The 113,774-nt window shown below is 63.3% G+C and carries 104 protein-coding genes (1 of these 104 only partly in view); 38 read left to right on the forward strand and 66 right to left on the reverse strand.

Annotated elements, in window-relative coordinates; genetic code table 11:
* From ACLFLU_RS28945 to rfaD, 4 genes are all read right to left on the reverse strand, one after another.
* Positions 1-13, reverse strand: the beginning of a protein-coding gene (locus ACLFLU_RS28945) for an SDR family NAD(P)-dependent oxidoreductase (RefSeq protein ID WP_426408153.1). 1,910 nt of this gene lie to the left of the window's left edge; 13 of the gene's 1,923 nt are visible here — the first part of the coding sequence; it begins with the start codon at positions 11-13; its stop codon lies beyond the left edge, outside the window.
* Between the two features lie 83 nt (positions 14-96).
* Complete coding sequence (locus ACLFLU_RS28950) at positions 97-1,386, reverse strand: O-antigen ligase family protein (protein ID WP_426408154.1); 1,290 nt, start codon at positions 1,384-1,386, stop codon at positions 97-99.
* On the reverse strand, positions 1,383-2,867 hold the full coding sequence (gene rfaE1 / locus ACLFLU_RS28955; RefSeq protein ID WP_426408155.1) for a D-glycero-beta-D-manno-heptose-7-phosphate kinase: 1,485 nt from the start codon (positions 2,865-2,867) through the stop codon (positions 1,383-1,385). Before rfaE1 ends, ACLFLU_RS28950 begins: the two co-directional genes overlap by 4 nt.
* Positions 2,868-2,895: 28 nt before the next feature.
* Positions 2,896-3,876 carry an ADP-glyceromanno-heptose 6-epimerase gene (gene rfaD, locus ACLFLU_RS28960; RefSeq protein ID WP_426408156.1) on the reverse strand — a complete coding sequence of 327 codons (981 nt, stop codon included), beginning with the start codon at positions 3,874-3,876 and terminating at the stop codon, positions 2,896-2,898.
* Positions 3,877-4,036: 160 nt separating this feature from the next.
* On the opposite strand from rfaD, the gene waaF reads away from it, so the two are divergent.
* On the forward strand, positions 4,037-5,107 hold the full coding sequence (gene waaF / locus ACLFLU_RS28965; RefSeq protein ID WP_426408157.1) for a lipopolysaccharide heptosyltransferase II: 1,071 nt from the start codon (positions 4,037-4,039) through the stop codon (positions 5,105-5,107).
* A complete protein-coding gene (locus ACLFLU_RS28970) occupies positions 5,100-5,630 on the forward strand; it encodes a D-glycero-alpha-D-manno-heptose-1,7-bisphosphate 7-phosphatase (protein WP_426408158.1) in 531 nt (176 codons plus the stop codon). Before waaF ends, ACLFLU_RS28970 begins: the two co-directional genes overlap by 8 nt.
* 197 nt (positions 5,631-5,827) lie before the next feature.
* Here the strand turns inward: ACLFLU_RS28970 and ACLFLU_RS28975 are convergent, their stop codons facing one another.
* Complete coding sequence (locus ACLFLU_RS28975; RefSeq protein WP_426408159.1) at positions 5,828-6,865, reverse strand: glycosyltransferase family 4 protein; 1,038 nt, start codon at positions 6,863-6,865, stop codon at positions 5,828-5,830.
* A gap of 125 nt (positions 6,866-6,990) precedes the next feature.
* On the opposite strand from ACLFLU_RS28975, the gene galE reads away from it, so the two are divergent.
* Both galE and ACLFLU_RS28985 read left to right on the forward strand, forming a co-directional pair.
* Entirely contained in the window at positions 6,991-8,004 is a 1,014-nt protein-coding gene (galE, locus tag ACLFLU_RS28980; protein WP_426408160.1) for a UDP-glucose 4-epimerase GalE, read from the forward strand.
* 119 nt (positions 8,005-8,123) lie between these two features.
* Positions 8,124-9,932, forward strand: coding sequence for an ABC transporter ATP-binding protein (locus ACLFLU_RS28985; protein ID WP_426408161.1), 1,809 nt, complete (start codon positions 8,124-8,126; stop codon positions 9,930-9,932).
* A gap of 5 nt (positions 9,933-9,937) precedes the next feature.
* Here ACLFLU_RS28985 and ACLFLU_RS28990 read toward each other — a convergent pair whose 3' ends face one another.
* Positions 9,938-11,104, reverse strand: coding sequence for a dipeptidase (locus ACLFLU_RS28990; protein ID WP_426408162.1), 1,167 nt, complete (start codon positions 11,102-11,104; stop codon positions 9,938-9,940).
* Between the two features lie 136 nt (positions 11,105-11,240).
* Here ACLFLU_RS28990 and ACLFLU_RS28995 point away from each other — a divergent pair, with 136 nt between their 5' ends.
* Positions 11,241-11,942, forward strand: coding sequence for a fumarylacetoacetate hydrolase family protein (locus ACLFLU_RS28995; protein ID WP_426408163.1), 702 nt, complete (start codon positions 11,241-11,243; stop codon positions 11,940-11,942).
* A 66-nt stretch (positions 11,943-12,008) separates the two neighbouring features.
* On the opposite strand, the gene ACLFLU_RS29000 is transcribed toward ACLFLU_RS28995, so the two are convergent.
* Entirely contained in the window at positions 12,009-12,467 is a 459-nt protein-coding gene (locus tag ACLFLU_RS29000; RefSeq protein WP_426408164.1) for a YybH family protein, read from the reverse strand.
* A gap of 131 nt (positions 12,468-12,598) precedes the next feature.
* Here ACLFLU_RS29000 and ACLFLU_RS29005 point away from each other — a divergent pair, with 131 nt between their 5' ends.
* Together ACLFLU_RS29005 and ACLFLU_RS29010 are read left to right on the forward strand one after the other, a co-directional pair.
* Positions 12,599-13,411, forward strand: coding sequence for a uridine kinase (locus tag ACLFLU_RS29005; RefSeq protein ID WP_426408165.1), 813 nt, complete (start codon positions 12,599-12,601; stop codon positions 13,409-13,411).
* A 13-nt stretch (positions 13,412-13,424) separates the two neighbouring features.
* Positions 13,425-14,252 (forward strand): molybdenum storage protein subunit alpha, encoded by an 828-nt coding sequence (locus ACLFLU_RS29010; RefSeq protein WP_426408166.1) that lies wholly within the window; start codon positions 13,425-13,427, stop codon positions 14,250-14,252.
* Between the two features lie 86 nt (positions 14,253-14,338).
* Here ACLFLU_RS29010 and ACLFLU_RS29015 read toward each other — a convergent pair whose 3' ends face one another.
* From ACLFLU_RS29015 to ACLFLU_RS29025, 3 genes are all read right to left on the reverse strand, one after another.
* Positions 14,339-15,268 carry an aspartyl/asparaginyl beta-hydroxylase domain-containing protein gene (locus tag ACLFLU_RS29015; protein WP_426408167.1) on the reverse strand — a complete coding sequence of 310 codons (930 nt, stop codon included), beginning with the start codon at positions 15,266-15,268 and terminating at the stop codon, positions 14,339-14,341.
* Positions 15,269-15,413: 145 nt separating this feature from the next.
* A complete protein-coding gene (locus ACLFLU_RS29020; RefSeq protein WP_014493894.1) occupies positions 15,414-15,569 on the reverse strand; it encodes a hypothetical protein in 156 nt (51 codons plus the stop codon).
* Positions 15,570-15,717: 148 nt separating this feature from the next.
* On the reverse strand, positions 15,718-16,641 hold the full coding sequence (locus ACLFLU_RS29025) for a LysR family transcriptional regulator (RefSeq protein ID WP_426408168.1): 924 nt from the start codon (positions 16,639-16,641) through the stop codon (positions 15,718-15,720).
* Between the two features lie 204 nt (positions 16,642-16,845).
* On the opposite strand from ACLFLU_RS29025, the gene ACLFLU_RS29030 reads away from it, so the two are divergent.
* The 3 genes from ACLFLU_RS29030 to ACLFLU_RS29040 are packed head-to-tail and all read left to right on the forward strand — an operon-like array spanning position 16,846 to position 19,070.
* On the forward strand, positions 16,846-17,556 hold the full coding sequence (locus tag ACLFLU_RS29030; protein ID WP_426408169.1) for an SDR family NAD(P)-dependent oxidoreductase: 711 nt from the start codon (positions 16,846-16,848) through the stop codon (positions 17,554-17,556).
* A 15-nt stretch (positions 17,557-17,571) separates the two neighbouring features.
* Positions 17,572-17,808 carry a tautomerase family protein gene (locus ACLFLU_RS29035; RefSeq protein WP_426408170.1) on the forward strand — a complete coding sequence of 79 codons (237 nt, stop codon included), beginning with the start codon at positions 17,572-17,574 and terminating at the stop codon, positions 17,806-17,808.
* Positions 17,809-17,840: 32 nt separating this feature from the next.
* Complete coding sequence (locus ACLFLU_RS29040) at positions 17,841-19,070, forward strand: MFS transporter (RefSeq protein ID WP_426408171.1); 1,230 nt, start codon at positions 17,841-17,843, stop codon at positions 19,068-19,070.
* Between the two features lie 20 nt (positions 19,071-19,090).
* Here ACLFLU_RS29040 and ACLFLU_RS29045 read toward each other — a convergent pair whose 3' ends face one another.
* From ACLFLU_RS29045 to ACLFLU_RS29065, 5 genes are all read right to left on the reverse strand, one after another.
* Positions 19,091-20,551 carry a flavin-containing monooxygenase gene (locus ACLFLU_RS29045; protein ID WP_426408172.1) on the reverse strand — a complete coding sequence of 487 codons (1,461 nt, stop codon included), beginning with the start codon at positions 20,549-20,551 and terminating at the stop codon, positions 19,091-19,093.
* Positions 20,552-20,592: 41 nt separating this feature from the next.
* Positions 20,593-21,843 (reverse strand): glycosyltransferase family 87 protein, encoded by a 1,251-nt coding sequence (locus ACLFLU_RS29050; protein WP_426408173.1) that lies wholly within the window; start codon positions 21,841-21,843, stop codon positions 20,593-20,595.
* A 143-nt stretch (positions 21,844-21,986) separates the two neighbouring features.
* Positions 21,987-23,408 carry an adenosylhomocysteinase gene (gene ahcY, locus ACLFLU_RS29055; RefSeq protein ID WP_200473127.1) on the reverse strand — a complete coding sequence of 474 codons (1,422 nt, stop codon included), beginning with the start codon at positions 23,406-23,408 and terminating at the stop codon, positions 21,987-21,989.
* Positions 23,409-23,607: 199 nt separating this feature from the next.
* Entirely contained in the window at positions 23,608-24,804 is a 1,197-nt protein-coding gene (gene metK, locus ACLFLU_RS29060) for a methionine adenosyltransferase (RefSeq protein WP_426408174.1), read from the reverse strand.
* 59 nt (positions 24,805-24,863) lie between these two features.
* Positions 24,864-26,219: a hypothetical protein gene (locus ACLFLU_RS29065; protein WP_426408175.1), complete on the reverse strand. Its 1,356-nt coding sequence runs from the start codon at positions 26,217-26,219 to the stop codon at positions 24,864-24,866.
* Between ACLFLU_RS29065 and ACLFLU_RS29070 the strand changes: the two genes are divergently transcribed.
* Both ACLFLU_RS29070 and ACLFLU_RS29075 read left to right on the forward strand, forming a co-directional pair.
* Positions 26,164-27,489 carry an aspartyl protease family protein gene (locus ACLFLU_RS29070; RefSeq protein WP_426408176.1) on the forward strand — a complete coding sequence of 442 codons (1,326 nt, stop codon included), beginning with the start codon at positions 26,164-26,166 and terminating at the stop codon, positions 27,487-27,489. The genes ACLFLU_RS29065 and ACLFLU_RS29070 overlap by 56 nt on opposite strands.
* A gap of 98 nt (positions 27,490-27,587) precedes the next feature.
* Positions 27,588-29,300 carry a caspase family protein gene (locus ACLFLU_RS29075; protein ID WP_426408177.1) on the forward strand — a complete coding sequence of 571 codons (1,713 nt, stop codon included), beginning with the start codon at positions 27,588-27,590 and terminating at the stop codon, positions 29,298-29,300.
* Positions 29,301-29,462: 162 nt separating this feature from the next.
* On the opposite strand, the gene ACLFLU_RS29080 is transcribed toward ACLFLU_RS29075, so the two are convergent.
* The 6 genes from ACLFLU_RS29080 to ACLFLU_RS29105 form a co-directional block, all read right to left on the reverse strand.
* Positions 29,463-30,581 carry a cobalamin-independent methionine synthase II family protein gene (locus ACLFLU_RS29080; protein WP_426408178.1) on the reverse strand — a complete coding sequence of 373 codons (1,119 nt, stop codon included), beginning with the start codon at positions 30,579-30,581 and terminating at the stop codon, positions 29,463-29,465.
* Positions 30,582-30,601: 20 nt separating this feature from the next.
* Positions 30,602-31,318: an ABC transporter ATP-binding protein gene (locus ACLFLU_RS29085; protein WP_148775284.1), complete on the reverse strand. Its 717-nt coding sequence runs from the start codon at positions 31,316-31,318 to the stop codon at positions 30,602-30,604.
* Positions 31,311-32,066 (reverse strand): ABC transporter ATP-binding protein, encoded by a 756-nt coding sequence (locus tag ACLFLU_RS29090; RefSeq protein ID WP_426408179.1) that lies wholly within the window; start codon positions 32,064-32,066, stop codon positions 31,311-31,313. Before ACLFLU_RS29090 ends, ACLFLU_RS29085 begins: the two co-directional genes overlap by 8 nt.
* Positions 32,063-33,091 carry a branched-chain amino acid ABC transporter permease gene (locus ACLFLU_RS29095; RefSeq protein ID WP_426408180.1) on the reverse strand — a complete coding sequence of 343 codons (1,029 nt, stop codon included), beginning with the start codon at positions 33,089-33,091 and terminating at the stop codon, positions 32,063-32,065. The genes ACLFLU_RS29090 and ACLFLU_RS29095 overlap by 4 nt, the downstream gene beginning before the upstream one ends.
* Before the next feature lie 8 nt (positions 33,092-33,099).
* The gene (locus tag ACLFLU_RS29100; RefSeq protein WP_426408181.1) at positions 33,100-33,969 is read right to left on the reverse strand and encodes a branched-chain amino acid ABC transporter permease; all 870 of its coding nucleotides are present in this window, start codon (positions 33,967-33,969) and stop codon (positions 33,100-33,102) included.
* Between the two features lie 157 nt (positions 33,970-34,126).
* On the reverse strand, positions 34,127-35,305 hold the full coding sequence (locus tag ACLFLU_RS29105; protein ID WP_426408182.1) for an ABC transporter substrate-binding protein: 1,179 nt from the start codon (positions 35,303-35,305) through the stop codon (positions 34,127-34,129).
* A 525-nt stretch (positions 35,306-35,830) separates the two neighbouring features.
* On the opposite strand from ACLFLU_RS29105, the gene ACLFLU_RS29110 reads away from it, so the two are divergent.
* Positions 35,831-36,097 (forward strand): hypothetical protein, encoded by a 267-nt coding sequence (locus ACLFLU_RS29110; protein WP_426408183.1) that lies wholly within the window; start codon positions 35,831-35,833, stop codon positions 36,095-36,097.
* A gap of 38 nt (positions 36,098-36,135) precedes the next feature.
* Positions 36,136-37,005: an NAD-dependent epimerase/dehydratase family protein gene (locus ACLFLU_RS29115; RefSeq protein WP_426408184.1), complete on the forward strand. Its 870-nt coding sequence runs from the start codon at positions 36,136-36,138 to the stop codon at positions 37,003-37,005.
* A 44-nt stretch (positions 37,006-37,049) separates the two neighbouring features.
* On the opposite strand, the gene ACLFLU_RS29120 is transcribed toward ACLFLU_RS29115, so the two are convergent.
* The 11 genes from ACLFLU_RS29120 to ACLFLU_RS29170 all read right to left on the reverse strand — a co-directional run bounded on the left by ACLFLU_RS29120 (position 37,050) and on the right by ACLFLU_RS29170 (position 47,823).
* Positions 37,050-37,610 (reverse strand): sugar transferase, encoded by a 561-nt coding sequence (locus tag ACLFLU_RS29120; RefSeq protein ID WP_426408185.1) that lies wholly within the window; start codon positions 37,608-37,610, stop codon positions 37,050-37,052.
* On the reverse strand, positions 37,607-38,659 hold the full coding sequence (locus ACLFLU_RS29125) for an NAD-dependent epimerase/dehydratase family protein (RefSeq protein ID WP_426408186.1): 1,053 nt from the start codon (positions 38,657-38,659) through the stop codon (positions 37,607-37,609). Before ACLFLU_RS29125 ends, ACLFLU_RS29120 begins: the two co-directional genes overlap by 4 nt.
* Positions 38,659-39,885, reverse strand: coding sequence for a glycosyltransferase family 4 protein (locus tag ACLFLU_RS29130; RefSeq protein WP_426408187.1), 1,227 nt, complete (start codon positions 39,883-39,885; stop codon positions 38,659-38,661). The genes ACLFLU_RS29125 and ACLFLU_RS29130 overlap by 1 nt, the downstream gene beginning before the upstream one ends.
* A gap of 49 nt (positions 39,886-39,934) precedes the next feature.
* Positions 39,935-41,017 (reverse strand): non-hydrolyzing UDP-N-acetylglucosamine 2-epimerase, encoded by a 1,083-nt coding sequence (gene wecB / locus ACLFLU_RS29135; RefSeq protein WP_426408188.1) that lies wholly within the window; start codon positions 41,015-41,017, stop codon positions 39,935-39,937.
* 49 nt (positions 41,018-41,066) lie between these two features.
* On the reverse strand, positions 41,067-42,338 hold the full coding sequence (locus ACLFLU_RS29140) for a methyltransferase domain-containing protein (protein WP_426408189.1): 1,272 nt from the start codon (positions 42,336-42,338) through the stop codon (positions 41,067-41,069).
* A 105-nt stretch (positions 42,339-42,443) separates the two neighbouring features.
* Entirely contained in the window at positions 42,444-43,475 is a 1,032-nt protein-coding gene (locus tag ACLFLU_RS29145; RefSeq protein ID WP_354035013.1) for a polysaccharide biosynthesis protein, read from the reverse strand.
* Positions 43,465-44,340 (reverse strand): dTDP-4-dehydrorhamnose reductase family protein, encoded by an 876-nt coding sequence (locus ACLFLU_RS29150; RefSeq protein ID WP_426408190.1) that lies wholly within the window; start codon positions 44,338-44,340, stop codon positions 43,465-43,467. The genes ACLFLU_RS29145 and ACLFLU_RS29150 overlap by 11 nt, the downstream gene beginning before the upstream one ends.
* Before the next feature lie 25 nt (positions 44,341-44,365).
* A complete protein-coding gene (locus ACLFLU_RS29155; protein WP_426408191.1) occupies positions 44,366-45,148 on the reverse strand; it encodes an AglZ/HisF2 family acetamidino modification protein in 783 nt (260 codons plus the stop codon).
* Between the two features lie 3 nt (positions 45,149-45,151).
* Positions 45,152-45,766, reverse strand: a complete 615-nt coding sequence (gene hisH / locus ACLFLU_RS29160; protein ID WP_426408192.1) for an imidazole glycerol phosphate synthase subunit HisH — start codon at positions 45,764-45,766, stop codon at positions 45,152-45,154.
* Positions 45,763-46,902: an N-acetyl sugar amidotransferase gene (locus ACLFLU_RS29165; RefSeq protein ID WP_426408193.1), complete on the reverse strand. Its 1,140-nt coding sequence runs from the start codon at positions 46,900-46,902 to the stop codon at positions 45,763-45,765. The genes hisH and ACLFLU_RS29165 overlap by 4 nt, the downstream gene beginning before the upstream one ends.
* A gap of 159 nt (positions 46,903-47,061) precedes the next feature.
* The gene (locus ACLFLU_RS29170) at positions 47,062-47,823 is read right to left on the reverse strand and encodes a glycosyltransferase (protein ID WP_426408194.1); all 762 of its coding nucleotides are present in this window, start codon (positions 47,821-47,823) and stop codon (positions 47,062-47,064) included.
* Positions 47,824-48,003: 180 nt separating this feature from the next.
* Here ACLFLU_RS29170 and ACLFLU_RS29175 point away from each other — a divergent pair, with 180 nt between their 5' ends.
* The gene (locus ACLFLU_RS29175; protein ID WP_426408195.1) at positions 48,004-49,332 is read left to right on the forward strand and encodes an oligosaccharide flippase family protein; all 1,329 of its coding nucleotides are present in this window, start codon (positions 48,004-48,006) and stop codon (positions 49,330-49,332) included.
* Between the two features lie 93 nt (positions 49,333-49,425).
* Positions 49,426-50,244, forward strand: a complete 819-nt coding sequence (locus ACLFLU_RS29180) for a sulfotransferase (RefSeq protein ID WP_426414098.1) — start codon at positions 49,426-49,428, stop codon at positions 50,242-50,244.
* Between the two features lie 57 nt (positions 50,245-50,301).
* Here ACLFLU_RS29180 and ACLFLU_RS29185 read toward each other — a convergent pair whose 3' ends face one another.
* A complete protein-coding gene (locus ACLFLU_RS29185; protein ID WP_426408196.1) occupies positions 50,302-51,708 on the reverse strand; it encodes a hypothetical protein in 1,407 nt (468 codons plus the stop codon).
* A gap of 242 nt (positions 51,709-51,950) precedes the next feature.
* On the reverse strand, positions 51,951-52,625 hold the full coding sequence (locus tag ACLFLU_RS29190; RefSeq protein ID WP_426408197.1) for an NAD-dependent epimerase/dehydratase family protein: 675 nt from the start codon (positions 52,623-52,625) through the stop codon (positions 51,951-51,953).
* Here ACLFLU_RS29190 and ACLFLU_RS29195 point away from each other — a divergent pair.
* Together ACLFLU_RS29195 and ACLFLU_RS29200 are read left to right on the forward strand one after the other, a co-directional pair.
* The gene (locus tag ACLFLU_RS29195; protein WP_426408198.1) at positions 52,602-54,233 is read left to right on the forward strand and encodes a flippase; all 1,632 of its coding nucleotides are present in this window, start codon (positions 52,602-52,604) and stop codon (positions 54,231-54,233) included. The two genes, ACLFLU_RS29190 and ACLFLU_RS29195, sit on opposite strands and share 24 nt — an antisense overlap.
* On the forward strand, positions 54,167-55,150 hold the full coding sequence (locus ACLFLU_RS29200) for a sulfotransferase (protein WP_426408199.1): 984 nt from the start codon (positions 54,167-54,169) through the stop codon (positions 55,148-55,150). Before ACLFLU_RS29195 ends, ACLFLU_RS29200 begins: the two co-directional genes overlap by 67 nt.
* A 74-nt stretch (positions 55,151-55,224) precedes the next feature.
* Here the strand turns inward: ACLFLU_RS29200 and ACLFLU_RS29205 are convergent, their stop codons facing one another.
* From ACLFLU_RS29205 to ACLFLU_RS29240, 8 genes are all read right to left on the reverse strand, one after another.
* Entirely contained in the window at positions 55,225-56,103 is an 879-nt protein-coding gene (locus tag ACLFLU_RS29205) for a hypothetical protein (protein ID WP_426408200.1), read from the reverse strand.
* Between the two features lie 49 nt (positions 56,104-56,152).
* Entirely contained in the window at positions 56,153-57,247 is a 1,095-nt protein-coding gene (locus ACLFLU_RS29210; protein ID WP_426408201.1) for a glycosyltransferase family 2 protein, read from the reverse strand.
* Positions 57,247-58,074: an NAD-dependent epimerase/dehydratase family protein gene (locus tag ACLFLU_RS29215; RefSeq protein WP_426408202.1), complete on the reverse strand. Its 828-nt coding sequence runs from the start codon at positions 58,072-58,074 to the stop codon at positions 57,247-57,249. Before ACLFLU_RS29215 ends, ACLFLU_RS29210 begins: the two co-directional genes overlap by 1 nt.
* Before the next feature lie 43 nt (positions 58,075-58,117).
* Positions 58,118-59,341 carry a methyltransferase domain-containing protein gene (locus ACLFLU_RS29220; protein ID WP_426408203.1) on the reverse strand — a complete coding sequence of 408 codons (1,224 nt, stop codon included), beginning with the start codon at positions 59,339-59,341 and terminating at the stop codon, positions 58,118-58,120.
* Positions 59,338-59,898, reverse strand: a complete 561-nt coding sequence (locus tag ACLFLU_RS29225; RefSeq protein ID WP_426408204.1) for a dTDP-4-dehydrorhamnose 3,5-epimerase family protein — start codon at positions 59,896-59,898, stop codon at positions 59,338-59,340. Before ACLFLU_RS29225 ends, ACLFLU_RS29220 begins: the two co-directional genes overlap by 4 nt.
* Positions 59,895-60,983 (reverse strand): CDP-glucose 4,6-dehydratase, encoded by a 1,089-nt coding sequence (gene rfbG, locus ACLFLU_RS29230; protein WP_426408205.1) that lies wholly within the window; start codon positions 60,981-60,983, stop codon positions 59,895-59,897. Before rfbG ends, ACLFLU_RS29225 begins: the two co-directional genes overlap by 4 nt.
* Positions 60,984-61,754 carry a glucose-1-phosphate cytidylyltransferase gene (rfbF, locus tag ACLFLU_RS29235; protein ID WP_426408206.1) on the reverse strand — a complete coding sequence of 257 codons (771 nt, stop codon included), beginning with the start codon at positions 61,752-61,754 and terminating at the stop codon, positions 60,984-60,986.
* 172 nt (positions 61,755-61,926) lie between these two features.
* Positions 61,927-62,769, reverse strand: a complete 843-nt coding sequence (locus tag ACLFLU_RS29240) for a hypothetical protein (RefSeq protein WP_426408207.1) — start codon at positions 62,767-62,769, stop codon at positions 61,927-61,929.
* Between the two features lie 337 nt (positions 62,770-63,106).
* Between ACLFLU_RS29240 and ACLFLU_RS29245 the strand changes: the two genes are divergently transcribed.
* Positions 63,107-64,408, forward strand: a complete 1,302-nt coding sequence (locus ACLFLU_RS29245) for a lipopolysaccharide biosynthesis protein (protein ID WP_426408208.1) — start codon at positions 63,107-63,109, stop codon at positions 64,406-64,408.
* A gap of 101 nt (positions 64,409-64,509) precedes the next feature.
* On the opposite strand, the gene ACLFLU_RS29250 is transcribed toward ACLFLU_RS29245, so the two are convergent.
* The gene (locus ACLFLU_RS29250) at positions 64,510-65,523 is read right to left on the reverse strand and encodes a glycosyltransferase family 2 protein (RefSeq protein WP_426408209.1); all 1,014 of its coding nucleotides are present in this window, start codon (positions 65,521-65,523) and stop codon (positions 64,510-64,512) included.
* Positions 65,524-65,913: 390 nt separating this feature from the next.
* On the opposite strand from ACLFLU_RS29250, the gene ACLFLU_RS29255 reads away from it, so the two are divergent.
* Positions 65,914-67,080, forward strand: coding sequence for a hypothetical protein (locus ACLFLU_RS29255; protein ID WP_426408210.1), 1,167 nt, complete (start codon positions 65,914-65,916; stop codon positions 67,078-67,080).
* Positions 67,081-67,147: 67 nt separating this feature from the next.
* On the opposite strand, the gene ACLFLU_RS29260 is transcribed toward ACLFLU_RS29255, so the two are convergent.
* The 3 genes from ACLFLU_RS29260 to ACLFLU_RS29270 all read right to left on the reverse strand — a co-directional run bounded on the left by ACLFLU_RS29260 (position 67,148) and on the right by ACLFLU_RS29270 (position 69,964).
* The gene (locus tag ACLFLU_RS29260; protein WP_426408211.1) at positions 67,148-68,485 is read right to left on the reverse strand and encodes a hypothetical protein; all 1,338 of its coding nucleotides are present in this window, start codon (positions 68,483-68,485) and stop codon (positions 67,148-67,150) included.
* A gap of 5 nt (positions 68,486-68,490) precedes the next feature.
* Positions 68,491-69,354 (reverse strand): formyltetrahydrofolate deformylase, encoded by an 864-nt coding sequence (gene purU, locus ACLFLU_RS29265; protein WP_426408212.1) that lies wholly within the window; start codon positions 69,352-69,354, stop codon positions 68,491-68,493.
* 106 nt (positions 69,355-69,460) lie between these two features.
* Positions 69,461-69,964, reverse strand: a complete 504-nt coding sequence (locus tag ACLFLU_RS29270) for a hypothetical protein (RefSeq protein WP_426408213.1) — start codon at positions 69,962-69,964, stop codon at positions 69,461-69,463.
* Here ACLFLU_RS29270 and ACLFLU_RS29275 point away from each other — a divergent pair.
* A complete protein-coding gene (locus ACLFLU_RS29275) occupies positions 69,963-70,805 on the forward strand; it encodes a uroporphyrinogen-III synthase (RefSeq protein WP_426408214.1) in 843 nt (280 codons plus the stop codon). The two genes, ACLFLU_RS29270 and ACLFLU_RS29275, sit on opposite strands and share 2 nt — an antisense overlap.
* A 124-nt stretch (positions 70,806-70,929) precedes the next feature.
* Positions 70,930-72,186 (forward strand): MFS transporter, encoded by a 1,257-nt coding sequence (locus tag ACLFLU_RS29280; RefSeq protein WP_426408215.1) that lies wholly within the window; start codon positions 70,930-70,932, stop codon positions 72,184-72,186.
* On the opposite strand, the gene ACLFLU_RS29285 is transcribed toward ACLFLU_RS29280, so the two are convergent.
* Positions 72,183-72,857 carry a Crp/Fnr family transcriptional regulator gene (locus tag ACLFLU_RS29285; RefSeq protein ID WP_426408216.1) on the reverse strand — a complete coding sequence of 225 codons (675 nt, stop codon included), beginning with the start codon at positions 72,855-72,857 and terminating at the stop codon, positions 72,183-72,185. The two genes, ACLFLU_RS29280 and ACLFLU_RS29285, sit on opposite strands and share 4 nt — an antisense overlap.
* Before the next feature lie 337 nt (positions 72,858-73,194).
* Here ACLFLU_RS29285 and ACLFLU_RS29290 point away from each other — a divergent pair, with 337 nt between their 5' ends.
* From ACLFLU_RS29290 to ACLFLU_RS29315, 6 genes are all read left to right on the forward strand, one after another.
* Positions 73,195-74,016 (forward strand): ABC transporter ATP-binding protein, encoded by an 822-nt coding sequence (locus tag ACLFLU_RS29290; protein WP_334524887.1) that lies wholly within the window; start codon positions 73,195-73,197, stop codon positions 74,014-74,016.
* Positions 74,013-75,944: a long-chain fatty acid--CoA ligase gene (locus ACLFLU_RS29295; RefSeq protein WP_426408217.1), complete on the forward strand. Its 1,932-nt coding sequence runs from the start codon at positions 74,013-74,015 to the stop codon at positions 75,942-75,944. Before ACLFLU_RS29290 ends, ACLFLU_RS29295 begins: the two co-directional genes overlap by 4 nt.
* A 76-nt stretch (positions 75,945-76,020) precedes the next feature.
* Complete coding sequence (locus tag ACLFLU_RS29300; RefSeq protein WP_334524893.1) at positions 76,021-76,914, forward strand: branched-chain amino acid ABC transporter permease; 894 nt, start codon at positions 76,021-76,023, stop codon at positions 76,912-76,914.
* Between the two features lie 3 nt (positions 76,915-76,917).
* On the forward strand, positions 76,918-77,991 hold the full coding sequence (locus ACLFLU_RS29305; RefSeq protein ID WP_426408218.1) for a branched-chain amino acid ABC transporter permease: 1,074 nt from the start codon (positions 76,918-76,920) through the stop codon (positions 77,989-77,991).
* A 44-nt stretch (positions 77,992-78,035) separates the two neighbouring features.
* Complete coding sequence (locus ACLFLU_RS29310; RefSeq protein ID WP_426408219.1) at positions 78,036-79,319, forward strand: ABC transporter substrate-binding protein; 1,284 nt, start codon at positions 78,036-78,038, stop codon at positions 79,317-79,319.
* Positions 79,320-79,464: 145 nt separating this feature from the next.
* On the forward strand, positions 79,465-80,304 hold the full coding sequence (locus ACLFLU_RS29315) for an ABC transporter ATP-binding protein (RefSeq protein ID WP_426408220.1): 840 nt from the start codon (positions 79,465-79,467) through the stop codon (positions 80,302-80,304).
* Between the two features lie 3 nt (positions 80,305-80,307).
* On the opposite strand, the gene ACLFLU_RS29320 is transcribed toward ACLFLU_RS29315, so the two are convergent.
* A complete protein-coding gene (locus ACLFLU_RS29320) occupies positions 80,308-81,459 on the reverse strand; it encodes an AGE family epimerase/isomerase (RefSeq protein WP_426408221.1) in 1,152 nt (383 codons plus the stop codon).
* 86 nt (positions 81,460-81,545) lie between these two features.
* Between ACLFLU_RS29320 and ACLFLU_RS29325 the strand changes: the two genes are divergently transcribed.
* The 6 genes from ACLFLU_RS29325 to ACLFLU_RS29350 all read left to right on the forward strand — a co-directional run bounded on the left by ACLFLU_RS29325 (position 81,546) and on the right by ACLFLU_RS29350 (position 87,740).
* Positions 81,546-82,769: a phenylacetate--CoA ligase family protein gene (locus ACLFLU_RS29325; protein WP_426408222.1), complete on the forward strand. Its 1,224-nt coding sequence runs from the start codon at positions 81,546-81,548 to the stop codon at positions 82,767-82,769.
* A gap of 155 nt (positions 82,770-82,924) precedes the next feature.
* Positions 82,925-84,106, forward strand: coding sequence for a CgeB family protein (locus ACLFLU_RS29330; protein WP_426408223.1), 1,182 nt, complete (start codon positions 82,925-82,927; stop codon positions 84,104-84,106).
* A gap of 100 nt (positions 84,107-84,206) precedes the next feature.
* The gene (locus ACLFLU_RS29335) at positions 84,207-84,653 is read left to right on the forward strand and encodes a hypothetical protein (RefSeq protein ID WP_426408224.1); all 447 of its coding nucleotides are present in this window, start codon (positions 84,207-84,209) and stop codon (positions 84,651-84,653) included.
* Complete coding sequence (locus tag ACLFLU_RS29340; protein WP_426408225.1) at positions 84,650-85,771, forward strand: DegT/DnrJ/EryC1/StrS family aminotransferase; 1,122 nt, start codon at positions 84,650-84,652, stop codon at positions 85,769-85,771. The genes ACLFLU_RS29335 and ACLFLU_RS29340 overlap by 4 nt, the downstream gene beginning before the upstream one ends.
* Positions 85,768-86,535 carry a class I SAM-dependent DNA methyltransferase gene (locus ACLFLU_RS29345; RefSeq protein WP_426408226.1) on the forward strand — a complete coding sequence of 256 codons (768 nt, stop codon included), beginning with the start codon at positions 85,768-85,770 and terminating at the stop codon, positions 86,533-86,535. The genes ACLFLU_RS29340 and ACLFLU_RS29345 overlap by 4 nt, the downstream gene beginning before the upstream one ends.
* Positions 86,532-87,740: a glycosyltransferase family 4 protein gene (locus tag ACLFLU_RS29350; protein WP_426408227.1), complete on the forward strand. Its 1,209-nt coding sequence runs from the start codon at positions 86,532-86,534 to the stop codon at positions 87,738-87,740. Before ACLFLU_RS29345 ends, ACLFLU_RS29350 begins: the two co-directional genes overlap by 4 nt.
* A 9-nt stretch (positions 87,741-87,749) precedes the next feature.
* Here ACLFLU_RS29350 and ACLFLU_RS29355 read toward each other — a convergent pair whose 3' ends face one another.
* Positions 87,750-89,330, reverse strand: coding sequence for a hypothetical protein (locus tag ACLFLU_RS29355; protein WP_426408228.1), 1,581 nt, complete (start codon positions 89,328-89,330; stop codon positions 87,750-87,752).
* Between the two features lie 20 nt (positions 89,331-89,350).
* A complete protein-coding gene (locus ACLFLU_RS29360) occupies positions 89,351-90,052 on the reverse strand; it encodes a hypothetical protein (RefSeq protein WP_426408229.1) in 702 nt (233 codons plus the stop codon).
* Positions 90,053-90,366: 314 nt separating this feature from the next.
* On the opposite strand from ACLFLU_RS29360, the gene ACLFLU_RS29365 reads away from it, so the two are divergent.
* Positions 90,367-93,981, forward strand: a complete 3,615-nt coding sequence (locus ACLFLU_RS29365) for an autotransporter domain-containing protein (protein WP_426408230.1) — start codon at positions 90,367-90,369, stop codon at positions 93,979-93,981.
* 113 nt (positions 93,982-94,094) lie between these two features.
* Here ACLFLU_RS29365 and gspM read toward each other — a convergent pair whose 3' ends face one another.
* Genes gspM through ACLFLU_RS29410 form a run of 9 tightly spaced genes read right to left on the reverse strand, consistent with a single transcriptional unit; the run spans position 94,095 to position 101,667 of the window.
* On the reverse strand, positions 94,095-94,688 hold the full coding sequence (gene gspM, locus ACLFLU_RS29370) for a type II secretion system protein GspM (protein WP_426408231.1): 594 nt from the start codon (positions 94,686-94,688) through the stop codon (positions 94,095-94,097).
* The gene (locus ACLFLU_RS29375) at positions 94,685-95,722 is read right to left on the reverse strand and encodes a PilN domain-containing protein (protein WP_426408232.1); all 1,038 of its coding nucleotides are present in this window, start codon (positions 95,720-95,722) and stop codon (positions 94,685-94,687) included. The genes gspM and ACLFLU_RS29375 overlap by 4 nt, the downstream gene beginning before the upstream one ends.
* Before the next feature lies 1 nt (position 95,723).
* Entirely contained in the window at positions 95,724-96,683 is a 960-nt protein-coding gene (locus ACLFLU_RS29380) for a general secretion pathway protein GspK (RefSeq protein ID WP_426408233.1), read from the reverse strand.
* Complete coding sequence (locus ACLFLU_RS29385; protein ID WP_426408234.1) at positions 96,680-97,405, reverse strand: hypothetical protein; 726 nt, start codon at positions 97,403-97,405, stop codon at positions 96,680-96,682. The genes ACLFLU_RS29380 and ACLFLU_RS29385 overlap by 4 nt, the downstream gene beginning before the upstream one ends.
* Complete coding sequence (locus ACLFLU_RS29390) at positions 97,402-97,800, reverse strand: type IV pilus modification PilV family protein (protein ID WP_426408235.1); 399 nt, start codon at positions 97,798-97,800, stop codon at positions 97,402-97,404. Before ACLFLU_RS29390 ends, ACLFLU_RS29385 begins: the two co-directional genes overlap by 4 nt.
* The gene (locus tag ACLFLU_RS29395) at positions 97,778-98,302 is read right to left on the reverse strand and encodes a pilus assembly FimT family protein (protein WP_426408236.1); all 525 of its coding nucleotides are present in this window, start codon (positions 98,300-98,302) and stop codon (positions 97,778-97,780) included. The genes ACLFLU_RS29390 and ACLFLU_RS29395 overlap by 23 nt, the downstream gene beginning before the upstream one ends.
* Positions 98,265-98,720, reverse strand: a complete 456-nt coding sequence (gene gspG / locus ACLFLU_RS29400; protein ID WP_426408237.1) for a type II secretion system major pseudopilin GspG — start codon at positions 98,718-98,720, stop codon at positions 98,265-98,267. The genes ACLFLU_RS29395 and gspG overlap by 38 nt, the downstream gene beginning before the upstream one ends.
* 25 nt (positions 98,721-98,745) lie before the next feature.
* Positions 98,746-99,957 (reverse strand): type II secretion system F family protein, encoded by a 1,212-nt coding sequence (locus ACLFLU_RS29405; protein ID WP_426408238.1) that lies wholly within the window; start codon positions 99,955-99,957, stop codon positions 98,746-98,748.
* A 21-nt stretch (positions 99,958-99,978) separates the two neighbouring features.
* On the reverse strand, positions 99,979-101,667 hold the full coding sequence (locus tag ACLFLU_RS29410) for a GspE/PulE family protein (protein ID WP_426408239.1): 1,689 nt from the start codon (positions 101,665-101,667) through the stop codon (positions 99,979-99,981).
* Positions 101,668-101,802: 135 nt separating this feature from the next.
* On the opposite strand from ACLFLU_RS29410, the gene gspD reads away from it, so the two are divergent.
* Positions 101,803-104,187, forward strand: a complete 2,385-nt coding sequence (gene gspD, locus ACLFLU_RS29415; protein WP_426408240.1) for a type II secretion system secretin GspD — start codon at positions 101,803-101,805, stop codon at positions 104,185-104,187.
* 4 nt (positions 104,188-104,191) lie between these two features.
* On the forward strand, positions 104,192-104,788 hold the full coding sequence (locus ACLFLU_RS29420) for a prepilin peptidase (RefSeq protein WP_426408241.1): 597 nt from the start codon (positions 104,192-104,194) through the stop codon (positions 104,786-104,788).
* Between the two features lie 84 nt (positions 104,789-104,872).
* Here ACLFLU_RS29420 and ACLFLU_RS29425 read toward each other — a convergent pair whose 3' ends face one another.
* The 3 genes from ACLFLU_RS29425 to ACLFLU_RS29435 all read right to left on the reverse strand — a co-directional run bounded on the left by ACLFLU_RS29425 (position 104,873) and on the right by ACLFLU_RS29435 (position 108,635).
* Positions 104,873-106,882 carry an NF038122 family metalloprotease gene (locus ACLFLU_RS29425; RefSeq protein WP_426408242.1) on the reverse strand — a complete coding sequence of 670 codons (2,010 nt, stop codon included), beginning with the start codon at positions 106,880-106,882 and terminating at the stop codon, positions 104,873-104,875.
* A 299-nt stretch (positions 106,883-107,181) separates the two neighbouring features.
* Positions 107,182-107,643 carry a tetratricopeptide repeat protein gene (locus tag ACLFLU_RS29430; protein WP_426414099.1) on the reverse strand — a complete coding sequence of 154 codons (462 nt, stop codon included), beginning with the start codon at positions 107,641-107,643 and terminating at the stop codon, positions 107,182-107,184.
* A 230-nt stretch (positions 107,644-107,873) separates the two neighbouring features.
* Positions 107,874-108,635: a right-handed parallel beta-helix repeat-containing protein gene (locus ACLFLU_RS29435; RefSeq protein WP_426408243.1), complete on the reverse strand. Its 762-nt coding sequence runs from the start codon at positions 108,633-108,635 to the stop codon at positions 107,874-107,876.
* A gap of 536 nt (positions 108,636-109,171) precedes the next feature.
* On the opposite strand from ACLFLU_RS29435, the gene ACLFLU_RS29440 reads away from it, so the two are divergent.
* Positions 109,172-110,365, forward strand: coding sequence for a CaiB/BaiF CoA transferase family protein (locus tag ACLFLU_RS29440; protein WP_426408244.1), 1,194 nt, complete (start codon positions 109,172-109,174; stop codon positions 110,363-110,365).
* A 74-nt stretch (positions 110,366-110,439) separates the two neighbouring features.
* Here ACLFLU_RS29440 and ACLFLU_RS29445 read toward each other — a convergent pair whose 3' ends face one another.
* The 4 genes from ACLFLU_RS29445 to ACLFLU_RS29460 form a co-directional block, all read right to left on the reverse strand.
* The gene (locus ACLFLU_RS29445; protein ID WP_426408245.1) at positions 110,440-111,396 is read right to left on the reverse strand and encodes a putative sugar O-methyltransferase; all 957 of its coding nucleotides are present in this window, start codon (positions 111,394-111,396) and stop codon (positions 110,440-110,442) included.
* A gap of 149 nt (positions 111,397-111,545) precedes the next feature.
* A complete protein-coding gene (locus tag ACLFLU_RS29450; protein WP_426408246.1) occupies positions 111,546-111,674 on the reverse strand; it encodes a hypothetical protein in 129 nt (42 codons plus the stop codon).
* Positions 111,675-111,678: 4 nt separating this feature from the next.
* Complete coding sequence (locus tag ACLFLU_RS29455) at positions 111,679-111,957, reverse strand: hypothetical protein (RefSeq protein ID WP_426408247.1); 279 nt, start codon at positions 111,955-111,957, stop codon at positions 111,679-111,681.
* 379 nt (positions 111,958-112,336) lie between these two features.
* Entirely contained in the window at positions 112,337-113,542 is a 1,206-nt protein-coding gene (locus ACLFLU_RS29460) for an O-antigen ligase family protein (RefSeq protein ID WP_426408248.1), read from the reverse strand.
* Positions 113,543-113,774 lie beyond the last annotated feature (232 nt).

Here is a 113,774-nt window from a genome sequence, read left to right on the forward strand (position 1 = left end):
AAAGACGCGTCATCTCCGGCCGAATATCTCCAGTGCTGCATACAACCTGACCGCGCTGATAGCGCATCTCGCCGGGACTTGCCAGCGCTCCGAGGCTCAGCTGCGGGCTTGTCCCGGGCCCCGGCCGTTCCGGCGTGAATTGAGCACCATGCCGCCGGCGACACCGACACCGAGCACGTACATCCACCCTTCATGGAAGTCGAATAGATGGGAATTGAACAGTGACGTGAATACGTTTTGGACAACGACCAGCAAGCCGATCCAGTTGGCGAGATCGTCGCCGCGGAACAGGAGAAGATGCACCGCCCACATCGCATACAGGATGACAATGCCGACGATGCCCCATTGCACGGCCACGTTCAGCGTCTGGTTATGGGGATTGCCGATCACCTCGTTCGAGGCCTGGTTGGGGCCGCCGGTCGCGGCCTGCTCGAACAAGCCGCGCGTCGAGCCGGTTCCATGACCGACGACCGGCGCCTCGGCAAAGAAACCCAACGATTTGCGCCAGAACTCGAGCCGAAGCCCGATTGATGTCGGGATGCCCTTATCCTTGTAGAGCTCGTACTGCACGGAGAATGTCTCAATCGTCGATTGCAGCTTCGACGAGGTCTGCCATGCCAGCGCGACGAGGACCGCGAGAACCGCGAAGATGATCAGGACGCTGCGCCATTTCAAATGCAGCAGCCCGAACACCGCCAGCATGATCGGTACGGTCACGAGTGCGGTGCGCGAGATCACCACAATGGCCATGTTGACGAAGAAGCTGAGCGCGATCGCCGCCAGCAGCGCGGCCAGCCAGACCCTCTTCTGCTGCAGCAGCTTCACGATCGGAAACGCGAGCGCGACCGCGCACAGCGTGAACTCCTGGCTCTGGTCGATGTAGTTCTTCACGAAGATGCCGCGTGAATTGGGTTCCTCAGGCGGCTTGAGCGAGAGCGTCGGATGGAGAAACACGAGCCAGGACATCACCGACAGCAGCGCGCAGGACACCAGAAACGCGATGAACACGAGGTGCCCGCGCGACGAGCGTTCGAAATGATAAATCAGGACCGGCAGCACGAGCAGCTTCGCCGTCGGGTTCACGGCGTAGAACCGGGCACCCCAGGGCGCCCCCGACCACAGCGTGCCGACGAGCGCGAGCAGGAACAGCGCGATCGGCAACGCGCAGACCGGCCGCTTCAGCGACTGCAGGAAGTCCCTGACGTCGAGAAACGGCACCATGCAAACCAGCATCGCGACATTGAAGATCGCCGCCAGCGACGTCGACCACGGCAGCGAGGCCGCGGTCAGGATGGCAAACAGATCGACCGTCTCGGACCATGCCGCCGGACTGCGCAGGCGCCGGAGCGTCATCCCCCACATCGTCTCCCGCGCGAGCGCCGTCACTTCGTCTCTCCGCGCGCGCGGTGGACCAGTGCGGTCGTGCTGAAACCCTTGAGAATGTCGACCAGCACGACCGTTCCGCCGGCGGCTTCGACGACCTCGTGGCCGACCACCTGCTCGCGGGTGTAGTCACCGCCTTTGACCAGCACGCTAGGCGTGATGCGCGTGATCAGGTCGATCGGCGTGTCCTGCTCGAAGATCACGACGAGATCGACGGCTTCGAGTGCGGCCAGCACTTCGGCACGCGCCCGCTCGTCCTGGACCGGGCGATCCGCGCCCTTCAGCCGCCGCACCGAGGCGTCGCTATTGAGGCCGACGATCAGGCGATCGCAGGCGGCGCGCGCCGCGGTCAGCACCTTGACGTGGCCGGGATGCAGGATGTCGAAGCAGCCATTGGTGAAGCCGACGCGCAAGCCCTCCCCGCGCCATTCGGCGAGCTGTGCATCGAGCGCATCCGGCGCGCTCACGACCTTCTCCTCGGCCGCGAGAGTGGCATGCGGCAGGATCTTTCGTCGCAGCTCGGCCGCGCTCACACTGGCTGTGCCCTGCTTGCCGACCGCGACCGCGGCGGCCGCGCTCGCCATGCGCAACGCCGTGTCCCAATCCGCGCCCGCCGCGATCGAGACCGCGAGCGCGGCGGCCACGGTGTCGCCGGCGCCGGAGACGTCGCGCACCTTCACCGGGAAAGCCGGAACATGCACGGCCTCGCCCTTGCGCGGCACCAGCGTCATGCCGTGCTCGCCCTGGGTGACCAGGATCGCCTCGCAATCGGCCAGCCGCATCACGTCCTCGCTGGCATCGACGATGCTCTGCGGCGTGTCGGCGCGGCTGCGGGTGGCTTCAGCGAATTCCTTGCGATTGGGCGTGAGCAGCGTGGCGCCGCGATAGATCGCCCAGTTCAGGCTCTTGGGATCGACGATCACGGGCTTGCCGAGCTTTCGCGCGGCGTCGATGGTGTGGCGGATCACGCGCGCGGTCAGCACACCCTTGGCGTAGTCGGACAGCAGCACGATATCGGCGCGCGCGATCTGCGGCACGATCGCCTCGATCAACTTCGTCTCGATGTCATCGGAGGCGGGCTGCGCCTGCTCCCAATCCGCGCGCAGCATATGCGTGGAAAAATGCTCGGAGACGAAGCGGACTTTTCGCGTGGTCGGCCGCGACGGGTCGCACACCAGCGCGCTCTCGATGCCGGCATGGTCCGCCAGCGCGGTCTTGAGCCGCGCCCCCGCATCGTCCTCGCCGACGAGGCCGACGAAGACGCAGCGCGCACCGAGCGAAGCTATATTGCGCGCGACGTTGCCGGCACCGCCGATATGGATCTCGCTGCGCTGGGCCGCGATGACGGGCGTCGGCGCTTCCGGCGAAATCCGCGACACCTCGCCATAGACGAACTCGTCCAGCATGATGTCGCCGATGCAGAGCACCGTGCGGCCGGAGATGGCTTGCGCGAGGGCATCGAAATCGAGAATGGGCGTCGGCATGGTGATTTGGCTTCAGATCCTTGGGGCCTTAACGGAAGCGGTCGGGCCGGTCGAGATAATCGGCAACATAGGCCTTCACCGCGTCCTCGAGCGTCGTGAAGCCGCCGTTATAGCCGGCACGGTGGAGACGATCGACCTTGCTCTCGGTGAAATATTGATAACTGCCGCGGATCTGCTCGGGCATGTCGACATAGTCGATGTTGGGCCTGGTGCCGAGCGCGGCATAGGCAGCCAGCATCAGCTCCCGGAAGCTGCGCGCCTTGCCGGTGCCGACATTGAACAGCCCCGACACCGATGGCGTCGCCAGCAGCCACAGGATCACGCGCACGACGTCGTCGACATAGATGAAATCGCGGCGCTGGTCGCCGTCGGCGATGCCGTCGCGATGCGACTTGAACAGCTGCACGACGCGGCCGGCTTTGACGTCCTCGAAGCGGCGCGCCAGCACGCTCATCATCGTGCCCTTGTGGTATTCGTTCGGGCCGAACACGTTGAAGAATTTCAGGCCCGCCCATTGCGGCGGGAGCGGGTCGCCGTTCGCTGCGCGCTCGGCGACCGCAAGATCGAACAGCTGCTTGCTCCAGCCGTAGAGATTCATCGGCCGCAGCTTCTTCAGCGCCGGCAGCGAGGCATCGTCGTCAAAGCCTTCCGCGCCGTCGCCATAGGTCGCCGCCGACGAGGCGTAGATCAACGGCACCGCGTTGGCCGTGCACCAGTCGAGCAGGCGCATCGAGAAGCGGAAATTGGTCTCGATCACGAGATCGCCGTCGGTCGCGGTGGTCTCGGAAATCGCCCCGAGATGGATAACCGCATCTAACTTGCGACCCTTCAGCCAGTCAGGCAGCTCGGCCGGGGGAACGATATCCACAAGCTGCCGCTTGGCGAGATTGCGCCATTTGCCCTCGCTGCCCAGGAGATCGCACACCACGACATCGCGGCGGCTGGCGTCGTTCAGCGCGGCCACGACATTCGATCCGATAAAACCGGCCCCGCCGGTCACCAGCAACATTCCAACCACCCTGCCCGGTTTTCGCGGCCCCGATACCTGCCCTAGCGCATCATCTGCCAAAGTGTAAGCATTTTGGGACCGGTGCTACTGTCGGCTTTACCTGCCGGCCGGGAGCGGCTAACCGAACCGCTCATCAGGGCGCCCGCGGCACAATTAACGAATGAACATCGATTCGCAATTTGGCGGAAGTGAGGATCGGAGCGACACAAGCCCGATCCTGATCGTCCCCTATATGTGGATCGGCGATTTCGTCCGGAATCACACCGTGGTCCGGGTGCTGAAGGAGCGATGGCCGGACAGGCCGGTCGATCTCCTGACCACGCCCCTGTGCGCCCCACTGGTCGATTACATGCCCGGCGTGCGTGCTGGACTGGTCTGGGACCTGCCCCGCAGCCGCCTCGCGGTGGGCCGCCAGTTCGGCCTGGCGCGGCTGCTGCGCGAGCGGAACTATGGCACGGCCCTGGTGCTGCCGCGGACCTGGAAGGCCGCCATTGCGCCGGCGCTGGCCGGCATCCCTGAAAGGGTCGGCTTCGTCGGCGAGTTCCGGTTCGGCCTGCTCAACCGCTGGCGCTGGGGCGAGAAGAAGCTGCCCCGCTTCATCGACAAGAACGCCGCGCTGGCCCAGCCCCACGGCGCCCCCCTGCCCCCGGAATGGCCGGTGCCGCAATTGCGGGTGCCGGCCGAGGAGATCGCCCGCTGGCGGCAGACCAATGGCCTCAGCGCCGGGGCCGCCGTCGCGCTCGCCCCCGGCTCGGTCGGGGTGTCAAAACGCTGGACCTATTATCCGGAGGCCGCCCGCCTGCTGGTCGAGCGCGGGCTCGAGGTCTGGGTGGTCGGCGGCCCCGCGGAAAAGGGCCTCGCCCTGGAGATCGTCGCCGCCGGCGGCCCGGGGGTGCGGGACCTCACCGGCAACGATTTGCGCAACGGCGTCCTCGCCATGGCCGCGGCCGGCGTCGCGATCTCGAACGACTCGGGCCTGATGCACATCGCGGCCGCGCTCGACACGCCCACCATGGGCATCTTCGGCCCGACCAGCCCCTATCTCTGGGCGCCCCTCAACGGCCTCGCCGCGACCGTGGTCCAGACCAAGAGCGTGCTCGCCTGCCAACCCTGCCAGAGCACGATCTGCCGGATGAACGACCACCGCTGCATGCGTGATATCGCGGCGCAGGACGTGGTCGAGATCGCAAGGGACGTGCTGGCCAGGACGCAGGGGCTTGCAAATGTCTGACGGCCGCGCGGCGAAGCCCGCCGCATTCCTCGACCGCGACGGCGTCATCAACCAGGACGATGGCTATATCGGCACGCCAGACCGCATCCGCTGGATGCCCAACGTCGCCAGGGCCATCCGCCGTCTCAACGACGCCGGCTATTGGGTATTCGTCTTCACCAACCAGTCCGGCGTCGCGCGCGGCCTCTTCACCGAAGCTGATGTGAACCGGCTACACGCCTGGATGCGCGACGAGCTCGCCCGCGACGGCGCTGGGATCGATGACATCCGCTTCTGTCCCTATCATCCGCAAGGAACGGTCGCCGGCTACATCGGCGAGCATGATTGGCGCAAGCCCGCGCCGGGCATGCTGCGCGATCTCGTTCAGCACTGGCCCGTGCAGCTCGACGGCAGTTTTGTGATTGGAGATCAGGCCAGGGACATCGAGGCAGGCCAAGCGCTCGGACTGCCGGGCTTTCTGTTTCCAGGCGGCGACCTCGATGCGTTTGTCAGCGGGGTGATTGCGCAGATCGGGCAGCGGTAGACCCGAAAACGCGAAAACAACCCCATGCACAGTAGCCCGTGGCAGCGAAATCAACGACTTGCCGGAACGCGCCACGCGAATACGGATTTTACGAATTTTACTTGACCCGTCGGGCAAAACACCTGTAAGCAGGCAGCATCGCAGACCATGCGCGACGCCCACACTGAACTCCGATCTGCGGTCGCGACGGCGCTCGCTCAGAGCAGCGGACGATAGACCTCGCCGATCCGCGCCGCCTCGGCATCGAGACTGAACTTTTCAAGCACACGCTCGCGACCGCGCTCGCCCATCTTGGTCGCCACAGCCACGTCGCGCATCAGCGGCTCGAGTGCCGCCGCCAGCGCCTCCGCATCGCCGGTCGGGATCAGCACGCCGGAGACGCCATCCTCGACCACGAGCTCGGCCGCACCGGCGCGTGCAGCGATCAGCGCGCTGCCGGCCGCCATCGCCTCGATCAGGGTGAGGCCAAAACCTTCGTTGCGCGAGGTGAAGGCGTAGATTGTCAGCCGCTGGTACCAGCGCTGCACCTGTTCGATCGGCAATTCGCCGGTGATGACGATGCGCGCTTGCAGGCCAGCTGTTTCGATGCGCTTCTTCAGGTCGTTCGCAAACGGCGTCTGTTCCGCCGTGACTTGTCCGACGATCACCGCCGTGAAATCCGGATAGCGCGGCAATAGTCGGCACACCGCATCGACAAACACATCGGTGCCCTTCTGCGCGCGCACGCGGCCGAAGCAACCGATGGCGTAACGGCCCGGCAAGCCGCTTTCCGCAAACGCCGCGGCGCGATCGACCGGCGGCGTATAGACGTCGGTGTCGACGCCATGCGGAATCACGGTCGCCTGCACTTTGAGGAACGAGGCCGAGATGTCCGATGTCGCGATGATCGCGTCCATCTGCCGGATCAGCCAGCGCGTAATCCAGCTGTGATGCCGCTGCGCCGCCGAGGTGAACACCAGCTTGAGCGGCCAGCCGAGTGCGCGCAGCACGACGCCTGCGATCATCTCGTTGTTGCGGCGCGCATGCCAGATCAGGGGCAACTTGCGGCGCCATAGTTTCAGGACATCGGCCACGCCCAGCCGCGCGATCCCTTCCGGGGCGTCCGAGCCGAACCATGCGGCGCGATAGAGTTTTGCCAGCCGCGGCGCAACCATCCGGTTGGTCGCGGTGACCCCGGAATAGCGCCTGTGCAGATTTGGCACGATCACTTGCAGATCGCCCGGGGAATTCGCCACGTCACGCTCCGTTTCGCAAAGTCCTATACGCAACATTAAGCATAGTGACCAGTTCAGCTGGCCCGAAACCCCCTCTTCACCGCGCAAACGTTAACTTGGTGCGTTGATCGAAGACGGGTGAGATCATGACTGTGCTAGTCACCGGCGGCGCCGGCTATATCGGAAGTCACACGGTCCTGGCGCTGGCGGAATCCGGCGAGGACGTCGTCGTGATCGACGATCTCTCCACCGGTTTCTCCGCTTACTTGCCTGAAGGCGTGCCGCTGTTCATTGGCGATGCCGGCGACGAGAACCTGCTCGAAGGCGTGATCGCCCAGCACAACATCGAGAGCATCATCCATTTCGCAGGCTCCGTGGTCGTGCCGGATTCGATGCGCGATCCGCTCGGCTACTACCGCAACAATTTTACCACCGCGCGCAACCTGCTCAACGTCGCGGTCAAGCGCGGCATCAACCGCTTCATCTTCTCCTCGACCGCCGCCGTCTACGGCGATCCGGACCAGGTGCCGGTGCCCGAGCACGCGCCGACGCGGCCGCTGTCGCCCTACGGCTCGTCGAAGCTGATGACCGAGATCATGCTGCACGACGTCGCCGCCGCCTACGGCATGCAGTACGTGACCCTGCGCTATTTCAACGTCGCGGGTGCCGATCCGCAGGCCCGCATCGGGCTTGCCACCGTCGGCGCCACGCATCTGCTCAAGATCGCGGTGGAAGCCGCGACCGGCCAGCGCGCCAAGATCGACGTGTTCGGCACCGACTACCCGACCCAGGACGGCAGCTGCATTCGCGACTTCATCCACGTGACGGATCTGTCGCAGGCGCATCGCTCGGCGCTGGCTTACCTGCGCAATGGCGGCGCCTCGACGACGCTGAACTGCGGCTATGGCCGCGGCTATTCGGTGCTCGAAACCATCGACGCCGTACGGCGGGTGTCGGGCCGCAGCTTCGCCGTGCAATACGCCCCGCGCCGGCCCGGCGACATCATGACCATGGTCGCCGACACCAGCCGCATCCGCGGCCTGCTCGACTGGAAGCCGCAATATGAGGACCTCGAGACCATCGCGGCGCACGCGCTGGCCTGGGAGGACAAGCTGTTCCGCGAGCGCCATGGCGAGCTCCGCCACGCCGTCTCGGCCTAGATTCCATCCCGGCGCAAGCCCTTAATTGGGCTTGAAAAGCCCCGCTTTAGCGGGCACAGAGGCCATTCGATCCCTGACGCGCGGGCAGGCTTTTCGCCTTGGCCGTCAATGGACTACGGATGGCCCAGTTTCCAAAGAAAATCACCGACGATCCCTATGAGGCGATGGTCCTCATTCGCCGCCTTGTCGCGGAACAGGGGATCATCTACTGGCGGCGCTACCTCGTCGCCTTTGCGCTGATGGCGGCGGCCGCCGGCGCCACCGCTGGCGCCACCTACGTGCTCGGCCAGGTCATCAACCAGGCCTATGTCGACAAGAACATCCCGGGCATCGCGATGTTCTCGGGCATCACGGTGATCCTGCTCTTCATCAAGGGCGTGGCGACCTACGGCCACATGGTGATCCTGACCAAGATCAGTAACGCCATCCTCGCCACCAACCAGCGCCAGCTGTTCGCCAAGCTGATGCGCGAGAGCGTCGGCTTCTTCTCGGAGCGGCATTCGTCCGAATTCTTGGCGCGGCTGACGGCCGGCGCCAAGTCGATCACAGATGTCCTCAACATGCTGGTCAACGCCATCGGGCGCGACTTGCTGATGCTGCTCGCCATGATCGGCGTGATGGTGTGGCAGGATCCGCTGATGTCGCTGATCGGCCTCGTCGCGGTGCCGCCGGCGATGCTGGTGCTGCGCAAGCTGGTCAAGCGCATCAAGGGCCTCGCCTACAACCAGTTCACCGGCACCGCCGACATCCTGGAGACGATGCAGGAATCGCTGCAGGGCATCCGTACGGTGAAGGCGTTCACGCTCGAAGACACCATGCAGAGCCGCATCGACGAGAACATCGCGATCGTCGAGCGCAACGCCAACAAGATGGCCCGCGTCGCCAACCGTTCCAACCCGCTGATGGAAATGCTCGGCGGCTTCGCGGTCGCCGGTTGCCTGCTCTATGGCGGCTACAGCGTGGTTGCACTCAACGCCACGCCCGGCGCGTTCTTCTCGTTCATGACAGCCTTCCTGATGGCGACCGAGCCGGCCAAGCGGCTGGCGCGGCTCAACATCGACCTCAACAGCCAGCTCGTCGGCGCGCGCATGCTGCTCGAGGTCGTCGACAGCCCGGCCAGCGAGCATTCCGACGACGACAAGCCGGCGCTCAAACTCTCCGATGCGCGGATCGAGATGCGCGACGTCAGCTTCTCCTATCGCGCCAACGAGACCGTGCTCAACCGCATGAGTTTTGTCGCCGAGCCCGGCAGGGTCACCGCGCTGGTCGGCCCCTCCGGCGGCGGTAAGTCGACCGTGCTGGCGCTGCTGCTCCGCTTCTACGAGGTGACGCAAGGCGACATCGTGATCGACGGCCAGTCGATCGGCGCGATATCGCGAAAATCGCTGCGGGCGCAGACCGCCTATGTCGGCCAGGACGTCTATCTGTTCCGCGACACCATCCGCAACAACATCGCCTTCGGCAAGCCGGGCGCGAGCGAGAACGAGATCATCGAAGCGGCAAAGGCGGCCTGCGCGCATGATTTCATCATGGGTTTTCCGCTCGGCTACGACACGCCGGTCGGCGAGCACGGCGCGCAAGTGTCGGGCGGCCAGCGCCAGCGCATCGCGGTGGCGCGGGCGCTGCTCAAGGACGCGCCGATCATCCTGCTGGACGAAGCCACCGCCGCGCTCGATTCCGAGTCCGAGCGGCAAGTGCAGGAGGCGATCGAGCATCTCTGCCAGAACCGCACCACCATCGTGATCGCGCACCGCCTGCACACCATCATGCACGCAGACAGCATCCTGGTGGTCGAGGGCGGCGAGATCGTCGAGCAAGGCCGCCACGACGAACTGCTTCGCCGCTCCGGCCGCTACGCCTCGTTCTTCCGCCTGCAACATCACGGTGCCGGCGATGCACCCGTGCTGGCCTACTCGGCCACCTCGTAAGCCGCTCAGGACGGCGCCAGCCCTGCGCGGATCACACGCAGGACGTTGCCGCCCATCACCTTGCGGATGTCGTTCTCGGAGAAGCCCGCATCGAGCAGGGCCTGCGTGACTGCCGCAACCTGGCTGGTGTCGAAGCCCGTCGTGGTCGAGCCGTCAAAGTCCGATCCAAGGCCCACGTAGTCGATGCCGACGAGATCGCGCACATGCGCGATCGCGCGGGTCACGGCCTGCGGCTTGGTCGAACAGACTGCCCCTTCCCAGTAGCCAATGCCGACTACGCCACCGGTCTTCGCGACTCCCCTGATTTCGTCGTCGGTGAGATTGCGGTTGACCTTGCAGGTTGCCTGCACGCCTCCATGGCTGGAGACCACCGGCCGCTTCGCGATCGACAGCACCTCGGCAACTGCAGCGTGGCTCGAGTGAGCGAGATCGACGATCATGCCGAGCGCCTCCATCCGCTGCACCGCCTGCCGGCCGAGTGGCGTAAGGCCGCCCTTCTGGACGCCGTGCATGGAGCCCGCCACGTCATTGTCGAAGAAATGCGCGAGGCCCGCCATGCGGAAGCCCGCGGCGTAGAGCACATCGAGATTTTCGACCCTGCCCTCGAGATTCTGCAATCCCTCGATCGAGAGCATCCCGCCGACCACCGTGACGCCGCTCTTGCGGTCCGCGAGAAGGCGATCGATGTCGGCGGGTGTCGTTACCACACGCAGCTTTCCATCCGATCTCGCGGCGAAGTCATGAAGCTTCTCCGCGTGCCACAGCGAGCGCTGCAGCAGCGAATTCCAGGTCCTGATCGGCTGCAGGTCCACGATCGTCAGCAAGGTGATGTTGTCGGTGCTACCGTCATTGGCGTCGTAGTTCTGACCTTTCGGCGATTTGGTCACTGACGAGAACACCTGGAGCGCAGAGTGTCCGTCGATCAGGCGCGGCAGGTCGATATGTCCACGATCGGATCGCACCAGCAGGTCGCGCTTCCAGAGCAGGCTGTCGGCATGCATGTCGGCGACATCGAGCGTCGCGTGCAGGGTTTGCGCTGCCGGCGTTACGTCCAGGGCAACGGGGACGATCTTGTTCTGCCCACGTTCGATCCGGGCCGGGGCCACCATCAGGAAGCCGCCGATCAAGACGACTGCGGCGACGGCAACGGCAACCAATAGCCGCTTCTTCATGGATGGCTCCCCCTGCATGTCCGACGGTACCCGCCGGAAGGCGACTACTTTTACTGCCTGGCAGCACTAGCCTCGGTCATGGCAACCGCGTAAATACCATTCCGTCATCTTCCTGCAACACCCGCCGAGCCCCCCAATGAATGCAGCCACTTACGTCATCCCGCTTCCGCCCCAGGCTTCGCTCCCCGTCGTCGGCGAGGCAGGCCGCTATCCGGTGCGCCGCATCTGGTGCGTCGGCCGCAACTATCTCGAGCACATCCGCGAGATGGGCAATGACGAGCGCGCGCCGCCGTTCTTCTTCGCCAAGCACGCCGACATGCTAGTGCCCGATGGGGCCACGATTCCCTATCCGCCGCTGACCAAGGATCTGCATCACGAGGTCGAGTTGATCGTCGCGATGAAGAGCGGCGGGCTGAACATTCCCGCCGACAAGGCGCTCGATCATGTCTACGGCTACGCCGTCGGCATCGACCTCACCCGCCGCGACCTCCAGATCGCCTCGCGCAAGAAGGAGCGTCCGTGGGAGATCGGCAAGTCGTTCGACGGCTCGGCGCCCGCCTCCGCGGTGCAGCCGGCCTCGAAGATCGGCCATCCCTCCAAGGGCAAGATCTGGCTCACTGTCAACGGCAAGGAAGCGCAGAAGGGCGACCTCACCGAGTTGATCTGGAACGTGCCCGAAATCATCTGGCAGCTCTCGCAGCAGGTGAAGCTCGCCGCCGGCGACATCATCATGACGGGCACGCCGGCCGGCGTGTCGCAACTTCAGCCTGGCGACAAGCTCGAATGCGGCGTCGATGGCGTCGGCACGCTGAAGGTGTCGATCGGCCAGCCGGAATAGGCTGCACAAGACCTCGTAATCAAAAGGCCCCGGACATTGTCCGGGGCCTTTTTCATTCCGATCGCTCTACCAGGCCTTCACCGGCCGATTGGCGTGGCTCGCCTGCGGCACACCGCGGTTGAGCGACATGTGCGAATGCACGCACAGCCATCCCTCGGCACTCCTCGAAAATACCATCGTTGCCCGGCCCGGCCGTGGAAACGCGCTGCCATCGGGATGATAGCCGGTGCTGGTCCATGGCGCGATCACGGTCACCATCGTGCCGTCGGGGGATGCCAGGATCGAGGTCTGCTCGAGCACGAACTGAAAGTCGGTCGTCTTCGGCCAGACGTTGTCCCATTGGGACGAGACCCATTGATCGAGGCCCGGGATGACATCGTTATGCGTGCCGAAGGCTAGCACATCGGGATGGAAGAGCGGCCGCGCCGAGGCGTAGTCGACTTCGCGGACATAGCCTGAGAAGGTTTCCAGCCATTGGCGGAAGAATTGCACGGTCTCGGTGTTCGCAAGTGGCAACGGGGCCATTGCCTGCTCCTTGTTTGGCCGCTAAATCGCGGAAACCTTGTTGCCACGGACGGAACTGTGCAGCAAGATTCGCGGGTGGACCGGAGGGTCCCGCCGCAGAGACTGCATCAGAAAACGAGAGGATGTCTCGGATGTCGAACACGATCACGGAGCTCGAGGGTCTGCTGATGCAGCGCCCGCTCACCGACCCGCAGCTTGTCGCGGCTGCGGAGAAAGCTTCGGACTTCCGCATCCTGCCGGATGCGACCGTCATCAAGATCGGCGGCCAGAGCATGATCGATCGCGGCCGCTCCGCGGTCTATCCGATCGTCGAGGAGATCGTTGCGGCCCGTAAAGCCCACAAGCTCCTGATCGGAACCGGTGCCGGCACCCGCGCACGGCATCTCTATTCGATCGCCGCAGGCCTTCGCCTGCCGGCCGGCGTACTGTCGCAGCTCGGCGCTTCCGTGGCCGACCAGAACGCTGCGATGCTCGGACAGCTTCTTGCCAAGCACGGCATCTCCGCCGTCAGCAGCGCCGGGCTCTCCTCCGTGCCGCTGTTTCTCGCCGAGGTGAATGCCGTCATCTTCGCGGGCATGCCGCCCTATGGCCTGTGGATGCGTCCCGCGGCGGAAGGCGTGATCCCGCCCTACCGCACCGATGCCGGATGCTTCCTCGTCGCCGAGCAGTTCGGCTGCAAGGGGATGATCTATGTGAAGGACGAGAACGGCCTTTACACCGCGAACCCGAAAACGTCGAAGAACGCGACCTTCATTCCAAAAATCTCGGTTGCGGAGATGAAGGCCAAGGGCCTGCAGGACTCGATCCTGGAATTCCCGGTGCTCGATCTCCTCGCCTCGGCGCGCCACGTCCGCGAGGTGCAGGTCGTGAACGGCCTCGTTCCCGGCAATCTTACCCGTGCACTCGCGGGCGAGCATGTCGGCACCATCATCACCGCGAACTGAGGGGAGGACCGTCATGACTGTCACCAACCAGATCAAGCACGTCGCCTCGCCGCTCGCGCGCCAGACACTTCTGGACGGCGATCTCACCCGCCCCGTCGCCGGCAACCGGCCTATCAAGCTGCTACCCTGGCTGCAGGTCATCAAGATCGGCGGCCGCATCATGGACCGCGGCCACGAGGCGATCCTGCCGCTCGTCGACGAGCTGCGCGCGCTGCTGCCCGAGCATCGTATGCTGATCCTGACCGGCGCCGGCATCCGCGCCCGCCATCTTTACAGCGTCGGTCTCGACCTCGGCCTGCCGGCCGGCTCGCTCGCGCCGCTCGCCGCCAGCGAGGCCGGCCAGAACGGCCACATCCTGGCGAGCCTGCTTGCGCCGGAGGGCGTCTCCTATGTCGAGCACAGCACCATCGCGAGCCAGCTCGCGATCCACCTCCAGGCAGCGCGCGCGGTCGTCGGCAGCGCGTTCCCGCCCTACCACCATCACGAGTTCCCGACCACGCGCATCCCGCTGCATCGCGCCGACACCGGCGCATTCCTGCTCGCCGACGCACTTGGGGCCGCGGGCTTGACGATCGTGGAGGACGTCGACGGCGTCTACACCACCGATCCCAATGGCGCTGATGGCAAGAAGGCCGAGCTCTTGAAAGAGACCAGCTTCGCCGAGCTTGCGAAGCTGAAGGGCACGCTGCCGTTCGATCCCGCGCTGCTCGAGGTGATGGCGAATGCACGCCATATCGCGCGCGTGCAGGTGGTGAACGGCCTCGTGCCCGGACAGATCAGCGCGGCGCTACGCGGGCAGCATGTGGGGTCGATCATTCAGACAGGCGCCAAGCCGGCTTGATTGCGGCCGGAGCGTATCCATAAAAAGAAAGCCCCGGAGATCGCTCCGGGGCTTTTCTGCTTCCGAGATCGTAGGGCGGATTAGTCTTAATTCAGTGCCGAGAACACGATGAGGCCGAGGATCAACGCCGTCAGCGCGTATTTCAGCGTGTAGTAGACGTTGCGGTTCCACTCCTTGACCTTGCGGCTGCCGAGATGGATCTCGTAGAGCTTGCCGAACACCTTGTTGAGCACGCCGACGCTCTCGCCGTCGACGTTCTGGGTTGCCGACGCCTTGACGATGTGATGGCTGACCCAGCGGTTGATCGCGGTCATGAAGCCGTACTTCATCGGGCGCTCGACGTCGCAGAACAGGATGATACGGTTGACGTCGGTCGCATTCTCAGCGCTGTGAATAAAAGTCTCGTCGAACATGAAGGCTTCGCCGTCACGCCAGACGCATTCGACGCCGTCGACGAGGATCCGGCACTTGTTCGAGTTCGGCGTGACGAGGCCGAGGTGATAGCGCAGCGAGCCCGCGAACGGATCGCGGTGCGCGCCGAGCTTGCCGCCCGGCGGCAGCATCGCAAACATCGCGCCATGCACGCTCGGGATCGACTTCAGCAGCTCCACGGTCTTCGGGCACAGCGTATTCGCCGAGGGCAGGAAGTCGTCGTACCATTTCAGGTAAAAGCGTTTCCAGCCGCTCTTGAAGAACGAGTAGAAGCCCCAATCATTGTTCTTCGCTGCCGCGCGGATAAAGCCTTCGTCGAACAGGCGGACGGCCTCGTCGCGGATGGTCTCCCAGTTCTCGCTGAGCGGCTTCAGCTCCGGAAACTGCTCGACGGAGATGACGGGCTTGTTCGGCACGGCCGAGCCCGCATACATCAGCACATTGTAGGGGGCGAGATAGGTCGAGTGATCGCCGAGCTGGCGCGCGAAGCGCAGCCGCTGCTTGCCGCGGAAGTGAACGTAAATCGTCGAAGCCGCAAGCACATACAAAATGACGAGTTGCGGTGCAAAAAGCTGCTTTAGCATTTCCCCAAGTTCCCGAGTGACCCAACCGGGGACGTGATCTAACGCGACCCAGCCCGAGCGGCAAGATAATCGCCGCTGGGCTGCGTTCACGCTGGGGAGAGCGCGGGACTACAGATTGGGCCGAAACGGACCGAAAACGGCCGGTTTAGGCCCGGGACAACGCCTGAAGACCCTTGAAAGTCAGGCGCTTGGGGTCGGTGACGCCAGCGAGATAGAGCCGGCGAATAAAAGCGATGACGGCGTCGCGGTCGCAATCGGTCAGCGCGACGACGGCGTCGACCGCGATCTTCTGGGCTTCCATTGGGCTCACCTCGGCCTTGCGAGTAACCCCGGCCGAGACAGGCTAGGACTCATCCGTTAATCCGGCGTTAACCGTTCGGGACCATCGCCGATTCAGCCCGGCGACCGTATACGCAAAACAACGCATTGGCAGTTCGCGGCGCGACGACTCAACGAGCGCCAATGCTCTTCTTGAACTGTGCAAAGTGCTTCTTCAGACGGGGCACCGCAAAATCGGCGAACGCACGCACCTTCGGCACCGAGAGCCTACCTTGCGGAGAGATCAGGTTGACGGGCATCTCCGGATCCTCGTCGCTGGCAAGCAAGACCTCGAGTTCGCCGCGCGCGACCTGCTCGGCAACCTGATAGGAGTACATCCGCGCGATGCCGCGCCCAGCCACCGCGGAGGCAACCGCCGCATAGGTGCTGTTGACCATCAGGCGCGGCGTGAACTGGACCGTCCGCGGCACCGTTGAGTTCCTTGACGGCGCGAAGGTCCATGAATTCGGCAGATGCGCCATCGCCACGATCTGATGTTTGGCGAGATCGCCGGGCTCCGCGATGCGCGGATGCTGCTTCAGATACCGCGGCGCCGCGACCACGACCCGTCGGACCTCGCCGAGACGCATCGCCACCATCGCCGAATCCGCAAGCGGGCCGATGCGAAGCGCGATGTCGAACCCCTCCTCAATCAAGTTGACCGCACGGTCGAACAGCAGCAGCTTTGCCGAAACGGTCGGATAGGCGTCCAGAAACGCATCCAGGATCGGGCGCAGCACCATCTCGCCTGACACCACGGGCGCGGTGATCGTCAGCAGGCCACGCGGCGCGGCGCGCGGGCCGGCTGCAATGGCGTCGGCCTCTTCGAGCTCGGTCAGCACGCGCCGGCAGATCGCGACATAGCGCTCACCCTCCTCGCTCAGCTTGATCGACCGCGTGGTCCGGTGCAGCAGCTCGGCGCCGATCTGCCCCTCCAGAAAGGCGATGGCGCGGCTGACCGCCGCCGGTGAGCGACCGAGCTTGCGGCCTGCGGCCGCCAGGCTGCCCTCGTCGACCGCAAGGACGAACACCTTCATCGTATCCAGACGATCCATGCCTTCCCGCCGCCCCCTGAAATTCCGCTGGCAAATTAAGCCCTTGCCCGAACCTCGACAACTGCCGCCGGACGCCGACCCGGCATTCATACGCGCCGCGAAAGAGTGTCTGCCGGACAGCGCGTATTCGCAGCCGGGCCGCCGCGGCGTACCTCAACGCCCAGGCCAGCCAGTGCTGGCGCGGATCAACAACAGGAGCCCGTCATGGGTATCGAGCAGAAGGTTGCCATCATCACCGGTGCATCGCAGGGCATCGGCGCCGCCCTGGTCCAGGGCTTTCGCGATCGCAATTATCGCGTGGTCGCGACCGCGCGCTCCGTCAAGCCGTCAGGCGATGACGATGTGCTTGCCGTGCCCGGCGACATCGCCGACCGGAAGACGGCCGAGCGCGTGGTTGCGCAGGCCGTCGCCCGCTTTGGCCGTGTCGACACGCTGGTCAACAATGCCGGCATCTTCCTGGCAAAGCCGTTCACCCAGTACACTGCCGAGGACTATGCGGCGGTGATGGGGACTAACGTTGCCGGATTCTTCAACATCACGCAGCTCGCCATCGCCGAGATGGAGAAGCAGGGTTCTGGCCACGTCGTCCAGATCACGACCACGCTGGTCGATCAGGCCAACTCGAACGTGCCGTCGGTGCTGGCCTCGCTGAGCAAGGGCGGACTGAGCGCCGCGACCAGGTCGCTCGCGATCGAATACGCCAAGCGCGGCATTCGCGTGAACGCGGTTGCGCCCGGCATCATCAAGTCGCCGATGCACCCGGTCTCGACGCACGCCCAGCTCGGCGCGATGCACCCGGTCGGCCACATGGGCGAGATGTCCGACATCGTCGATGCCGTGCTCTATCTCGAGGGCGCCTCCTTCGTCACCGGCGAGATCCTGCATGTCGACGGCGGCCAGAGCGCCGGCCACTGACCGCGGAGCAGCACCATGCCCATCGTCACCATTCAAGTGACCCGAGAAGGAACGACGCCGGGAACGGCGTTGCTGACGGCGGAGGAGAAAGCCGCGCTGATCAAGGGCTCGAGCGAGCTGTTGCGCGACGTCCTCGGCAAGCCGCTCGATTCCACCTTCGTCGTGATCGAGGAAGTCGACACCGACAATTGGGGCTGGGGTGGCCTGCCCGCGCTGGAGTTCCGGCGCCGGCGCGCTAGCAAGACAGGATGATCCGCGCGCCATCGCGCGCGCAAGAGGATGACATGACCAACGCAGATACGAAGCAACACGTTGAGACCCGGCCGCATCCGCGGCCGGGATCAGATTCACAATCGACTTGGCGATATGCGGTGGCGGGACTATCCGCATCTCTGGTCGGACTTGGCCTCGCCCGCTTCTCCTACACGCCGCTGATCCCGGCCTTGATCGCCGCAAAGTGGTTCAGCGCATCCGACGTCGTCTATCTCGGCGCCGCGAACCTTGCCGGCTATCTCGCCGGCGCGCTCGCGGCGCGAGTTGTCGCCGCACGTATCGGCGCGGTGAACGCGCTGCGGGCGATGATGCTACTCGCAACGCTCTCCTTCTTTGCCAGCTCAGCGCCTGTGTCCTTCACCTGGTTCTTCGCCTGGCGTTTCCTGTCAGGCCTCACCGGCGGGATCATCATGGTGCTCGCGGCCTCCGTCATTCTGCCACACACCTCGCCCGCCCGGCGCGGCATCGTCGGCGGCGTGATCTTTGCGGGCGTCGGTCTGGGTGTCGCTGCATCGGGCACGCTGGTGCCGCTGCTGCTGCAACAAGGCTTGCAGCAGAGCTGGTATGGCCTCGGCGTCCTTTCGGCCGTGCTGACGCTCGCGAGTTGGTGGAACTGGCCTGCGGAGGCCAAGACTGACACTGCGCCTTCGCACCACGCGAAGCAGCGTCACACATCAACTGCCGCCCGCGCACTGATCATCCAGTACGGCCTCAACGCGGTCGCGCTGGTGCCGCACATGGTCTTCATCGTCGATTTCGTGGCGCGCGGCCTCGGCCAGGGTATTGCGGCGGGATCGCGCTATTGGGTGCTGTACGGCCTCGGCGCCATCGTCGGCCCGCTCGTGACGGGCCATCTCGGTGACCGCTCGGGATTTGGACCGGCCTTGCGCGCGGCCTTTCTGATCGAGGCGGCCGCCGTGCTGCTGCCGACCGTCAGCACCGCGCCGGCGTCGCTGATCGTGTCGAGCATCGTGGTCGGCGGCTTCACGCCGGGCATCGTGCCGCTGGTGCTCGGACGTATCCATGAGCTTGTTCCGCACTCGAGCGAGCAGCAGCGTGCGACATGGAGCCACGCTACGACGAGCTTTGCGCTATTCCAGGCGGCCGCGGCCTACGGCTTCTCCTGGATCTACGCGAACACCGGCGGCGACTATCTGGTCCTGTTCGCTCTCGGCGGCGGTGCCGTAGTGCTGGCGCTCGCGATCGACCTTGGCCTCGCGCTCACCACGCGCAAGGCATAGCAGCAACAGTGGCGGCGTGATCAGGAATATCGCATCACGCCGTCGTCGATCCGGCCGAAGCGCAAAGTGACGATGTCGAGCGCATAGTTCTGGTACAGCCGCCACGGCTGCTTCGAGCCCTGCTTCGGCATTTTTGCGACCGAGCGTTGCACATAGCCCGAGGTGAAATCGAGCGACGGCTGCGCGGTGATCTCGGGGTCGTCATTGTGCGGCATGGCTTGCCGGAAATTGTGCCGATCCATGTAGTTGATGAGCCGGCAGACATATTCGCAGGTGAGATCGCATTTCAGCGTCCACGACGCGTTGGTGTAGCCGAAGGCCGACGCCATGTTCGGCACGTCGGCATACATCATGCCCTTGTAGGTCAGCGTGCTCGCGAAATCGACGGCGCGGCCGTCGACACTGATCTCGAGGCCGCCGACGACCTGGAGCACCAAGCCCGTCGCCGTCACGATGATGTCGGCCGCAAGCTCGCTGCCGTCCTTCAGGCGGATGCCGTCGTGGGTAAAGGTGTCGATCTCATTGGTGACCACGGCGGCGCGCTTTTCGCGGATCGCCTTGAACAAATCTCCATCGGGCACGAGGCAGAGCCGCTGGTCCCATGGGTTGTAGCGCGGCGTGAAATGCGTGGCGATGTCGTAGTCCGGCCCCAGCGCCATCCGCACGCCGCCGAGGATCAGGTTCTTCACCTTGTCCGGCCGCCGCCGGCTGAGCTGGAAGAAGAACATCCCCCACATCACATTGCGCCAGCGGATCAGGTGATAGGCCAGCCGCGCCGGCAAATTGCGGCGCAATTTGTTGGCGACGGGATCCTGCGCCGGGCGCGACACCACATAGGTCGGCGAGCGCTGCAGCATGGTGACCTGCGCCGCTGTCTTGGCGAGCTCCGGCACCAGCGTCACTGCCGTCGCGCCCGAGCCGATCACGACGACGCGCTTGCCGGCGTAGTCGATGTCCTCGGTCCATTTCTGCGGATGCACGATGCGACCGGCGAAATCAGCCGCGCCGTTGAACTCCGGCGTGTAGCCCGCCTCGTATTTGTAATAGCCCGAGCACATGAACAGGAAATTGCAGGTGAAGCGCACGAGCTCGGTTGCGCCCTCGCCTGCGGTGCGCTCGACCTCGACAGTCCAGCGCGCCTCCTGGGTCGACCACGCCGCGCGCTTGACGCGATGACGGAAGCGGATGTGCGTCTCGATGCCGTTCTCGGCCGCGGTCTCGCGCACATAGTTCAGGATCTGCGACCCGTCGGCGATCGCCTTCGGATCGGTCCACGGCTTGAAGGAATAGCCGAGCGTGAACATGTCGCTGTCGGAGCGGATGCCGGGATAGCGAAACAGGTCCCAGGTCCCGCCGATGCAGTCGCGCCCCTCCAGGATGACGTAGCTCTTGCCCGGGCACTTGCTCTGAAGATGATAGCCCGCGCCGATACCGGACAGCCCGGCACCGACGATCAGCACGTCGAAATGTTCTTGTCGCATGGTTTCCTCCGCCGGGAGCGATTGTCCGCTGGTCGGAGGGGTCAGTCAACCGACCATGACGGAGAAGGACCTCGACGCTGCTCCGCCGCGACGGCGCAGAGCAGCACAAATGGCAGAACCAAGAACAACGGCCCAAGGGCCAGCCCGGTGAGGCTGGCGAGCGAGGCCGCCACCAACGGCAGCAGCAGTACCATCGCGATCCCGGCATCGAACCATTGAGCGCCGATTTGCGAATCCTGCCGAGCGTTCTTGAGCCATACGGTCACGAATGCTCCGAACACGAGGTCGTAGTCCTGCAGATAGGGCGTGGCGAGGCAGGTCCCGACGAGGACCAGGGCGTTGCGAATGTGCGCAGGATCGTTGCGCAGCCAAGTCCAACCAACGACCAGAGCCGCCACGACCGCGCAGACTGTCTGCAGCGCGTAGGACAACTCGACCCCGCCTCCCAGACGCCGAACCAACACGAACACCGAAACCATGCGGTGCCAGACCCCGGAGCCATCCTCGAGGATCACTGTGCGCAGCACCGACAGATTGTGCTGGTACTCCACCCAGACGGCGGGACCGAAGATCACGATGCTGGCAGCGATCAGCAGGAGCGCCGTGGCGCCGGCCGCGCCGATCACCCGCCAGCGCCGGCCCGCGATCATTGCAACAGGCAGCATCAATGCGAGGTGTGGTTTGTAGATCAGCAGACCAAACAGAATTCCCGCCATTGTCGGCCGGCGGTCGACCAGCAGGAGCCCGCCACCCAGGAGGGCTGCCGTCAATGCACCGTTTTGTCCGGTCAGCGCGTTGACGAACACGGCCGGCGCCGCGAGCGAGAGCACCAATGCCTTGTCGCCCGCAGCGAGCTTCAGCGCGCGATAAAAGCCGTACCAGGTCGACGCGAGCCATACGAAGAACGCAGGCACGTAGGGAAGGAGCGCGAGCGGCGCGGTGAGCAGCAGAAGAACCGGCGGGTAGGAATAGTGATGGAAATCGATCTGAGGCCCGCCTAACGAGGCCTGGAAATCATGGAAGGCGACGAAGTCGTAGACCTCGGCTGCACGGCCACGCAGCGCCAGATAGGCGCCCGACCAATAGTTGATGAAGTCCGCGCAGATCGGATCGCGAATGCCATCCGTCGGACCCACGCGCGCCCGGGCAACCAGATCGACCACGAAGGTGATTGCCGCAATGACAATCCAGCAATACGCGACAAGACGCAGCCGTTCCGGATTGAGCAGCTTCGTGACGGGCGCACGCAGCTGCGGAGCAGGAGGCTTTGCCGGCTGAGCTGCTGACGTCATTAGTTGGTATGCCGCTTGTTCGGACCGAACATGCAACAAGGCTCATTAGAGCCTGGTTAACAAGCCGCGAGACTCAACACCCTTGTGCGCCCAACCATGACCGCCACGAAAAAGGCCCCGGATCGCTCCGGGGCCTCTTTAACTCAGTACCGGTAGTGGTCCGACTTGTACGGACCTTCCTGCTTCACGCCGATGTAGTCGGCCTGGTCCTTGCGCAGCTCGGTGAGCTTGACGCCGATCTTGGCGAGATGCAGGCGCGCGACCTTCTCGTCGAGCGTCTTCGGCAGCACGTAGACTTCCTTCTTGTACTTGCCGTCCTTGTTGTTGGCGAACAGCTCGATCTGCGCCAGCGTCTGGTTGGTGAAGGACGCCGACATCACGAAGGACGGATGGCCCATCGCGTTGCCGAGGTTCACGAGGCGGCCTTCCGACAGCATGATGATGCGGTGCTTGTCGGGGAACTCGATCTCGTCGACCTGCGGCTTGATGTTGGTCCACTTCAGATTGCGCAGAGACGCGATCTGGATCTCGTTGTCGAAGTGACCGATGTTGCAGACGATCGCGCGATCCTTCATCGCGCGCATGTGCTCGATGGTGATGATGTCCTTGTTGCCGGTCGCGGTGACGAAGATGTCGGCGCGGGGTGCCGCGTCTTCCATGGTGGTGACTTCATAACCCTCCATCGACGCCTGCAGCGCGCAGATCGGATCGACTTCCGACACCATCACGCGGCAGCCAGCCTGGCGCAGCGACGCCGCCGAACCCTTGCCGACGTCGCCGAAGCCCGCGACCATCGCGACCTTGCCCGACATCATCACGTCGGTACCGCGGCGGATGCCATCGACCAGCGATTCACGGCAGCCATAGAGGTTGTCGAACTTCGACTTGGTGACGCTGTCGTTGACGTTGATGGCGGGCCACAGCAGCGTGCCGGCCTTCTGCATATCATAGAGACGATGCACGCCCGTGGTGGTCTCTTCGGAAACGCCCTTGATGCTCTTGGCGATCTCGGCGAAGTAGCCCTTCGGCTTTTCCTTGAGCTGCTTCTTCAGGAGCGCGAAGAAGACTTCCTCTTCTTCCGAACCCGGCTTGTCCAGGAACGCGGCGTCGCCGTTCTCGGCGCGCAGACCGAGATGGACGTACATGGTGGCGTCGCCGCCGTCGTCGAGGATCATGTTCGGGTGACCGCCACCGTGCCAGTCGAACAGTTTTGCGGTGTAGTCCCAGTATTCGGTCAGCGTCTCACCCTTGACCGCGAACACCGGAATGCCGGCGGCTGCGATCGCAGCCGCAGCGTGGTCCTGCGTCGAATAGATGTTGCAGGAGACCCAGCGAATGTCGGCGCCGAGCGCTGCCAGCGTCTCGATCAGCACGCCGGTCTGAATGGTCATGTGCAGCGAGCCGGCGATACGCGCGCCCTTCAGCGGCTGCTTCGGGCCGTACTCTTCGCGGGTGGCCATCAGGCCGGGCATCTCGGTCTCGGCCAGCGAGAGTTCCTTGCGGCCGAAATCGGCGAGCGAGATGTCCTTGACGATGTAATCGGTGAAGCCGGGCTTCGCGTTCATGTCTGTTTCCTAATCAGTGAGGCTGGCGTGTCAGTAGCAAGGCAAGCTGAACGCTATGTGGCACCATTTCTCCCTCTCCCCGTTCTTACGGGGAGAGGGCTGGGGTGAGGGGCTCTATCCAAGCACCGGGCTTGCGGAGAGTCCCCTCACCCGCCGCTTCGCGGCGACCTCTCCCCGCAAGCGGGGCGAGGTAAGAGCATCAGACCGCGCGCTTGAGCGCCTCGACGAGATCGGTCTTCTCCCAGGAGAAACCGCCCTCGTTGTCCGGCGTGCGGCCGAAATGGCCGTAGGCCGAGGTGCGCGCGTAGATCGGGCGGTTGAGATCGAGATGGCTGCGGATGCCGCGCGGCGTCAGGTCCATCGCCTTGGCGGCGGCCTTCTCGAGCTGGTCCTCCGAAACCTTACCGGTGCCGTGGGTGTCGATGTAGATCGACAGCGGACGCGCCACGCCGATGGCGTAGGCGAGCTGCAGCGTGCAGCGGTCGGCAAGGCCGGCGGCGACGATGTTCTTGGCGACGTAGCGCGCAGCGTAAGCCGCGGAGCGGTCGACCTTGGTCGGATCCTTGCCGGAGAACGCGCCGCCGCCATGCGGGGCCGCACCGCCGTAGGTGTCGACGATGATCTTGCGGCCGGTCAGGCCGGAATCACCATCGGGACCGCCGATGTAGAACTTGCCGGTGGGGTTGATGTGCCAGATGGTCTTCGGCGTGATCCAGTCCTTCGGCAGCGCCTCGCGCACATAGGGCTCGACGATGTCGCGGATCTGCTTCGACGAGATGTCCTCGACCAGATGCTGGTGCGACACCACGATCTCGCGTACGCCGACCGGCTTGCCGTGCTCGTACTGCACGGTGACCTGGCTCTTGGAGTCCGGACCGAGCACCTTCTCCTTGCCGGAATGACGGGCTTCGGAGATCAGACGCAGGATCTTGTGGGCGTAGAAGATCGGCGCCGGCATCAGGTCGGGCGTCTCGTTGGTGGCGTAACCGAACATGATGCCCTGGTCGCCAGCGCCCTCTTCCTTGACTTCGCCCGGCTGGAGCGCGTCGACGCCCTGCGCGATGTCGGCCGACTGCGGGTGCAGCAGGATTTCGATGTCGGCCTTCTCCCAGTGGAAACCGTCCTGCTCGTAGCCGATGTCCTTGATCGCGTCGCGCACGACGCTCTCGATCTGCTCGTTGGTGACGGACTTCGGACCGCGCGTCTCACCGGCGATCACCACCTTGTTGGTGGTCGCCAGCGTCTCGCAGGCGGCGCGGATCTGCCACGGATCGATGCCGGCTTTCGGCCCTTCCCGGTAGAACAGGTCGACGATTTCGTCGGAAATCCGGTCACAGACCTTGTCCGGATGGCCTTCGGACACGGATTCGCTGGTGAAAAGATAGGACGCGCGCATCAGTAACCCCTTGTTCCGCCGCTTCAGGCGGAGTTTGCGATGTTTACCCTTGGATTATGTCAATCACGCCGGCGCGAGATGACGTAGGATTCGTCGAGAAACCAGAGCCCGTTGTACTTTCGCAGCACATCCCTGGCGGCATCCAGAGTGCGGCCGTTTTGAGTCATATCTGTCAACCGGTCGTCCTCAATCTGAGCGACATACACCGCCGCATTCCACGCTGCAAAGGCCGTCGAGGTTCCGATGGTACCCGTCACCTCGTTGGGCAGCGCTTCCATATCATACCTGAAGATCGAACGGTTATCCGCGTAAGCATTAAAATTTAAGTCGCGGCCCAACGACCCAAGCTCATACTTGACGGCGCGCAATAGCTCATGACGGCTCACCGAGAAAGGATTTTCTCCGGGCCAGATCGCCTGGATCATTTCCATGCCGGGATCGTGACCGTGGGAGTGAATACCGATCAGCCGGCCGCCCGGGCGCAACGCCCGCGCCAGTGGTGCAATGATCCGCTTGGCGCGGAAATTGACCGAGGACAGCGCCCGGTATGGCTGGGATGCAATGACGAGGTCGAAATTGGCCTCGGTCTGGCCCGGCCGCGGAATGGTCGAATCCAGCAGGAACCTGTGGTCTTCGCGGTAGAGCACGAGGACCACCGGCCGCTCATACAGCGGCATGGCCGTGCGTGGGCTGATCGCGGCGCGCCAGTTCTGCTCCAGGAACGGCCGCAGTTCGGCGATCTGCTGCTCGAATTCGCCTGATGACGCCCCCCGCAGCGGGACCTCGTGCCAGACGGTGGCCGCGGCGGCCGCGGGCGACGCCGGCGTCAGCCAGGGCGCCTCCGAATAGAACATGTTGGTGAAGACGAAAACCGACGCCGGATGCTCGAAAATGCGGTCCGGCACCTTCTCCAGCGTCAACCGCAAATCCTCGAGGCTGAGCTCCTTGCCGGCCACATAGAACGGCATGTGCGGGTAGCGCTGGTGCGTGGCGCGCAGCACCCGCGCCAGCACCGTGCCATCGCCGACGCCGGCATCGAAGATGCGCAGCGCGGGCGGCCGAGGATGGATGCTGGCGAGCTCCAGCGCGACGCGCTCCGCAACCACCCGCTTCTCGCTGCAGGTGTGGACGAACAGCAGATATTTCTGCCGGTTCTCGAAGAAGCGGAAATTGCCGCGCGGATCGCGCTTCTCCGGGGGCACCTGGAGCCCCCGCGGCGGCGGCAGGCCACCCGTCGTGGACGCGGCGATATAGGCCTGGATCCGCTCCAGCGTGTCGATGGTGATACGCTTGCCCTCGCGCAGCCGGTGCACGAGCTTCCCATCGTTCACGGCACGCCGGCCAAACGTCGATTCCGCCATGTCCGCCTTGCGGCAGAACTCGGTGATTTGGCTCAGGATTTCGTCGTTTTTCATGGAGTGGGACAGCGGTGGGCAGATTAGTTGGGACCTGTCTCCTAGCAGTTTCTGCCCACTCAGGGAATACTCTTTGGAATTGCTCCACGTCCAATCGCCCCTCCGGATACACCCCATCGTGCATTTGGCCGCGCCTACACTTATCGGTATAGGTGGCGAACGGGGAAGTTCGGGGCTGGATATGTTCAGGGTGATTTGGCTCGCCGCTTGTCTTGTGGCGGCAGTATCGGGCGGCGCGCGCGCAGGTTACCTGGACGAGAACCCCGACGAATTATTCGCATCGGTCTATGAAAGGATCGGCGCCCTGCCCGTGGCGGCGGCGCGCGACCCATTTGTCTGGCTGCGTCTGGAAGAGCTGAAGCGCGAGCCGTGCGACCAGAAGAGCATCGGCGATCTCGCGCTGATGCTGGACAAGCTCGGCTACCGGCGGCAGGCCGCCGACGGGCTCTACAAGTTCGTCATGAATTGCGGCGCGCCGATCACGGCACTGCATCGCTCGATCGACATCTATCTCAAGCTCACGGATTATCCCCGAGCGGTCGAGGTCGCCGACGAGTTCATCCGGCGCGCACCGACCAATCACGACGCGCATTACTTGCGGGGCGTCGCGCTTGAAGGCGTGCAAGACTACCGCCGCGCGCTGGCCGATTATTCCGATGCCATCGAGCTCTATGGCACGGACAAGAAATCGATCTCAAGTCGCGTCTTCCTGCGCATGGCGGGCGCCTATGCCGCGCTCAAACAGTTTTGCGAGGCAACAGCGCCGATCAGTCTATGGGTTGCGCTCGATCCGGCCGCTCGCGATACCAGCCAGACGCGGAAAATCATCGCGGACTACGAGAGCCAGGGCAACTGCGTCGCTTCGACCGGATCACGGAAGGAGAGCTTCCCTCTGCGTGGGGGAAAGGACGTCGTCACGGTGAAGGCTGCGATCAACGGCGTCTCCGGACTGTTCGTCCTCGATACCGGCGCGAGCTACGTGTCCGTAAAGGCCGCGTTCGCCAGCCGCGCCAAAATCCCCGACGCAGGCGCCAGTGAGATCACGCTCATGACGGCCAACGGCCAGAGCAAGGCAAAGCTCTCCAGGGCCGACAAGGTTGCGCTCGGCAAGCTGGAGGCAACCAACGTGCCCGTGGCGATCCAGAACTTGGATGGCAAGAGTTATGGCGTCGGCGTCGACGGCCTGCTCGGCATGAGCTTCCTGTCGCGGTTCGAAGTTCAAATGGCCAGCGGCTCCATCGAGATCCGCACCCGCCAACCGAAGAAGTAAGCCCGCATCCGAAAGTACAGGATCTGAACCGACGATCCCTCGGGAGCGACAAAAGGGGCACGCCCCCTTTCTCTTACGTCGCCGGCATCCGAGGCCCCATGCGCCGCCTTTTCTTGGCATTCTGCCTACTCACCGCCGCGCTATGGTCCGGGCCGGCATCTGCCCAATCGCGCAGCCAGTTGGGGCCGCTTTGCACCACCGAGACCACGCCCGCGGACCAGATGGTCGACGCCTGCGGCAAGATCATCGCGCTGAAGGTCTTCAAGGGCGAGCAGCTCGCGACCATCTATTTCTGGCGCGCGGTGGGCTGGAACAAGAAGGGCGACTACGCCCGGGTCATTGCCGATACCACCGAAGCGATCCGGCTCCAGCCGAGCCAGGCGGTCTACAACATGCGGGGCTCGGCCTATTACGACAAGGGCGACTACGACATCGCGATTGCGGATTTCGACGACGCGCTGAAGCTCGGGCCGCCGAGCGGCATCATCTTCCACAATCGCGGCAATGCCTGGCGCGGCAAGGGCGACTACGCCAAGGCGATCGCCGATTACGACATGTCGATCAAGGCCGATCCAAGATCGGCATTCTCGTTCCAGAACCGCGGCATCGCCAAGGAAGCGCTCGGCGACCTCGATGGCGCGCTCGCCGACATCAACCAGGCGATCCGGCTCGATCCGACCCTGCCGCAGCCGCTGATCAACCGCACCGCGATCTGGCGCGCGAAGAACGATCTCGATCGCGCCATTGCCGACGGATCCGAGGCAATCCGGCTCACGAAGGAGAAGCCGCCGGTCAATATCATGACGCCGCCGAACAGCGTGCTGATCTCCGCCTACACCCACCGCGCGCTGGCCTATGAGGCCAAGGGCGACTACGCGCGTGCGAAAGACGACTACAACGCCACGCTCGCGATCGTGGCCTCGGACGCCGGCAGCAAGGCCAATCAGGCCACCGCAAAAGTGCGGCTGTCGCTGGTGACGGATGCCACCGCGCCGATCCCGCGCGATGCGCCCGCCCCGTCAGGACAACAGCCGAGCATGCCCACGCAGCAGCAGGGTAACGCCGCGCCCTCACCTGCCCCCGCAACGCCCGGCAAGCGCATGGCGCTCGTCATCGGCAACGGTGCCTATGCCCATGTGAAGGCACTGCCCAATCCGCCCAACGACGCGCGCGCCGTCGCCAAAAGCTTGCGCGACATCGGCTTCATCGTATCGGAGGGCGTCGATCTCGATCGCGCCGCGATGCAGAGGATGACGCGCGAGTTTTTGCGTGATGCGGCGCGGGCGAGGGTCGCAGTCATCTACTATGCCGGTCACGGCGTGCAGGTCGACGGCCGCAACTACCTCATTCCCGTCGATGTCGAACTCAAGCCGGGCACTGGCATGACCGAGCCGATGATCGACATGGACACGATCATGGCCGGCCTCGACGACCAGGTTCGTACCAACATCCTGATCTTCGATGCCTGCCGCAACAATCCGATGGCGCAGCAGGTCGCAAGCACCGGCAGCAATCGTGGCATCGAGGGCGCGCCAGGCCTCGCCGCGCCGTCAAGCCTCGGGTCCGGCGCGACGTTAGGGGCCGGCACGCTGATCGCATTCGCCACCGCACCGGGCCAGGTGGCGCTCGATGGCGAAGGCGCCAATTCGCCCTTCTCCGCGGCACTGTCCCGCCATCTCGGCACGCCGGGGCTGGAGGTGCAGCAGATGCTGACGCGGGTACGGGCCGAGGTGGTCTCGGGCACGAAGAACAAGCAGGTCCCGTGGTCGAACTCGTCGCTGCTGGGCGAGGTCTATCTGGCGGAGAAGTGAGGCACTCTCTTGCCCCGGACGCGGTGCAGCGCTTCTTCAGCGATGCGCCGCAGAGCCGGGGCCCATCTCTCCGCGCTACGGCCCGCTGCCTGGGTCCCGGCTCTGCTCAGCAACGCAAGAGCGTTGCAGCGCGTCCGGGACAAGGGCAAGACTGGCCGCGGGTCAGTTGCCCCACACTTCCTTCGCGATCTCCACAGCGAGGCTCAACTTCGCCCACTGCTCTTCCTCGGAGAGGATGTTGCCCTCTTCGGTCGAAGCGAACCCGCACTGCGGCGAGAGCGCGAGCTGCTCCAGCGGGGCGAACTTGGAGGCTTCTTCCAGACGACGCTTGATGTCGTCCTTCTTCTCGAGCTCGCCGAACTTCGAGGTGATGACGCCGACCACGACGACCTTGTTGCCCTTGGGCAGGAAGCGCAGCGGTTCGAAGCCGCCGGCGCGATCGCTATCGTATTCCAGGAAGTAGCCGTCGTAATTGGTGCCGGCCAGCATGGTCTCGGCCACCGGCTCGTAGCCGCCCGAGGAGATCCAGGTCGAGCGGAAATTGCCGCGGCAGACATGCGTGGTTACCACCATGTCGGCGGGCTTCTCGGCCAGCGCGTAATTGATGATGCGCGCGTAGATCTGCTGGAGGCCTTCCGGATTGTCGCCGCGCTCGCGCGCCTTCTGCAATTCGTCGGGCGAGCAGAGATAGGCCCACACAGTGTCGTCGAACTGCAGATAGCGGCAGCCGGCGTCGTAAAACGCCTTCACGGCCTTGCGGTAGGTCTTGCCGAGATCCTCGTAGAAGGCGTCGAGATCGGGATAGACGTCCTTGGAGATCGCCTTGCGGCCGCCGCGGAAGTGCAGCACGGCTGGCGAGGGGATCGTCATCTTGGCGGTGACGTGGGCCTGGTCGGCGGACTTCTTCAGGAAGCGGAAGTGATCCAGCATCGGATGGTTGTCGGGGAAATCGAGCTTGCCGATCACGCGGACCGCGTCATGCCGCGTCTCGACGCCTGCGAACTGGATGCCCGTGTCCGGGTGAAACATTTCGCAGCCCGTGAGCTTGGCCAGGAAGTCGAAATGCCACCAGGAGCGGCGGAATTCGCCGTCGGTTGCCAGCTTGAGGCCGACCGAGGCCTGCTTGTGCACGACCTTCTCGATCTCCATGTCCTCGATCTTGCGCAGATCGTCGGCCGAAATCTCGCCCTTCTCGAGCTTCGCGCGAGCTTCCTTGATCTTGGCGGGACGCAGGAGGCTGCCGACTTCGTCGGCGCGGAAGGGGGCTTTGGTTCGCTGCATTTCGTGTTTCTCCCGAAATTCTAATGGGCCGCCGCCCCTGCGACGCCGAGGTGGCGCTCCAGGACCGACGGGTCGGCTTTCAGCGCTGCGCTCGGGGCGTCGTGGACGATCGTTCCGCGCTCCAATATCACAACACGGTCGGCGAGCCCCAGAATCTTTTGCGCGTTCTGCTCGACGATGATGGAGCAGATGCCGCCGGCCCGGGTGATGGTGCCGATCGCCTTCAGAAGCTCCTCGACGATGATGGGGGCGAGGCCCTCGGTCGGCTCGTCCAGCAGCAGCACTTTTGGATTGAGGGTCAGCGCGCGGCCGATCGCCAGCATCTGCTGTTCGCCGCCGGAGAGCTGGTTGCCAAAGTTGCTCCGCCGCTCCTTCAGCCGCGGGAACATCTCGTAGACCTTCTCGACGGTCCAGGGACCGGGCTGCGCCACCGCGGTCATGTTCTCCTCCACCGTGAGCGAGCGGAAGATGTTGCGCTCCTGTGGCACCCAGCCAATGCCGGCGCGCGCCCGCTGGTCCGGCCGCATGGTCGTGACGTCGGTGCCGCCGAGGGTGACGTTACCGGAGAAACGGCGGGTGACGCCGACGATGGAATTGATCAGCGTGGTCTTGCCGGTGCCGTTGCGCCCGAGCAGTGCCAGCACCTGCCCTTCCGCGAGGCGCAGAGACATATTGGGCAGCACCACGGCCTCGCCATAGCCGGCGCGAAGTGAATCGATTGCGAGCAGGTCAGACATTGACCGCCTCCTCGCCGAGATAGACCGCCTTCACCTGCGGATCGCGTGCGACCTGATCGGGCGGGCCTTCGGTCAGCAGCGCGCCGGAGACCAGCACCGAGATTCGGTCTGCGAAGGAGAACACGAGATCCATGTCATGCTCGATCAGCAGCACGGTCACGTCGCGTGGCAGGCTACCTACGACGGCGAGAATGTCGTGGCGCTCGCTTTCCGGAACGCCGGCGGCGGGTTCGTCCAGCAGCAGCACCCGCGGCTTGGCGGCGATCGCGACCGCGATCTCGAGCAGGCGTTGCTTGCCATAAGGCAGCGTCACCGTCTCTTCGTTCATGACATCGAGCAGATGGAAGCGCGTCAGGAGATCGGCGATCTCGTCATTGACGTCGTTGCGGGTGCCCATCCGCCGCCACCAGTCGCCGCCATGGCCGAGGCGCTCGGAGACGGCAAGGCCGATGGTCTCGAGCGGGGTGAGATCAGGATAGAGCTGATTGATCTGGAAGGTGCGCGACAGGCCCCGCAGCACGCGCTTGTGCACCGGCAGATCGGTGATGTCCTGGCCTTCGAGCAGGATACGGCCCGAATTCGGCTTGAGCACGCCGGTGAGCTGGTTGATCACCGTGGTCTTGCCGGCGCCGTTCGGACCGATCAGCGCATGGCGGGCGCCCTGCTCGATCTTGAGCGACAGGTCGCGGGTGACGCGCAGGCCGCCGAAGGTCTTTTCGAGATTCCGGGTTTCGAGCGCGATGGTCATGCGTCGCTCTCCGGCACGGCGACAACGGCCTTGCGTCCGGCGATCTGCCTGATGATCAGGTTCGGCACATAAAGCACCCAGCGGTGCAGGCGCTGGCGGCCGACCAGCACGATCACGACCAGCACGAGGCCGATCCAGAACTGCCAATATTGCGGGGTGATGGTGGAGAACACTTCCTGGAGCATGCGGAAGATCACCGCGCCGATCAGCCCGCCATAGAGATAGCCCGTGCCGCCGATGACCAGCACCAGCATCAGATCGGCGGAGCGGTCGAAGGCGAACACATCGAGCGAGGCGATCGCCGTGGTCTGGGTGAACAGCGCACCTGCGATGCCGGCGTAGAACGCCGCAAGCGTATAGATCGCGATCAGGCGGCGGTTGACGGGGATGCCGATGGCAGCGGCGCGGAGCGGATTGTTCTTGATCGCACGCAGCGACAGGCCGAATGGCGAATGCACGATGCGGCGGGCGAGAAGGAACAGCACGAACAGAACGGCCAGCGAATAGAAAAAGCCGGCCTTGCCGAACATGTCGAACGGTATCTCACCAAGGATCGGCTGCATCTCGATGCCTTGCAAGCCGTCGGTGCCGCCGGTGATGTTGGAGAAGCGCTCGGCGAGCGCCTCCAGCAGCAGTGCGATGCCGAGCGTTACCATCAGCCGGGTCAGGTCGACGCCGCGGATCACCAGGAAGCTGGTGGCAAAGCCGAGCACCATTGCGGCGAGGCCCGCGGCGATCAGCGCGAGCACGGGCTCATTGATGATGCCGTGCAGCGCCAGCAGTCCCGCGGCATAGGCACCGACGCCGAAAAAGGCGGCGTGGCCGAGCGAGACGATGCCGGCATAGCCGAGGATGAGATCGAGCGACATCGCAAACAGCGCCAGCCGCAGGATGTCGGTCATGATCAGATAGCGCGTCGGAAACAGGAATCCGCAAGCGAGCACGACGAGCCAGAACGCGGCCTCGCCATAGTGCCAGCGCGCCTGCCGCTGGGCGTGATAACCGACGTCGGAAGAAGCGTTCATCGGCGAACTCAACGCGCGGCCGTGCGGCCGAACAGGCCGTTCGGGCGCCAGATCAGGATCACGATCATCATGGTGTAGATCACGAAGGGGCCCATCTTCGGCACGTAATATTTGCCGGCAACGTCGCCGATGCCGAGCAGCAGCGAGGCCAGGAACGGCCCGGTGATCGAGGACGAGCCGCCGACGGTGACCACGATCAGGAAGTAGATCATGAACTTCAGCGGGAAATACGGATCGAGGCCGAGAATCTCGGCGCTCAGCGCACCACCGAGGCCTGCAAGCCCGCATCCAAAAGCAAAAGTGAAAGCGAACACCTGAGGCACGTTGATGCCGAGGCCGCTCGCGGCGCGGGGATCATCGACGGCGGCGCGAAGGCGGCTGCCGAAGCGGGTCTTGGCCAGCACCATCTGCAGAGCAATGGTGAGCAGGCCGCAGATCACGATGATCATCAGCCGGTAGCGGCCGATGCCGACGCCGAACACGTCGAACTGGCCCTGCAGCGCGGCCGGCAGGTTGATGAAGACGCGCGACGAGCCCTGGATGTAGTCGACGGCTGCGACCGACATGAACGTCAGTCCGATGGTGAATAGCACCTGGTCGAGATGACTGCGGGCGTAAAGATGGCGATAGAGCAGACGCTCGAGCACGATGCCGATTGCCGCTGCGGAGACGAAGGCGAGCGGCAGCGCAGCGAAAAACGGCCACCCCACCCTGTTGACCAGCACCACGCAGACATAACCGCCGGCCATGGCGAAGGCGCCATGAGCGAGGTTGACGAAGTTCATCAGGCCGAGCGTAACCGCGAGCCCGCAGGCCAGCACGAACAGCAGCATGCCGTAGGCAACGCCATCGAACAGGTTGGTGAGGATTGAGGTCATCGAGGGTGGATCGATCCTAATAGACACTCGTCATTTCGGGGCAGCGCGAATGCGCTGAACCCGGAAATCCATTTCAACAACTTCGAGATCCCCCGATGCGCAACTGCGCATCTGAGGTTCGTGCTAAGCGCGCTCCTGGATGACGCGCTTTCGCGCGTCACTTCTTCGTCTTGCCGAGATCCTTGACGGCCTCGAAAGTCGCGAACTCGACGTTGTAGAGCTCGCCGTCGACCTTCTCGACCTTGCGGATGTAGACGTTCTGGACGATGTCGCGCGTCTCCGGATCGATCGAGATCGGGCCGCGCGGGCTCTCCCACTTCTGACCCTTCATGGCTTCGACCAGCTTGGTGCCGTCGGTGTCGCCATTGGTCTTCTTCAGCGCCTCGTAGATCAGGTGGATGCCGTCATAGCCGCTCACCGCCATGAAGCCGGGACGCGTGCCGAACGCCTTCTTGTACGCGGCGACGAAATCCTTGTTCATCTGCGAGGGATGCGCCGCCGAATAGATGTGCGCGGTCACGGTTCCGAGCACGGCGTCGCCCATGTTGTTGAGCAGGTCATCGTCGGTGACGTCGCCCGGTCCGATCACCTTGATGCCGGCCTTGTCGAGACCGCGCTCGGCATATTGTTTCATGAAGTTGCCGCCCTGTCCCGCCGGCACGAACACGAAGATCGCATCGGGCTTGGCATCCTTCATGCGCTGCAGGAACGGCGCGAAGTCGGGGTTGGCGAGCGGCGTCTTGACCTCCTCGACCACCTCGCCGCCACCAGCGGTGAAGTGCTCCTTGAAGAAGTTGAGCGCGTCATTGCCCGGCGCGTAGTCCGAGGTCAGCGTCGCTACCTTCTTGATGCCGTTCTTCACCGCCCAGTCGCCGATGATGGTCGAGGACTGCGCCAGCGTGAAGCTGGTGCGCACGATATAGGGCGAGCGCTCGGTGATGATCGAAGTGCCGGCCGCCATCACGACTTCCGGAATCTTGGCCTGGGTCGCCAGCGGCGCGGCCGCGAGCGCCGCCGGCGTCACCCCGAAGCCGCCGATGAAATTGACCTTGTCGTTGACGATCAGCTCCTGCGCGGCGGTCTTGGTCTTGTCCGGGATCGCCGCATCGTCCTTGACGATGATCTCGATCTTCTTGCCGGCAACGGTGTCGCCCTTCTGCTGCATGTAGAGCTTGATCGCGTTCTCGATCTGCTTGCCGGTCGAGGCCTGCCCGCCGGTCATCGGCAGGATCAGGCCGACCTTGACGGTATCTTCCGCCTTGGCCGGCGCGACGGCCGCAAGGCCCGCGATGGCAGCCGCGGCAGCGGTCCGTGAGAAAATCTTGCGTTCGAACATCAGATGTCCCTCCCCTTCATTCCTGACCTCTTGTGCGCCGGACCGAGTGCCCGGTCCTTGCCTCACGTTAACCCACGCACGAGCGATTTCGGGCGTCACAAGGCGTCTTTCGCGCCCTCATTGTCAATCGGACGTTTGGCGACCATTCGGCGCAAGCCGCGCGCCCCGATGACCAAGCGTGGAGTGCGATGTCGCGGTTACGCCGGGGTAACCCGAGCACCTCGATCCTGGTCGCGTCCATTTGTACGATTGTACAAATAAAATGGACCTGTCAACGAAAAAGCCCGGTCGCCGACCAAGCCAGATTGTCGCGAGCCGATGGCAGCAGTCTAGAAATGCGACCTGGCGGGTGGATGGAGGATTTCGTCTTTCATTTGCAGAATTTGAACATTGGCAACGGAGCACTCACCTGTTAGGTACTTTGATACCCACCTCGAATAAGCCAATTTTACCTTGTTGAAGGCTATCGTTCCTCACCGCTGGTTATCCGGCGTCTGCCCCCGTTCCGATCCCGGCGCCCGCACGATGTCCATGCGTTCCCTTTCCCTCCTGCTTCTCGTAGGGCTTGCCGCGAGCCTGTCCGGCTGCGGCACCGTCAACGAGAAGCTCTCGGCCGGTATGGGCGACTACGTCCCGCAATGGGCCGGCGGCCTGCCGGCGGACGCCCCGCCGCGCCCAGGCACGCCGCAATACGAGGCCTGGATGAAAGAGCGGGAGCAGAAGCGGCTCCAGCCTGTAGCAACGCGCGACGAGTCCAAAACTGGCCAGAGCAGGCTTGACCCCGCGCATTAGCGTTGCTTGTAAACGCCGGTTGAGGGCGGGGGAGCAGCATGCTGGACGACAGCACAGGCAAGCGGACGGAATGTCTCGTGATCGGCGGCAGCGGACTGGTCGGCGGCTACCTCGTCGACCATCTGGCCCGGCGGCATGGGCGCGTGTTTGCAGTCTCCCGCTCGCCCCGCAGCACGACCGCAAGCGTGGAATGGATTCAGGCCGACCTGACGCGGCCGGACTCCCTGAAATTTCCGGATATCACGACGCTGTACTGTACCAGCGACGCAATTCTGCTCGCCAGGGCGTTGCCCCTGATCCTCTCGTCCCCCCTCAATCGTATCGTGGCGCTGAGCTCGACCAGCGTACTCACAAAGCAGGATACTGAAGTTGCGGAAGAGCGCGAGACCATCCGAAACCTGACCGATGCCGAACAGACGATCGCCAAGCTCTGCGAACAGCACAAGGTCAGCTGGACGATCTTGCGACCGACCCTGATTTACGCAGAAGGGCGGGACACCAACATCACGCCGCTGTCACGGCTCATTCGCCGCGTCGGCTTCATGCCCGTCGTCGGTGGCGCGCGAGGCCTGCGGCAGCCGGTACATGCCGAGGATCTCGCGATCGGCGCCATCGCAGCATCCGAAAGTCCGGCAGCGTCCAACAAATTCTATTCGCTGCCCGGAGCGGAAACGCTGCCCTACCGCGAAATGATTGGCCGGGTGTTTGACGGCATGGGGCGGCCTCGGCGGCTGGTTCCCGTCTCCCCGTGGCTGTGGCGCGTCATCTTTGCGATGGCGAAGCCGCTGTTTCCCACGGCGAACGTTGCAATGGGCTTGCGCATGATGAAGGACATGACGTTCGACGCCACGCCCGCGGTCGAGGATTTCGGCTGGAATCCACGGCTCTTCCGTCCGGTCTTCGATTAAGCCGTATCGATCGCGACGTCTCAGCGTGAGCCCAGGATTGCGGGTCAGGTCTTGACGATTTGGTCGACGCCGACGCCCTGCCCGCGCAGCGTCACCCAGATCAGACCGAGATCGCCAACGAAGCTCTGGGACTTGACGTATTGGGCATCGAGTTCGGCGAGCCGGTCCGGGTTCGACATGTCGACGCCCCTCACCTGGGCCAGCCCGGTAATGCCTGGACGCACGTCGAGCACGCCCAGCTTGCGCCGTGCCTCGACAAGCTCGACTTGCGACGGCAGGCATGGTCGCGGACCGACCAGGCTCATGTCGCCGGCCAAGACGTTGAAGACCTGCGGCAGTTCATCGATCTTGAATCGCCGCATGTGATGGCCCAATCGCGTGACCTTCGCGGCCGAGACCTGATGGGTCGGAAGATCACCCGTGTCTGATGCCATTGTTCGAAATTTGTAACAGGTAAATCGCTGTCCGTTCCTCCCGACGCGAGCCTGCCGAAAGATCGCGCCCCCCCGGCTATCGAGCCGGATGGCGCCAGCGACAATCAGGAAGATCGGCCAGAGCACGAGCAGGAGCACCGCGCAGACCGCCACATCGAGCAGACGCTTCATATGCGGGACGCCTGCGGAAGCGACTTGGCCATTTGCACCATCGCGCGCAGTCCATCTTTTGTTTGCACGCGGGGACACCACCCGACACTCTGGAGGTCGGCCGAACTCGCGACGAGATCGCGTCCGATGCGATCCCAGAGGCCGCGGCGGCCAGCAGCAAAAACCAGCGCTCGCACCGCAGCCGGCGGTATCGGAACGAGATTGCGCGGCCGCCCGGACGCCTCGCGTAACGTCCCGATCATTTCCGCCAGCGTGATCGGCTCGGGATCACAGACGATGAAAGTCCGGTTGATCGTGTCCGGATTGCCGAGACAGAACATCACCGCCTGTACGAGATTGTCGATCGAGAGCAGCGAACGACGATTGTTGAAGGCGCCGAACGGGAGCGGCACAGGCAGCGATGCAATCCGCATCATCATGGAGATGTTGGCCTTGGCCCCCGGGCCATAGACGATAACAGGCCGCAAAATGGTGAACGGTACGCCAGAGTGGCGAACTTCCCCTTCCGCCGCGAGCTTGGCCCGGTCATAGGCCGTGATAGGCCACGGCTCGTCCTTCTCCGTGACGACATGATCGGCGGCGGAGCCCGCCTGCGCGCCAATGGACGACATGAAGATGAGGCGCTTGATCCCGCGTTGCGCACAGGCCTGCACCAAGTGCGCCGTCGCCACGCGATTGGCCCGGGTGTACTGACCGCTGTCGATGTGAGTGCGATGAGCAATAGCCGCAAGGTGAATGACAACGTCGATACCATCAAGCAGCGGGGTCCAATCCACCTCACGCTCGAGATCGGGGAGTGCCGCCCATTCGCTTCCGGACGCCCGGGTCAGCGCCGTCGGCTTGCGGGATGCCGCGCGAACGAAGTGGCCGTCGTTTGCCAGCGCATTGGTCAGGGCAGACCCAATGAAGCCGGAGGCGCCGGTCACCAATATCCGCAACGACATCCGCTCACTCGCCCCAGTGGCCGAAAGGACAGAAAACCCTGCTTGGCTAGAATGTTCCACTACCTGCACGCAAGCCGCCCCGGAAGCTGATTCCCGACACTCCATCACCCTACCGTTGCCGGCACAACTGCGGATACCACAATTTGTTGCACCGCAGCAGCAGGTGAGAACATCGAGCGCCCTAGTTCCCGGCCACGCTCCGACATGGAATGCCGCAATACCTCGTCATCCATAAGTTGTTCCGCGAGTTCCTTCAACTCGGCGACGGAGTTCCCAACATACACCTTTCCGACCTGCTCGGCCTCGATCAACCTCATCAGGTCGGTGCCCGGATTGACTCGCGCGAGGACCGGCACCCCATATTGCACGTAGGAGACGAACTTACCGGGAATATTGTGCGTTTTGTGGTCGGGATGCAGCGCGACCATGCCGACGTGGCACTGCGCCAGAAGCCCTGGAATTTCGCTCGAATCGATCTCGCCGAAGAACAGGGCATTACTAAGATCGCGTGATGCCTTCTCGGCCTCGAGCCGGGCAAACTCGGTCCCGCGCCCGACGAACAGGAACCCGATATCCGTGCGGTCGCGCAGGCTGTGGATCAGGTCGATGAAGATATCCATACCCTGGGCCACGCCCATATTGCCGATGTAGACGAATATCTTGCGGCCGGCGAGCGGCGTATTCCTCACCACGATGCTGCTGCCGACGTCCGGCGTCGCGGCGAGCCAGTTGCGCAGCACTTCGATGCGGCGCGGCGCGCGGTCCCACTTCTTGAGGTAGTGGAGATTAGACTCGGTCTGCACGCCGATCACCTGGGCAACGCTATATTGGAATGCCGCGATGGCCTTGAAGACAAGGTAGACCGGCCCCCGCCGGACCAGGCCGAGGTCGACCGCCCATTCCGGAAAGATGTCGCGCAGGATGAGATAGGTCCTCGCCTTGTTCGCGCCCTTCGACTTGCGCCGCAATTTCGCGATCAGCGGGCCGAAGAAGATGGGTGGCGAATACCATACCAGAAGGTCCCAGTTCGCCGAGGCAAACGGGCTGCGCCGGATGTTGAAATACATAGCGAATGGCAGCCACATCTCGGCGATGGCACGCCGGACAAAAGACGGCGAACGCGTCGGCGGCGCCGCCACGCGCAACACCTCGACCCCGTCGAGTTGCTCCACCACCCACGGCTTATCCGACATCGGCGACGGAACGATGACAACCGGCCGATGCCCCTGCGCGGCAAACTCCCGCGAAAGATCCCGCAACTGCACTGCTGCGGACGTCCGCAGCGGCGGATAGTCAGTTGAGATCAATGCAATCAGCAGGCCACGGTTCATGTCAATGCTTCAACACAAGATCAGCGGCGGCTCACCGCCGCCGCAAGGCTCAGAAGAAGTTCGTGATCTTGGTGCGGATCGCGTTCACCACCACGGACGAGGGTGAATAATCCTCCTCGAATTCGTAGCGCGCGCTCCAGGGCAGGCCGACGGCCAGCGTCACCGCCTCGACGATATTCTCGGCCTCCATGCCTGAAACGATCGTGGCACCGCTTTCGAGCGTCTCCATGCGCTCCGTCGCCATGCGCAGGCTGACATTGGGCACCTTGTAGAACAGCCCCTCCTCGGCCGCAGTGCCGGAGTCGGAGAGTACGACGTAAGACTGCTTGAGCAGCTGATTGAAATCGTAGAAACCGAGCGGCGCCATGATCCGGATGTTCGGCGGCACGTCGATGTTCTTCAGCTTGCTGGTCGTGCGCGGATGCATCGGGAAGATGATCTCGCGCTTGAGCCGCTGGTTGAGGACGCCGAGCGCCTTGAAGATATTCGCGAGATTCTGCGGATCGTCGACGTTCTCGCTGCGGTGCGCCGTCACCAGAATGTAGTTCTTCGGCTCGAGGCCGAGGCGCTTGAGGATGTCGCTGTTCTCGATCTCCGGCATAAAGGCCCGCATAGCCTCGAAGGTCGTATTGCCGGTCACAATGATCTTCGAGGGATGGATGCCCTCACGTAGCAGGTTCTCGCGATGATAATGGTTGTAGGGCAGCAGGATGTTGCTGATGTGGTCGATCAGGATGCGGTTGCGCTGCTCCGGCATGCGGCGGTCCCACGCGCGCAACCCGGCCTCCATGTGAAAGATCTTGATGCCGCGGTGCGACGCAGGCAGCACGCTCAGCCCGCTGTAGGTGTCACCGAGAATCAGCAAAGCATCGGGCTTCACCTTCTCCATCAGTGCGTCGGACTTCTTGATCACATCCGCGACTTCGGGGCCGTAACCCGACGTGTCGATGTCCAGCTCGTAGTCCGGCTTCCTGAGCTTGAGATCCTTGAAGAAGAATTCGCGCAGCTCCGGCGTGAAATTTTGGCCAGTATGGACCATCACATGATCGAAATTGTAGTCGTCGAGCTTCTTCAGCGTCGACCACATCTTGATCATTTCCGGCCGCGTACCGAAAATCGACATCACCTTCATTTGCGTGTTCCGTATGGCATTCGTTAAGCGGGGACTTGAGAGCGATATCTTAGGCGTCCGACTGCGGAAAGATCGAGACCTTGGGCAGCGGCAGGATCATCCGGCCTCCCTTCTCCAGATAGGCCGCGTTTCTCTTCCTGATCTCGTCGAAGAAACTCCAGGCGAAGACCAGGAGATAATCCGGCGGATTGTCGCTGCCGAGAATTGTGCTCGGATGAATCTGGAAATGCGATTTCGGCGTGTAGAACCCGGCCTTCGCCGGCGCATCGTCGATCATGTAGTCGAGGTGATCGTGACTGATGCCGCACCACTGGATCATGGTGTTGGCGCGACCGGACGCGCCGTAGCCGGCGATACGCTTTCCCTCGGCCCGCAAACGGTTCAAGAGCCCGATCAGCTCATCGCGGTGAGCAGCGACCGTGGCGGAAAACGCCTGGAAGGTCTCGAAGCGATCGAACCCACGCGCGCGCTCCTCCGCCTCGAGCGCCTTAACCGCGGACGAAACGGAGGCGCTGTGCTTGCTGCCTTTCTTGCAGGTGTAGAAGCGGATCGAGCCTGCGTGGATCGGGATCGGCTTGATATCGAACACCATCATGTCATAGCGAGCGAGATGGTTCATCACCGACAGCAGCGAGTAGTAATAGAGGTGCTCGTGATAGACCATGTCGTATTGAAGCTCGTCGATCACCTTGCCGAGGTAGTGCACCTCGAAGGCGAACACGCCGTCCGGACCGAGCGCCGCAGCAACCGCGCGCGTCGTGCCCTGGATATCGGGAATGTGCGCATAGACGTTGTTGGCCATGATCAGATCGACGCCGCCGTGCTCGGCGACGACGCTGCGCGCCACGCTCTCGGTGAAGTAGTCGTTGACCACCTTGATCCGCGGGTCGTTGATGGTTGCGACTACGTTGGCGGCCGGATCGACGCCAATCACGGTGCGAATGCCCTGGTCCGCCAGCGGACGCAGCAGCACGCCGTCGTTGCAGCCGAATTCGAGAACCGTCGCCTTGGCCGGATCGAGAAAGCGCGTGGTGACCTCGGCCGCATACGCGCCGAAATGGTCGCGCAGGGTTCCGATCGATGACGAAAAATAGAAATAGTCCTTGAACATCACATCGGCCGGAACCTTGTCAGTCACCTGCACGGCGTAGCAGTCCTTGCAGAAGTGCAGGCGCATGGGAAAGGTTGGCTCGGTCGCGAACTGCTCAGGCTTGAGAAATCCGCCAGCGAGGCCGACCCTGCCGAAATCCATCACCAGTCCGAGCCGCCGGCTGTCGCAAAACGCGCAGCAAGGCTGTTCGGAATCACGCGCTTCAATCACGAAAAGTCCCCTGTTCCCTGCTTTTGGCCGAGGCTCGACCACAACCGCCGGTCACTCACGTGCGGGGTAGCATAATCATTCTATCAGGTCGATAAACCGGGAAAACTAGACCTCTGCAATTTCGCCGTCCGCGCCCCGCAGGTGGCGCTGGATGAAATCCAGCTTGAGCAGCAGGGCCTTGACACCCTCGACGGTCAGGCGCTCGGTATTGTGCGACGTATAATCGTCGAGGGTGGAAATCTCCCTCTGCCCGTCGGTAAAATACATCGCATAGTTGAGGTCACGATTGTCGGCGGGAATCCGATAATACCGTTCCATGTCCTGGACGCGGGCCATCTCCTCGCGCGAGACGAGTGATTCGTAGAGCTTCTCGCCATGCCGCGTGCCGACGATCTGCACGGGGTTGCTGGCGTTGAAGATCTCCTTGAGCGCCTGAACGAGGTCGCCGATCGTTGCCGCCGGAGCCTTCTGCACGAAAATGTCGCCCTGGCGGCCATGCCCATAGGCATGCAGCACCAACTCGACGGAATCGTCGAGCGACATCAGAAACCGCGTCATATTAGGGTCCGTCACGGTCAGCGGCTTGCCGGCCTTGATCTGCTGGACGAACAGCGGAATTACCGAACCGCGCGACACCATGACGTTGCCGTATCGGGTCGCGCACAACAGGGTCTCGGACGGCGACTGGCTACGTGATTTTGCAACCATCACCTTTTCCATCAACGCCTTGGTCTGCCCCATCGCATTGATCGGATAGACTGCCTTGTCGGTCGAGAGCACGACCACCTTCTCGACATTGTTGGCGATCGCCGCGCTCATGACATTCTCGGTGCCGAGAACGTTGGTGCGGACCGCCTCCAACGGATAGAATTCGCAAGACGGCACCTGCTTCAGCGCGGCGGCGTGAAACACGTAGTGTGCGCCCTTCAGCGCCTGATGGATGGAGTCATAGGCCCGCACGTCGCCGATGTAGAATTTCAGCCTGGCGTTGTTGAACGCCGTGCGCATCTCCTCCTGCTTCTTCTCGTCGCGGCTGAAGATGCGGATCTCGGCGACGTCGGTCGCCAGAAATCCCCTCAGGATGTGCTGACCGAACGAGCCGGTGCCGCCTGTGATGACTACAACCTTATCCTTCATCGTGTCCCACCGAACTGAACTTGTCGCGGTACATTGCATCAACGAGCGCCGGCCAGTCCGGCGGCCTGTAACCGGTCAACCGCTCGAAACGGTCTGCAACCAGCGAGCGATCCGGTGCCGGCCGATCGTCCGCGAGCAGCTTGATCCTTTTGCCGTAACGCTCGGCAACCAGCAATAGCAGATCGAACTTCGAAATCGGCCGGGTCGCAACGTGATAGATGCCGCTCAGGTCCGGCCGCAGGAGCACGACATCCCGAATCATATCCGCCAGTACGATGGTCGGGAAGCCGGAGAAGATTGCCCGCGTAAAGCAGCGGCATTCGCCCTGCTGCGACAGAAACCACTCCAGCAATCCGCTGCTGTCTTGCAGCTCGTGACCGATGATGGAGGTCCGCAGGGTGACGGCGTGCGGCGCGTCGACTTCGCCGAGGAACTTCGACGTTCCATAGACGTCATCGGCATCAGGCACATCGGCCTCGGTATAGGCGCCGCGATGGCCCGCGAACACACCATCAGAGCTGATCTGAATGAAGCGCGCGCCGGTGCGACCGCACAGTTGCGACAGGCGTTGCGGCAGCACGGCGTAGACTGCGACCGATCGCATCGGATCGGCGGGCGCGGGCCGGCCGACAGCGACGCAGTTGACAACGACATCCGGGCGAAGCGCGTCGAACAGCGCCGTCTGCTGAGCCGGATCCTCGATATTGCCGACCGCGGTGAGACGCTCGGCAAGCGCGGGATCGAACAGCGCACGCGCCGTCTCCTGCCGAACGGTCCCGGAAACTTCGGCGCCCGGCATTTTCGACAGGCTCCGGAACACTGCGTTGCCGAGCAGGCCGGTCGCTCCCAGCACGAGCACTTTCACGGGATGCTCCATCGCGATCCCGGCATCACGCAACCTGGACCAGGCTCTGGAGCAACTGGTCCCGCTCCTTGATGGTCGGGTAGTTCACAAGCACCGCACGGTAAACGCCCTTGAACACGAAGAGACTGCCAGCTGCGATGCCGATGACGCCGAAATTTCGGATCAACTCCTCGATATGGGCGAGCGAACCGGCGCCGCCCAGGATGGTGACCGGCACCTTCGAGGCCGCATTGATCTGCCGCGCCAGCTCGAGATCGTAGCCCTTCATCTGGCCATCCCGCTCGATCGCGTTGACCACGATCTCTCCGGCCCCGAGCTTCTCGGCTTCGGCGGCGACTTCGAGCATGGTCCGTCTGGTGTTGACCTTGGCGTTATGCGTCCAGACCTCGTAAACGCTGCTGCGCGGACGCGGCTTGACGTCGAGGACGACGACGACGCTCTGGCTGCCGACCGCTTCAGCGGCGTCGGCGATCAGGTTCGGATTGGCGACCGCGGCCGAGCTGATCGCCACCTTCTCGATGCCGAGACCGATGATGGTTTTGACCTGCTCCACCGTCTTCACGCCGCCGCCGTAGCAGAGCGGCATTCGCGATTCGACAGCGAGATTCTCGAGCATGCGATAGTCGGGCTCATGGCCGCGCACGGTCGCGTCGATGTCGTAGATCGCAAGCTCGTCGACCAATTTTTCGTTGAAGATGCGGACGACGTTGATGGGATCGCCGACATATTTCGGATTGGAGAATCCGACCGTCTTGACGAGGCCTTTGTCCTGGACGAGCAGCGAGGGGATGATGCGGGGGCGCAGCACGGGTCAAAGCTCGGCGAAGTTCTTGAGGAGCCGCATGCCGTAGCTGTGGCTCTTCTCCGGATGGAACTGGACGCCATGGATATTGCCCGAGCCGACGGCGCAGCTAAAGGCCGAACCGTATTCGGACGTCGCCAGGACATTGTCGTTCGAAGCGCAATCGAAATAGTAGGAATGCAGGAAGTAAAAGCGAGCGTCCTGCTCGAGACCGGCAAACAACCGCACACCGTTCTTCGGCACCACGTCATTCCAGCCCATGTGCGGGAGCCGCGCCGGACGCGGCAACCGGCTCTCGTCGAAGCGCCTGACCCGTCCCTCGATCCAGCCGAGACCCGACAGCTTCCCCTCATCGCTCGAGCCGGCCAGGATCTGCATGCCGACGCAAACGCCGAGCACCGGCACGTTCCGGGCCATCACGAGATCATCGACTGTTTCGCGCATGCCCGAGGCGTCAAACAGCTCGATGGCATGATCGAAGGCGCCGACGCCCGGCAGGATCAGCTTGGTCGCGCCGTCGAGGTCGGCGGCGCTGATCGCGATCTTCGCCGGGACGTTCATCCGCTTGTAGAGGTTGGCGAAGGCCTGAACGTTGCCGAGCCCGTAGTTGATGATCGTTATCATCGGAATATCCGGTTATCCAATCCGAGCAAATTTGAGATCCGGGCACCGAGGGTGATCATGAACAGATTGTTCTTATAGTCGTGGAACGACTTGTTCTTGCCGTGGAATATCTCCTCGAACTCGGCAACCGTCCAGCCGAGCTTGGTGGCCACATATTCGAATTCGTGACGCAGCGTCTCCTCGTCGAGATCGGGCTTCTCCAGGCGCTCAAGCGCCTGGTCGCGCGTCATCTGCCCGGTGAGGATCTCGCTCGAGAAATAGGCGCGGCGCTTGTCATAGCCGAACTTCCGCGGCGTCCAATAGGCCTCATAGAAGCGGGTGAAGCGCGACTCGTAGTGCTTCTGCGGATAGGGCTGCCAGCCGAACTTCTCGTTCAGCTCGCGGATCGCGTCTTTCTTGATGAAGGGAACGCTGTCCAGCAGCTTGATGACCCGCATGCCCTTCACCAGCCGATAATACAGCCGGTACTTCAGGATATCGCAGGTCGGAAACGTCTTGAGCTTGCGCGTGCCGAACTTCTTGTGGATATCGTGCACATGCACCATGTCGGTCGAGAAATAGGTCCACTCGATCGATTCGCGCACGCACTCGGTCGAGTTGTTGCCGCCCGTGATGACGTACTTGAAGCCGTTCTTGGCCGCGAAATTGTACATCGCCGAGAACAGCGCCAGATCCTGCGGCTGGTCCTGGAAGGCGACTTGGGACAGGAAGAAGGCGCGTTGCAGGTCCTTCATCTCCTCCCAATTGACCACTTCGGTCACGAGGTCGAGGTGCAGGCCTTCAATGATCTTCTGAATGTTGCTGACGCCGAGATCTGAGTTCCAACCAGTGTCGCAATGGAACATCAAAGGCCGCAGGCCGAACTTTTCCTTGGCGACGTAGGTCACATAGGAGCTGTCGAGGCCGCCGCTGATGCCGATGACGCAGTCATGGTCGCGGTCCTTGCCCTCTTCCTTGATCTTCTCGATGAGCGGCATGATCTCCTGGGTGCCGCGTTCATCGGGATGCCAGTTCGGCTTGATATTCTCATTAAAGTTGCAGCAATACTGGCACCAGCCGCGCCCATCGAATTGGAGCGTCGAGTCGCTGGTGTCCATCACGCAATTGGTACAGATCTGATAAGGTCGGACCGCCATTCGGGAATGCTCTAAGAAACTCGTGTTCCGGGTATGCCAATTTCGGTGTCGCCAAGGGACGTTGTCCCCTTTAGTCGGTCTGGCATAGCAGATAAATACCTATTGCAGGCGGGACCCGGGCCTATTTTTGCGTCCGCGGCCTCATGCCCGGCCAGACGGCTATTTTCCGGGCAGGCACGCCCCCGCCGACAGGCGGCCTCGTCGAGCCGCCAGTTCGGCCATGCTGCGCAGGAATATCCAGCGGGACCAGATCTTCAGGGAAAGCGGACGATTCGACACCGTGCTGGTGGTGTTGCTGGCGTGCCGCCGTTTGCGGAGCGTCTTGTCGTCGATGTGGAGGTTGGAGCCAATCTGGTTGGCCGCCAAGGCAATCCAGAGGTCGTGGGACTCCACATAGGCCGGAATCGGTACAATCAGCGGGACCAGCCTACGCTGAAAAGCCATGGCACAGCCAAAATAATTGGTCTTGCCGAGGAAAATCTCGATGATGTTGCTCAGATGCCGTGTCGACGTCTGCGACAACACGCCGTCGAAAGCAACATCCAGCGGCTGCTCGTCCGCGTCCATCCATTCGAAATTGCTCGACACCAGGGCCGCCCCCGATGTCCGCAAGCTCTCCGTCATCCGTTCGAGCCGCCCCGGCAGCCAGATGTCATCCTGGTCGGATAGAAAGATGATATCGCCTCGAGCAAGCTCGATAGCCCGGCCGAACGAGTAGATTTCGCGTCGGTTGACCGGGTTCCGATGAACCGCGATTCGGGCATCCCCGATGCCTTCAATGACCTCGACCGTACGGTCCCGGGAGCAATCGTCGACAACGATGACCTCGTCGCCCGGACCGATCTGCTTGAGAATCGACCGCAATTGCCGCTCGATATAGGCCTCACCCTGATACGTCGCGACGCAGACGCTGACCGTCATTTCGGCGACCCTGCCCGGAACGAAACGCTGTCAAAATCAGTCCAGATCAGCCAAATGCGCATCATCATCACCAGGGTGCCAGAACGCCGTAGCAGCTGGGCGTGCAAAACCAAATAGCGATTGTTGAACGCCGGCAGTTCCGTTAAGCCGTCCGCTGATCGTCGCAACGCAAATTGGCGAATGAATTCAGGCTTTCTGACCTCGAACTTGCGAAAGCTGGCGAATCGCAACGCGATCGGGGCCGCCACCGCCCTGACGATGCAGGTCGCCGGCGCCGCATTGTCGCTCCTGATCAGCCTGCTGCTGGCCAAGCTGATCGGTGCCGTAGGCCTCGGTCTTTATTTCCTGAGTGTGACAAGTACCGAGATATTTTCGACAATTTCGCGGCTGGGACTGGAGACGTCGGCCCTGAAATTTATCTCGATCGCGAATGCCTCCGGGGAGCCGGCCACGGTCGCGACCGTCTATCGCAAATGCGTTGGGATCGCCACGGTGTCGGCTGCCGTCATGGTGCTGCCGGCCTGGGCGATCCTGAACTGGGCACCGATCGGCGCCAGCCATCATACAGAATTCACCTCGCTCGTCCCCTACCTGATGATCGCGCTGATCCCGGTGACTGTCCTGTCTGTGCAGACCGAATCCTTCAAGGCGATCGGACGGCCGGGCACTGCCGTCTTCGCGCAAGCCGTCCTGCCACAGTCGGTCCTGCTGCTACTCATCGTCGTGCTTGCATTGCAGAACAGGATCACCGCCACCTCGGTGCTGGCCTCCTATGCCACCGCATTCCTCCTCGCGATGCTGCTTGCGTTCCTGCGCTGGGTATTCTCCGTCAAGGACGTCTGGCGGACGTCGAGTTTCTCGACCGCAGTCCTATTGCGCACCAGCCTGCCGATCCTGATCGTGACGAGCCTCAATCTGGTGATGGCATGGACCGACACATTCGTCCTCGGGATCCTGTCGACCCCGGATCAGGTCGGTGTCTATGGGGTTGCCCTTCGGATTTCAACGACGACCGCTTTCGTGCTGATCGCGGTCAACAGCGTCGTTGCACCGCAATTTGCGGCCCTCCACGCCAGCGGCGAGCATTCGAAACTGGAGGTTCTGGCTCGCCGCAGCTCGTTCTGGACGCTGGTCGGCGCCTCGCCGCTGATTCTGATTTTCATGATCTTTCCGAGCCAGATCCTCGATCTGTTCGGCGAGCAATTCGTTGCGGGGACCTGGTCGCTGCGGCTGCTGGCGCTGGCGCAGCTGGTCAATGTTTCGACTGGACAGCTCACTTCCCTGTTGATTATGACCGGCCACGAGAAGCTCATGCGCAACAACTTGATCTTCTCGGCGGTCCTGAACCTTGCGGGCAATCTTGTGCTGGTCCCTCCGCTCGGCGCACTTGGCGCGGCGATCAGCACGGCGATCTCGCTATCGGTGATGAAGATCATCGCCTGGTGGATCGTGCGGCACAAGCTTCAGATCAATACGGTCGGTTATCTGAAGCTCTATTCATCGAAGTGATGCCGGCGTTCGTGTGCGGCAGTCACAGGCAGGTAGAGACACATCATGCGGAACCCCGTGATCTTCATAGGAATGCACCGTTCCGGAACCAGCATGCTGGGGCAGTTGCTGGAAAACCTCGGCATGTTCTTCGGGACCCAGAAAGACGAGAACAATGAGGCCCTGTTCTTCCAGGATCTGAACGAATGGCTGTTGAGCCAGTGCGGCGGCCGCTGGGACTACCCGGCGCCGTTCAACGAATACTTCTGGCGCAGCGACGACATTGTCAAATGGAGCGACATCTATCTTCGTAATCTTCTGGCCAGCCCGCGGTCGATCAAGTTTCTCGGGCTGCGGCGGTTTCTGTCGGGCAGGATGAATGGCCTCAACGGGCCATGGGGCTGGAAGGACCCGCGCAACACCTTCACACTTCCGCTCTGGCTGAAGATCTTTCCGAACGCGAAAATCGTCTCCATCGAGCGGAACGGCGTCGACGTCGCGCAGTCCCTGTTCGCCCGCGAAATCAGACTTCTCAAGGAAGCGCCGGATTTTTATCGGCGCTACCGCGCGATTTTCTTCATCCATCCACGCCGCGCCGGCTTTGTGCACTCCCCGCGATGCCTATCGCTGGAGGACGCCTTCTCGCTCTGGCAGGAATATACGACGCAGGCCGACGCCGTGATTGCCAGCCTGCCGCAAGAACGCGTGCTAACGCTGCGCTACGAGGAGATGTTGGGCGATCCCGTCAAATGGCTCGCCAAGACCGCCGCGTTCTGCGATGTGGATGCGTCGAACGCCCGGATCGAAGAAGCAGTCAAGAGCATCCGCGCGGAGCGCGCTCAGGCCTATGAGTCCGACCCCGAGCTCAGGAAGTTCGCGGCGAGCCACGCCGACGCCCTGGCGGCGCGCGGCTACTCGATTCCTAGCGCCTGATCGCATCGAAGCATCACGCTCGCCGCATCCCGTCGACCAATGCGGCTGCCGGCTAGATCATTCGCCGCTTCGCGGACGACCATCTGCATAGCCATACCAGGCGAATGGTGCGGACTCGCCCGCCAGTACCGACAGGCATGCGATAGCGATGAACACCATGCCTTGGCCAATTGAGCCTGTGAGAACCGTATTCGCGGCAGTCGAAATAAAGAAGAAAAGACTGCACAGCAGCAAAGCTCGCCCCAACGTCTTGTTGGCCGCCGGCACGCGGCTATACAGCCAGGCGCAATAGGCAAGCAGCGAAAGCCAGAAAGTGAGACCGACGAGACCCTGCTTGTAGAGGACCTCAAGATAGGTGAGCTCGATCTTGGTCCTCCGCCCGATCTTCGCTCCGAGGCCGTGGCCGATGACAAGCGTGACGGGATTCAGTCGCTGCTTGACGAAGTCCACATCGAAGAGGCGGTTGTCGTCGGTGTGTCGGCTCAGATCGAACATCGGAGCCGAGCGTTTATCTTCCGACTTCCGTTCGGGCGCGTGCAGTTGGGTGCTCTCATTCTTGAGAGCATCAAATTGTGCCTGAAGTTGAGTGCTTTCAGTCTTGAAAGCAGCAAATGCCACGACGACAAGCACAAGCAATTGACCGGTCAGCAGCGCCCTCTGTCGCCAAGGTCCCCAAGCGATGCCGAGAACGATGCAAGCCCCCACCGCCACGGTGAGGCTTCGTGTGAGCGCCAGCCCGACGGCCAGAATGACAACGAGCGCCAGCGCTTTCGTCGTCTTGAACGGGTCGAGCATGAGCAATATGCCAGCGACGCACGCATAGTACATGCCCTTGTAAAAAAAGCCGACGAACGGGGCTCCCGGATATGCCATCCTGAAAATGAACTCATCGCTGGCCTCGAGATGATCGTAAACCGTTGCATACGGTATCAATCCAAGGTGAACAGTCGCGAGCGTGAACAGGTAGACCGTCGCCAGAAGGAGGCCCGCCAGCATGAGCACCGTCACGACGATCGTGACCTGGAAACGGGATCGAATGGCCGTAACGAAGAAAAGCAGCATCGCGAAATAGGAAAGCGGCTTCAGTTCGCCTATCACCGCCGAGCGGGGGCTCGGATCGACGATGAGCTGAGCGCCATAATTGATTGCGATGCCGTCCTTGAAATTGTCGTTGAGAAAGCCCAGCAAGACGTCGAAACCGGTGACCGCAACGAAAAGCGCAAGCAGTCCCCATATCGCCGCTGCCGGCCTCGCCTCCGGTCGTGACAACAGCGCCGCTGCGCTCCAGATCATGCACAGGACGAACAGCAATTCTCTGAGACGAAGCGGCCCGAGCTGGACAAGATAGCCGTTCCCTCCAAGCGCCAGCTCCACCACGACGATGATCAGGAGCGAGGTTCCAACGGCCGGACGCGCAACAAGATCGATCGGAAATCGCGCCCACTGCGGCAGGAATCCAAGCATTGTGACAAATACCCATGGGCCGACACCGGGCAACAATCACCCGAACGGCAAATACCCGCGCAGCGTTTGGCCGGTGCCTATCGCATCTTCGAGCGCGCAGATCAAGCAACGCCTCCGACGGACTATTCCCCGCATCGCAACGCCGAAACGGTCGCCAGGCGCGCCGGCAAGTGTTCGAACGAGCCACGGTCATGCCTGTTCCACAACATGATTACGTCGCCTAACTTCGTTCACCGCGTCGATCAGTCTGAACCCGACGGCTTTCCCCAAAACGCCATCGGCTCGCAATCCGCATAAGGCATCTCGCCGTATTTCGGCCGGATGCTCCAGCCGTTCTGCCTGATCCTGGTTTCAACGAAGTCGCGCAATTGTTCGCCGCCCGACATCGGAAACTTGTCCCGTCCCGCCAGAGCTGCGGCCTTCAGGGACGGCCACAGCGACCCTGCCGGCTGACCGTCGCCATACATGTAGAACAACCGGGCCCAGGTCAGGCCGAAGGGACAGTCGGCTTGCAGGGCCTGCAATCGCTGCCGGAGGGTGTCCTTGGCGACGCCGTAAGGCATGGTGGGACGTGTCTCGGCTACGGCCGCCAGCGCCCCCGACTGCAAGCCATATTCGAGACAGGTGCCCGCAACCACGAGCGTGGAGAGGCCATTGCGGACGGCGTTCTCGAGCAGGGCAACGTGGCGCGGCAACTCGGTCTCGACGTGATATTGCGAGCGATATTTAGGCAAGCCGTCCCAGGCGAGATGCAGCCACACGTTCGCACGATGGAGCGTCGCAAAACAATCGGCCGATGGATCGGCGAGATCGAGCGGCAGCCATCGAAACTTTGCCGTATCCGAGCCCGCCGGCGCTCCGCCGGGCCGTCCGCTGGCAACGACTCCGGCATCGTGACGGCCAAGCTCGGTGAGCACGCGCCGACCGACAAAGCCTCGTGCGCCGGTAACAGCAACCTACATCAGACCGTCCACTGCAAGGGGCGTATCATCCCCAATGCCCGCTCAGACAACATCCAGTGCCGGCACCGCCGTGACAAAACGAGTGTCGGACAACCCCGCACTTCGCAACTGGCGCGCCGTTCCCCAAACCGAGGGTTGCGTCGCGTCCCGCTCGCTGGCACCACCGCACTACAAGCCCGTTGTTGGCCGAGCAAAGTTCGGGTATCGGGTTCCCTCCTGGCACATGCTCCGCAGATGATCGCGCGCCTCCTGTCGACCTTCTCCCGAAAGCACGCGAACCGGTACTCGATCGGCGCCGCTCTCGCCCTTTCGATGCAGATTGCCGGCGCCGCGCTGTCGTTGCTGGTCAGCTTCCTGCTCGCCAAGCTGATTGGGGCTGGGGATCTCGGCCTGTATTTCCTCTGTGTGACAAGCACCGAGATTTTTTCGACGATATCGCGGCTGGGGCTGGAGAATGCGGCGCTGAAGTTCATCTCGATCGCGCACAACTCCGCGGAGCCCGCAACTGTTGCTACAGTATATCGCAGATGCGTCGGGATCGCGGTTTTGTCGGCGGCCGTGATGATCCTGCCGGCCTGGGTGATCCTGAATTTCGCGCCGATCGGGACGAGCCAACATGACGAGTTTGTCTCGCTCATGCCTTTCCTGATGATCGCCCTGATCCCGGTGACGATCCTGTCGGTGCAGACCGAGTCCTTCAAAGCAATAGGACGCCCCGGGACTGCGGTCTTTGCCCAGACGGTGCTTCCACAGTCGATCATTCTACTTCTGTCGGTGAGCCTGGCCTGGAATGGCATGGCCACGATCCACTCCATCCTCGCATCTTACGCGTGCGCGTTCCTCGCTGCGGTAATTCTAGCCTTCTTTCGCTGGAAGATCAGCATCAAGCACATCTGGCAGAAGGCAAACTTCTCGACCGCGGTCCTGCTGCGCACCAGCCTGCCGATCTTGATCATCACGAGCCTCACTCTCGTGATGGCCTGGACCGACACGATCGTTCTGGGCATGCTGTCCACGACCGACCAGGTTGGCATCTATGGCATAGCGCTTCGCATATCGGCCACTGCCGCATTCGTGCTGATCGCGATCGGCAGCGTCGTCGCGCCGCAATTCGCAGCCCTTCATGCCAGCGGCAAGCATGCCGAGCTCGACGTGCTCGTCCGCCGGAGCTCGTTCTGGACGCTGGTCATTACGTCCCCGCTGGTGCTGATCTTCCTCGCATTTCCTGCGCAGATTCTCGGCCTCTTCGGCGAGCAGTTCGTGGGCGGCGCGTGGTCGCTCCGCCTGCTTGCGCTCTCCCAATTGGTCAATGTTTCGACTGGACAGGTCAATTCCCTGTTGATTATGACCGGCCACGAGAAGCTGCTGCGCAACAACATGATGTTCTCGGCCGCACTGAATCTGGTAGGCAATGTCCTGATGGTGCCGCTGTTCGGTTCGCTCGGCTCGGCGATGAGCACCGCCTTCGCGATATCGGTGATGAAGATCATTTCCTGGTGGATCGTTCGGCAAAAACTTCGGATCAATACCGTCGACTATCTGAAACTCTTTTTACCGACGTGACATCGACGGTCGCACAGGGCAAGCAAAGGCGGCAGAGACACATCATGCGCACCCCCGTGATCTTCATCGGAATGCATCGCTCCGGGACCAGCATGCTCGGACGCCTGCTGGAAGAACTCGGCATGTTCTTCGGCACAAGGAAGGACGAGAACAACGAGGCCTTGTTCTTCCAGGAACTAAACGATTGGCTGCTGACCCAGTGCGGTGGACGCTGGGACAATCCGGGTCCGTTCAAGGACTTCTTCTGGCACAGCGACGAGGCGGTCGGATGGACCGAGACCTATCTTCGAAATATGCTGGCAAGCCCGCGAGCCGTTCAGTTTCTTGGGGCGCGGCGATTGCTGGCGGGCGGGATAGTGAAACTCGACGAGCCATGGGGCTGGAAGGATCCACGCACCACGTTCACCCTCGGAATGTGGCTGAAGATCTTTCCAGATGCGAAAGTCGTGTCGATCGAGAGAAACGGCGTCGATGTCGCCCAATCGCTGCGTACCCGGGAGATCAAGATCCTCGAGGATGCGCAACGATACTACCAGCGCTATCGAGCGCTCTTTTTCGTCCGCCCGCGCCGCGCCGGCTTTGCGAATTCACCGCGCTGCTTGTCGCTCGAGAGTGCGTTCTCGCTCTGGCAGGAATATACGGCCGCGGCCGACGCCGCGGTTGCGGCCCTGCCGCGTGAGCGCACGCTGACACTGCGTTACGAGGAGGTGTTGAGCGATCCTGTCAAGTGGCTCACAGAGGTCGCCGCATTTTGCGAACTGAATGCATCCAGTGCCCGGATCAACGAGACGGTCACGAGCATTCGAGCGGACCGCGCTCAGGCCTACGAATCCGATGCCGAGCTCAAGAAGTTCGCGGCAGGTCATGCCGAAGCGTTGGCAGCCCGCGGCTACTCGATACCTGGTGCCTCGATCTAACCGCGGTGGGATCGGGAGAAATCGTCATAGTGCTTCGGGTTGTTGCTTCAGCGTGATCATCCCGCCCCTGCGCGTCAGGCCGGCCCGGCCCCGGTGCGCCCTATGAGTCCGTCCCTGATGCCCGAGAGGTATGCCTGCAGATAGGCAAGGCGGCCATCGACGAAGAGCGTCAGAACGGCGCGGCTGGCCAGTGTTCCCATCAATTGCTTCAGCGAATACAAGAACGGAACGTGAGGCTTCCGGAAGAGAAGAAAGCAATTCCTGATCTGGTAGTAGCAGCGCCGCGGCCCGTGGACCGAGATGCCTAGGGGGCCGACATCGAAATGGCGGCTGCCGATGGTGTGCTGCATGACCACGCTAGGGACCACATAAATCGGAACCCGTTTCTCACGGCAGCGGAGACACCAATCGCTGTCGACAAAATCGATGAAGTAATCCTCGTCGAACGGTCCGACGCTCTCGACCGCCCGGCGCGTCAACGCCATCCCGGAAGAGATCGATATATCAACGGGATAGCGCGTCTTTGCCTCAGGTCGATAGACACCCTTCGACCATCCGAATCGCCCAAGATGCTCGGCCGCTAACGGCATCCCGGTGGCCTCGTCAATGCAAAGCGGCGCCACGACCTCGGCGACCGAGGGATCGAGCGCACTAACCAGCGATGCGACAAATCCCGCTTCGACTTTCGAGTCCTGATCGAAGAACAGAAGGATTTCCACCCTCGCCTCGAGTGCGGCTTTCACGCCGACATTTTGCGCATGCGCGATGCCGGAGTTGTAGCCAAGTTGGATCAGTGTGCAGCCCTCGGGCATCCGGGTCGGATCGAACGACGGCGTCTCAGTATTATCAACGACGACGACGGCCGCGCCCTCGGCGACAAGATTTCTGCACAGCTCGGCCAACCGCGCGACGTCCGGCCGGTAGCTCACGATAATGCAGAGGCAAGTTGCCATGTTCGCGGATCGTCTCGAAGGCTTCTTCCGGGCGCTCAGGTCAGCCAGCTCAGGAGCGTGTCTTCAGGCGGGAATATTGGCTCCATAACATCGGTAGCACGAACCGCAGCGGAGACGCATTCAGCGCGGCAATGGCGGCAACCTTCGGAGATCGGAAGAGCTTCCCGACCTGATCGGGTGCACTCCTCATCAGCGAAGCACGGATCCGATCAGTCGTGACGCGATCAATTCGCTGGCCCGCCTCCGAGGCCTCGACTAGCGCCATGATCGTTGCATTGCGATGATAGGTCAACATGAAGTCCGGACCATAAGCTCGATAGACCTCGCTCGCCTCGGCATTGGTCTGGACGAAGTCGCTCAGAAAGTCCGTCAGCGAGGCAAGACCCGAAATGATCAGGCGCCAGAACGAGGGTAACGACGCCGACTCGCTCTCGGGATGCACCCGTACCGAAAAGTGTTCGCCTGGATCGCATGCCTTGCTTCCCGAGCCGACCAGCGCGAGCCACAACGCGTCGTCCGCAAAAGACAGCCGTTCGAACGGCGGTATTCCTCCGACGCGATCATAGTCTGCCGATCGCATGATGAAGCCGGTACCGAAGTTGTCGCGATTGAACGTAAAGCGGGCCTTAAGGTATTGAGCTGCGGTCTCGATCTCAGGCACAGGCACGCAGGAACGAACGGTTTTCCCCTGCGAATTGATCAAGCGACCGCCCGTTTGGTAGAGCGAGCTCTCCGGATAGCGCTCGATCAGGTTTTTGATGGTCTCGAGAAAATCCGGATCGAATTTGTCGTCGTGACCGATCAGCGTCATGTACTCGTGCCGTTCGACATGCACGGCACGGGCCCAACTGTCGACGATCGACAACGACACCGTCGAGGTGGAGATGCGAATACGCGGATCGTTCCTGCTTCTGAGCCATTCAACGGTCGCGTCCGTGCTGCAATTGTCGAGCACGATCAGGTCGAAATGTGGATAGGTCTGCGCAAGGATGCTGTTGACGCACTCTTCGACGTAGGGCCACCCGTTCCGGACCGGCAATATGACGCTAAACCTGATCAAAATTGGCTCCGTACCTTGCGCGCATCGCAAGTGGCCATAGCAGATGATCGACTGACAATGCCAGCACGACTCCAGCCGATCCACTACACGGACGCTGGAGGCTCTCCCCAGAATGCCATGGGCTCGTAGTCCGTGTAAGGTAGTTCGCCGTAGCTGGGCCTAATGCTCCAGCCGTTCTGCCTTATTTTGCTCTCGACGAAGTCGCGGACCGAGACGGGCTGCCCGGAACAGACATTGATCGGACCGCGGTCGGCCGGTGCGAGCGCAAGCCCGGCCAGGCGGCTCGCGACGTCCTCGACGGGGAGATAATCGCGCAGCTGCTCGCCGCCCGACATCGGAAACTCGCTCCGGCCCGCGAGCGCGGCAGCCTTCAGGGACGGCAACAGCGACGTTGCCGGCTGGTCGTCTCCGTACATATAGAACAGCCGGGCCCAGGTCAGGCTGAAGGAACACTCCACTTGGAGGGCCTGCAGCCTCCGGCGTAGCGCGTCCTTAGCGATTCCATAGGGCGTGGTTGGACGGGTGTCGGCACCCGGAGCAAGGGCCCCTGACTGCAATCCGTATTCGAGGCAGGTTCCTGAGACCACGAGCGCCGGAAGCCCGTTGCGCACGGCGCTATCGAGAAAGGTGAAATGACGCGGCATCTCGACGTCGACATGATACGACGACCGATAGTTGGGCAAACCGCCCCAGGCGAGATGCAGCAGGACGTCCGGACGATGCAAGGCTGTGAAACAGTTCTCCGGCGGGTTCGCCAGATCGAGCGACGCCCATTGCAGTCTCGCCATTGCGGGACCATTGGGGGAGCCACCAGGCCGGTAGCTTGCCACGACATCAACGTCTCTACGCGCGAGTTCGGCCAGTACGTGACGGCCGACAAATCCCCGCGCACCGGTGACGGCAATCTTCATCGAACCACCTCTCGCGGGATCTGCCTGGTCATCGCGCGCCGGATCAAACAATCTCGATCGCAGGAATCGCGGTGACGAACCGACCGGCGAACCCCGCTTGCCGCAACTGACTCATCACCTCAGATTTTAAGTTCCACGGCAAAATCACCACGTAGTCGGGCCGGTCGGCGAGCAGTCGCGCCTCATCCACGATTGGGATGCGGCTGCCAGGCATATATTTGTCCTGCTTGGCCGGATTGAGATCAACGACGTAGGCAATGAAATCGCGGCGAATGCCGGCAAAATTCAAAAGCGTATTGCCCTTCGCCGCAGCGCCGTAGGCGGCCACGCGTTTGCGCTGACGCTTCGCCTCGATCAGGAAGGCGAGCAAATCATCCTTCACCCTTTCCGCGCGCGATTGAAAACCGCTGTAGCCCGACGCGGAAGCGAGTCCGGCGGCGGACTCGCGCGCCAGGAGCTGAGCGATGCGGTCGGTGACCGCCCGGCTGCCGGAGGCCGCGCGTTGCGTGAACACGCGTAAGCTGCCGCCATGGGTCGGCAGCTCCTCGACATCGAACATGGCGAGCCCGTTGTGGCGGAAGATCTTCTCCAGCGCCGTCAGCGATAAATAGGAGAAGTGCTCGTGATAGATCGTGTCGAACTGGTTTTCTTCGATCAGCCGCAGCAGATGCGGAAACTCGAATGTCGCAACGCCGCCCGGCTTCAGCAGATTGGCGAAGCCCGCGAGGAACCCGTTGATGTCGGGCACGTGGGCGAGAACGTTATTGGCCGCCATCAGATCGGCCTGCTTACCCGCAGCCGCGAGCCGGGCACCGACCTCCGCGCCGAAAAACTCCTCCAGCGTCTCGATCCCCTTCTCGCGCGAGACGCGTGCCGTGGAGGCGGTCGGCTCGATGCCGAGACAGGGGATGCCGCGGCCCTTCACATACTGCAGCAGATAGCCATCGTTGGATGCAATCTCGACCACTCGGCTGTCGCGATCGAGATGGAAACGCCCCACCATGTCGGCAACATAGCGCTCCGCATGCTGCAGCCAGGTCGTCGAGAAGCTGCTGAAATAGGCATATTCCGCCGAGAACAACTCGCCAGCCTGCGCGAAATCCAGTGTCTGCGCCAGCCAGCATTGCTCGCAGACCATGACCTTGAGCGGATAGGTCTTCTCGGGCGCAAGCAGGCCTGCTGCGGACAGATAGGCGTTCGAAGGCGGCGAGCTGCCGAGGTCGATCAGTTCGAGCTTGAGCCTGGCAGCGCAGTGCCGACAATTCATGATGCTAATCCATCAAACGACAGCGGCAGCAAAGGATGCAGACGATCACGCTCTGACAACTCGGCCAACGGCAGCGGCCACGCGATGCCGACGCGCGGGTCCTCCACCTGAATCGCGCCCTCGCTCGCCGGAGCATAAGCGCAACTGTGAAAATAGAGCAGTTCGCTGTCCGGCATCAGCGTCTGGAATCCATGCGCAAACCCTTCTGGGATCAGCAAGGCGCGGCCATTGTCCTCGGACAGTTCCACACCGTGCCATTTGAGGAATGTCGGCGAGCCTCGGCGCAAATCCACCGCCACGTCGAATACCTTGCCGCGGATGCAGTTGACGAGCTTCATTTCCGAGTGCGGGGGGTGCTGAAAGTGCAGGCCCCGCACCGCCCCGCGCGCGCGGGTCAGGGTCTGATTGATCTGGGCAATGGCTTGGCTCCAGCCCGCCGCACGCAGCTCCTCGGCGCAAAACAGGCGGCTCAGGAAGCCGCGTGCATCCGCAAGCCGGCCGCGCTCGACGACTTTCAGACCGACTATCGGCGTGTCGAGGATGGCGAAGCGGCTCATGCGGACGGTCCTTGCGCAGCGACCGCCTCAAAATCAGCAATGTCCTGCAGGCAGAGGCGACGCACATCCTGCCCCTCCTCGCAGCGCCGATACCAGCTCAACGTCCGTTCGACCGACGTTCCAAGCTGCCAGCGCGGCGCAATGCCGAGCGTATGCCGGACCTTCGCCGTCTCCAGCGCAAGCCAGCCCGCCTCATGAGGACCTTGCTGGCCCCCTCCCCACGTCACCTCACCCTTGCCGTAGGTTTGCCGCGCGAGTTCCACCACGTGGCGGACGCTTGCCGCTTCGGACGTGTCAGGTCCGAAATTATAGGGGCCCGCGAGGTCGGGGTTCAGCCAAAGGCGCTCGGCCAGCCGCAGATATCCCGCCAGAGGCTCCAGCACGTGCTGCCAGGGCCGGAACGCATCCGGCCGCCGCACGATCAGCGACTGGTTCGAGCTCCAGGCACGCACCGCATCGGGGATCAGACGGTCCTCCGACCAATCGCCACCACCGATCACATTGCCGGCGCGGGTCGACGCCAGCGCCACGCCAGCGCTGGCAAGATAGGCATCGCGATAACTGGCGACAACGATCTCGGCGGCCGCCTTGCTGGCGCTGTATGGATCGTGCCCGCCCAGCGCATCCGTCTCCCGATAGGGATAGACGTGTTCGATGTTGCGATAGACCTTGTCCGTAGTGATTGCGACCACCACACGAACGGACGTCGTCGCACGAACGGCTTCCAGCAGGTTCGCGGTGCCCTGAACGTTGGTTGCGAACGTCTGCAACGGCTCGCGATAGCTCGTCCGGACCAGCGCCTGTGCCGCAAGGTGCAACACCACCTCGGGCTTGGCGGCACGAACTCGCTCCGCGAGCAGCTCGGCGTCGCGGATGTCGACCGAATGACCTTCGATCAGCTCATCGATACCGGCGAGTTCGGCGAGACTCGGCGTCGTAGATGGCGGCAGGCTGACGCCGATCACACGGGCGCCAAGCCGGTGCAGCCAAAGCGCGAGCCAAGCCCCCTTGAACCCGGTATGTCCCGTGAGCAGGACGCGCCGGCCGGCCCAAAATGAAGGATCGGGGTTGATCCGCCCGGTCATCTACCAGATCTTCCACGGCGCCTTGCCGCTCGCCCAAAGCTCTTCCAGCATATTCTTTTCCCGAAGCGTGTCCATTGGCTGCCAGAAGCCTTGGTGCGGATAGGCCATCAACTCGCCGCGCGCGGCGAGCTCGGTCAAAGGCTCGTTCTCCCAGGACACCTGATCGTTCGCTACGAGATCGATACAGGCGGGCGACAGCACGAAGAAGCCGCCATTGATGACGCCGCCGTCGCCGCGCGGCTTTTCGGCAAAAGCCGTCACACGGTCTCCCGACCGCTGCAGCGCGCCATATCGTCCCGGCGGAGTGACCGCGGTAATCGTCGCGAGCTTGCCGTGGCGGAGATGAAAGTCGATCGAGCCACGGATATCAACGTCGCTCAGACCATCGCCATAGGTAAAGCAAAACGCCTTTTCGTTCCTGAGATGGTCGGCCACACGCTTCAACCGGCCCCCGGTCATGGTGTCGTCGCCGGTGTCGATCAGCGTGACCCGCCAAGGCTCGGCCTTGCGCTGATGAACTTCCATATGGTTCTGCGTCATGTCGAACGTGACGTCGGACATATGAAGGAAGTAGTTCGCGAAATACTCCTTGATCACGTAGCCCTTGTAACCGCAGCAGATCACGAAATCGTTCACGCCATGCGCAGAATACAGCTTCAGGATGTGCCACAGGATCGGGCGGCCGCCAATTTCGACCATCGGTTTCGGTTTGACGGAAGTCTCCTCGGAAATTCTGGTCCCAAGGCCGCCTGCTAGAATAACGGCTTTCACGAGTGGTATCCGGTTTCCCTGCTATCGGGCAGGAAGTGGTTCAAATCGGCGCGGATTGTCAATACTGGAGCCCTAATCGACTGTTCTCGTCAATACACACGCCCGCCAGCCACTTTTTGGACCACCGCCGGCCTCAATCTTCCGGCTGGTGCGCGGCTACCCTGGGTTTCGATCAGCCGAAGCTGGGCGGCGCGGGCTTGTCGCTGTCCCAGTTCCAGGGATGAACCCAACTGAGCTTCTCCAAATATTGACGGTGGGCGGGGCCTGCCTCGCTGAAGTTCACTGTGCGATTGTCTGCAACGAGAAGGTTTTCCTGCTCGCCCACCCGGAATGTGGAAGACGATTTCCATTCCGGGATGCGATACACTCTGCCGTGCCGATCGATCACAACGGGCTGCAAGCCCTGCGACAGGATCTGCTTCGTCATCGAGTGACGCCCGCTCTCGAATCCGTAAGTATCGGATTTCGATTTGAAGCCTGGCAAGTCGAGAGCGAGGAAGCGAGCCCGGTCCATCATAAACGCATTGGTTCGCAGATGGGGGTTCGGAAATCGACCAAAGCGATAATACCTGGCTACGTAATCGAATGGCGCGGAGAGGTACAATCTGACAGCACGTCCCCTGCCTGCGCGAGCGTTGCCGCCATCAGGCGGCGCGTGCTCGACGGATTGATGCAGCTGCGCCGGCAAGCCCAGCATCCTTCGCACCAGGAAGACCATCGTCGCCTCCGGGCCGGCGGTGTTTGCGGCCCAGGAGCCCGTCGCACCGACCACACCCGCTTCGGGGCGGTCCAGGGCCCGGTCGAAATGTTCTAACCAGTTGTCAGCCAAAATCTCGCTGAACGTGTTGAGGAACAAGAGACGGCGATTGGCCACGAGCTTGGCCGCTTTCACGTATGAGCCGACGTCGAAGCCCTGGTCGTCGACTTCCACGGCGTTGATTGGTACGCCCGCAAACAGCGCCTTCGCCCGCGCCAGATTCTCCCGATCCGGAAACCCCTTGAATACAACTGCCAAGTCGTGATCTCGGCCAGCGGGATGACCAAGATAGCTCTCGAGGAATCGATGAACCGGCCGCTCTCCCTCGGCAAAGCGATAAAGATATATGACCCCTACATCCCGCACGGCAGTTCCTGTATCCGTCGATACGGCATCCCGCACCTTGCTGTTGACCTACACAAGAGGTGCACGATCGCCAACCCGATTCAGTTCTTGTCGGCGGTTTCTTCCGCCCGTATGTTCCGCCACGGACGATCGCAGAGGCTTGCATCAGCTCTCGGCTCTCGATTCCCAGCCACAACAGCGCAAGCCTTTGTGACTGACGGCTAGGACGCCGTCGTCGTTTCGGAGTCAGATGAAGACATTTCGCCGGTACTTGAACCGCAACTCCATTGGGGCTGCCAGCGTTTTTTCCGCGTTGGTTGCCGGTGCGGGATTCTCGTTCCTGTTCAATGTGCTGCTTGCCCGCATGATTGGCGCCTCCGGAGTCGGCCTCTATTTCATCTCGACGACCATCGTTGATATCGGGGCGACCGTCTCGCGCCTCGGCCTGGAGAGCACCGTTCTGCGCTTCACGGCCATCGCGAATGATCAAGGCGACCGGGCCAGCCTCGCGGCGCTCTACCGAAAGAGCCTGGGGTTGGCAGTGGGCGCCGCAATCATCATTGCCATTCCCGCTTGGTTAATCGTTTCCATGATCGGTCTCGGGGGAAACAGAGCCGGCGAACTGCGCACCATGCTTCCGCTGGTGGTTCTGTCATTCGCCCCCGTCGCCGTGCGCGCCATCCAGGCCGAATTCTACAAGGGAATTGGCGCTCCCGGGATCGGCGCATTGTTTCACTCGGCGCTGCCTCCGCTCGTATTGCTGATCGGGGGCACGGTTCTGTGGCACATCTCAGCGATCGATTTTCAGGACGTCGTGCTCGCTTACATTGCCGTGGCCTTCGCCGCGATGATCGCAGCCCTGGCGGCCTGGAGCCGCCGCATCCCCGGCATCTGGCGACAGCAAGGCACTTTCGACACACAGCTGCTGCTGCGAACCAGCCTACCATTGCTGTTGGTGAGCTTTGGATATCTCGCGATGAACTGGACCGACATTCTGGTTCTGGGCAGCTACGCTGACCCTAGTGAAGTCGGCTTCTACGGTGTGGCGCGCCGGCTCACAATCTTAACCACGACTTTTGTGATGGCGTCCGTGAACAGCGTCGCAGGGCCGCAGTTTGCGGCCCTGCACGCTCAGCGTGCCGATGCGGCACTGGCACGGCTGGCGCGTCAATGCACATTCTCGATGCTGGCAGCCACGCTGCCGGTCATACTGGCTCTTCTGATTTTTCCGGAAATCGTTCTGGGACTCTTCGGTCCACAGTTTGAACAAGGAGCTTGGCCACTCCGCATCCTGGCACTTGGACAATTGGTCATGATCGCAATTGGACCAGTCGAAACCCTGCTCATCATGACCGGCCACGGCAAGCAGATGCGCAATATCATTGGAGCGACGGCTATCGCCAACATCGTCGCCAATCTGCTGCTGGTTCCGCTGTATGGAGCCATTGGCGCGGCCTGCAGCACTGCTTTCTGCCTCGCCGCGATGGATGTCGCTTGCCTGTTGATGGTTAGAAAAAAACTGAAGATTACGACCTGGGGCGCCCGGTTCTGACGACCGCATGGCAAACGGCATTCGCCTGCTGCCCCCAAAATGTCGGGAAATATCCAGCAACAAGGAGCCGAAGGAAATTTGACGGACGAAGGCCCGTCGGCTCATTCCGCATGCATCCAGAACCGACGGTACATCTCCCATAGCGGAACCACCGTCCGGCGCATGGGCGATACGTTGAGTGCCTCAATCAGCTTGATCGACAGCGACGTCCGGATCGAGGCGGCCAACGCGGGGGCGCGCTTTCCAAGCGATGCGACGAGACTGTCCGCACTCGCGGCATCAATCTTACGGCCCATCTGGCATGCCTCCAGCAGAGCCAGGATGTACAGATTTCGATGGTATCTAAGCATGAAACCAGCGAAGTGCTCCGACACGACAGCCCCTGCCTCGGCATCCGACCGGATGTAGGAGTCAACAAAATCCGCGAATTGATTGAGCCCGGACAGCAGAGAGGGCCAGGCCGAGGGCTTCGTGGTCGATTCTTTCCGCGGGTGCATACGGATCGAGCAGAGGTCGGCCGGATCGAACGCCTTGTAGCCTCCCTGCATCAAGGACAACCACAGGGCGTCGTCTGCGAAGAAGAGCCGCTCGAAATGCGGAATTCCGCCGATCCGATCATAGTCAGACGACCGCATGACGACTCCAGTCCCGCTGATATCGCGCTGGTAGGTCAGCCGCCCCTCAAGATACTGCGCCGGGGTCTCTCGTTCCGGGACCGGTCGACACGTGCGAATCGTCTGGCCGACCGAGTCGATAAAGCGAAAGCCGGTCTGATAGAGCTTCGCGTCGGGGAACCGCTCGATGGTGCGATTGATGGTCAGCAGAAAGTTGGGATCGAGCAAATCGTCGTGGCCGATCAACGTCATATATTCCCGCTTCTCGACCCCAACCGCCCGCGCCCAGCTATCAACGATCGAGAGCGACGACGACGAGCCGTACAGACGAATCCGGCTATCCGCCAGGGACCTGAGCCAGGGAACTGTGCCGTCAGTGCTTTGATTGTCGAGGACGACTAGATCGAAATCCGGGTAGGTCTGTGCCAGAATACTCTCGACACATTCCTGGACGTACGGCCAGCCGTTACGAACGGGTAAGATGACACTGAAGCTCGGCACAGCGTTGAATCCACGGTCGCGCGGAGTACGCGGCTGACGATATCGTGCTCGACCTGGAGCATCTCATCAAAAGACCGCTTTTCGGAACGAGGCGCGATCAGCGGCTAGCTTTGATATCCACAACCCCGATGCAAATGCAAGTTGCGTGATTGCAATGAACCGAGCCGCTTAATTCATTACTTCGGGTCAGGCGCCCGGTCATTTATTTGGCGTACCGCGCGTAGCAAAAAGCCATCGAGAGGCACGCTTCCACGAGGCCAATCGCGTCGCACAGGCGCGCTTCGGTTCAGGCCGGCCCACCTCAGTTATGGTGCTGCCGTGGCGGAACGAGGCTTGCTTCAGCCTCCGATACGAGGATAGGTTCGCCGCCACCCGAAGGAAGCCGTTCCAATGCTCGCCAACCCGTTCTTGATTTATATACTTACTTTTGGCAGCGCACTTGGAATCTATCAGTTGGGGTGGTCCGAGATATATCCCCCGACGACGCGGGGCTTGGTGCTGTTCTTCGCGTTCAGCTTTGTCATTGCGGGCGTCGTCGGCCGGCTGATGCACCCCCGCGTTTGTTCGATACGGGCCTACCGCGCAGGCCTCCTGCCGGGCTGGGTAATCGCCGTGCCTCTCGCCTGCTTTGCCGCCGATCTTGTTTATGCCGGGAGCGTACCGCTGATCGACATGATCCGCGGGCATTTTCACTACACGTCCTTCAGGGGCATGCCCTCGCTGCATGTTTTCGCGGTCACGTTCGGCAGCGTGTTCTCTACCATCCGTTTTGCCGACTTCCTCTATGAGACCGACCGCGTGCGCTGGCGCTATCTTGGCGAGGCTACGCTTCCAGTCATCTTCCTTCTTTCGATCGTCTACCGGGGACCGGCTCTGATCGTGCTGACGTCATGGGTTTTCGTCTTCGTCATCCACCTATCGCGCATCCGTATCAGCCATATTCTGAGCATGATCGCTATTGGAGCGTTGCTGCTCCTTGGTGCTGCCAAATTTGGCGAAGCGCGAAGCGGCAACGTCAATGGCCTGGGGCACGCGAGTGAGGCATTCGGGGGATCAAACCTTGGACCGAGCGCGTTTTGGCTGTTTCTATATTCGACAGGTCCGCTTGCTAATTTTCAGTACGCCGTATCGACAGTCGAACCGTCCTATGACCTGAAGAAAATTCCAGAATACATCGTGAGCGAACTTCTGCCGGATACGATCTCGCATCGCATTCTACCCAGGCTCGGCGCCAGCCCCGACAGGACCATCCCGGAGTTCTCGGAAAACTTCAACGTTTCGAGCGTGTTTAGCCGATCGTGGATATTCTTCGGGTGGATCAGCGTCCTGGTGACGTTCGCTGTCTTCATCTTCATTTTATACGGCTATATCTGCTTGATCCGCACATCGCCGCTCGCCGTTCCGAGCCTGGCGCTGCTCAACACTTTCGTGGTTTACAATCTGTTCGACAACATGATTGCCACGACAAGCATAGGCATTCAGCTCGTGTGGCCGCTGCTCCTCGGCCTGCTCCTGAAGAAGCGCGCTTCGTTCGAGGCAGAGCCATTACGCGCCTGACGCGCGCGTCGCCTTACTCACACCGATAGTGCCGCTGCGCAGGGTTCATCGACCTCTTGCGCGGCGGTTACTTGCCACTGGCAGGCAAGGCGTCCCGCGGCATCAGGTACCAGAGCAGGAAGAGCAGAGCCCCGCCATGCGTCAACAGGGCCGTCGAGAGCGGAACGTTCAGGAGGTTCTGCACGAGCATGCCTCCCGATACCAGAACGAAAGACGCCGGCAGGCCGGCCGATGCCCGGTTTCCGAAAGCGATCACCACGCCGCAAAGGAACACCGTGATCGGCGCATAGAGCATGCCCACGGAGGCGATCCCCTCGGTCGTGAACAGGGAGGCGTTGTAGGTCCCGCCTCCAGGGAAGTACTTCAGCATCACGACCCCCAACTGATCCTGATAGGGGCAAGCGATGAACGACTTCAACACCTTGATCTGACAGAAATGGGTGAGCTCGTGGCTGGCGAAGAATTCGTTGTAGAGGTCGACGGCGAGCGATGGGACCGCGAGCAAGCGGAAGTTCACGATGAAATGATAGGCCCCTGCAAATCGGACGACTGGACCACTGCCACCGGCATCAAGGGTGATAAAGAGAAACACTCCGGCCACGATCGGCAACAGCAACGACAAAACAACCACCACCCTCGCCTCAAAGAATCTTGCGAGCGCGGCCAGGACGATCAACCAGGCCGGCGCAAAGAAAGCCATCTTGCTGACGGCGACCGGGTAGTAGAGGAGCATCAGCACCACGACGGCACCAGCCCGCCAAAATGCATTCCGCGCGATGCAGTACGCGAACAGGAACGGCAGCAGCGAGCCAGAGGTAATGCCAATCAGATAGTTCACACTTGTCGGAAGCGCGTCGGTGCGTAGCGTGGACGCGTCGCCGGGTGACACGAATCTGAAATTGCAGACTGCCCCAACGGCGACTGTCGCCGCGCAAACCAGGAAGAGGACCAGGAGCAGGCGATCAAACGATTTGACCGACAGCTTTCGTATCTGCGGCAGAGGCGAACGTACGAACAGCGCGGGCAGGAGAAAGACGATCGCGGATGCAGCGGCAGACAGCCTTGCCGTCTCATGGTCATAGGTGCGGAGCGAGAAGAAGCTCAGCCACAAATAGCCCAACACCATGGAGCAGAAATAGAAACCCATGAAGTAGCCGAGACTAAACTCGGCAACAACGAAAAGCAAAAAGACGGGCGCAAACAACGCGACCGCCGTCAGCGCCGCTGCCAGCGCACGGGAGTCGTAGGCAATCTGATATCCGGGATAGAGCTTCGAGACGTTTGTAGCGGAGGCGCAGAAAACCGCGATGGAAAGCGCGATCAGGACCGCCAGGATCGGACGCATCGACCAGGCTCCGTTCGCGGAGCCGGAACCCGGCAGGGCGTTGGCATGATTCTGTTGCAAGATATTCAATCCATGAACACGACGGTCTTGCGCCCATTTGGGATGACGCGATCGTCGAGGTGATAGCGGATCGCCCGCGCCAGCACGCGGCGCTCGATGTCGCGGCCCTTGCGGACGAGATCTTCCGGCGTGTCGCGATGGCTGATGCGCTCGACGTCCTGATCGATGATCGGACCCTCATCGAGATCGCGCGTGACGTAATGGGCGGTCGCTCCGATCAGCTTCACGCCGCGCTCATGGGCCTGGTGATAGGGCTTCGCGCCCTTGAAGCCCGGCAGGAACGAGTGATGGATGTTGATGCAGCGGCCCGAGAGCTTGGCCGAGAGATCGTCGGACAGGATCTGCATGTAACGGGCGAGCACCACGAGATCAGTCCCGGTCTTGGCAACGAGATCGAGGATCTGCGCCTCCTGCTCGCTCTTGGTCTCCTTGGTGACCGGCAGGTAATGAAACGGGATGCCGCCGAAATCGAGCCCGGCATAGACCTCGCGCGGATGGTTGGAGACGATCGCGGCCAAGGTCATCGGCAATTCGCCGGTGCGCCAGCGGTAGAGGATGTCGACCAGGCAATGGTCGGACTTCGACACCAGCAGCATTACCTTGAGATGCGCGGCGCGGTCGCGCATCTGCCACTCCATGCCGAAACGCTCGGCGATCGCGGCAAAGCCGGTCTGGAGCGCAGACAGCTCCACGGCAAGATCGGCCGCGGTGAACACGACGCGCATGAAGAATTTCTTGGTCTCGACATCGTCGAACTGCTGGGCGTCGAGAATGTTCTGTCCATTATGGGCCAGGAAGGTCGACACCGCCGAGACGATGCCGGGTCGATCCGGACAGGACAGGGTCAGAACATATTGATGATCGGGCATGGCTCTTGATTAAGGTTTGTGCAAAGGCTGCGGAACGTCGCGATCTGCGCCCTGCTCTATCACCAGCATCGCCGATGCGCCAAGCTCTTGGGCGTGAAGAACGGTCTTATCCCGGGCAAGGGGACGGCTGCGTCCACCATTCCGAACGGCGATCATTCATCTCGACGAGGCATACCAAGGGTTGTTGGCCTACTCTGTTGAGATGATAAAGCAGGCTGTAACCCTCGCCAGTGGCCGATCCGTAGCGGGCATTCTCGTCGAAATCCCAGGATCTGATGCGCGAGCGAAATGTGACACCGCTGGCCCTGAGAGCCTCGATCAGTTTTGAGATCGGAACCTCGACTCCAGGCAGAACGGGATATGTCCCTTTTTCGGTATGGTAGTCGTCCAGCAATCCCATCACCAGCTGGGCGTCCCGAACTGTTCCTAGATAGGCCGCCGGCCGGCTCCAATACACATAGCCGAAATAGGCAGCCAAGACCGCGACCACAACGACGGCAACTCTGAGAAACTCTCGCATAGACTTCTCTATCATCGCCGGTCCTCTTGCGCCAATCCCGCGGAAGAAGGCAGGATGACCGACATTTGCAATCCACTGGAGCGCGCCCATGGCCGACCGTTTGACCGGCACCCGCATCCTGATCCTGGAAACCCGCGAGGAGGCGCAGTTCTCAAAACTCCTGGCCGAGCAAGGCGCCGAGGTCGTGCAGTGCCCGATGTTCACCATCCAGGATGCGCCGGACCCTGCTCCGGTCGAAGCCTGGATCCGCCGCGCCATCGACAAGCCGCTTGACGACCTCGTGCTGATGACCGGCGAAGGCTTGCGGCGGATCATGAAGCTCGCGCGCGCACGCGGTCTCGACCAGGCCTTTGTCGCGGCGCTGGCCAAATCGCGAAAATTCACGCGCGGCCCGAAGCCCGGCAAGGCGCTACGCGAGAACGGGCTCGAGGCGCAGCAGACCACTGAGAAGCCCACCACCGAGGGCGTGATCGAGATGCTGGGCAAGCTCGACCTCAGGGGGCGCCGCCTCGGGCTTCAGCTTTATCCGGACAAGGATCACAGCACGTTGATCGGCGCGTTGGCCGCGCAAGGCGCCGAGGTCGATCTTGTTCTGCCTTACGCCTACGATTCCAAGGCAGCCGATGCCAACATCGTCGCCGCCATCGACGACATGGCTGAGGGACGAATCGATGCCATCGCGTTGACCAATCTCGGCCAAGTCCGCCGCCTGATCGAAGCCGCCAAGGCCCACGGCGGCGAGGCCAGGTTGCGCGCAGGGTTCGAGCGCACATTGATCGCCTCGGTGGGACCGGCAGTCTCAGGTGAGCTTGCCGCGCACGGCCTGCGCACCGACATCTCGCCTGCGGATGACGCCTATTTCATGCGCCCGCTGATCTCGGCGATGGCGGCGGCGCTGGCGGAGCGACAGCCGAGAGCAGCAGTGAGGTAAGAGCCCGGCGCAGGGGCGGCCCGCAGCAGCTGCGATTGACACGCGGATCGTCGGCGTTACGTTGCCGAACAGCAAGAAGAAACAACAAGGGCAAGGGAATCGCCGTGACACGAGTCATCGCGTTGTGAGCACAACCGCGCGGCGTTCGGCGCTCGCACCATTCCGCATCCGCAACTACCGCTTCCAGTGGCCGTCCGACCTGCTCACCTCCTGGGCGTTCGAGATCGAGACGCTCGTGCTCGGCTGGTACATCCTGGTCGAGACCGGCTCGGTGCTGCTGCTCACCATTCTCGCGTCGCTGCAATATGTCGGCACGCTGATCGCTCCGGTGCTCGGGATGGTCGGTGATCGCATAGGTCACCGCGATCTCCTTGTCGTGCTGCGTCTCACCTATACAGTACTCGCCTCGACCATCATGGTGCTGGCGCTGACCGGTCATCTGACACCGCTCAAGGTGATGATCATCGTGACGATCATGGGCCTGATCCGCTCCTCGGATCTCGGCCTTCGCAGCGCGCTGCTCGCCGACATCATGCCGGCCGAGCTGCTGGTGGGCGCGATCAGCCTGTCGCGCACGACCCAGGACAGCGCGCGCATCGCCGGCGCGCTGACAGGAGCCGGACTGTTCGCAACCTTCGGCATCGGCAAAGTCTATGCGGTGATCGCCTGCTTTTATTTTTTGGCCGCAATTCTGATGCTGTGCCTGACCCGACCGGCGAAGTCCGCCGAGCATCGCGCGGTCGAGAGCCATTCGGGCTCGCGGCTGCTGCGCGATCTCAAGGAAGGCATCGTGTATTCCTGGAACGGGCCGGCAATGCTGGCGGCGCTTTGCGTGGCATTCCTTGCCAATCTCACCGCGTTTCCGCTGACGAACGGATTGCTGCCCTACATCGCGCGCGACATCTTTCATACCGACCAGACCGGCCTCGGTTATCTCTCGGCGAGTTTCGCCTTGGGCTCGCTCATTGGCTCCGTCACGCTCAGTCTGGTCGGCGGCATGCGCATTGCCCGGCTCCTGATCGGCGCCACACTAGCCTGGTACACGCTGCTGCTGGTGTTCGTCGAAATCAGGACCATGCCGGTCGCGATGGCTTGCCTGGTACTGGCCGGCATCGCCCAGAGCATGTCGATGATTTCTGCGGCCGTGATCCTGATGCGCACGGCGAGCGCACACCTGCGCGGTCGCGTGATGGGGGTACGCATGATGGTGATCTACGGCCTGCCGATCGGATTGCTCGCGGCCGGCAGCCTGATCGACATTATCGGCTATTCCGCGACGGGCTCGCTCTACGCCGCCGCGGGCTTCATCGCGATGCTGGCAATTGCGATCCGCTGGCGCGCCGATCTCTGGCCGGTGCAAGCACCCGCCAATGCGCGCTAATCCCCATACCCGCGCAGCCGGTCGACATCGAGAATCGTGACGCCGCCGTATTCCAGACGCAGCAGCCCCTCCTTCTCCAGCCGGTTCAGCGCGCGGTTGGCGTTCTGGCGCGACATGCCGGAGAGCGCACCGATCTCCTCCTGGGTGATCTCCAGATGCGCGGTCGATTCCGGATAGAGAATCGGATTGAACAGCGAGGCGATGCTGCGCGCGAGGCGCGAAGTCGCATCGAGCGTGCGATTGACCTCGAGCATGCCGATGAACTGGGCGAGCCGCTCGTTGAGCTGGCGCACCAAAAAGCGGTTGAAGCCGACGCTGTTCTCGAACAGCCACATGAAAGCCGAGCGCTCCATCAACGCAACGCGGCTGTCACGCAGCGCGACGACGTCGTAGCGGCGCAGCTCGTTCTTGAGCACACTGCCCTCGCCGAACCATGCCCCTGCCGTGAGCCCCGCAAGGCTCGTCTCCTTGCCGTCGCGTGAGACGCCGCCCATGCGGGCAAGCCCGCTCACCATGCCGGCCCAATAATCAAACTTATCGCCGCGCATGAACACGGTCTCGCCGGTGCCGTAGGACCGCTCCGTGATCCCGGCGCGGGCAACCTCGATCTCCGCTGGCGTGAGCTCGCGCGACCAGGCAGCGACGCGCTTCAGTTGATCATCTGAAATCATGATCGAGAGGCCAGCCGCACCGTTTCGTCACTCCATTCCTCTGCTGCACTGCAGCACGATCGTGCCGGCGGCCATCCGACGAAAGATGTACCCCGCTGCCGCCCCAAAAACTTTGTCGCAGAATTGTCAGGCCGGAGACATTTCAAAATAGCGCTTTCCCCTATGGAGAGCCACCTCGGGCGATGCGGCTTTTGATCCCAAACGGGCACGAAAGTGGCGCGGCTCCGGTCGAGACCATGTGCTGCATGGCCTCACCGGCACGACCGTACTAGGATTGCCCGAGAGGAACGGACGAAGAGCGCCGCTGAACGCGCCATCACCGGGAGGGATTTGTTTGGTGGCTACCAGTCTCGAAGTGCGCGGCGTGTCCTTGCGGTTCGGCGGCGTCCGCGCGCTGACCGACGTCAGCTTCGCCATTAATGAGGGCGAGCTGTTCTCGATCATCGGCCCCAACGGCGCCGGCAAGACCTCGATCGTGAACTGTATTTCCGGCCGCTACAAGCCGACGGAAGGCCAGCTGTTCTACCGGGGCCGCGACATCACCGGACTGACGCCGAATGCGCGTCCCACGCTTGGCATCGGCCGCACCTTCCAGAATCTGGCGCTGTTCCACCACATGAGCGTGCTCGACAACATCATGGTCGGCCGCCATCACCTGCTGAAGAACAATTTCCTGACGGGCTCGCTGTACTGGCTCACCGGTGCGCGCAAGGAAGAGCTCGAGCACCGCCGCAAGGTGGAAGAGATCATCGACTTTCTCGACCTCCAGTCGGTGCGGAAAGCGCAGGCCGGCACCCTCTCCTACGGCCTGCGCAAGCGCGTCGAGCTTGCGCGTGCCATGGCGCTGGAGCCGCGCCTCATCCTCCTCGACGAGCCGATGGCCGGCATGAACTTCGAGGAGAAGGAGGACATGGCCCGCTACATCGTCGATCTCAACGAGGAGTTCGGGATGACGGTGGTGATGATCGAGCACGACATGGGCGTGGTGATGGACATCTCCCACCGCGTCATGGTGCTGGATTTCGGCCGCAAGATCGCCGAGGGCGATCCCGCCGCCGTGCTCGCCGATCCCCACGTCAGGCGCGCCTATCTCGGCGAGGAGGACGAGGTGCTGGTCGATCCCGACGATGCGCCGCCGGCGCAGGAGAGCGCGGCATGATGGATTATGCAGGCCGTGTCGCCCAGGCCGACACGTATCCAAAGATGCTCCGGCTCAACGCAAAAGAGCACGGCAACGAGATCGCATTGCGCGAAAAGGATCTCGGCCTTTGGCGCCCCTTCACCTGGAACGACTACCAGACCCGTGTGCGCGATTTCGCGCTCGGGCTGATCGAACTCGGCCTGGGGCGTGGCGACGTCATCGGCATCATCGGCGACAACCGGCCGGACTGGGTTGCGGCGGAAGTGGCCACCCACGCGATCGGCGGATTGAGCCTCGGGCTTTATCGCGATGTGCTCGACGAGGAGGCCTCCTATCTCCTCAATTACGGTGAGGCCCAGCTGGTCTTTGCCGAGGATGAGGAGCAGGTCGACAAGCTGCTGGTGCTGGCCGAGCGCGTGCCGCGGCTGAAGCACATCATCTATTCCGATCCGCGTGGCATGCGGAAATATGACGACCCCAGGCTGATGTCGGCGGAGAAATTCGCCGAGATTGGGCGTACCCGCGCGAGCCGCGAGCCGGAGCTTTACGACAAGCTCGTCGATGCCACCAAGGGTGAGGACGTCGCGATCCTCTGCACGACGTCAGGTACGACGTCGCATCCAAAACTCGCAATGCTCGCCGCGGGCCGCGTGCTCGGCCATTGCGCGACCTATCTCGCTTTCGATCCGAAGGGCCCCGACGACGAATACGTTTCGGTGCTGCCGCTGCCCTGGATCATGGAGCAGGTCTATGTGCTCGGCAAAGGCCTCTTGTGCCGGATGAAGATCAACTTCGTCGAAGAGCCCGACACCATGATGAACGATCTGCGCGAGATCGCGCCGACCTTCGTGCTGTTCGCGCCGCGTGTCTGGGAATCGATCGCCGCCGACGTCCGCGCCAAGGTGATGGACGCGACGCCGTTCAAGCAGCGCCTGTTCGACATCGGCATGAAGTCGGGTCTCGCCGCACTCGAACAGGGCAAGCGCTCCGGCTTTGCCGACGCGGTCCTGTTCCGCGCCCTGCGCGACCGGCTCGGCTTCACGCGGCTGCGCTCGGCCGCCACCGGCGGCGCAGCGCTCGGCCCCGATACCTTCAAATTCTTCCAGGCCATGGGCGTGCCGCTGCGCACGCTTTACGGCCAGACCGAGCTGCTGGGGGCCTACACGCTGCATCCCGAAGGCAAGGTCGACCCTGACACGACCGGCGTGCCGATGGCGGACAGCGTCGAGATCCGCATCGACAATGCCGACGTCCATGGCGTCGGCGAGATCGTGGTGCGGCATCCCAACATGTTCCTCGGCTATTACAAGAACCCCGAAGCGAGCGTCGCCGACATCCGCGACGGCTGGATGCTCTCGGGTGATGCCGGCTACTTCAACGCGAACCGCCAGCTCGTCGTCATCGACCGCATCAAGGATCTCGCCGAGACCTCGCGCGGCGAGCGCTTCTCGCCGCAATTCATCGAGAACAAGCTGAAGTTTTCGCCCTACATCGCCGAAGCGGTCGTGCTCGGTGCCGGCCGCGACGCGCTCGCCGCGATGATCTGCATCCGCTATTCCATCATTTCGAAATGGGCGGAGAAGAATCGCCTCTCGTTCACGACCTACAGCGACCTCGCCTCGCGGCCCGAGGTCTATTCCCTGCTCCGCAAGGAGGTCGAGACCGTCAACGCCACGCTGCCGCCGGCGCAGCGCATCTCGCGCTTCCTGCTGCTCTACAAGGAGCTCGACGCCGACGACGGTGAGCTCACCCGCACCCGCAAGGTGCGCCGCAGTGTCATCAACGAGAAATACGAAGGCATCATCGACGCCATCTACCGCGGCACTGCCGAGATCCCCGTCGACACCGTGATCCGCTTCCAGGACGGCACCACGCAGCGAGTGCGCACGACGCTGCGCGTGGTGGATCTCGGCGGACATGGTCCCATGGCGGAGGCTGCGGAGTGAGATCGCTTCCGATACAGAGCCGGCAATCGATCCACCCCTCCCTGCGCAGGCGGGGAGAGGCGAAGGATAGCATCACATGAACACCGCCTTCCTCATCCAGCTCCTGGTCAACGGCCTCGTGGTCGGCACGCTCTACGGCGTGGTCGCGATGTCGTTCGTGCTGATCTACAAGGCGACGCAAGTCGTCAATTTCGCGCAAGGTGAATTGCTGCTTGTCGGCGCCTGGGTGTGCTGGACCCTGCTCGCCAAATACCAGGTGCCGTTCTGGATCGGCATGCCGATGACGCTGGTGTTCATGTTCGTGTTCGGCATCGCGATCCAGGTTCTGATCCTGCGGCCGATGATTGGCGAGCCCATCATCTCCGTGATCATGGTGACGATCGGCCTCTCCACCGTGCTGCAGGCGACGCTGAAATGGATGTTCGGCGTCAATCCGCAGCCGTTCCCGCGCGTGTTCGAGAGTCAGTCGGTCGGCCTGTTCGGCCTCCAGATCCAGACCGTCTATGTCATGAGCCTGGTCGTCTCGGTCGCGATGATGATCGGCATGGCCTGGTTCTTCCGCGCCTCGAAGTATGGCCTTGCGATGCGCGCCACAGCGTTCAACCAGCAAGTGGCGCAGTCGCTCGGCATTTCCGTGAAGAGCGTGTTTGCGATGGCCTGGGCGATCTCGGCCACCGTGTCGGCGGTTGCGGGCGTCGTGGTCGCCGTGGTCAACGGCGTCTCCTCGGGCCTTGCCGCCTACGGCATCAAGGTGTTTCCGGCGGCGATCCTGGGCGGGCTCGATTCCGTCGGCGGCGCCGTGCTCGGCGGCATTATCATCGGGCTGCTCGAGAATATCGCGCAATATGTCGACAGCGAGTACCTGCATTGGGGCAATCTCTACGAGATCGCGCCGTTCTACGTCCTCATCATCGTGCTGATGATCAAGCCTTACGGCCTGTTCGGCACCCACGACATCGAGCGGATCTGATCCATGGCCGGCCCTGCCCTCATCCCTGCTGGTGATTTCCGCACCTCCTACGCGGCCGACACCACGATCTTCCCGACCACGACCAGCCGCAACTTTGCGATTGTCGGCGTGCTGCTGCTCTGCCTCGTGCCGCAAGTCCTCGGCGGCTACTGGCTCAGCATTCTCATTCAAATCGGCATCTTCTCGATCGCAGCGCTCGGGCTCAATATCCTGGTCGGCTTCACCGGCCAGATCTCGATCGGGCACGCCGCCTTCTTCCTGCTCGGCGCCTTCACCTCGGCCTACATCTCCAACAGCACGCCGATCCCGGTATTCTTCGCGATTCCGCTCGCGGGTGTCGTCACCGCCCTGGTCGGGCTGATCTTCGGCATTCCGGCGGCGCGACTGAAGGGTCTTTACCTCGTCATCGCGACGCTGGCCGCCCAATATATCCTGCTCGACTTCTTCTCCCGCGCCGAATGGTTTTCCGGCGGCTCCGTGCCGGCGAGCGCCGAGCCGTTCTCGATCTTCGGCTATGCGCTTCGCGGCGACCGGCAGTATTTCTACGTCGTGCTGGCCTATGTGCTGGCGAGCTACATCCTGGTCACCAACCTGATGCGCACGCGCGACGGCCGCGCATTGGTGGCGATCCGCGACCATTATCTCTCCGCGGAGATCATGGGCATCAACCTCACCAAATACCGCACGCTGTCGTTCGGGCTCGCCGCCTTCTTCGCCGGCATCGCCGGCGCGCTCTACGCGCACTACCAGCTCGTGGTCTCGCAGGAAGGTTTTGGCATCGAGCGCTCAATCCTGTTCCTTGCCATGATCATCATCGGCGGCACCGGCTCGATCATGGGCACGCTGATGGGCACAGCCTTCGTGGTGCTGCTGCCGGAGTCGATGGAGTTCATCAGTCTGTCGCTCAAGGGCGGCGCGATCGACAAGGCTCTGTCGCTCAACAACAACATCACCTTCCTGCGCGAGATCGCGATCGGGGTGATCATCATCGCGTTCTTGATGTTCGAACCGGACGGGCTCGCGCATCGCTGGCGGCAGATCAAGGCGTACTGGAAACTCTACCCGTTCTCGCATTGAGCGCGGGCTGCTTCACTTAAACAATAAACCGGAGGAACCGACCCATGACAATGAAGTCCCTTTTGAGCACTGCATCGCTCGCGCTTGTGATCGCGGCATTCTCCGCGAGCGCGCAGGCGCAGATCGCGATCGGGCATCTCGCCGATTATTCCGGCGGCACCTCCGATGTCGGCACGCCCTACGGCCAGGCCGTCGCCGACACCTTCGCCTGGGTCAACAAGAATGGCGGCATCGGCGGCAAGCAGGTCAGCGTCGACACCAACGACTACAGCTACCAGGTGCCGAAGGCGATTGCGCTGTACAAGAAATGGTCCGCACCGGACAGCAAGGTCGCCGCGATCATGGGCTGGGGCACCGCTGACACCGAGGCACTGACCGGCTTCCTCGCCCAGGACAAGATCCCCGACCTCTCCGGCTCCTATGCCGCGGCCCTGACCGATCCCGAAGGCACCAGCGGCAAGGCCAAGCCCGCGCCCTATAATTTCTTCTACGGCCCGAGCTACTCGGACTCGCTGCGCGCGATGCTGATCTGGGCGGCTGAGGACTGGAAGGCCAAGGGCAAGCCTGGCAAGCCAAAATTCGTCCACATGGGCGCCAACCATCCCTACCCGAACGCGCCGAAGGCCGCTGGCGAAGCCATGGCGCAGGAGCTCGGTTTCGAGGTGCTGCCGCCGCTGGTGTTCGCGCTCGCGCCGGGTGACTACAGCGCGCAGTGCCTGAGCCTGAAATCCTCGGGCGCCAACTACGCCTATCTCGGCAACACCGCGGCCTCCAACATCTCGGTGATGAAGGCCTGCAAGACCGCCGGCGCCGAAGTGCAGTTCCTCGGCAACGTCTGGGGCATGGACGAGAACGCCGCCAAGACCGCGGGCGACGCCGCCGACGGCGTGATCTTCCCGCTGCGCACCGCGGTGAGCTGGGGCGGCGACGCACCCGGCATGAAGACGGTGATGGAGATCTCGAAGATGTCCGACCCCACCGGCAAGGTCTATCGTCCCGTGCACTACGTCGCGGGCGTCTGCTCGGCGCTGTACATGAGGGAAGCACTCGACTGGGCCGCCAAGAACGGCGGCGCCACCGGCGACAACGTCGTGAAGGGTTTCTATCAGAAGAAGGATTGGGTGCCGGCCGGCATGGAAGGGGTCTGCGCGCCCTCGACCTGGACCGACAAGGACCATCGCGGCACGCTGAAGGTCGAGCTCTACCGCACCAAGGTTTCAGGCGCGACCGACGGCGACCTCAACGACCTCATGGCCAAGGGCACGATCAAGCTCGAGAAGGTCAAGACCGTCGAGCTGCCGCGCAAGCCGGAACTGCTGGGCTGGTGAGCCCGACTCTCGCCTCACCCACAGATGTCATCCCCCGCGAAGGCGGGGGATCCAGTACGCCGCGGCTTCTCCGTGAATCTCAGGCGTCTCTGGAATACTGGGTCGCCCGGTCAAGCCGGGCGACGACAGCGGAGAGCTATGAAAAATGACCCAGACAGCAGAAGCTGTTCGTACCACCCCCACCGTCGTGCCCGCGCCACCCCTCCTCGCCGTGCGCAACATCGAGGTCGTCTATGACGACGTCATCCTGGTGCTGCGCGGCCTCAGCCTCGACGTGCCCAAGGGCGCGATCGTGGCGCTGCTGGGGGCCAATGGTGCCGGCAAGTCGACGACGCTGAAGGCGATCTCGGGGCTGCTCAAGACCGAGGACGGCGAGGTCACGCGCGGCGAGATCCTGTTCGAGGGCGAGCCGATCGCCGGAATCGATCCCGACAAGATCGTCCGCCGCGGCATCTTCCAGGTGATGGAGGGCCGGCGCATCGTCGCCGACATGACATCGCTGGAAAACCTCAGGCTCGGCGCCTTCACCCGCAGGGATCGCGAGGTCGATTCCGACCTCGACATGGTCTTCAACTATTTCCCGCGCCTGAAGGAACGCACGGGCCTCGCCGGCTATCTCTCCGGCGGCGAGCAGCAGATGCTCGCGATCGGCCGCGCGCTGATGGCGCGCCCGAAGATGATTTTGATGGACGAACCGTCGATGGGCCTGTCGCCGCTGCTGGTGAAAGAGGTGTTCTCGATCATCCAGAAGATCAACCGCGACCTCGGCGTCACCATCCTGCTGGTGGAGCAGAACGCACGCGCCGCGCTGTCGGTGGCAAGCCACGGCTACATCATGGAACAGGGCAAGGTCGTGCTCGACGGCACCGCCGACGAGTTGCGCGACAACGAGGACGTCAAGGAGTTCTACCTCGGCGGCGCCGGCGACCAGCGCAAGAGCTTTAAAAACCTCAAGAGCTTCAAGCGGCGCAAGCGCTGGCTTTAATTCTCAGCCGAGGACCTGCTCCGCTTCCGTGACCGCGCAGAGAACATGATAGAACGACGACGCAGGAATGGTGTCAATCAGCGATTTGCCGTCGCTGTCGAACTGGTCGTACCAGCCGCCCCGCACGGGATGGTTGAGGTAATGCCGTTCGAGCCGCACCAGCGCCGCGCGCGCCTCATCCGCCGCGCCCGCCTCGCCGGACTCGGCCTGCGCAATCCACGCTTTCGCGATCTCGGTCTGCGGCCACAGCCGGCGCGTCGAGCGGCGGATGTTGCCGGTGTCGTCGCCCTCGTCGACGAGGCAGCCGGTGGCCGCATCGCGATAGCGCAGCGCGGTCGCCAGCAGCTCTGCGCGCCGCTGTCCGGTCGGGCAGCCCGTGATGCGTTCAAACCCCTTCAGCAGCCAGACCCATTCGGCCTGGTGGCCGGCCTCGACGCTGACCGGCTCGATCTTCGACCAGTCCTCCTCGAAATATTCGCCGAGCGCACACTTCCGCTTGTCGTAGAGATTGGCAAGGAACAGCGCGAAGAATTCACCGGCGCGATTCTGGAACGACAGATCGTGGGTCGCATCGAAGCAGGCGATCATCGCCTCGAACAAGTGCATTTGCGGGTTCTGCCGGCGCGGCAGCGACACCGGCAGGCTCTCGTGCACGCCGCCATGCGGCGAGCGCAGATGGCCGTCGAGGAAGGCAAGCAGCGCGTCGATCTCGGCCCGGATCTGCGCGTCCTTGTCGAGCGCATAGACGGTTGCCAGAGCAAACAGGATGAAGGCGTGGTCGTAGGCATCGCGCCGCGCATCCAGCACCGCGCCATCAGGCGTCAGCCGGTGCACGTAGCCAGGCCGGCCGTCCGGCGCCTTGGCCTTCGCCAGCAGGTGCTCGAGCCCCTTCAGCGCGATGGCGCGCCCCTCGGGATACCAGCCCATCTGCGCTGCCTTGGCATAGCAATAGATCTGGCGAGCCTGCACCATCACCCGCCGCGGCGCGGCCGTATCCGCCGTGCCATCGCGGTGCAGCCGATCGATGAAGCCGCCCGTTTCATGGTCCCAGCCGACGGTCGACCACAGCGGTATCGCGTCCTCGATCACGCGGCGCTTCAGGCGCACGACGACGTCGGCTGCCTCTTCCGCCGGAATGATGCTCTCGTCCGCCATTGCGTCCTCTCCACGCCCCGCCAATGGCCGTCTGATACCCATGCGAGCGGCGGCGTGCAACGGATGCCAACCCGGAAAGACCTGCCATGACCGCCCATTACGACGCCCTCGAGACGCGCGAGCCAGCGGCGCGCGAGGCCGAGCTGTTCGCCCGCCTGCCAGGCGTCCTGCGCAGCGCGATGAGCGCGCCCGCCTATGCCGAACGGCTGAAGGGCATCGATCCCGCCTCGGTGACCTCCAGGACGGCGCTGGCGGGCCTTCCGGTGCTGCGCAAGTCGGAACTGCCCGCTCTACACAAGGCCTCCCAGCCCTTCGGTGGCTTCGTGGCGGCGGCTCCGGGGTCGTTCGCCCGCCTCTTTACCTCCCCCGGCCCGATCTTCGAGCCGGAGGGGCGGCAGGCCGATCCCTGGCGCGGCGCGCGTGCGCTGTTCGCGGCCGGGTTCCGCCCTGAGGACATCGTGCTCAACACCTTCAGCTACCACCTCACTCCCGGCGGCTTCATCTTCGACGCCTCGGCGCGCGCTCTCGGCTGTGCCGTGATCCCCGCCGGCCCCGGCAACACCGAGCAGCAATTCGAGCTGATCGAGGCCTACCGTCCCGTCGGCTACAGTGGCACACCTGATTTCCTGAAGATCCTGCTCGATGCAGCAGTGACCGGGGGCCGCGACGTCTCCTCGATCAAACGCGCGCTGGTTTCGGGCGCGGCGTTTCCGCCCTCGCTCCAGGCCGAGATCAAGGCGCGCGGCATCGATGCCTACCAGGCCTTCGGCACCGCCGATCTCGGCCTCATCGCCTTTGAGACCGAGGCGCGCGACGGCATGGTCGTCAACGAGGATCTGATCATGGAGATCATCAAGCCCGGCACCGGCGATCCCGTGACGCCGGGCGATGTCGGCGAGATCGTGGTGACCTCGCTCGATCCGCACCATCCCTGGATCCGGCTTGCGCTCGGCGATCTCACCGCAGCGCTTCCGGGCCCAAGCATATGCGGCCGCACCAACATGCGCATCAAGGGCTGGATGGGCCGCGCCGACCAGACCACCAAGGTCAAGGGCATGTTCATCCGCCCCGAGCAGGTCGCCGAGATCGGCAAGCGTCATCCAGCGCTCGGACGGCTGCGCCTCGTCGTCACCCGCCAGGGCGAGACCGACGCGATGACGCTGAAGGCGGAGACGGGCACATCGGGCGATGCGCTGCGCGAGGAGATCGCAGGCTCCTTGCGGGCCGTGACCAAGCTCGGCGGCATGGTCGAGCTCGTCAGCCCCGGCGCGCTGCCGAACGACGGCAAGGTGATCGCGGACGAGCGGTAAATTCGCCCGTTGTGGAGGTTCGTTCCTCCTCCGGGATCGTGCCCGGACGACCGTCGGACATTGTGCGCGCCCCGCGAATGGGCTATGCGACCGGCAAATGAGGCTCCGTCGAGACATCAAGCGTCGCAACACCGCGGGCGGGAAGCGCTAGGCCCGTGCGCGTTCTCATCCTCAACGCAGATTATCAGCGCTTTCTCGCCTGGCTGTACCGGCGCCATCCGGGCCTCGAGAATTCGAACTACGACGCGCAGATGGCAGCGCGCAGCGCCAGCCTGTTCGGCGTGGCCGACTTCTACTCGCGCAATTTCGAAGCCCTCGGGCACACGGCCGCCAACATCCACGTCAACAACGGCTGGATGCAGACGGCATGGGCGCGCGAACACGGCATCAGCGTGACCCCATCGCCGCCGCCGGGCGCCGCCGTGAGCGATGCCATCCCGGGATGGCTGCAACGCGCCGTCGCGCCATTCAAGCCGGTGTTGAGGCCGCTCGCCCGCAGGATCGGTCTGAGCCCGCGCCTCGACGCGCAGTCCGAACAGATCCTGCTGGCGCAGATCGAGGACTTCAAGCCGGACCTGATCCTCAACCAGGATCTGTTCCACGTCGACACGCGCCTGGTGCGCCGGATCAAGCAGATCTGCCGCCCCACCATGGTCGGCCAGGTTGGAATCGTGCCCTCGCGCGGCGAAGACTGGTCGGTCTACGATCTCCTGATCTCGCAAATCGCCGCGGTGGTGGATTTCTTTCGTCAGCAAGGCGCCCGCTCGGAGGTCATCCATCTGGGCTTCGAGCCCGCAATCCTCGACGTTCTTCCGCCTGCACCAGAGCGCAGCATCGACGTCTCGTTCGTGGGTGCCGTATCGGCCGATCACCAGCAGCGCGTGGCGCAGCTGGAAGCCGTCGCGCGGCGCTACGATCTGAAACTGTTCGGCAGCGGCCTGCATACGCTGCCCGCCTCGTCACCGCTTCACCGCTGTTACCAGGGCGAGGTGTGGGGCGTGGACATGTATCAGGCGTTGCGGGCCTCGCGCGTGACGCTCAACTCGCACATCGACATGGCCGGCCCCGAAGCCGGCAATGCGCGCCTGTTCGAAGCAACCGGTATCGGCGCCTTCCTGCTCACCGACTTCAAGGACAATCTGCACACGCTGTTCGAGCCCGGCCGCGAGGTCGCGACCTGGCGTTCGGCCGACGACTGTATCGCGCTGATCGATCGCTATCTCAACGATGAGCCCGCGCGCATGGCGATCGCTGCAGCCGGACAGGCACGCACGCTTTCGACCCACACGTTCCGTCAACGCGTGAGCACCATCTTGCAGCTCGCCGGCCGCAAATAGGAGCCGCCGGCGCGCCCTTGACGGTCTCGGCCAAAATGGCCAAAGTGCTCCTGCGTGACGCTATGTCACTATAATTGCAGCGTTTTTTGTCGAGGCTCAGATGGAACACGTCGAACATGTTCGATTCGGCGACCAGCTCTATGCGATCATCGTGCGCGCCTCGTTCCGCGAGCCGGGTATCCACTTTTTTTCGTCGCCTGAACTGTCGCAGCAGCTCGCCTATATGAGCCATCCGAAGGGCAAGAGCATCGAGCCGCATCGCCACAACAAGGTGACGCGGGAGGTGCACTATACCCAGGAGGTTCTCCTGATCCAGAAGGGCAAGCTCCAGGTCGATTTCTACACGGTCGAGGAAAAATATCTGGAAAGCCGCGTGCTCGGCGCCGGCGACATCATCCTGTTGTGCAGCGGCGCCCACGGTTTCCACGTGCTCGAGCCGGTCGAGATGTTCGAGATCAAGCAGGGCCCCTACTCCGGTGAGAACGACAAGACCCGCTTTGCCGAAGTGGCCCAGTCGGAAATCCGGATCAAGGGTCCGGGCCTGTGACTGCACCGTTCATTCCCGTCAACACGCCGCTGCTCGACGGCAACGAGGCCGACTACCTCGCCGAATGCATCCGCACCGGCTGGATCTCGTCGGAAGGACCGTTCATCAAGCGCTTCGAGCAGGCGATGGCGGAGGCCGCCGGACGGCGCCACGGCGTCGCGGTGACCAACGGCTCGGTCGCGCTCGACATCGCCGTCCATGCGCTCGGCCTCGAGGAGGGCTCCGAAGTCATCATCCCGACCTTCACGATCATCAGCTGCGCCTCAGCGGTCGTGCGCGCCGGCCTTGTGCCGGTCGGGGTCGACTGCGATGCCGCAACCTGGAACATGACGGTCGAGGGCGTGGAGGCCGCGATCACGCCGCGCACGCGCGCGATCATGCTGGTGCACATCTACGGCCTGCCGGTCGATCTCGAACCGATCATGGCGCTTGCGCGCAAGCATGACCTGAAGGTGATCGAGGACGCCGCCGAGATGCACGGGCAAACCTATCGCGGCGCGCCCTGCGGCAGCTTCGGCGACGTCTCGACGTTCAGCTTCTATCCCAACAAGCATGTCACCACCGGCGAAGGCGGCATGATCCTCACCGACGACGACGCGCTCGCCGGCCGCCTGCAGGGCTATCGCAATCTCTGCTTCCAGCCGCAGCAGCGCTTCGTCCACGAGGAGCTCGGCTGGAACGCGCGCATGACCAACCTCCAGGCCGCGCTCGGCGTCGCCCAGGTCGAGCGCCTGCCGCGCACGGTCGAGCTCAAGCGCCGGATCGGCCGGCTCTATGACGACCATCTCGGCAACGTCGATCACATCCGCCGCCCGGTCGCCCGCACCAACTATGCCGACAATATCTACTGGGTCTACGGCGTCGTGCTGGACGAGCGCGTGCCGTTCGACGCCAAGGAGGCGATGCGCCGCCTCGGCGAAAAGGGCATCGGCACGCGGCCGTTCTTCTGGTGCATGCACGAGCAGCCGGTGCTGCGCCGGATGGGCCTGATGCTCGAAGAATCCCATCCGAACGCGGAATACATCGCCCGGCGCGGCTTTTACCTGCCGAGCGGACTTGCCTTGACTGATGACGAGATCGCGCGCTCGGCCCAGGCGCTCAAGGAGATTTTGGCGTGACGGTGTTCGCCGACTACGCGCCCTGGTATGACCTCCTCTATCGGGACAAGGATTACGCGGCGGAAACATCGTTCGTCGAAGCCCGCCTGCGCGACCACGGCGTTTCCTCAGGCAAGCTGCTCGATCTCGGCTGCGGCACCGGCCTGCACGCGCTGGCCCTCGCGCGCAAGGGCTGGAGCGTTGCCGGCATCGATCTCAGCCATGAGATGATCGCGAGCGCCAAGGCGCGCGCCGCGCAGGCCGGGCTCTCGATTCCGTTCCGGCAGGGTGATGCCCGCGAAGCAGGCCCCGAGCACGACTTCGATGCCGTGGTGTCGCTGTTTCACGTCGCCAGCTATCAGACCAGCCGCGATGCATTGGCGGCGATGTTCCGCACCGCGCATGCCGCGCTGAAGCCGGGCGGCATCTTCTTTTTCGACTATTGGTATGGCGGCGCCGTGCTGGCGCAAGGCGTCGAGACGCGCGTCAAGGTGATCGAGCAGAGACCGTTGCGCTTGACCCGGATTGCGCAATCCGAGCACGACGAGCAGGCAGCGACCGTCACGGTGAACTACACGCTGTTCTGCGAGGACACGGATCGCGCCACGATCCGTCGCGTCGATGAAGCGCACCACATGCGCTACTGGTTTCCGTTCGAGATCGACGCGGCGCTCGCGGCAAGCGGCTTTCAGCCGGCCGACCACGCCGCATGGCTGACGCAGGACGCCCCGCACTCGAAGATCTGGGCCGCCTACGCCGTCGCCAGAAAGGCCGGCAAGCCGTGAGACCGCTGCGCCTTGCCGTGATGCTGGAGCAGGCCCTCGAGCTCGGCGGCGGCTTTCAGCAACCGCTCAACGATCTGCTCTGGCTGCGCGAATGGGCGACACAGTCCGGCAACGAGATCGTGGTGTACTCGCCCTATCCGAAGACGATCGAGATCCTGAAGGAGTTCGGTGTCGAGGGGCGCTTACGCAAATTCGGCGTGTTCGACTATCTCTTCCTGTTTCTCAAATATTGCGGACCGTTCGATCTCGTCCAGATCGCGCTTGAGCTTAAATCGCCGTTCGAGCGTGCCTTGATCCGCGACGGTATCGACGTCGTGCATTTCACCTCGACCTCGAAGCGGCACCTGCTGCTGCATCAACTGCCCTTCATCATCACGATCTTCGATGGCTGCCATCGCGACGCGCCGGAGTTTCCGGAAGTGCGCACCTTCGGCGAATTCGAGCGCCGCGAGATCCTGTTTCGCCTGGCCAGCACCAAGGCGGTCGCGGTGATCGTCAATGCGTCCGAGCTGATCGACGATCTCTGCCGTCGTTACGCCATGGAGCGGGAGCGGGCGATCTGCATCCCGTTCTCGCCATCGACCTATGTCAGCAGGTCCGCGCCCGATGCCGCCGCCGATGCCGCCGTGCTGGCGAAATACCGGCTCGAGCCGGGCTATCTGTTCTATCCGGCTCAGTTCTGGCCCCACAAGAACCACATCACGCTGCTCTCCGCGCTCGCTTTGTTGCGCAAACAGGGCATCACCGAGCGACTGGTGCTATGCGGCTCCAACCGCAGCGGTCGCGACAAGATCGACCTGGCGATCCGTAACCTTGGATTGTCCGACCAGGTCTCCATCATCGGCTTCGTCGAATCCGCAGAACTCGGCGCGCTCTACCGCGGCGCATCGGCGCTGGTGATGCCGACCTATTTCGGCCCGACCAATCTGCCGCCGCTGGAAGCCTGGGCGGTCGGCACGCCCGTGATCTATCCCGAAGCCTTCAAGGCGCAGGCCGGCGACGCCGCGGTCCTGTTCGATTATGACGACCCGCGCTCACTCGCAGACGCCATCGTCAGTCTCCGCGACGAGGGCACGCGCGAGCGCCTGAGCGCGGCCGGACATCTTCGGCTCGCGCAGTTTGCCGAGGAGACCAGGGCCGGCCACCAGGAATTCGCTCGTCATTTGGAACGGCTAAAGCATCGGCTTGCGCTGACTGCACGCTGAGATCATCGGCTACGCCGGAACCAGCGCTCGCAGCCGCTCGCGCAGCGCCGCGTTCAATAGCGGGCTTGCGAGCCCACCGACCACCGCCATCCAGATCGCGCACTCCAGGACGAAATGCACGAGCCCGCTCCCCGGCAGGAGTGTGGTGATTGCGAGCCCGATCAGCCAGCCCGGCGCCACGATCCCCGCGGCCGTGAGCATCAGGAACGCGACGTGCCTGAGCGGATGGCGCAGGGTCTGCCATATGATCGCCAGCGTGAGCAGCCCGAACTGAATGAGAATATCGCTCGCGACCACCGCAAGCGCCGCGCCGAGCGGTCCGAGCCTCGGTATCAGGACGACGGCCAGCAGCAGGAATACGACGAACTGAAGCCCCTTGGTCCGGATCAGCAGCGCGCCGCGATCGCTGTGATTGGCAAAGACCAGCGCCATCAGCGAGGGCGCGCCTGCGGCCGAGCCCAGCAGCAGCGTCAGCGCAAGCAGCCCGTCATAGGGTATGGTGCCATGGGTCCACAGTGCGAAGAAATCGGGCCAGAACGGCAGAAAACCCGCGACGACTACGCACGCAAGCCCGGTGACGAACACCGATCCATAGGCGTAAAGATGCCGGAGTCGCTCTTTGTCGCCGATTGCATGATCGTGCCCGAGCTCGGCGCCGAGCGGCAAGGCGATTTGGAGACATAGCCCGCGCACCAGGCTCGCGATCACGCGCGTCAGCCCCCATTGCACCACCGCGACACGATCGGTGACGAGCGCGGAGACGAGCAGGACCGGAACGTTGACGAGCGCAAGCTCGGTGATGTTGGCGATCGCGAAGGGCAGCGCGCGGCCGAACTGGCCGATGCTCCAGCGCCAGGATGGCGAGATGAACGGCGGCCTTGCAGCACGGCGCAGGAACGGAAAACGGCGCGGCGCGTCGAAGCCGACGATGAAGATCGTGAAGAGGAGCTGCATCGACACGAAGGCGATCGCCACCGCAAGCAGGCTGCCGAAGATAGCCAGCGCGACAAGCTGGGCGATCTGGCCGAGCAGCAGTGCGGCGTTTTGCAGCCACACGGCACGGCCATACTGGCCGCGGACGCGATAGAGGCCGGAGCATAGGTTGGCGGGCAAGCTCAGGAGCGTTCCCAACGTCATCACCAGCATCGCCGCGTCCAATGTCGGCATCGCGTGAAAACCGAGCACGGCCGACGGCGGCGCGAGATACTCGGCCGCGCAGAGCAGGACGCCGAGCCCGGCGATGATGGCAAGATAGATCCGCAGCATCCTGTGGTAGACGCTCGCCGTGCGCCCGTCGCAATCGGCGCAGGACTTGAAGGCAAGAAACCGATTAATGGCGCGAAACTGCAACCCGGCATCCGCCACGATGACGAGGCTTCCGGCGGCATAGATCGCAAGCCACGCCGCGAGGACGTCGCCGCTCCAGACGTGCAGGAATGCGGGGATCAGCAGCAGCTGCTGGGTCAGGCCCAACACCATCTGGACCAGATTCGCCGACCAGCCGCGAACGAGCCGGCGGGCCCGCCCGGCACCGCCGGGTCTACCCGCACCCTCGGCCTTGCCGAGCGCGTCAGTCTGCGTGTCAGTCAAACCGCATCCTTCCCGGCAGCTCAGAGCCCGTCCGGCTGGCCGTTCTTGGGCGTGGACCGCGGCACGAATGGCGCGAACATCGGGCCGCCCGGGGTCGGCATCGTCAATTGGCCGCTGCTACCCGTGGAAGCGGCTGCCATCTCGGGCGCGCTTGCAGGAGCGGACGCGGCTTCCGGCCGCTGCAGCGCCAGCACCTCGCTGCGATCGCCCTGCTTGAGTGTCACCTCGCGAGGCTGGACCGAGGCCAGCGACCAGCCGTCCAGCGATTCGCCCTGCCGCAACCGAATGATCTTCTGGTCAGCGCGGTTGACGAGGATCGCGATCGCGTCACCCTCGCCCACCACGGCCCCGACCAGCATCAGCGGCGGCGGCGCCTCGACCGGCTTCGGCGGTGGCGGCGTTTGGGCCTCTTCGGCCGGAGCGGCAGCAACCGCGCGCGGCGGCGGCCGCCGCGTCGCCGAGAAAATCGGACGCTCCTGGGTCCCGGTCAGCGCCGACAGCGGCACCGACCAGAGCGGATTGCCGCGAGGCGCAGGCTTGCTCGCAGCCGGCGCGGGCCGGGCAATTGGTCTGACCGCACCGACATCGACACTCTCGGCAGGGCTGTTGGCGGCATCGTCAGACAGGATGTCCATGCGCGACGAGGTCGCTGCGACGCTTGCAGTGATGCCGAGGACCGCGCACAGCACAGCCAATCCGCCCGATCTCAGCCACCCGGACATCAAATTCCCCTGCGATCGGCCAGCGCGCGGCAAACCAGAGGCCGCAAACTAGTTCTGATAGGCTTCACGATCAACCCGCCGCCATTCCTTTAGGCCTGGCTGGAGCGGCTGCGCCTTCTGTCATGTTGCGATGCATGAAATTGTTGCCCAATGGCCACGATCGCTGAAATTGCAAACGAAACGACCGGGAACTCTATGCAAATCGATGGCCATTCATTGCGGCCGGTTGCAACGCCGTGAGATCATGGCGCCGGGGCGCGCCATTACCGCTTGCCCGATTGCGTTGATTTATTTTGACGATTTGCGAAGGGCCGATGGCAAGATCGATCATGGCGCGTGGAAGGATGGACGGCCGGCTGCGCGCCGTCGTCCGGCACTCGCTGGCGACCCTGCTCGCGACCACGGCGCTTGGCGTCGTCGCCGCGCACGCCGCGGGCGTGGACGCCAATTGGACCGGCGGCTTCAGCAACGACTGGACGGATCCCGGCAACTGGTCGTCCAATCCGAGCGTGCCGGACAGGACCGCGACGTTCACCAACACCGGTCCCACCACGATCAACAACTTCAACGGCGTCGTCAGCATCGGCACGCTGCAGTTCACGAGCACCGCCCAAGCCTACTCGTTCACGCTGTTCAACCCGTTCATCATCAACGCAACGGGCATCATCAATAATTCGGGCAACACGCAGACGTTCGAGGTCACCTCCGGCAACAATCTGGTCTTTCAGAACAGCAGCACCGCGAGCGGCGGCACCGGGGCCGTGACCATCACGAACGATGCCGGCGGCACCGTTAACTTTCTCCAGAACAGCACGGCCGGAAACGTAACCCTCACCAACAACAGCTTTGTCACGTTCGAGGATTTCAGCTCGGCCGGCGGCGCCTTCATCACCAACAACGGCCAGATCGATTTCTTCACCAGCGCCTCGGCCGGCACCGCGACGATCGGCAATGCCGTGGGCGCGACGCTGAACTTCCACACCAACACCACCGCCGCCAGCGCGGCCATCACCAACGACGGCACGGTAACCTTCGATGGCTCTGCCACCGCCGGCAATGCCACGATCACCACCAACAACGCCGCAACCACGAATTTCACGGGCACGTCGACCGGTGGCAGCGCCCGCTTCATCACCAATGCCGGCGGCACCGTCGACATCTCCGGCCTGACCAGCGGCGGGATGACGTCCGGGTCGATCGAAGGCGCGGGCAATTACGTGCTCGGCGCCAACACGCTCACCACCGGCAGCCTCAACACCTCGACGCAGGTCGACGGCGTGATCTCCGGCACCGGCGGTGGCCTGACCAAGGTCGGCACCGGCACGCTGACGCTGACCAACACCAACACCTATACCGGCGCGACGACGATCTCGGGGGGAACGCTGGCGCTGTCGGGCAACGGCAGCATCTCGTCCTCCAGCGTCGTCACGGTGAACGCGACGCTCGACATCACGGCAATTACTCCGTCATTCGCCGCCATCACGACGCTCGCCGGCAGCTCGAGCGGTGTCGTCAACATGGGCAGCAAGGGGCTGTTTATCACCAACGGCTCGACCGAATTCGCGGGCGTAGTCCAGGGGACGGGCGGACTGGACATTGGCGGCGGAACACAGACGCTCTCGGGCGTCAACACCTATACGAACGTAACCCAGATCGACAGCGGCGGCACGCTGGCGCTGAAGGGCGCCGGATCGATCGCAAACTCGCTCTATGTCGCCTTCTCCGGCATCGGCGCCACGCTCGATATCTCCCAGACCAATTCGGGCGCTTCGGTTCGCGGCCTCTTAGCCACCGCCGGCGTCGGAACCGTCTCGCTCGGATCGAAGACCCTGACGATCACCCACGGCAGCTTCTTCGGCGGCGTGATCCAGGACGGCGGCATCGGCGGCGGCACCGGCGGCAACCTCGTGATCGCGAACGGCGCCGTGCAGCAGCTCGGCGGCACGAACACCTATACCGGTACCACGACCATCGCGAGCGGCGGCGAGCTCGACCTCATCAATTTCGGCGGCAGCGACGGCAGGATCGCGACCTCGAGCAACGTCATCGCCAACGGCATCTTCGACATCACGGGCCTGAGCGGCGGGACCTCGATCAAGTCGTTGTCGGGATCGGGCAACGTCAATATCGGCGCCAACACGCTGACCATCACAAATGGCAACGGCACCTTCGCCGGTGTCATCGGCGATGGTGGCGCCGGCGGCGGCCTCACCTTGGCCGGCGGCACGGAAATCCTGACCGGCGCCAACACCTATACCGGCGCCACCACCGTGAACGGGGGCAAGCTTGTCGTCGACGGCTCGATCGTCAGCGCATCCACCGTCAATGCCGGCGGCACGCTCGCAGGCGCCGGCAGCGTCGGCAGTGTCGCGGTCAACGGCGGCACGCTTGCGCCGGGAAGCACAGCGAGCCCGACCGGAACGCTGACGATCAACGGATCGCTGAGCTTCACCGCGGCCTCGACCTATATGGTGCAGGTCTCCTCCACCACGTCCAGCCTCGCCAACGTCACCGGCGCAGCCAACCTCGGCGGCGCGACGGTGAGCGCGATCTTCGGCTCCGGCACCGTCAAGAAGCAGTACACGATCCTGACCGCGGCCACCGGCCTCGGCGGCACCGCCTTCAATTCGGCCGTCGTCTCCAACATGCCGTCGATCAACGCGACGCTGAGCTACGACCATAACGACGTGTTCCTCAATATCGGCGTCAACTTCACGCCGAGCGGCGGCGGCCTCACCGTCAACCAGCAGAACGTCGCCAACACGCTGACCAATTTCTTCAATTCGACCGGCGGCATTCCCGCCGCCTTTGTCACGCTGACGCCGGCGGGGCTGGCCACCGCCTCGGGCGAGCTCGGCACCGGCATCATCCAGTCCGCGATCAACGCCGACGGCCAGTTCCTCAACCTGATGCTCGATCCGACGGTCGCGGGCCGCTCGGCCGGCTTCGCCAAGGCCGGCAGCGTCGCGCAATACGCCGAAAGCGATGACGCGACCGCCTATGCGTCGATGCGGCCTGCCACCGCGCGCGAGCGCGAGGCCTTTGCGATGGCGACCAAGGCGCCGCTGCTGTCGTCGCTGCCGGCCAATCGCTGGAGCGTCTGGGCGGCCGGCTATGGCGGCTCGGCCCAGGTCGGCGGCAATGCCGCGGTTGGCTCGCAGGACCTCACCGCGCGGGTCTGGGGCGGCGCGGCCGGCGCCGACTACCGGATTTCGCTGGACACGCTCGTCGGCTTCTCGCTCGGCGGCGGCGGGCTGAACTACTCGCTTGCCAACGCGATGGGCGCGGGCTCCGCCGACCTGTTCCAGGCCGGCGTCTACGGCCGGCACAATTTCGGCCCGGCCTATATCGCCGCCGCGCTGGCCTATGGCTGGCACGACGTCACCACCAACCGCACCGTGGCGCTGGCCGGCACCGACCAGCTCCAGGGCCGGTTCAAGGCCGACACCTTCTCGGCCCGCTTCGAGGGCGGCTATCGCTTCACGACCCCACTGATCGGTATCACGCCCTATGCGGCCGCGCAGGTGACGAATTTCAACCTGCCCAACTATTCCGAAGTCAGCCTCAATGGCGGTGGCCTGTTCGCGCTGAACTATGCCGCACAGTCGCTGAACGACACACGCTCCGAGCTCGGCCTGCGCACCGACAAATCCTACGCGATGCAGAACGGCGTGCTGACCCTGCGCGGCCGTGCCGCCTGGGCGCACGACTACAATCCGAGCCGCGCCGTCACCGCGCTGTTCCAGACCCTGCCGGGCGCAAGCTTCGCCGTGAACGGCGCCAGGGTCGACACCGATTCCGCGCTTGTCAGCGCCAGCGCGGAAATGAAATGGCTGAGCGGCTTCTCGATCGCCGGCACCTTCGACGGCGAGTTCTCCGGCAACGTCACCAGCTATTCCGGCAAGGGCGTGTTCAAGTACAGCTGGTGAGCTGCTGGAGCATGATCCGGAAAAGTGTGCAGCGGATTTCCGAAAAGATCATGCTCAAACAATAAGCCAAAGCGCGGTGACGATTGATCCCAATCTCGTCGCGCTTCGCCGCCCTACTTCCCCGCCTGCCACTGGCCGGATACACCCAAAATCACCCTGACGCGGCCGGTGCCCGCCTCGCTGAGTGACGTGGTCTGCGGCACCTGGACGTCGAGCTGGTCGACGAACAGGAAGGGCATGCCGGCCTCGAGATCGTACAGCACCTTCTGCAGCGCGGGCTGCTCCAGCTCGCAGCTAACAACAAGGCCGACGAAGCCGTCCTTCACTTGCGCGCCCGAGACGTCGACCTGCGAGGACTGCACCGAGCCGCCGACCTTGCCGACCGCGGCAGCAACCCGCTGCAGCAAATTGGCGCCCGCGACCGTCACCGTCGGTCCCTCCAGGAACGGCGCGCCGGGATGCTCGGCCGAGATGGCCGCGGCATTCTTGGCGGCGCCCTTGCGGCCGCGCAGCTGGTCGAGCAGGTCGGAGGTCTGCGCCAGGGCCTGGCGGTGGGCGATGACGTCGGCGATCGACAGGCCTGCCATCAGCAACAGTCCGGCCGTCACTGCGACATAGAGCGTGACCGCGATCAGCGGCGAACCGCTCAGCCACCGCGCGACCGCGTTTCCGCTTGCCATCCCGCCGCTGCTCATGCCGCTCTTCATGGCGCGTTCCTCGGTTCGATCTGCGCTTCGATGTGAAAGCGCTCGCCAGGATCGGTGGAGCTGCGCGTAGTCGGGGCGTAGAAGGTCGCGCGGGTGAAGTGCTGGGACTGCTCGATCAGCGGGATCAGCGAAGGCGCATCGCGGGTGATGCCGGCGATCTGGACCTTGTTGCCGGCCAGATGCATCTCGGTGACATAGGTGTGGTCGGGCAAGAGACGGCTCAGCGATTCCAGCACGATCACGCTCGCCGGTGTGTCGTATTTGCGCCGCTCCAGCTGAGCCAGCGGCGATCGCTCGCCGCCGTCGGCACCGCGGATCGCGGCGCGGCGCTGGGTGATCTGTTGCTCGAGCTCGCTCTCCTGCGCGCTCAGACTGTCGGCCAGATAGCCCGCGCCGATCGAACCGAGCACGGCGGCGATCGCGGCGATGGCCAGCACCGCCTGCAGCGTCCGGCTCAGCCGCACCGGGTCGATCGCGCCGCGCGACTTCTGTTCGAACACCTTGATGCGCCCGCCCTCGGCCGGCTCGGTCAGCACTGCGATCGCGGAGGGATGAAATCCGGACACGGCCTCGACATAACCCATCGCCAGCCGGCGCGGTGCGGCCGCGATCATCGTGGTGATGCCCTCGCTGCCCTGCGCCACCGGCGCGCTGCAACCGAACACGGCATCGCCGGCGCTCCACGGCGTCAGCCGATCGATCTGCGCCCGCACGATGCCGTCGAGGAAATCGGCCGCACGCGCCGGCAGCTCCAGCGGACGGAACAGGAAGCGCGCCGGCCGCAGCACGATCTCGACGCGGCAGCCGCGGACGATGGGCGCGAGATTGGCGCCGGTGAACTTGCCGTCCTGGAACGCGATCTCCTTCGGCGCGTTCTCCGGCTTCGCAACCTCCAGCGCGAACGCGCCGGTCTCGCCTTCGACCAGCCGCACCAAGCGCGGCGAGACCATTCGCTCCAGTCCGGCCACGGCAGCGCCGGCCACCGTGCCGGTCCAGGCATCGAAGATCGCGCGAAGGGAATTGAGCGAACTCATCTCACAGGGGCTTTCCGGCAGAGCCGTCGAACGCGTTGTGCCACGACAATACACGATAGGGCTCATCGCCGCTTTCGAGAAGCAGGATGACGATCTCGGCCGAGCTCTGCCGGTGCGACGGCGCCTCGGCGGCGACCGTCACGCGATAGGCCTTCGAGCCCTCGGTCGTCGCGCTGGCGCTGCCGGCGAGCCCAATCAGGGACCGCGGGTCCACGCTGGGATCGGCACGGTCGCGCAGCAGGCGTTGCAGGGTTTCCGGCGTCATGTTCGGCAGCGCCGCCAACACCTGCGGCGCGGCATCCTGCACGTTCACCGTGCGCATGTTGCTGAACACGGTGACGAACGGCAGCACGCGCTCGATCACCGCCGGCGGGATGCCGCGCACCAGCCACAGCTCGTCGCTATGCGGAAACGGCGCGTGGCGCGGCAGATAGGGCGCGCCGAGCGTGCGGTAGTAGGAATCCTCCGGATTGTCCTGACCGGTCTCCGTCGACGACCGCCACGCCAGGATCCGGTCGGCGTAGTCAGGCGCATCCGACGCGGAGACGCCGAGCCCTATCATCAGGCCAGCGAGGACGGCTTTCGGCGCCATGTTGAGATCGATGCGGGCGGCCTCCGACCGGAACGTCACGGCCACCCTCCCCGCCCCGACGCGGGCATTGAAGGTGCCGCTGGTCGGGCGCGTCGCCTCGCTTTGCGCGGTCAGCCGATAGGCCGCGAGCTCGAGGCCCGCGTTCATCAATGCGTCGGCCTGCAAGCGGTCGGTGTTGACGGCGACCGTGACCGCGGTGTTGGTGACATAGGTCAGATAGATCAGCGCGAGCGTGGCTAGCGCAGCCAGCATCCAGAGCACCACGATGACGATGAAGCCGCGGTCGTCGCCGAGTGTTTTCTGGCCGAGTGTTTTTTGGCCAAATGTTCGCTGGCGAAGCGCGTCCCGATCATGCGCCGCACCGCTCACAGCTGCTGCTCCTCTTTCTGCGCCTGCTGCGGCTTCGTGCGCGCCACGCAGGTCGTCGGATTCTTGGCCCGTGCGCATTCGGCTGGCGCATTGATGTGCAGCAATACCGCAGCCGAAACCGCCAGCACCTGACCAGTGGCGCCGTCGCGCACCGTGATGCGGACACGATCCGGCAGTTGCGATTGACCGTGCCAGGTCGGCTGCCACTGCCTATCGGGCCCGGCATAGGCGAAGCTGATGCGGAACGGCGCGCGGATCAGCACCACCTGGTCGGCGAAGCGGATCTGCCCGTCGGTCGGCATCGGCTGGAACGGCGCGCGCTCGCGCACCAGCGCCAGCCCCTGCGCGTCGGCCTTCTCGATCAGGCGAATGAATTCCAGACCCGGGCGCGCGCTCGGGCCGAGCGCGGTGCGCAGGAAGGTCACCGACAATTCGGCGCCGTCGAACAGCGGCGCCCTGGCGTCGCCATTCACGGTCATCTGCTCGGCGACGGAGAGATCGGCGACGATGCGGTCGAGCCCGGTGGCGAGGCGCTCCGCGCGCTGCACCCGCGCGATGCCGCGATTCCAGTTCGGCAGCCACTGCGCCGTCACAGTCGCGAGCGCGGCCAGGATCACGGTCATCAGCAGCGTCGCCAGCAGCACTTCGAGCAGGGTGAAGCCTGCCTCGGAAGCAAGCGCGCGGTGCAGGCGCTTCGTGACGCGCATCTTGCCGCGGGTCATTGCGTCGACCTCGGCACCAGCTTCACCGTCGTGACCTGGATCGCGCTGCCGTCGGCGCGCTGGAGGCGCAAATTGACCGCCAAGGGCACGAAGCGATCGGTGTCGGGATTGCCGCCGGCAACATTCATCGGCGCAATATCGACGCGCCAGCGGCTGCCGGCGAGCTGCCCGCTCTGCCGGCCGGGTTTCAGCAGTCCGCGCGCCGGCATATCCGCAAGCAAGGTCTCGGCCGTGCTGGCTAGCGCCAGGTGCTGGTCGATCGAGCGCGTGCCCTTGGTCGTGACGGCGATGACCGAGCCGATGGTTCCGAGCACGATGGCGATGATCGCAAGCGCGACCAGTGCCTCGATCAGCGTGAAGCCGGCGGCGGCGTCAGAGCAGCTTCTGCGGGACAATCTCGACGCCTCCGGTCAGCCAGTTGACGCGCACCTCGTAACCCATGCCGGGCCGCGCCAGCGCGATCGTCCCGCCGCACGACATGCCCGACGGAAAGAAGTCGATCGACCGCCCGGTGGCGCGATCGGAGCAACGCGCGGCCAGAGTCGCCTGCACGACCACGTCGCGCGGCAGGCGGATGATCTGTCCGGTGACGCCGGAGCGGATCGCGCGCGCCTCCGCGTCGACCTGGGTTGCGACCCTGACCTGGCGGCGCAGCGCGCTGTTGCGATCGGCCTTGAGCAACGCGGCGGTCTCGACCGCGTAACTCTCGAGCTTCGCCCGCGTCGTCGAGCGCGGGATCGCCGGCAGAATGATCGCCGCAAGCAGGCCGATGATCGCGAGCACGCACAGGATCTCGATCAGCGCAAAGCCTTGCGTATCGAAGCCTTGCGCATCGAGAGCCCGCGTATAGCGGGCCTGCTCAGCGCGCGCCGCTGACAATGTCGGCTGCCGTTCCACTGCCGCCTTCCTGACCGTCTGATCCGAGCGAGATGATCTCGTAGGGAGCGCTCGCGCCCGGTGAACGATAAACATAGACGTGGCCCCAGGGATCGTTGGGCACCACGCCACCGCGCAGATAAGGCCCGTTCCAGCCGGCCTGATTGTTGCTGCGCGTCAGCCCCGCGAGGCCCTCATTTGAGGTCGGATAGCGGCCGAGATCGAGATAATAGAGATCGAGCGCGCTGGAGAAACTCTCGATCTGGATCTTCGCCGCCTTGGCCTTGGACTCGCTGAGATAGTTCAACACCCGCGGGCCGACCAACGCCATGATCATGCCGATGATGGTGATGACGACGAGCATTTCGACCAGGGTGAAGCCGGCCTCTCCGCAGGGGGCGCGCCGCTGGCGTCGCCTCGACGATGGATATCTGGTCACTTCATGCCCCTCCCATTACATCCGCCTAACCGACAATCTGGCTCACCGACATCAGCGCGGTCATCACCGATGTGATCAGGCCGCCGACAACGAGCGAGATCGCGATGATCGCCGCAGGTCCGGCAATGCCGACTGCGCGGTCGAGCGTGCGTTGCAGCTTGGCCTCGTAGAATTCGGCGACCCGGCCGGACAGCATCGGCAATTGCCCGGTCTCGTCGCCCAGTCTCAGCATACGCACCGCCATGGGCGGCAATGCCTCGGTCTCGGCGAGCGCATCGGAGAGCTTTGAGCCATGGCGGACACGGTCGGCGGCATCGCTCCAGACTGTCGACGATCCGGTCGTCGCCATCATGTCGACGAGAATGCGCAACGTCGTGGTGAGGTTGACCCCGCTGCCGAGCAGCAGACCGAGATTGCGGCAGAACAGCGCCGTGCGGTAGGCGCCCATCACGTTGCGGATCGCCGGCAGCCGCGTGAATGCGCTGGTGATGCCGCGACGAATGCGCTCCTGGCGCAACAATAGCCAGGCGGCGGCGACGGTCGTCGCAAGGCCGGCCAGCACAGCCTGTGAATTGCCGCGCAGAAACGTCGAGATGTTCAGGAATACGCCGACGATCGGATCGACCTTGGCGCCGAAATCCTGCAAGACGCTGGCAAATTGCGGCAGCACGAATGTCAGGAAGAACAACAGCACGCATCCGGCTGCACCGAGCACGAAGACGGGATAGCGGATCGCATCCGTCAGGCGCCGCTTTAGCGCCTCGCCGCGCGCGCGTTCGCCAGCCAACACTTCCAGCACCTGGTCCAGCGATCCAGACGCCTCGCCGACCCGCACCAGCGCGATGTACATCGGCGGAAACAACCCCTCATGCCGCGCCAACGCCTCGCCAAAGCTCTCGCCGGAGACGACGCGCGCGCGGATGTCGGCGACGACGGACCTCAGCCGTCCGAAATCCGGATCGGCGGCGAGCAGCTCCAGCCCGTCGTTGATGCGCGCTCCGGCGCGGAGCAGCAGCGCGAGGTCGCGGGTGAAGATGGTGACATCCTCGGCCGTCGGCCTGTTGAAGAGGCTGAGCGCGCCACGCGCCGCGCCGCCCTCCTCCGGCGTGACGTTGTCGACCAGCACCAGGCCGAGCCGCTCGATCCGCTGCGCCACGTCGCCAGGCGCCGGCGCGGCGATGGCGCCGGAGACCAGTTCGCCGTTGGCATTGAGCGCGCGATAGCGAAAGTTCGGCATGGTTCCTAGCACATTTGAGCGTTAGCGCACCGTCGTGACGCGGAAGACTTCGGGCACCGTCGTCAGCCCGGAGCGGCATTTTGCGACCGCATCCTCCAGCATCGTCGTCATGCCGCCCCGCATCGCAGCGGCGTCGATGGAGTGGGAGTCGGTCTGCGGCCCGATCAGCATACGGACCTCGTCGGACATTTCGAGGATCTCGAACACGCCGTTGCGGCCGCGATAGCCGGTGCCGCCGCAGCGTTCGCAGCCGCCGGCCTCATGCACGACCTCGCCGCACTTGAAGCCGATCACGGCAAAGCGCGGATCCTTGGCCAGATCGGCCTCGGTTAGCGCGTGCGGCACCTTGCAACGGTCGCAGAGCATGCGGACCAGCCGCTGCGCCACCACCGCGCGCAGCGTCGACTTGAGCAGGAAACCCTCGATGCCGAGATCGATCAGGCGCGGCACGGCCGCAGCCGCGGTCTCGGTGTGCAGCGTCGTCAGCACGAGATGGCCGGTGAGCGCGGCATGGATCGCGATATGCGCGGTCTCGGCGTCGCGGACCTCGCCGACCATGATCACGTCGGGGTCCTGACGCACGAAGGCGCGCATGGCGGAGGCGAAGGTCAGGCCGATCGACGGCTTGACCTGGGACTGGTTGATGCCGGGGATCTCGTACTCGACGGGATCCTCGATGGTGAGGATCTTGCGCGTCGGCTCGTTGAGGATCGACAGCATGGTCGCAAGCGTGGTGGTCTTGCCGCTGCCTGTCGGCCCGGTGATCACGATCATGCCATGCGGCATCGCGAGCAGGCGCGTCATCGCGCTCTCGTCGCGAGTCCGCAGGCCGAGCTTGCTCATCTCGAGCAGACCGCGGTCACGCGGCAACAGGCGGATCACGGCGCTCTCGCCATGCTGCGTCGGCATGGTCGCGACGCGGACGTCGAGCTCGTTGCGGCCGACGCGGACGCGCGCCGCACCGTCCTGCGGCAGGCGGCGCTCGGCGATGTTGAGGCTTGCGAGAATCTTGATGCGCGAGATCAGCGCCTGCGGCGGGATACCATGCGGCGACGGCAGCGCGCGCAACAGGCCGTCGACCCGCATGCGCACCGTGAGCCCGGCGCGGAACGGCTCGACGTGAATGTCGCTGGCGCGCAGGTCCACCGCGCGCTCCAGGAGATCGTTGAGCGCGCGCACCACCGGCGCGCCGCTGGCGAGATCACGCAGGCTTTCGATGTCGTCGTCGGACTGCTGCCCGACGCGGCGCACGCCGTCGTCTGTCTTCGCGTCGCCCGCTTCAGCGCGCTGATCGAGCACCGTGGTGATGTCCTCGAACGATGCGACGACGACCTCGACGCTCTCGCCGAACACGATCTCGGCGGCGCGCACCGCTGCGGTGTCAGAGGGATCGGCGATCGCCAGCCGAAAACCGCCGTTCGGCGCACGGAACGGAAAGATGATGGACTCACGCAGGAAGCGTTGGGAAAATCCGTCCAGGCACGGTGTCGTCGTGAGCAGTTGCGGCAGGCCGAGCCGCGCCAGGCCGAAATAGTCGGACACCTCGTCGGCGAATTCGGCCGCCGACAGATCGGTCGCTTCCCATAGTTCGAGCAAGGGGCGCGTCAGCGCCGGATGACCTGAGTTGTCCACACGGGCGTGCGCCCGCGCCGGCATTGAATATTTCTCGAGGAGATGCTGCCGGAAGCTCTCTGCGGAAAGGTCTCGCATCGCACTCACAGCTTGCCTTGTTACCTGAAAGCAACAGCCCCCGCGGCCGACGGAAGTCCTTTACCCTTGACTTATTCACTAGCAAAAACATAATCGTGGCGCAAATTATTGTGCGTCCGAACCACGGGGGATCGGATGCTGTTTCCAGTCACTTCCAGCGTTGGCAGGCGTATCTTGTTTGAAGTGGTCCAGCCGCTTTTGCGCCGCCGTTCGTCGTTGGCTGGGACGCTCGTGCTGTTGTCGTCCGCTTTCCTGCTCGCGGCCTGCATCGTCACCGCCGACCAGTCGGTCGAAGCGGACCCGAAGGATCCCCGCGCCCAGGACATTGTCGACAAGATCCGCGGCCTCGATCTCCAGCCCCGGCAACCTGCGGATGCGGGGGCAACCGGCGTTGGCCAGCCGAGATCGTCGAAACCTGCGATCTATCTGAGCGATGGTGCACCACAAGGCGGCGCGCTGGCCGAGCGCGACGACGGCGGCGGCAGCGGGTATGACCTCAATTTCGAGAATGCGCCGGTCGCGACCGTGGCCAAGGTCATCCTCGGCGACGTCCTCAATGTCGGCTACACGATCGATCCCCGCGTACAGGGGACCGTGACGCTCGCCTCGGTGCGTCCGGTTCCGAAGGCGGACGCGATCTACGTGCTGGAGAATGCGTTGCGCATGTCCGGCGTGGCGCTGGTGCGCGACCGCACCGGCTATCGCCTGCTGCCGGCGCCGGAAGCCGGCCCCGGCGGCATCGACCGCTCGGCGAGCACCGAAGCCGGCCAGGGCATCACCGTCGTGCCGCTACGCTACACGTCGGCGCAAAACATCTTCAAGCTGCTCGATGCTTTCGGCGTGAAGGCCTCGACCATGCGCCCCGACAATTCCCGCAACACGCTGATCGTCAGCGGCAGCGGAACGGACCGGGCGACGGCGGTCGACACAATTCTGTCATTCGACGCCGACTGGATGCGTGGACAATCGGTCGGCGTCTTCCCGGTGCGCAATTCCTCGCCCGAGCCTGTCATCGCCGAGATCGAGAAGATCATGGATTCCGGCGAAGGCGGCATGGGCCAGAACGTCATCAAGCTGCAGCCGATCGCACGCCTCAACTCGATCCTCGTGGTCAGCCAGAAGCCGGAATATCTGAAGCGCGCGCAGACCTGGATTGCGCGGCTCGACCGTTCCGATACCGATGGCGTGAACCTGAAATCCTATCCATTGCGCTACGGCAATTCCAAGCTGGTCGTGGCGATGCTGAACGATATGCTGTTCAACCAGAGTTCGGCGAGCAACTCGACGCTCGACAGCGCGTCGAGCCAGCTCGCTCCCGGTGCGGGCATCGCGACGTCGACCTCAACTAATCCTGTCGCCTCACTGAGCGCACTGCCGACCGCCGCTTCAGGCGCTGCGACGCCGGTGACCGGACTGGCGGGCTCAGCGCTCGGCGCCCGGCCCGCTCCGGCGGCATCCGCGACGCCGGCGCAGGACAACAGCGGCTTCGGTGGGCCCAACGGCAATGGCTCGAAGTCCGGCGTCAACGCCATCCTGCAGAACGTGCGGATCACCGCCGACGTCACCAATAATGCCGTTCTCGTCTATGCCAACCAGGACGCGCAGCGCATCGTCGAGCAGACCATTCGCCAGATCGACCGGCCACAGCGCCAGATCGCGATCGAGGCGACGATCGCCGAGGTGACGCTGAACGACCAGCTGAACTACGGCGTGCAGTTCTTCCTGGCGAGCCAGAAAGGTTCGATTTCCAACACCATCTCGGGCGTCAGCAATGCCGCAACGGTTGGCAGCGGCGCCGTCGAGGCGGCGTCCAACGCCGTCAACGCCGCGTCCGGCGCGCTGCTCGGACGCGTGCTGCCGGGCTTCAACTTCCTGATCGGCTCGGAGAACTCGCCGCGTGTCATTCTCGACGCGCTGCACGGTGTCACCGACGTCAAGGTGTTGTCGAACCCGTCGCTGGTGGTGCTCGACAACCAGCCGGCGACCTTGCAGGTCGGCGACCAGGTGCCGTTCTCGACCGGCACCGCGACGGTGCTGACCGCCAACAACACCGTGGTCAACACCATCGACTACAAGAACACCGGCATCATCCTGCGCGTGCTGCCGCGCGCCAATGCCAACGGCAATGTCGTGCTCGATATCGAGCAGGAGATCTCGAGCGTGGCCGCCGGGAGCGCCAACTCGCTGACGCCGACGATCTCGCAGCGCCGGGTCAAGAGCTCGATCGCGGTGACGAGCGGTCAGACCGTGCTGCTCGCCGGCCTGATCAGCGAGACCGAGAACAAGCAACGCCAGGGCTTGCCGATCCTGGATTCCATTCCGGGCATGGGCGACGCCTTCGGACATCAGACCACCGCACGCGCCCGCACCGAGCTGATCCTGTTCATCCGGCCGACCGTCATCAAGGACGGCGTCGACGCACATGTCATCGCCGAGGAGATGCGCACCAAGATGAACGGCCGCCTGATCGGGACCAGCAATCCCGTGGTCACCGTCAGCCCACCCAAGGCCGCGCGCTGACGGCGTGACCGGGGAAGATGCGCATGGCGGGATACGCGCCCCGCTGGTCCTCAGCCTCGCGCTGCTGGTTGGCGTGTTCGCGAGCCTCGTCACGGCGCCGGGTGCGGAAGGCCTCTATGGGGCGTTCCTGGCCGCTCTGATGCTCGCCATCGCCACGAACGATGCCCGCCATTATCTGATCCCGAACGAGCTGACCGCGGCCGCCTTCGTGCTTGCCCTGCTCCGCGCCGCCGCGTTCGTGCCCGATGTCGGTGCCGAAGCGCTGCTCTGGCCAGTCGCGCGCGCCGTGGCCGTGGCGCTTCCGCTGCTGCTGCTGATGCTGGCCTACCGGTACTGGCGCGGCCGCGACGGGCTCGGGCTCGGCGACGTCAAGCTCGCCGCCGTCAGCGGGGCCTGGCTCGATCTTGCGACGGTGGTCGCAGTCGTCGAGCTCGCAGCGCTGCTTGCGATCGGCGCCTATGTCGCCAATGCTGCGCTGCACAAGAAGCCGCTGCGCGGGACCGCCTTCCTGCCGTTCGGGCTGTTCCTGGCGCCGTCGATCTGGATCGGCTGGCTGGTCGAGACCTGGTATCTGACCTGGCTCGGCGGCTGGCCCGGCTAAGGGGGCAGTGCTCGCGGCGAGCGTCCATTCCAGCGCCCGCCGGCGGGCTTACGGTGGTGGTGGCGCGGCGGCTCATGCTGGCCTTCAAGCCAACAGGTGGAAATCATGCGCGCCCAGCACGGGGTGGATCTGATCGCTGGCATCAATGGACGCTACGGCGGCCGTGGGCGATGCCCCGTTAGGCCCGACAGCGACCTGCACCTTCGACCAGACACCGCTGCTCGAGTACACGTGGCTGTCATAAGCGATCATGCGAACATCGTCGGTCACACCCGCCGAGCCTGCCACGAACGTCGTTTGCGAAAGCTGCGCCTGTGTCACCCAATACGGCGTTGCCTGCGGCACGACGGCCCCGTTCACCGTGAAGTAGCCGTGACCGGCCGTGGTGGTGCCGTCATAGATCAAATATGTGAGCGTATCGCCATCGGCGTCGCTGCCGCTGAACAGGCTGCCGACCGCAAACGACTGGCCAGCGCTCGCCGATACGCTGCTTCCGCTCGGCAGCGCGATCTGCGGCGGGGTGTCCGCCAGCACGCTGATCTTAGACCAGATGCCGCCTCCCGAATAGGATTGCCCGTCATAGGCGATCATGCGGACATCATCGGTGACGCCGGCCGATCCCACCACGAACGTGGTCTGCGCAAGCTGCGCCTGCGTTACCCAAAAGGGGGTTGCCTGCAGCACCACAGTCCCATCCACCACGAAGTGGCCATGACCGGCCGTTGTGGTGCCGTCATAGACCAGATAGCTCAGCGTATCGCCGTCAGCATCGGTGGCGCTGAACAGGCTGCTGATCGGGATTGACGAGCCCGGGTTCGCCGCGACGGCTACGCCGTCCGGTAGCGCCATCTGCGGGGCGGAATTCGTCCCGGACGCGGTGACCAGCGTCTTCGTCCAAACCCCGCCGCCCGAGTAGGCTTGGCCGTCATAGGCGATCATCCGGATGTCATCGGATGTTCCCAGCGGTCCAGCCACGAATGACGTCTGCGCGAGTTGGGCCTGCGTTACCCAATATGGTGTCCCCGCCGCCACGGTCGTACCGTTCACCACGAGATGGCCGTGGCTGCCGGTCGTGGTGCCGTCATAGATCATATAGAGCAACGTGTCGTGGTCGGCATCCCCCGAGGTGAACAGGCTCGATATCGCCATGGTCTGGTTTGCGGTCACCGATATGTTCGCCGAGACTGCGTTTACGAAGGGTGCGTGATTGGTCTGAAAGTGAAAGCCCAGCGCATCAAGTTGCTGCAGGTCGACCGCGGTCAAGGCTTGGCTGGTGCTGCCCGAATAGAACTCGTTGAAGGGATCGTTGGGGCCCTGCACGCCGCTGTTGAGGAAATCACTAGCATCGGACGCCTGGCCATAGTCGGCGATCTTGGTATTGCCTCCGTCCAGCGAAAAATACGCGGCCGGGGCGGTGGCACCGCCCTGGAAGAGGTGCGTCCCCACCCCGGTGAAGCGGAAAAAATCGAAAACGTCCGGGGCCGTACCATACGGGATACGTCCCATCGCATGGGTCAGTTCGTGAAGCGCCACGCCAACAATGAGATTTGGATCGATGTCCGCCGCAAAAGTCGCGCCCCCATCATCCGTCGTCGCGTCGCTAGGGTTGAGCAATCCCCATAGCTTCAATTGCGCATTCCAGACCGCAACGTTCGTTTGTCCCTGAATCGAAGATCCTGCCGGCAACCCATTGAAGGTCGCGTCACCGGCGTTCGCGTTGTTGACCAGATCGCTCCGGATCAGCGAATAGCTTTCATACACGCCATTGTCGGGGCCGGCAGCCGCGCCGCCGCCCGTGCCGCTGATATCGACATTGAGGTTGACGGTTATCTTGTCGGTGATCAGCGAGGTTAGAATCCCCGCGGCCTGTTCGATCCCCGCCCTCAGGCTTGCTGAGGCCGCCATCGCTGCAGTGTCGAAGTTCAGGTTGAGCGTGAGCCCGCCAGCCGAGACCGTGACCACGTTGCCGGACGCACTGAAGGTCGGGCTCGATGTCGACCCATCGACTGCAAAGAAGCTGGCGTGAATGGCGTTCCCAACGACAGTAAAGGTCGGGTCATCGGAGGGGGCATACGCGTTTGGGCCGGTCGTCATATCTCGTCCTCACCTGGGTCTGCCGTCAGTGCAGTCCACAGTCTAATTCGCCAGCATCACAGCCAATAACAGATTCAACGCAGTTTGACCGGGATGAATTGTGATTCGGTTATAGAAGAACTCACGCGGAGCACCAATTTCTCGCCAGGACGAGTTCTCGCCCGGACTTGCCTGCGGCAGAATCTGGCCCGGTAACGCATGAAGACATGAGTTGAGATTCAACTGTTCATTGCGCGTCGCCTCAAACAGCGCTCGGGTCACCCGCGCAGACCTCGCGTTGAACCCGGGGAACTACTGTCTCAGTGTTCGCGACTAGGCGCCCACTCCAGCGCCCGCAACCTAGCCTCGGCGACCTCTCCGCGCGTCATCTTGGACGTGACAGCGTCGCGAATTCGCGCACGCGCGTCGCGAGCTTGGCGGGGCGCCGCCGCAGTAGACAGGTTGAGCCATTTGCTGGCTTCGACGATGTTCTGCGGCACGCCTTGGCCCCTGTCGTAGAGAAGCCCGAGGGAATATTGCGCGAGGCTATCGCCTTGCTCCGCCGCACGGCGGTACCACATCGCCGCCTCGGTATAATTTTGCGGAACGCCACGGCCGCTCTCGAACATGTAGGCGAGATAAGTCTGGGCAGGGGCGTTGCCACGCTCGGCGAGGGGGATGAACGCCCGCGAGGCAGCAACGTAATCCTGGCGATTGAAGGCGGACACAGCCTGTCGGAGGGATTTGGCCTGGGCGGCAAAGCCACCGCACCACACCGCCACGGCGACCAACAGAGCGATCCTCGCGCCCCCAGCCGGTCGCCCGCAAACGCCTGTCGGCCGACGGTTGGTATTCGCCCGATTGTTGCAGCCAGTGCCCATCCCTGCCCCGCTACGTTTTGGCTCGTCAGGTTACCTTCCCACCTGGCCGATTTCCAGCATCTTTGGAGGGGACAAAAACGAAGAGTGGCGGGCTTCTGTCAAGAAGCCCGCCACTCGTGCACGATGGAATGCTACTGCCGAGGCGTCGACACCGTCGGCGTGAATGCGCCGTTCGTCGCGTTGTCGACGAAGGACGTTACCGAGGCACCACCCGTCGCAATGACTGCGCTCGCCGTACCAAACATCTTGTTGCCCGACAGGAGCAAATTGCTCGGCGCGGCAACTTGGATCGCGAAGCTCGGATTGTTGTCGTAGAGTGTGGTGAAGGACAATCCGGTATTCTGGGCACCACTGGCTCCGGCAATATTGAAACCGCCACTATTATTCGTGATGATCGAGTCCTTGATGACAGCTCGTGCGCCGGTAGTGCCGACCAGGTTCACACCGTTTCCGGTGAAGTGACGGATCGCACAATTGACGATCGTGGTCGTTCCGGAGCCGATGATATTCACGCCGCTAAGGCCCGTTCCCAGACCCTCGATGTCGAGCCCTTCGAGCAGGACACGGTCGGTTGACGCGGGCAGGCTCACCACGATGCCGTTGGTGCCGGAGACGAGAACGCCAGCCTCGACGTGGTCGGCGCGGATGCTGATCGACTTGGTGATGGTCACTGCGCCGAAGCCGCCGGGATCGAGAACGTTGATTTCGCCGAACGTCGCCGTCTTGGAGATCGCGCCGGCGAAGGTCTTGCACGGCGCCGTGCGGCTGCACGGATTGGCATCATCGCCAACGCCCGACACCCACGTGCGGGTCGCCTGTGCATTTGCTGGCGCCGACGCCAGGAATGGAACCAAAAAGCCGATCGTCAATACGAGTAAACCAAAACGTCTCATCTCTGCCTCCTCTGAGCTGCGGCCGTTCTCGGCCCAGCAAAACTGCTGAACAATAGTTTCCAGGTCGAATTGATTTTGCTGGTGAAGGCAGCCCCCGACGAAAGCTTGTGCCGTACCGCCTGCTTGAAACGTCGCCGGCAGCCATCCCCCAATTCGCTGCAGTCCGTAGTCTCTGTTGTCACACGCTATGGGCCGGAATCACGCCATCGAATTAGAGGCCCATGTTGAGATCGGGGCCGTGTTGGCTTCCGCTTCCCGTGCATCTGTCCTCCGCTGAAAAGATCAGGTTCAATTTGAGCTGCAAATTTTACGATTGTTTCGGATCGCGGGAGCCCGGGCTTCAAACGAGTCTGAACCCGAAAAATGACCTGCGAACCGAGAGCGGGATAACAAGGTACTTCAGCAATCTTTGCAGGGCAATGACGTCAGTCCGCCCGCATCGACCGCTGTCCCCAAGGCTGTTATAGCTGCCTCGACGGCCAGACCTGTGTGATTTGGCCGTGGATGCATATACTTTCTCTTCTGGAGTCTCGTGAATGGCCTTCCCGCGCGCCTCGCAAGCCCTCTCCCGCTTCACCGTGCTCGACCTGACCCGGGTCCGTTCGGGACCGACTTGCGTGCGACAATTGGCCGATTGGGGCGCCAATGTCATCAAGGTCGACGCGCTCCTGGAGGACAGCGGCGGCGAGCAACCCGGCGGGCCCCGCCAGGGCGCCGACTTCCAGAATTTGCACCGCAACAAGCGCGCCATGACACTCAACCTGAAAGACCCCAAGGGCCTCAATGTGTTTAAGCGCCTGGTCGCGAAGGCCGACGTCGTCGTCGAGAACTTCCGTCCCGACGTCAAGACCAAGCTCGGCATCGACTATGAGAGCCTGCGCGGGATCAATCCGCGCCTGGTCTATGGCAGCATTTCAGGGTTCGGCCAGGACGGCCCCTATCACAAGCGGCCGGGCTTCGATCAGATCGCCCAGGGTATGGGCGGCCTGATGTCGGTCACCGGCGCCCCCGGTGGCGGCCCCATGCGGGTCGGCATCCCGGTCGCGGACCTCACGGCCGGGCTGTTCTGCGCGCTCGGCATCCTCACCGCGCTCCTGGAGCGCGAGGTTTCCGGCGAGGGGCAATGGGTCCAGACGTCGCTGTTGCAGGCCCAGATCTTCATGCTGGACTTTCAGGCCGCGCGCTGGCTGATGGATAAGGAAGTCGCCGGCCAGGCCGGCAACAACCATCCGACCAGCATCCCGACCGGCGTGTTCAAGACGTCCGACGGCTACATCAACATCGCGACCACCGGCGGACGAATCTGGGAGCGCTGCACGCAAGCGATCGGCGCCCCCGAGATGGTCACCAATCCGGATTACGCCACCGCACCGGCGCGCTCGAAGAACCGCGACGCACTGAATGCGGAGATCAGCAAACAAACCGTGACGAAATCGACCGAGACCTGGGTCAGGGAACTCAACGAGGCGGGCGTGCCCTGCGGGCCGATCTATGCGATCGACCAGATGTTCGAGGATGCGCAGGTCAAGCATCTCGGCATTGCGCAGGATGTGCCGAATGAGGAGAACCGGCCGATCCGGCTTCTCGCACAGCCGGTCAAGTTGTCACGCACCCCGAGCAGGATGGCTGCGCGACCGCCAGAGTTTGGCGAGCAAACCGAAGAGGTGCTCGCCGAGTTCGGATTTACGAGCGACGAAATCGCACAGCTCAGGCTGGCCAAGGTCGTGTGAGCTGGGCGCCTGAGCGCCGCCGAGGATCACGACTGGACCGAGAGGCGCGACGGGTGCCACGAAACCTGGCCCTATTACCGCAGATCCACGAACTCCTCCACATAGCCGCGCCTCAACCAATAGGGGGCCCGGCTTGCTCTTGCCGGCGCGATGAGCTCGGTGACGGTGAACTCGTTGGCCTCATGGTTGATGGAGAGAAAGCGGTCCGCGCGCGCCCTGATCTGCCGCCAATATTCGTCCGCGGCCTCTCGTCCGATTTCCGTTAACGAATCGACGTTGACGATGAGGTCGTAGCGCTCGCTACCGTGCACGAAGTCAGCCGGCGAAAGCAGCTTGATCGCGTCCGCATGGCGCTGTTCGCCATAGAGCGCGACAGCCTCGGGCCCCAGCGTGCGACCTAGGAAATAACCCTGGGCCAACGAGCTCACGGGGATGTCGACGATGGCGTAGTCGCGCACGCCAAACGCACGCGCATAGTAGGCGGTGCGGCCAAGGCCGCCGCCGATCTCGAGCACGCGCGGATGCTCAATACCGTCCAGCAGCCGTGCGATTCGCCAAGCCTGGTACATTGCCTGGGGAACGCGAAACGACACCACGCCGCGTGGCGTCGCCAGCCCGTATTCGCCGCGATAGGGATTTGGAACCTTGAATGCAACGTCAAGCGCCCGGTCGATCTGCTCCAACACTTCTTCCACGGCGATCGGATGGCGGCGCAGGCCATAGTTCTCCGGATATTCAAGCGGCCGCGCGCCGATCGCTTCCGCGAACGTAACCAGTCCGTCAAGGACGAGTCGCGGCGCATGGCGATCCTCGATCCGCAGGCCGCCGGCCCGCAGTGATCGTACGGTGCTGTCGAAGCCGAAAAAGATGTCGGACGTAATGGGATCGCGAAGGATGCGCTCGATCCCGGCGCGATCGTTCGCCGCGATAGCCTGCACGATGTCCGAGTGGCGCTCCGAATAGATGTCGGCCCATTGCCCGGTCGGCTGCTCCGCCCGCGACTTGAAGCTTGCGACCAGGCGATCGACCAATGATCCATCCTCCGCGCTCTCGCCGGCGGCAAATGCACCGTTGGCATTCCCTAGATTGTCCAGACGCCGATTATAGCGATGCCGGATCGCTCTCGACTTGATCGCAGTTCGAATGACCTCTCGAAGACGGGAAAGATGAGGCGGCATAGTCAGCTCAAGAACACAACCAAAACGTGTGCAAAGATAGCCGCCAACCCGAGCGCCAGCGAAACAACAAACTGTTTTCCATGGAATGGATGGAAACCGTACCGATCCTCGTGGCGTTGAATGCTGCTCATTCCCTCATCCTAGCGTGACCGTGATGGCGCAGACAAGATACTTACCCCTTCCTGTTTTGCCTTCCACCACAGCGCGTCGGCGCGCTGCCGCGCCCTTGGTGATCGGTTTTTCGGTCCATTTCGTCGGTGCCGCCGCCACAGATTGGCACGGCAGGCAACTTCCTTCTCCACCTTCCACATCGTAAAGGGGATATACGAAGCCCTCGAAGAAGGCGTAGGAAATGCCTTTGAATTGGCCATTGGATAAGCAACCGACACGGATCGTCTCCAACGAGAGCATCATGGAGACACCTACCACAGGAGCCCCCGACTTCGAGCTGGGGCCGATGTGTCGAAGTACTATCACGTGTTCCTTTTGGTCAGAGCACTCCTGGGGCTTGTCGTCTCGCTAGGTGCGTTTGCGAATGGGGAATACTGTCGCCTGCGGTAGCCACCTGAGCAGCCGGTAGATGCCCATGAACGACCGAACTCCCCTACAGTCGCAAAACGCAACCGGTCGAGAATCTTGGCACTCGACCACGGTGCGGCGTCACTCCATCTTGATCTTGCCAATGTTGGAGTTTGTTGGAAATAGCTCCGGCAGCACTCGCTCAAACAAGGTTCTTGCCCGGATCGCAACAGAAACGCCGTTCGAGTAACTCCGAATACAAGCAAATGGCAGGCTAGCCAAGGCGCGGTGCAGACGTCGGCTCGTGAGACGATAACGGGCGTTCCATTGCCGCGCTGGCGAGGAGGATGGACAAGATCAATATCCCCATCGACGAGAACAGATTCGGGTTTGTAGCGCAGGCAACCAAATAGAGGCCGTATGACAATACTAGTGCGCGTTGCCGTTGGGAGCCGGTGGCGAAGGCGAGCGATATCGGGGCCAGCAACAGCGTCATCATGGCGACGGCCCCAATCAAGCCGAAATTTCGCACCAGTTCGAGGTAGGTCAGCTCGGAAATGTAGGAACTGCCCCCTTTTGCGCCCCAGTATTGATAAGCTCCAAGCCCCTGGCCGAGCAGCAGAGTGACCGGATCATTCGAAAAGATCTTCAGGTAGTCGTGCAGCAACTCGAGCTTAATGTGATTGGACGGCTCATTCATATCGAAAAGTGCGCGCAGCGTTCCCAACGCTGGCAGGACACAAAGAGCAAGCAACCCGACACTGACCAATGCGCTGCGCAAGGGTTGGCGTTGATATAGCGGCCACAAGAGGAACGGCAGAATCAGCGCCCCAAGGATATTATTCCGCGTACCGCCGACAATCAGGCCAGCCAGGTTGAGAGCCACCAAGCTCCAGCACACGCGCATCCACCGACGATCGGATTCCGTCATTCCGCGATGGAAATAGTAGGCGGCGGAGACCACCAGCATCGGGCTGCTCGCAAGATAGACCTGAAGCAGTTCCAACTGCGGCCCGAATTTCCGCTTATCGAGGATAAGCACGCCCGTCGGATCGGCAATCTGCTTCAGATGATCGTAGGCATGTGGATTGATCTCGAGGTAGACGAAGAGTGCCACGCTGAGCACAGCCGAACTCGTCAGTGCTGCACAGAGCAACGGAATAGAATCGCACCGATTGAGAAACAGGACAAGTGCGATCGAGACAAGGACATAGCCTTTGAGGAGCTGAAAGCCCTCGAAAGGCTGGGTGCCGTCGATAACGAAGTACCAAACAACAGACAGTAGCGGAATTGCGATGAAGCAGAGCACATATGCCAGCAGTCCCGTTGGCAATTTCTGCCCCGATCGATTGATCGCCAAGCCATACAGCGTCACCAGCCAAAGCCCCCCAAACAGGGGCGACTTCAGGCCGGTCAGCTTGTTCGCTGGGTCAAATACGCACACGAACACAAACAGGCCCAGCCCCGACCAAACGACCAAGGAGAGGTATCTGTCAGCGCGGTTTACGCGCGAGGTAGCAACACCAGACATCCGCGCTACAGAATTCTCAACATGGATACCACCTCAGCTCCGCTCAAAGCCGGCCGCGCCATGATCCGCCGTTTCTCCTCTCCATAGCACGATGGCGAGCGATTGAAATGCTTGCAGAGATACGCCGGCCGACCTCCCTGGCGTGAAAAAAGCGAGCGCCGCCACCAACCGGGCGCAGGCG

Origin of the sequence: Bradyrhizobium ganzhouense (assembly GCF_049949285.1) — a bacterium.
Classification (GTDB): Bacteria; Pseudomonadota; Alphaproteobacteria; order Rhizobiales; family Xanthobacteraceae; genus Bradyrhizobium; species Bradyrhizobium ganzhouense.

What these genes read in the sequence shown, in the direction of transcription:
- ACLFLU_RS29335 (WP_426408224.1), top strand. Translation starts at nt 84,207, where the DNA reads ATGGAACACGTCGAACATGTTCGATTCGGCGACCAGCTCTATGCGATC.
- galE (WP_426408160.1), top strand. Translation starts at nt 6,991, where the DNA reads ATGACTGTGCTAGTCACCGGCGGCGCCGGCTATATCGGAAGTCACACG.
- ACLFLU_RS29020 (WP_014493894.1), bottom strand. Translation starts at nt 15,569, where the DNA reads ATGGAAGCCCAGAAGATCGCGGTCGACGCCGTCGTCGCGCTGACCGAT.
- ACLFLU_RS29360 (WP_426408229.1), bottom strand. Translation starts at nt 90,052, where the DNA reads ATGTCCGGGTGGCTGAGATCGGGCGGATTGGCTGTGCTGTGCGCGGTC.
- ACLFLU_RS29080 (WP_426408178.1), bottom strand. Translation starts at nt 30,581, where the DNA reads ATGCAGCGAACCAAAGCCCCCTTCCGCGCCGACGAAGTCGGCAGCCTC.
- ACLFLU_RS29270 (WP_426408213.1), bottom strand. Translation starts at nt 69,964, where the DNA reads ATGGGCGCGCTCCAGTGGATTGCAAATGTCGGTCATCCTGCCTTCTTC.
- ACLFLU_RS29000 (WP_426408164.1), bottom strand. Translation starts at nt 12,467, where the DNA reads ATGGCCCCGTTGCCACTTGCGAACACCGAGACCGTGCAATTCTTCCGC.
- ACLFLU_RS29040 (WP_426408171.1), top strand. Translation starts at nt 17,841, where the DNA reads ATGACCAACGCAGATACGAAGCAACACGTTGAGACCCGGCCGCATCCG.
- ACLFLU_RS29305 (WP_426408218.1), top strand. Translation starts at nt 76,918, where the DNA reads ATGGCCGGCCCTGCCCTCATCCCTGCTGGTGATTTCCGCACCTCCTAC.
- ACLFLU_RS29025 (WP_426408168.1), bottom strand. Translation starts at nt 16,641, where the DNA reads ATGGATCGTCTGGATACGATGAAGGTGTTCGTCCTTGCGGTCGACGAG.
- ACLFLU_RS29030 (WP_426408169.1), top strand. Translation starts at nt 16,846, where the DNA reads ATGGGTATCGAGCAGAAGGTTGCCATCATCACCGGTGCATCGCAGGGC.
- ACLFLU_RS29110 (WP_426408183.1), top strand. Translation starts at nt 35,831, where the DNA reads ATGTCCATGCGTTCCCTTTCCCTCCTGCTTCTCGTAGGGCTTGCCGCG.
- ahcY (WP_200473127.1), bottom strand. Translation starts at nt 23,408, where the DNA reads ATGAACGCGAAGCCCGGCTTCACCGATTACATCGTCAAGGACATCTCG.
- ACLFLU_RS29295 (WP_426408217.1), top strand. Translation starts at nt 74,013, where the DNA reads ATGATGGATTATGCAGGCCGTGTCGCCCAGGCCGACACGTATCCAAAG.
- ACLFLU_RS29310 (WP_426408219.1), top strand. Translation starts at nt 78,036, where the DNA reads ATGACAATGAAGTCCCTTTTGAGCACTGCATCGCTCGCGCTTGTGATC.
- ACLFLU_RS29455 (WP_426408247.1), bottom strand. Translation starts at nt 111,957, where the DNA reads ATGATGCTCTCGTTGGAGACGATCCGTGTCGGTTGCTTATCCAATGGC.
- ACLFLU_RS29325 (WP_426408222.1), top strand. Translation starts at nt 81,546, where the DNA reads ATGACCGCCCATTACGACGCCCTCGAGACGCGCGAGCCAGCGGCGCGC.
- ACLFLU_RS29070 (WP_426408176.1), top strand. Translation starts at nt 26,164, where the DNA reads ATGTCCGCCTTGCGGCAGAACTCGGTGATTTGGCTCAGGATTTCGTCG.
- ACLFLU_RS29450 (WP_426408246.1), bottom strand. Translation starts at nt 111,674, where the DNA reads ATGAGCAGCATTCAACGCCACGAGGATCGGTACGGTTTCCATCCATTC.
- ACLFLU_RS29385 (WP_426408234.1), bottom strand. Translation starts at nt 97,405, where the DNA reads ATGACCCGCGGCAAGATGCGCGTCACGAAGCGCCTGCACCGCGCGCTT.
- ACLFLU_RS29435 (WP_426408243.1), bottom strand. Translation starts at nt 108,635, where the DNA reads ATGAGACGTTTTGGTTTACTCGTATTGACGATCGGCTTTTTGGTTCCA.
- ACLFLU_RS29115 (WP_426408184.1), top strand. Translation starts at nt 36,136, where the DNA reads ATGCTGGACGACAGCACAGGCAAGCGGACGGAATGTCTCGTGATCGGC.
- metK (WP_426408174.1), bottom strand. Translation starts at nt 24,804, where the DNA reads ATGCGCGCGTCCTATCTTTTCACCAGCGAATCCGTGTCCGAAGGCCAT.
- ACLFLU_RS29065 (WP_426408175.1), bottom strand. Translation starts at nt 26,219, where the DNA reads ATGAAAAACGACGAAATCCTGAGCCAAATCACCGAGTTCTGCCGCAAG.
- ACLFLU_RS29105 (WP_426408182.1), bottom strand. Translation starts at nt 35,305, where the DNA reads ATGTTCGAACGCAAGATTTTCTCACGGACCGCTGCCGCGGCTGCCATC.
- ACLFLU_RS29315 (WP_426408220.1), top strand. Translation starts at nt 79,465, where the DNA reads ATGACCCAGACAGCAGAAGCTGTTCGTACCACCCCCACCGTCGTGCCC.
- ACLFLU_RS29285 (WP_426408216.1), bottom strand. Translation starts at nt 72,857, where the DNA reads ATGATTTCAGATGATCAACTGAAGCGCGTCGCTGCCTGGTCGCGCGAG.
- ACLFLU_RS29300 (WP_334524893.1), top strand. Translation starts at nt 76,021, where the DNA reads ATGAACACCGCCTTCCTCATCCAGCTCCTGGTCAACGGCCTCGTGGTC.
- ACLFLU_RS29220 (WP_426408203.1), bottom strand. Translation starts at nt 59,341, where the DNA reads ATGAATTGTCGGCACTGCGCTGCCAGGCTCAAGCTCGAACTGATCGAC.
- ACLFLU_RS28970 (WP_426408158.1), top strand. Translation starts at nt 5,100, where the DNA reads ATGTCTGACGGCCGCGCGGCGAAGCCCGCCGCATTCCTCGACCGCGAC.
- ACLFLU_RS29045 (WP_426408172.1), bottom strand. Translation starts at nt 20,551, where the DNA reads ATGCGACAAGAACATTTCGACGTGCTGATCGTCGGTGCCGGGCTGTCC.
- ACLFLU_RS29365 (WP_426408230.1), top strand. Translation starts at nt 90,367, where the DNA reads ATGGCAAGATCGATCATGGCGCGTGGAAGGATGGACGGCCGGCTGCGC.
- ACLFLU_RS29075 (WP_426408177.1), top strand. Translation starts at nt 27,588, where the DNA reads ATGCGCCGCCTTTTCTTGGCATTCTGCCTACTCACCGCCGCGCTATGG.
- ACLFLU_RS29410 (WP_426408239.1), bottom strand. Translation starts at nt 101,667, where the DNA reads ATGCGAGACCTTTCCGCAGAGAGCTTCCGGCAGCATCTCCTCGAGAAA.
- ACLFLU_RS29035 (WP_426408170.1), top strand. Translation starts at nt 17,572, where the DNA reads ATGCCCATCGTCACCATTCAAGTGACCCGAGAAGGAACGACGCCGGGA.
- ACLFLU_RS28995 (WP_426408163.1), top strand. Translation starts at nt 11,241, where the DNA reads ATGAATGCAGCCACTTACGTCATCCCGCTTCCGCCCCAGGCTTCGCTC.
- ACLFLU_RS29180 (WP_426414098.1), top strand. Translation starts at nt 49,426, where the DNA reads ATGCTGGGGCAGTTGCTGGAAAACCTCGGCATGTTCTTCGGGACCCAG.
- ACLFLU_RS29085 (WP_148775284.1), bottom strand. Translation starts at nt 31,318, where the DNA reads ATGTCTGACCTGCTCGCAATCGATTCACTTCGCGCCGGCTATGGCGAG.
- ACLFLU_RS29120 (WP_426408185.1), bottom strand. Translation starts at nt 37,610, where the DNA reads ATGAAGCGTCTGCTCGATGTGGCGGTCTGCGCGGTGCTCCTGCTCGTG.
- ACLFLU_RS29170 (WP_426408194.1), bottom strand. Translation starts at nt 47,823, where the DNA reads ATGACGGTCAGCGTCTGCGTCGCGACGTATCAGGGTGAGGCCTATATC.
- ACLFLU_RS29125 (WP_426408186.1), bottom strand. Translation starts at nt 38,659, where the DNA reads ATGGAGTGTCGGGAATCAGCTTCCGGGGCGGCTTGCGTGCAGGTAGTG.
- ACLFLU_RS29245 (WP_426408208.1), top strand. Translation starts at nt 63,107, where the DNA reads ATGAAGACATTTCGCCGGTACTTGAACCGCAACTCCATTGGGGCTGCC.
- ACLFLU_RS29320 (WP_426408221.1), bottom strand. Translation starts at nt 81,459, where the DNA reads ATGGCGGACGAGAGCATCATTCCGGCGGAAGAGGCAGCCGACGTCGTC.
- ACLFLU_RS29095 (WP_426408180.1), bottom strand. Translation starts at nt 33,091, where the DNA reads ATGAACGCTTCTTCCGACGTCGGTTATCACGCCCAGCGGCAGGCGCGC.
- ACLFLU_RS29175 (WP_426408195.1), top strand. Translation starts at nt 48,004, where the DNA reads ATGAATTCAGGCTTTCTGACCTCGAACTTGCGAAAGCTGGCGAATCGC.
- ACLFLU_RS29425 (WP_426408242.1), bottom strand. Translation starts at nt 106,882, where the DNA reads ATGACGACCGGCCCAAACGCGTATGCCCCCTCCGATGACCCGACCTTT.
- ACLFLU_RS28985 (WP_426408161.1), top strand. Translation starts at nt 8,124, where the DNA reads ATGGCCCAGTTTCCAAAGAAAATCACCGACGATCCCTATGAGGCGATG.
- waaF (WP_426408157.1), top strand. Translation starts at nt 4,037, where the DNA reads ATGAACATCGATTCGCAATTTGGCGGAAGTGAGGATCGGAGCGACACA.
- ACLFLU_RS29050 (WP_426408173.1), bottom strand. Translation starts at nt 21,843, where the DNA reads ATGACGTCAGCAGCTCAGCCGGCAAAGCCTCCTGCTCCGCAGCTGCGT.
- ACLFLU_RS29010 (WP_426408166.1), top strand. Translation starts at nt 13,425, where the DNA reads ATGACTGTCACCAACCAGATCAAGCACGTCGCCTCGCCGCTCGCGCGC.
- rfaE1 (WP_426408155.1), bottom strand. Translation starts at nt 2,867, where the DNA reads ATGCCGACGCCCATTCTCGATTTCGATGCCCTCGCGCAAGCCATCTCC.
- purU (WP_426408212.1), bottom strand. Translation starts at nt 69,354, where the DNA reads ATGCCCGATCATCAATATGTTCTGACCCTGTCCTGTCCGGATCGACCC.
- ACLFLU_RS29185 (WP_426408196.1), bottom strand. Translation starts at nt 51,708, where the DNA reads ATGCTTGGATTCCTGCCGCAGTGGGCGCGATTTCCGATCGATCTTGTT.
- ACLFLU_RS29255 (WP_426408210.1), top strand. Translation starts at nt 65,914, where the DNA reads ATGCTCGCCAACCCGTTCTTGATTTATATACTTACTTTTGGCAGCGCA.
- gspD (WP_426408240.1), top strand. Translation starts at nt 101,803, where the DNA reads ATGCTGTTTCCAGTCACTTCCAGCGTTGGCAGGCGTATCTTGTTTGAA.
- ACLFLU_RS29015 (WP_426408167.1), bottom strand. Translation starts at nt 15,268, where the DNA reads ATGCTAAAGCAGCTTTTTGCACCGCAACTCGTCATTTTGTATGTGCTT.
- ACLFLU_RS29090 (WP_426408179.1), bottom strand. Translation starts at nt 32,066, where the DNA reads ATGACCATCGCGCTCGAAACCCGGAATCTCGAAAAGACCTTCGGCGGC.
- rfbG (WP_426408205.1), bottom strand. Translation starts at nt 60,983, where the DNA reads ATGACCGGGCGGATCAACCCCGATCCTTCATTTTGGGCCGGCCGGCGC.
- ACLFLU_RS29130 (WP_426408187.1), bottom strand. Translation starts at nt 39,885, where the DNA reads ATGAACCGTGGCCTGCTGATTGCATTGATCTCAACTGACTATCCGCCG.
- ACLFLU_RS29405 (WP_426408238.1), bottom strand. Translation starts at nt 99,957, where the DNA reads ATGCCGAACTTTCGCTATCGCGCGCTCAATGCCAACGGCGAACTGGTC.
- ACLFLU_RS29165 (WP_426408193.1), bottom strand. Translation starts at nt 46,902, where the DNA reads ATGGCGGTCCGACCTTATCAGATCTGTACCAATTGCGTGATGGACACC.
- ACLFLU_RS29225 (WP_426408204.1), bottom strand. Translation starts at nt 59,898, where the DNA reads ATGAGCCGCTTCGCCATCCTCGACACGCCGATAGTCGGTCTGAAAGTC.
- ACLFLU_RS29375 (WP_426408232.1), bottom strand. Translation starts at nt 95,722, where the DNA reads ATGAGTTCGCTCAATTCCCTTCGCGCGATCTTCGATGCCTGGACCGGC.
- ACLFLU_RS29205 (WP_426408200.1), bottom strand. Translation starts at nt 56,103, where the DNA reads ATGGCAACTTGCCTCTGCATTATCGTGAGCTACCGGCCGGACGTCGCG.
- wecB (WP_426408188.1), bottom strand. Translation starts at nt 41,017, where the DNA reads ATGAAGGTGATGTCGATTTTCGGTACGCGGCCGGAAATGATCAAGATG.
- ACLFLU_RS29275 (WP_426408214.1), top strand. Translation starts at nt 69,963, where the DNA reads ATGGCCGACCGTTTGACCGGCACCCGCATCCTGATCCTGGAAACCCGC.
- gspM (WP_426408231.1), bottom strand. Translation starts at nt 94,688, where the DNA reads ATGAAGAGCGGCATGAGCAGCGGCGGGATGGCAAGCGGAAACGCGGTC.
- ACLFLU_RS29100 (WP_426408181.1), bottom strand. Translation starts at nt 33,969, where the DNA reads ATGACCTCAATCCTCACCAACCTGTTCGATGGCGTTGCCTACGGCATG.
- hisH (WP_426408192.1), bottom strand. Translation starts at nt 45,766, where the DNA reads ATGATAACGATCATCAACTACGGGCTCGGCAACGTTCAGGCCTTCGCC.
- ACLFLU_RS29215 (WP_426408202.1), bottom strand. Translation starts at nt 58,074, where the DNA reads ATGAAGATTGCCGTCACCGGTGCGCGGGGATTTGTCGGCCGTCACGTA.
- ACLFLU_RS29145 (WP_354035013.1), bottom strand. Translation starts at nt 43,475, where the DNA reads ATGAAGGATAAGGTTGTAGTCATCACAGGCGGCACCGGCTCGTTCGGT.
- rfaD (WP_426408156.1), bottom strand. Translation starts at nt 3,876, where the DNA reads ATGTTGCTGGTGACCGGCGGGGCCGGTTTTATCGGATCGAATGTCGTG.
- ACLFLU_RS29440 (WP_426408244.1), top strand. Translation starts at nt 109,172, where the DNA reads ATGGCCTTCCCGCGCGCCTCGCAAGCCCTCTCCCGCTTCACCGTGCTC.
- ACLFLU_RS29005 (WP_426408165.1), top strand. Translation starts at nt 12,599, where the DNA reads ATGTCGAACACGATCACGGAGCTCGAGGGTCTGCTGATGCAGCGCCCG.
- ACLFLU_RS28990 (WP_426408162.1), bottom strand. Translation starts at nt 11,104, where the DNA reads ATGAAGAAGCGGCTATTGGTTGCCGTTGCCGTCGCCGCAGTCGTCTTG.